The sequence below is a fragment of the Candidatus Terasakiella magnetica genome (genome assembly GCF_900093605.1).
Classification (GTDB): Bacteria; Pseudomonadota; Alphaproteobacteria; order Rhodospirillales; family Terasakiellaceae; genus Terasakiella; species Terasakiella magnetica.
Genome location: NZ_FLYE01000034.1, coordinates 1 through 115,343, shown reverse-complemented (window position 1 = coordinate 115,343; position 115,343 = coordinate 1). Strand labels below are relative to the sequence as shown.

The window sequence follows — 115,343 nt, the reverse complement described above, 5'->3', positions numbered from 1 at the left end:
GAAGCTGGATGATATCAAGGCGCACATGATTAAGCACTTCCATGAGTTGATCATCACTTGGATCAACAAACAGGCCAACGCGCAAAACATCAGCATCCCCGATCATATCAAACACTTCAGCAGCGTTTTGAGGCTCAACATGGCGCGGGCTTGGTGGGAAAAAGACACAGCCGAGATAATCTGCCCCTGCTTCAATAGCAGTGCGGGCATCTTCACGGTTTTTTAGTCCACAGATTTTAACTTTACATGACATTGCGATTTCTCCAGCGACCATAAGCCAAGGCCCAGAGCATAGCGAGTAATCCGCCACCTACAAAGGCTTTGAAGGTTTCAAGGGCAATAAAGATCAGGTTCCACGCAAGGGCTGATGAGTCATCCCCCATCGCCATGCGGGTAAAAAACGGCATATGGAGCACTAGGCGCAGGATGAAGGTTAAGACCCAGATGGGCAAAACCACAACAAGGCTTGCGGCAAACAGGCGAGAAAAGTCATGGCGCAGGCCATGAAATGAATTTCTCATCAGTTGCTTAATGGATTGTGGGTCATCTTCAGTAATAGCAGGCAGCACAAAGGCAAAAAGCTGGATGAGCCAGCCAACAATCAAGCTGGCATAAAGATGCGCGCTGACCCCATCAAGTGCGGTAATCCCGCCCATGATCAAAATGTCAGGCTGATGGAAAAATAACGGCTGATCAAACCACAAAGCAAAAGCACTTAAGGGCAAAAAGATAAGGCCAGAGGCCAAGGCGTATTTGCCTTCGCGCGCATTGAGCTTGGGTAAAAAGGAGACGGCTCCGTCCATGGATCCTTTAAGCACAAAGCGTTGTAATTGGCTGGCATAAAAGGTCCAAAAGGCAACCATCAAGCCCCATTCAACCACCCGCAGGGCATAATAGCTTTCAACGCCCCAGCTTTTGGGTGTGGACCATAAGGCAATGAGAAAAACCAGCAGGAAGGGAAAGAGCCCTGCGCGCAGCAGTATCATGGGGTTGCGCGATAAGACGGCGTAAACCCCATTGACCATTGCCAAAATCGGCATTTTTTCGTCGAGTTTTTTTTCCATGAGACTTTATATGGAAGAATTGCCCTTTAAAGCAATCCCTTCATAAAGCTTGGCTAAGACAAGGGATGACCAGAGCATGGAAAAGACGATCAAAAAGTCTGAAAACATCAGTTGTGGCAAGCTGCCCCAGAAATCTTTTTCATCGGGCATGAGCGCTGGGATTTGCATGAGCGTCATGGTGAAGAAAATCACCGGACAGTAACAAACCAAAAAGGCGGTGACGATTTTAAAGCCATAGCCGCGCGTCCAGTTAAAAGACAGGCGGATATTATCCCAAACCGAGCCGGGATGGTCCATGGCAAGGGCGGGAAAGGCGAGGCAGATTTTTAGATTGATCCAAAAGCCGAGGATCATCCATAAAAACATGCTGCCTTGAAACTCTTTGGGCAAAAGCGTGAAGACTTCTGCCATATGGCCCAAAACGGTCATAAAAAAGGTGAGAAAGAAAAAACGCGCAAAAGGTCGATTGGCCCCATCAGCCACTTTTTCAGCTTTGCCCATAAGATAAAACCGTGTGGCCGAAACCCCAAGCAAAGCAAGCGCGAGGGAGTTTGACACACTGGCAAGGGCAAGGCCAAAATTTGGGACCTTCACCAAAAAGAGCGAGGCAAAGGAAAAGACCACAGGCAAAAAGATATATTTGCGAAAGACCTTCGCATTGTCGCGCATAAAACTAAGCGCATCAAAAACAAGCGTGTGGACTTGGATTTCCATTTATAGCCCTTCCAGTTCCTGAGCGATTTTACGTGCTGCTTCCACCGGATCATCCGCTTGGGTGATGGGGCGACCAATGACCAGAACATCTGCGCCTGCTTTAATGGCATCGGCTGGGGTCATAATGCGTTTTTGATCGCCTTTTGCCGCCCATGCCGGGCGAATGCCGGGAACGATCAGTTTAAAATCTTCTCCACAGGCTTTACGAATGGGGGCAATTTCTTTGGCAGAACAAACCACACCGTCCAGACCATTTTCTTGCGTGAGCTTGGCAAGGCGCACCACTTGGTCTTCCACACTGTCGTTTAGGCCAATGGCGCTCAGGTCATCTTGATCAAGGGCTGTAAGAATAGTGACCGCAATGGTCCAGTTGATGCCAGCTTCACGCCCTGCTTGGGCCGCTTTTTTCAACATCTCTGGCCCGCCTTGGGCATGGACATTGATGATTTCGGGCTGGATGGGGCCAGCGGCGCGAATGGCTGAGGCCACCGTGTTGGGGATATCGTGAAATTTCAAATCAAGAAAAACCGGCATGCCGACCTTGCGAATGGCAGCCACCCCTTGTGGGCCGTTGGCGGTGAAAAATTCTTTACCAACCTTCATGCCGCCAACCAAGCCTTTGAGCTTTTCAGCCAGCTCAATCGCATATTCCACCTCGGTGGTATCAAGGGCGACATAAATACGTTCAAAAGCTTTCATCATCAGGCTCGCATGGTTTGAATAAACGGATATGTTGATTTTGGATTAGGGGATTTGAGGGGGAATGTCAAAGAGAAAGGAAAACGTCATGCTGGTGAAGGCCTGCATCCATCTGATTTTGCTGGATTCTGGATCAAGTCCAGAATGACTAAGGGTAATCTCAAATTCCATTTTGAGCAAAATTATGCAATAATATCAGTCTATTGTTGTTGATGAAGGGCTAGGGTGATGTTCGCGAGCTTTCGATTTGACAATATCAAAGGTGATATTTATGGCGGGATCACCGCAGGGGTGGTGGCGCTGCCGCTTGCGCTGGCTTTTGGCGTTGCCAGTGGTGCAGGGGCCATGGCGGGGCTCTATGGCGCGATCATCGTTGGTTTTTTTGCCTCCGTTTTTGGCGGTACACCTGCCCAAGTCTCTGGCCCCACGGGTCCAATGACGGTGGTGATGACCGCTGTTATCATGCAGTATATTGATCAGCCCGGCGTTGCTTTCACCATTGTGATGATGGGCGGGTTGTTTCAAATTGGCTTTGGTCTGGCAAAGATCGGTAAATATGTCAGTTTCGTGCCATTTTCCGTGATCTCAGGTTTTATGAGCGGGATCGGGGTGATCATCATCCTGATTGAACTTGCCCCACTGTTGGGTCATTCGGTTGCCCAAGGCGGCACGGTTGGGGCCTTGGCTTACCTGCCAACGCTTCTGAGCCATATCCATGTGAACGCAGCCTTGGTGGGTTTGCTGAGCCTTGGCATTATGATCTTTTGCCCCAAAGCCCTTGCCAACCTCATCCCGCCTGCCTTGGTGGCGCTGATTTTTTGCACAGCTTTGGTTTTCATGCTGGATAATGGGGTGCCCATTATTGGGGAGATCCCAACCGGCCTGCCAAGCCTTATCCTTCCCACCATAATCTGGCCCCAGCTGATTGAGATGATCACAGCAGCCTTAATGCTGGCATTGCTTGGGACAATCGACAGTCTGCTCACCTCCCTCATTGCCGATAATATGACCAAGACCAAACATAAGGCCAATAAGGAGCTTATCGGTCAGGGCATCGGCAATGCGCTGGCAGGCTTGTTTGGCGCCATTCCCGGGGCAGGCGCGACCATGCGCACGGTGGTGAATATCCGCGCAGGCGGCAGAACGCCACTGGCAGGCGTGCTGCATTCAGCTCTTTTATTGGCTATTGTGTTAGGGCTTGGCGGGTTTGCCAGCCATATCCCCCATGCGGTCTTGGCAGGTATTTTGATTAAAGTGGGTTGGGATATTATTGATTGGCCTTTTTTAAAGGTGATGAAAAAAGCGCCCCAAACAACCGTGTTTCTCACCTTTTCGGTCTTAACGCTCACGGTCTTTGTTGATCTGGTCATTGCCGTGGGTTTTGGTGTGGTGGCTGCCAGCTTGATAACCTTGCAGCATCTCACCAGTTTACAGCTTGAGACCATGCGCGGTCATACGGGCAGAAACGGGAAAAGCCATCTCTCTCAAGATGAAAGTGACAAGCTGGAGGCTTTGGGTGATCGGGTATTTTATTGCCATTTTGGCGGTCATGTCACCTTTGGCGCGGCCCATGGCATTATGGAGCGTTTGGTGCCAGAAGACCAATGTGATGCAGTTATATTGGATCTTGGCGATATCAAACATCTTGATATTACCGCAGCTTATGCCTTGCAGGAGATTATTGAGGGTGCGCGTGACCATGATGTGTTGGTGATGATGGTCGGTATGCACGATCATATTGCGCAAAAACTGGAAACCATGGGGGTTTTAGAGCAGGTGGATGATGTGCATATTCATCTGGCGCGCTCAGACTGTTTTGTCTGTGCCAATGATATTTTATCCATTGAGGAAAATGGAAACCCCAAACCTTAAAAAGGTCTGGGGTTTTCACAATTGATCATGCGCTTATTGATGAAAACGCTGAAAGACACATGATCGAATTTTCCGACAAGTAAAGAAGCAGCGCCTTCTTTCTTGAGGTCTGGATTAAGGGCTTTTAAGAGGCCAGCTCAGAGCGGACCTGTTCGCGAAGCTCGTCAATACACACGCGCTCGCTGCCTTTTTCCATATGCCAGAAAGTCCAGCCGTTACAGGCTTGGGCATTTTGAACTTTAGCGCCAACCTGATGGATTGAGCCGCGGAAATCAGAAGCACTTAGGGTGCCATCAGCGCGCACTTTTGCTTCATAACGTCCCTTAACGTCCGTAAGCTTTGTGCCCGGCTCCAACAGACCACGTTCCAGCAATGTGCCAAACGGGATGCGTGGGGCTTGGCGTTTGGCTGGCGTGGTCAGCAAGGAGGTATCAACTTCACCCTTAATGGATTTAATGCGTTTTTCAGCTACCTTGATATAGTCGGTTTCGCGCTCAAGTCCGATGAAGTTACGACCGAGTTTTTTCGCAACCGCACCTGTTGTACCTGTGCCAAAGAACGGATCAAGCACCACATCACCGGGCTTGCTGGAGGCCATAATCACACGATAGAGCAGGCTTTCTGGTTTTTGTGTTGGATGAGCTTTCACACCTTCATCATTTTTCAGGCGCTCGCCCCCATTACAGATGGGCAGCAGCCAGTCCGAGCGCATTTGCACATCGTCGTTAAAGGCTTTCATGGCTTCATAATTGAAGTTGTATTTGGCTTTTTCCGATTTGGAACACCAGATCATGGTTTCATGGGCGTTGGTGAAACGACGGCCACGGAAGTTTGGCATCGGGTTTGTTTTGCGCCAGATCACATCGTTGAGCATCCAATAGCCCAAATCCTGCAAGGTCACACCCACGCGGAAGATATTGTGGTAAGAGCCGATCACCCAGATGGTGCCGTCATCTTTCAAAATACGGCGCGCAGCTTTCAACCAAGCATTAGAAAATTCGTCATAGGCTTTAAAGCTGTCGAATTGATCCCAATGGTCGTCGCAGGCGTCCACTTTGGTGTTGTTGGGGCGGTGAAGGTCACCACCGAGTTGCAGGTTATAAGGCGGGTCCGCAAAAATCAGGTCGACTGACTTTTCCGGGAGGCTGTTCATCAGCTCGATGCAGTCACCCTGCAGGATCTGATTCAGCGGAATTGTGTTTAGCGTTTTCATAGGCTCACTATGGAGCGAATCGGGTTAAAAAAAGTTTAACTCATTGAAAATAAATGAAAATTTACCTTTTGTTAACTTTTGGGATTCGCCTTCTTTGCGAAGGTGAGGCCTTGTGCAACTTGAAAGATTCTTCTGTGGAAGATGCAGTGATATGCGTGGTCTTTGTCCAGCATTCATAGTTCGTTTGGATACTGGCCTGCGCCAGTATGACGGTGTGGGGAGGCTCTCAAAGAGCAAAAAACCCGACAGGCAAAAGCCCATCGGGTTTCTTTAATTCTTCAAGAAGCTTGATGCTTACTTGGCACCAGTTGGAATAGGGCCCAAAATCATAATCATTTGGCGACCTTCCATTTTAGGATGGTGTTCAACCTTGGCGACTTCGACAGTATCTGCCTTCACCCGGTTGAGGATTTCCAAACCTAATTCCTGGTGGGCCATTTCACGACCGCGATAGCGCAAGGTGACTTTAACCTTATCGCCATTATCCAAAAATTTGAAAACGTTACGCATTTTGACTTCATAATCATGTTGATCAATGCCTGGGCGCATTTTGATCTCTTTGACCTGAACGACTTTTTGCTTTTTCTTGGCTTCGGCTTTGCGTTTTTGGGCTTCGTATTTGTATTTACCTGAATCGAGGATTTTACAAACCGGTGGCTCAGCATTGGGGGAGACTTCAATTAAGTCAATCCCGACTCTGCTAGCGCGTTTTAGTGCGTCCTCAATAGAGACGACACCAACCATTTCACCATTCTCATCTACGAGCCGAACTTGCGGGGCGCGGATTTCTTTATTGACGCGTGGGCCTTCTTGGGCCGGTTGCGCCTTCATTGGACGACGAGCTATCGAAACTTCTCCTATATCTTGCTACGCCAAAATGCATAAAAGCGCGAGCCCTTACTCACCGCAAGGACTTGCCGCTTCTTCCACTAGTTTAGCTACAGCTTCATCAAGTGCAAGAATTTCTTGCGTTTTTCCACCTAAACGGCGCATGGCAACTGTGCGGTTTTCAACTTCTTTGCCACCCACAACCAAAATTGCAGGTACTTTTGCATGGCTATGTTCACGGATTTTATAGTTGATTGACTCGTTTCTAAAGTCCGTATCACAAGACAAACCCTTGGATTTTAACAAATCACAGACTTCTTGTGCATAACCGTTATGGTCCGATGTGATGCTTGCTACGATCACTTGTTGGGGGGCCAACCAAAGTGGGAAGCGACCGGCAAAGTTTTCGATCAAAATACCGATGAAACGCTCAAAGGAGCCGAGAATCGCACGGTGAAGCATCACAGGTTTGTGTTTATTGCCGTCTTCACCGATGTAATCGGCGTTCAAACGCTCTGGCAAAACGAAGTCAACCTGAAGGGTGCCGCACTGCCAATCACGACCGATGGCATCACGTAAAACAAATTCCAGTTTCGGGCCGTAAAAAGCACCTTCACCCGGATTGAGCGTCCATTCCAGACCAGCAGCTTCAGTGGCTTCTTTCAACGCACTTTCAGCCTTGTCCCAGGTTTCATCCGACCCGGCGCGCACTTCTGGGCGATCAGAGAATTTAACTTTTACGTCTGTGAAACCGAAATCTTTATAAATAGACTGTAACAGGTCACAGAAAATCTTTGTTTCAGAAATGATCTGGTCCGGGCTACAGAAAATATGGGCGTCATCCTGTGTGAAGGAACGCACGCGCATGAGACCATGCAAAGCACCAGAAGGCTCGTTGCGGAAACAAGAACCAAACTCTGCCATACGTAACGGCAGGTCACGGTATGATTTCAGGCCTTGGTTAAAGATCTGAACGTGACATGGGCAGTTCATGGGCTTAATGGCAAGAACCTTGTCTTCAGCACCGGTGATGAACATGTTTTCGCGAAATTTCTCCCAGTGACCTGAGTCTTCCCACAGCTTGCGATCCACCATTTGGGGCGTGTTGACTTCAACATAGCCACCTTCTTCAAGGCGTGTGCGCATATATTCTTGGACTTTGCGGTAAATAGACCAGCCATGTGGGTGCCAGAAAACAGAACCAACCGCTTCTTCTTGGAAGTGGAAAAGCTCCATTTCTTTACCAAGTTTGCGGTGATCGCGTTTTTCAGCTTCTTCCAGCATGTGGAGATATTGGCGAAGGGCCTTTTTATCTGCCCAAGCTGTCCCGTAAATACGTTGCAGCATTTCATTGTTGGAATCACCACGCCAGTAAGCACCGGCAACTTTCATTAATTTGAAAGCCTTGCCAAGCTTGCCCGTTGACGGCAGGTGAGGCCCGCGACACATATCAAACCAGTCGCCTTGGCGATAGACGGTGACGTCTTCACCTGCTGGAATGCTTTCGATGATTTCGGCCTTATAAAGCTCGCCCATGTCTTTGAACTTGGCGATCAGCTCGTCACGTTCCCAGACTTCGCGCTCAATAGGGAGGTTGCGATCAACGATTTCTTCCATTTTCTTTTGGATTTTTTCAAGATCGTCATCGGTGAAGGGCTTCTTGGTGGCAAAATCGTAGTAATAGCCGTTTTCAATAGCCGGACCGATGGTGACTTGCACATCGTCAAACAGCTCTTGTACGGCTTGAGCCATAATGTGAGCGGCGTCATGGCGCAGCAGTTCCAGTGCGTCTTCATCACGCGCGGTGACGATGGACATATCCACATCTTCGGTAATTTCCAAAGACAGGTCTTTCATCTCGCCATTGATACGCACTGCCAAGGCAGCTTTGGCAAGGCCTGCACCGATATCGGCTGCAACTTCAGCCCCCGTAACAGAACCTTCAAATTCACGGACAGAGCCATCTGGCAAAGTAATCGCGACCATGGATTTCGCACTCACATAATTTATCAAAACATCAAGAGGGGCAAATTAGCGTGATTGTGCACTGTGTCAAGGTAAACCGTGACTTGCCCTGTGAGATGATTGATGTGATGTAAAGGATTCTTAGTATGGGCTAACCGATTGCCCGCTGGCAGGGTTGCCGATCATGGCGAGAAACTCTTTGCGCGTTGCCATGTTGTTTCTAAAAGCCCCTAACATGCGGGACGTCACCATGGTGACGCCGGGCTTATACACACCGCGCGTGGTCATACATTGATGTTGGGCCTCAATCACTACAGCCACACCGTGGGGTTCAAGCACATCCTGGATGACATTAGCCACTTGGGCGGTCATCTTTTCCTGAATTTGCAAGCGTTTGGCATAAACCTCAATAATGCGTGCTAGCTTGGAAATACCCACGACACGGTTTTTTGGCATATAGCCGATATGGGCCTTGCCAAGGATGGGGACCATGTGATGTTCACAATGGGATTCAAAGCGGATATCGCGCAGCAAAACCATCTCGTCATAACCATCAGTCTCTTCAAAGGTCCGTTTAAGGATTTCTTCCGGGTCCTGATTATAGCCTGCGAAAAATTCTTCATAAGAGCGCACGACGCGGTCCGGCGTGCCAAGCAAGCCTTCACGGGTATGGTCATCGCCTGTCCATCTGATCAAGGTGCGGACGGCTTCTTCGGCTTCTTCACGGCTGGGCTTTGCCCCAACGAGGTCTAATTTTGGCTTCGTGCTCACGAGACATTCCTTTCCATTGGACATTCACTGTGGAGCTAATAGGTATGTGTGTTCTTTTCGGATTACAATACCTGAGAAAATTTATCAAGTATTTAATCCGTAATAAAGCCCATAGCAAAATATGGGCTTTATTGACGATCTCAAGGCAGAAGCCTTTGATTGATTAACGCAAGAAACGCACGCGGATGGTACCGGGAATATCGCGTAAGGCTTGGCGAACGCCTTGGCCTTTTTCGATATCGGCATCCACATCAACAACCACATAACCGTATTCACCATCGGTTTGCAGGAATTGACCAAGAATGTTGAAACCGTGTTCCACCATAATTTCAGAAATATGCGCCATCACACCCGGTTTATTTTCATGGATATGCATAAAGCGTGTACCAGCCCCTTTAACAGGCAGGGATACTTCCATGAAGTTAACCGCGCCAAATGTGGAGCCATCATCTGAATATTTCACCAGTTTTTCAGCAACTTCTGTTCCGATATTGGCTTGGGCTTCCTGTGTGGAACCACCAATATGTGGCGTGAGGATCACGTTTGGAATGCCGCGAAGCTCAGAAACAAATTCATCGTCTGCGCCTTTAGGCTCAACGGGGAAAACGTCAATAGCAGCACCGGCAATATGACCATCTTTCAACGCATCTGCGAGAGCCGGGATTTCAACAACCTGACCACGTGCTGCATTAATGAAATGGGCACCGGCTTTCATTTCGCCAAGTTCGCGCGCACCGATCATGTTGCGTGTTTCAGCCGTATCAGGCACATGCAGGCTGACGATGTCAGACATTTGCAACAGCTGATCCATGCTTTCACAAGGTGTGGCGTTACCCAGTGGCAATTTATTGACCACATCAAAGTAAACCACTTTCAGGCCAACGGCTTCTGCGAGAATGGAAAGCTGGCTACCAATGTGACCATAACCGATGATACCAAGGGTTTTACCACGCACTTCATAAGAGCCCGTCGCAGACTTCATCCAGCCACCAGCATGGCAGCTTTCAGATTTTGCCGGAATGCCGCGCATCAACATGATGGCTTCCCCCAAGACAAGTTCTGCAACTGAACGTGTGTTGGAATAAGGGGCGTTAAAGACAGGCACACCCTTTGTCAGGGCCGTGCGCAGGCTTACCTGATTGGTGCCGATACAGAAACAACCAACAGAGAAAAGTTTCTCAGCACTATTGATCACTTCTTCAGTGAGCTGGGTGCGAGAACGAATGCCAACAATGTGGGCGTCCTTGATTTTTTCTTTCAGAACGTCTTCATCTAAGGCTTTCTTGTGGAATTCGATGTTGCTGTATCCTGCGTTTTCAAATACACGCACAGCATTTTCATGAACGCCTTCCAACAAGAGAATGCGGATTTTATCTTTTGCCAAAGACAGATTGCTCAACGGACTTCTCCTAAACCGTAAACCATGGGCTGATATTGAGGGCTTTTGTAAGAGGTCTGTCCAGTCAGGGCAACGATTAAATTTTAAAACCGAGCAGGGAAACGTCATCGCGACGTTTCTGGTTACCCTGAAATTGTGCAAAGCGTTTCTCAATGATCTCTTTTTGCTCATTCATTGGGCGACCATTGATCTCACTTAAAATCGTTTTTAAACGTTTGCGCCCAAAGGAACGCCCTGAGGTTTCGCCAATCTGGTCAATTAACCCATCGGTGCACAGGTAATATTCGCAGTCTTTTTCCAAGGCAAGTTCATGCAGGGTATAATGTTGATCATAAGGAATGCTGCGATAGCCCATGGCTTCACGTGTGCCTTTAAATTCGATCAATTCACCGTTTTGCAAGCGATAAAGCGTGAAATGCGCGCCTACGTAATAAAGCGTTTGGTCTTGTGGGGAAATAAAGCAGGCCCCCATTTCAAGCCCATCATCAGAATCCCCTACATGGTCCAAATTCTGCCCCAAGGTGGATTGCAGCAATTTATGCATATCTTGGATCAAGAGGGTGAGGTTGCCACAAGGGGTATTGATCAGGGCTTGTTCCAAGGCCCCTGTTGAAAGCAGGGTCATAAAGGCACCGGGAACGCCGTGCCCTGTACAATCGCCCAGCATAAGCAACAAACCGCTGCCCCATTCCTTGCTCCAGTAGAAATCACCGCCAACCGTATCTCTGGGTTCCCAGATGATGAAATGATCGTTGAGATGGTCTTGCATGGCGACATTATCGGGCAAGGTGGCGCGTTGAATGCGCGCAGCATAATTAATTGAGCTGGTGATCACGTCATAGGCATCTTTAAGACGCTTTTCAGCCTTTTTCTTCTCGGTAATATCGCGAATCGCGGCGGCAATAAAACGGCCCTCTTCTGTCATGATGGGGCTGAGGCTGACCTCAATGGGGAAACTTGAGCCGTCTTTTCTTTCTCCACTTAAGACTAAATTCGTACCCATTTCACGAAAGCCGGATTTATTATTAAAACTTTCACGCTGTTTGTGATGGTTTGCACGCACGGCCTGTGGCACCAGCATGTCCACATTTTCACCTAACAGTTCTTGCTTGCTATATCCAAAGTGGTTTTCCGCCTGTTTGTTTGCTAGCTCCATAATGCCTTTATCATTAACGATGATGGTGGCGTCAGGGGCTGATTCCAAGAGTGCGCGAAACCATCTCTCTCTTTCTGCAACGCGTTTTTCTGCCTTTTTGCGCTCAAGGGCATGTTCTTTAAAAAGCCGTACCGTGCGCCCCATCATGCCCAATTCTGTATTGGGGTTTTCATCCAGATGAAGCGGGGTGTCGAGTTGGTCGTTTGAGAGTTTGCGCATGACCCCAGTTATATTGCTGATCGGGGTAATGACTTTTGAGCGTAAAACCCAGTTGCTTAAAATAATCATGGCAGGAAAAAGAAGAAGCCCGCCCCAGATCATGTAACGTGCAAGATCGTGAATACGCTCAACGGCGGCTTCAACATTTTGGCTGGCAGTATGGTTTTCATCAATGATCGCGCGTGTGAGGGTTTGAAAACCCGCTAGGGCAGGCTCGTCATTAATCTTCACTTGGCGATCAATAGTTTGAGGTGTCGCCTGGTTCATGGTCATGACTTTAACATGAGGGGCATTACCCTCATAAGACAGAAGCACATGTTCGATATGGCGAAGGGCTTCAGTTTCGGCCTTGTTGATCGTGAGTTTGCGATAGTCGTTAATTAAGTTGCGGGCTTGATTAACAGAGTCTTGGAGTTTTGGATAAAGGGTGGCTTCTGCGCGCAGGATATAATTTTTAAAATGATGGATCATGCCGCCATAGCCAAAAGCACGAAGAAGCTTTTGCAAAAGTATAGGCTTGCCTAAAGCCATCTCATCCAGCCCTTCTTGAGAGACGGCTCTGTCTAAAATACCAAAGCCATAATATGCTGATCCATCATTGACTTTAACAGCGCGATCAATAGCTAAGATCGGGCGTTTATCTATGATCATTTCTTGGGCGGTTTTTAGGGACGCACTATATTGATTGACGGTTTCTTCAACGTAATTCAGCGCTTTTATTTCTTCGCTCTGATCCATGAAAATACGCAAGTGGCGCAGGGCTGATTTTGCAGCCCCGATGCGTTCTTCGGCTTTTCTTAGGTGTTTTTCATCGTGGCGCAGGATGTAGTTTTTGAAGTTATGGATCATGCCGCCATAACCAAGTTCTTCATAAAGGCTGTTTAGCGCGCGGGCTTTTTCTGATTGGGTGGCTTTAAAGGTTGCCCATGTTTTATCTACCAACAGGCTATCTTGACGCATGAGAAGCGAAGAAATGACAAGCACGCTGCCCAATAAGATGGAAACAGCTGCAAACCATTTCCCTAAAGATGCAATACTGACCGTATGAACCTGTTTTGCCATGGGTTTATCCTTATAAGAGCGCCTTTATATTAGGGCGCAAACTTATAAGGAGTCCAACAGTTATTTTATGGGGTATTTTTAAATGGAAAAACCGATGACAGACACATCATCGCGTCGTTTTTCATCACCTTGATAGTCTTTTAGTAGCGCGCTGATCTGCTTTTTTTGATCCTGAAGAGGGAGGTGGAGTGTGTCTTTCAATAAAGCTTTAAAACGCTTGCGCCCAAAAGAGACACGTTTTGGCCCACCGATTTGATCTATTAAGCCATCCGTTGTCAGGTAATAGTTGGCCCCTTTTTTTAAAGGGATTTCATGAACGATATATTGTTGGTTTGAGGGAACATGGCGATAGCCCATGGCCTGTTTGGTACTTTTGATCTCGTTAATCTCGCCCTCATAGCCCTCATATATGGGGAAATGCGCCCCGACAAATGAAAGTGTCTGTTTGGATTGAGAAAAATAGCAAATACCAATTTCTACCCCGTCATCGGACTCCCCTTTAGCACTTTTATCTTGGCCAAGTGTGGCTTGTAAAAGCTGATGGGTTTTATGGGCAAGATAGCTAAGATCCCCTTCAGGACATTTGATTAAGGCTTGTTCCAAGGCCCCTGTTGAAAGGAGTGTCATAAACGCACCGGGCACGCCGTGGCCTGTGCAATCACCAAGCGCGAGAAGAAAGCCATCGCCCCAGTTTTTATTCCAGTAAAAATCTCCCCCCACTGTGTCGCGGGGCTCCCATAAAACGAAATGCTCGCTAAAACCTTCTTCAAGTGTGGTGTGATCCGGAAGTGTTGCGCGCTGGATACGTGCGGCATAATTGATCGAGCTTTTAATCACGTTATAGGCATCATTGAGCTGCTTCTCTGCAAGCCTGCGTTCCGTAATATCGCGAATTGAGGCACAAACATGATGGCCGTTTTCCGCTTCAATGGGGCTGAGGCTAACTTCAATGGGGAAGGTCGTGCCGTCTTTTCTTTCCCCTTCAAGTTCAAGTCCGCTGCCCATTTCACGTACCGCTGTTTTTTGATGAAAGCTTTCGCGTTTTTTATGGTGATGTTCGCGCATGGAGCTGGGCACCAGCATGTCTACATTTGCGCCCATAAATTCTTCTTTGGAATAACCAAAAAGAACCTCGGCCTGTCGATTGGCAAGCTGGATTTCCCCATTATGATCAACGATTAATGTGGCATCCGGTGTGGATTCAAGAAGCGAGCGAAACCAGCGTTCACGTTCAATGATTTTTTGTTCAGCTTGGCGTCTTTTGGTGACATCGCGAATGGCGGTGGCAATAAATTTGCCTTTATCGGTTTCAATGGGGCTCAGGCTCACTTCAATGGGAAATGTGCTGCCGCCTTTGCGCTCACCTTCTAAAACAATATCGGCCCCCATTTCGCGCACGCTTGATGTTTGGTTGAAGCTTTCGCGCATTTTAGGGTGGTGGGCCCGTATGGCTTGAGGGACCAGCATATCCACATTCTCACCGATGAGCTCTTCATTTTTATAGCCAAAAACGCTTTCCATTTGCTTGTTTGCAAAATGAATAATGCCCTTGAGATCAACGATTAAAGTGGCATCAGGCGCAGATTCGAGTAGGGCGAGAAGCCATTGTTCATTTTCATTCTTTTTATCGTTCTGAACGTTCATGGTGTGCCTATCTTATGAAGGTGTGGAATAGCCAGAATTTCAAAGACTAACAGGCCTTCTTTTTATTGAAAAGCTAGCCGAACGTATATATAGGCTAAAACTTGCCTATTTTGATGTGTTTTTTCTTGACCCACCGTCCAATCTCGCTACCTTCGCGCCATGCGCATTTTCAGACATTTTGAGGACTTGCCGCCCGAGGTCAAAGGGGGCGCAGTCGCGATTGGAAACTTTGACGGCGTGCACATGGGGCACAGGGAAGTGATTGGCGAGGCCGGATGGATTGCCAAAGCACACCGTATTCCCTGGGTTGTGCTGACGTTTGAGCCTCATCCGCGTATGATTTTCATGCCCAAACAGGACCCGTTTCGCATTACGCCGTTTCGCATTAAAGCGCGCCATGTGGAAGAAATGGATGTTGACCATCTGGTCTGCCTGCAATTTGATATGGATTTCGCCAAAGTTTCTGCTGAAGATTTTATCCAGAAAGTACTGGTCGATGGCTTAGCCGCTAAACATGTGGTCTGTGGCTATGACTTTTATTTTGGGGCCAAGCGTCAAGGCAACCCTGACATGTTGCTTCATAAGGGGCGCGAGCATGGCTTTGGTTTTACCTGTGTTAATCCGGTGACCGATAACGGCGGAGAGGCTTATTCTTCAACGCGCGTGCGTGAATATCTGGTTGAGGGTGAACCACATCAAGCCAGTGGTGTGCTGGGTCGCCCCTTTGAGATTGAAGGCCGTGTGGTTGAAGGGGATCAACGCGGGCGCTCCATTGGGTTTCCCACCTGTAATATTGAACTGCATGAATATTTAAAACCGGCCCTTGGGGTTTATGCCATTCGCGCAGGTGTGGACCATGGCACCCATACGGTCTGGCATGACGGGGTCGCCAATATTGGCAAACGCCCGACCTTTGATAAGCGTGATATTTTGCTGGAAGCCCACCTGTTTGACTTTGAGGGTGACCTTTATGGCAAACATTTGCGGGTGGCCTTGGTGGATTTCATCCGCCCTGAGCAGAAATTTGATGGTCTGGATGAAATTAAAGAGCAGATTGCAAAAGATTGCATCCAAGCCAAAGACATACTAAAGAGTACCAAACCTTTTTAACCCTCTTGATACGAGCAGACCATGACTGTGGATTATAAATCGACCGTATTCCTTCCTAAAACCGACTTTCCAATGCGTGCTGGCCTTGCCAAAAAAGAGCCGCTGATTCTGGATAAATGGGAGAAATCAGGTCTTTACGAGCAATTGCGCAAAGCCGGCGAAGGCCGTGAGGATTTTGTGCTCCATGATGGCCCTCCATACGCCAATGGTCATTTGCATATTGGTCATGCGCTTAACAAGATTCTTAAAGATATCATTGTTCGCTCTCAGCAGATGATGGGCAAAAATGCCAACTACGTACCGGGTTGGGATTGTCACGGTCTGCCGATTGAGTGGAAAATCGAAGAAAAATACCGCAAGAAGAAGAAAGATAAAGATCAGGTTCCCGTTCTGGAATTTCGTGAGGAATGTCGCCAGTTCGCCAAGGAATGGATCGATATCCAGCGTGAAGAATTTAAGCGTCTCGGCGTGGTGGGCAATTGGGAAGATCCGTATCTGACCATGACCAACAAGGCCGAATCCATCATTGCCAAAGAGCTGTGCCGCTTTTTGATGAATGGCAGCCTTTATAAAGGGGCTAAGCCTGTCATGTGGTCGCCCGTTGAAAAAACGGCGTTGGCTGAGGCTGAGGTTGAATATTTTGACCATGAGTCTGTCACCATCCATGTGCGTTTTAAGGTGGAAGAAACCAAATTTGATGCGGTGAAAGATGCCACCATCGTGATTTGGACCACCACACCATGGACCATTCCGGGCAACCGTGCGGTGGCTTATGGTACTGACATTGATTATGGCGTTTATGAAATCATTGACGTGCATGATGGCTCGCTTGCCCGTGTGGGTGAGAAAATCTGTGTGGCAGAAGCCTTGGCAGGTGAAGTCATGGGCGAAGCCAAAGTGGCTGATTTTAAACTGGTGACACAGTTTAAGGGTAAAGAGCTTGAAGGCACCATTTGTTCACACCCATGGCGCGGTCGTGACTATGACTTTGATGTGCCTTGTATTGCCGGGGATCATGTCACAACAGAAGCTGGTACGGGCTTTGTCCATACCGCACCGGGTCACGGTCAGGAAGACTGGGAAGTCTCCATGGAATATGGCATTGCCGTGCCCGATACAGTCGGCCCAGATGGGTGTTATTATGAACATGTGCCGATCTTTGCAGGCAACCATGTCTATAAAGTTGCCCCGTTTGTGTTAGAACAACTTACCGAAGTGGGCTCTTTGCTTGCCTCTGGTAAAATCACCCATAGCTATCCGTGTTCATGGCGCTCAAAAGCCAAGCTGATTTTCCGCAATACGCCGCAGTGGTTTATCTCGATGGAGACAAATGAGCTGCGCGAAAAAGCGCTTAAAGCCATTGATGAAACACGCTTTGTGCCAGAAGTTGGTCGCAACCGCATTGGCGGGATGATCAAGGACCGCCCAGACTGGTGTGTTTCGCGCCAACGCGCATGGGGTGTGCCGATCACGGTCTTTGTGGATAAGAAAACAGATGAGCCTTTACGTGATCAAAGCGTTGTGGACCGCATTGTTGCTGCTTTTGAAGAAGAAGGCGCAGATGCATGGTATGCACGTGATCCCCAAGAGTTTTTGGGCAGTGAGTATAAGCTTGAGGATTATGATCAAGTCACCGACATTTTAGATGTGTGGTTTGATTCTGGTGTGACCCACGCTTTTGTTATGGAAGAGCGTGATGACCTTTCTTGGCCTGCTTCCCTTTATCTTGAAGGCTCAGACCAACACCGTGGCTGGTTCCATTCAAGCTTGCTTGCCTCATGTGGTACGCGCGGTCGCGCCCCTTATGATGCGGTGCTGACCCATGGGTTCGTATTGGATGAAAAAGGCTTCAAAATGTCCAAATCCATGGGCAATGTGACAAGCCCACAGGATGTGAACAACCAGTATGGCGCAGATATCCTGCGCTTGTGGGTGGTTTCAGCAGATACCTCAGATGATCTGCGCATCGGCCCTGAAATCATCAAACAACAATCAGATGTTTATCGCCGTTTGCGCAACACTTTGCGTTATATGCTAGGTAACCTTGAAGGGTTTAGCGAGGCTGAAAAACTGCCCGTTGAAGAAATGCCGGAACTGGAACGTTGGGTCTTACATCGCCTGTTTGAGCTGGATCAACAGCTGCGCGGTGCCTGTAACGATTTTGTTTTCCACAAAGCTTTTGCCGAGCTGCATAACTTCTGCGCGGTTGAACTTTCTGCCTTTTATTTCGATATTCGCAAAGATGCGGTTTATTGTGATGGGGCTGATAGCATTCGCCGCCGTGCGGCGCGCACGGTTCTTGATACCTTGTTTAATACACTAACCGCGTGGCTCGCACCGTTTATGGTCTTTACATGTGAAGAAGCTTGGACTTGTCGTTTTGGTGAGGATGCTGAGTCTATTCACTTGCGTTCATTCCCGGAAATCCCAGCCAATTGGCAGGATGAGGCACTGGCGGCAAAATGGGCTAAGGTGCGTGATTTGCGCAAAGTCGTAACGGGTGCGCTTGAGCTGAAGCGTAAAGAGAAAACCATCGGGTCGTCTTTACAAGCTGCACCGGAAGTCTTTGCAACAGCAGATTATGTTGAGGCCATGAGCGGTATTGATCTGGCAGAACTTTCCATTACATCAGGCGCAAGTCTGGCTGAAGGCGACGTTCCGGCTGAGGCCTTTACCATGGAAGATGTGGCCGGGGTTGGTGTTGTCTTTAAGGAAGCTGACGGCGGTAAATGCGAGCGTTGCTGGCAAATCCTGCCTGAAGTGAGTGCTGAGGGTGGCATCTGTAAACGTTGTGAAGATGCAATTGGCTAACAACGGTCCTTTTGGCGCAACGGGTATGTGATGAACCAGACTTTTCAAAAAAAGCCCTATCTGGCGGGTTTGCTCACAGCTGTGATTATTTTTCTGTTGGATCAATGGTCCAAGATTGAAATCGTCTATGATGTGATGATGCCGCCCAAGATTATTGAGGTGACGTCCTTTTTCAATATCGTCATGGCGTGGAACCGTGGCGTGTCTTTTGGGATGTTTGGCTGGGATTCGCAGATTAAGATCTATGTCTTGGCAGCAATGGCCTTTGTGGCGGCTGTTGGGCTTACAATTTGGATGATCCGTGAAGGGCGACTTATCTTTGCCATTCCGTGTGGTGCCATCATTGGCGGGGCCATTGGTAATGGTATTGATCGCCTGCATTGGGGCGCGGTTGCGGACTTTTTGGACTTCCATATTGCGGGCTATCACTGGCCTGCCTTTAACGTGGCAGACATCGGAATTACCTGCGGGGCAACCTTTTTGATCTTAGATAGCTTGTTTAGTAAGCAAGATTCCTCTAAAACTGAAGATAGTGACTAATTCGATTTCAAGTTTGGCGATGAACATGTCTGTGCGTACCTATAAGAAATTTCTCGGTTTGGCGATTGCTGCTGTTGCGCTAAGCGCCTGTAGTGGCACCAAAGAAATGTTGGGTCTGGAAAAAACAGCTCCTGATGAATTTGCTGTTTATACACGCGCACCCTTAAGCTTGCCGCCAGATTATGCCCTTAAGCCACCAACACCGGGTGTAGAGCGCCCCAATACGGAAAACCAGCAAGAAAAAGCGCGCCGTGCCTTAACCGGGCGTCGCGCTGCTGCGGCAAAAGTTGATGCGTTGGGAAGCTATTCCAATATGTCACCGGGCTTGAAGTCTTTGTTGGAACAAACCGGTGCGGTCCATGCAGACCCATCTATTCGCCAAACCATTGATCGCGAAACAAGTGCCTTTATTTCAGAATCGGAAACTTTTGCAAAAGATTTGATGTTCTGGAAAAACAAAGAACCGTTTGGTTCCAAGATCGATGCGGCACAAGAAGCCCAACGCATTCGTGAAGCCCAAGCCTTGGGTCAGGCCGTTGATGGTCAAAGTGCGGTTGTGATTGAGCGCAAAGAAGGTGCGATCTTAGAAGGCGCGCTGGACTTCTTGAAATAAGCCTTGCCCTTGTCAGGCCATAATCTGAAACTACATCATAATGGATCGTTTATTTTTCCGTGTGATTGAGGTTTCCTTTGCGTCTGATCTTGTTTGTCCTCTCAGCCTTTCTTTTTTCTTATCCCGTTCAAGGGGCTGTCTTTAACCCGCAAAGCTTCATGCTGAACAACGGCATGCAGGTGGTGTTGGTGACCAATAACCGCGTGCCTGTGGTGCGTCATATGGTGTGGTATAAAGTGGGGTCAGCTGATGAGCCCGCAGGCAAATCTGGTATTGCCCATTATTTTGAACATTTGATGTTTAAAGGCACCAAGAAAATTGCCGCAGGGGAATTTTCCAAAATTGTTGCCAAAAATGGCGGGCGCGATAATGCCTTTACCTCTTATGATTATACGGCCTATTACCAGACAGTTGCCAAAGACCGTTTGGCCTTGGTGATGGAGATGGAGGCTGATCGCATGATCAACCTCACTCTCACTAAAGAGGTAATTGAGCCGGAGCGCCAAGTCATTTTGGAAGAACGCCGTCAACGCACCGATAATAACCCCGCCGCCCAATTGCGCGAACAAATCGATACGGCGCAATATATGAACCACCCCTATCGCATTCCGGTGATCGGTTGGGCCCATGAAATTGAAGCCCTAAGTCTTGAAGATTTACGCAAGTTTTATAAAAAATGGTATGCGCCCAATAATGCAATTTTGATTGTGGAAGGCGACATCACCATGGAGGAGCTGCGCCCACTGGCTGAAAAATATTATGGGGGGATTGCGCGCGGTCCTGAAATGAAACGTATGCGCCCCTCAGAGCCACCTGCCCATGCGGACCGCCGTGTGATCAAACGCGATGCCCGTGTGCGCCAAGCGAGCTTACAGCGCAGTTATTTTGCACCGAGCTATCAAGATAGTGCGACGGATGCGAAAGCACCTTATGCGTTGCAGATTTTAGAAAATATTATGGGCGGTTCAGCCACCAGCCGGCTTTATACCTCCCTTGTGATTGAGAAGAAAATTGCTATTTCAGCAGGTCTGTCTTATTCACCAAACCGCCTTGATCTATCAGAAATGACATTTTGGTTGAGCCCGCAACAAGGGGGCTCTATTGAACAAAGCGAAGCTGCCTTGCAAAAGGAAATCGATCTTTTGTTGGAAAAAGGCGTGAGCTTTGATGAAGTGGCACGAGCGCAAAAATCATTGGTTAATGAAGCGGTGTTTGCCCGGGATAATCTGGGCACCGCAGCCCAAGTGATTGGCGGGGCGCTTGCTATTGATATATCACTTGAGCGTATTGAAAACTGGCCGGAAATGATTAAATCCATCACGGTTGATGATGTAAATCGGGCCATGCGCGCCGTCTTAACAGACCAGAAAACCGTGACAGGTATTTTGCTCGGCATGGGAGATAAATAAGATGCGCTATATTGTCTTAGCTCTTACTCTTTTCTTATCTCTTCCCGCCTTTGCCTTGGCGCCTGTTCAGGAAGTGACTTCGTCTTCCGGCATAAAGGCATGGTTGATTGAAGATCATCGCAATCCCATTGTGTCACTTAAGTTTGCTTTTCGCGGTGGTTCTGCCCTTGATCCAATAGGCAAAGAGGGGCTGGCACGGCTTGTCTCTTCCACCATGGATGAAGGTGCGGGAAAATGGGATTCCCAAGGCTTTCAGGCCCGTCTTGAAGATTTATCCATCACTTTGCGCTTTGAAGCTTCCATGGATAGTTTTGGCGGGCGCGTCTTAACCTTGCGTGAAAATTTAGATGCCTCAATGGAGATGCTTAAAGCGGCCTTAACGACCCCGCGCTTTGATCTCGAGCCTGTGGAGCGTATCCGCGCACAAATTCTGGCCCAGCTCAAACAACGCGAAGAAGACCCCGCTGCCCTTGGCGCGCTAAAGATTTATAAGGAAGTGATGGGTGATCACCCTTATTCGCGCGGCTCAAAAGGGACAGTACAGGGAATGGAAAATGTGACCCGTGCTGATTTAAAGGCCTTTGCGAAAAACCGTTTAGGCAAAGATAATCTGGTGATTGGTGTATCGGGTGATATCACGCCTGAGAAACTCAAATCATTACTTGATGAAACCTTTTCAGACCTGCCCGATCACGCCGCACCCTGGCAGTTGCCACCTGTGAAGCTGAAGTTTAAAAAGACTACGGATGTGGTGAATAAGCCCGTGCCACAAAGCAGCATTTTGTTTGCTCAAAAAGGCATTAAGCGTGACGATGCTGATTTTTATGCTGCTTATGTGCTGAATTATATTTTAGGCGGTGGTGGTTTTTCATCGCGCCTTTATGAAGAGGTGCGTGAAAAGCGCGGGCTGGTCTATTCGGTCTATAGCTATCTGGCAAATTATGAGGAGACCGAGCTCTTTATGGTGGGGGCTGGCACGCAAAATGCCCGTGTGAAAGAAACACTCGATGTGGTGCGCCATGAATGGCAAAAGGCTGCCCGCGAGGGTGTTAGCTTTGAAGAGGTGCGTGATGCCAAGACCTATCTTACAGGCTCTTTTGCCTTGCGCTTTAATTCAAGTGAAAGCATTGCGGCGATCTTGAGCGCTATGCAGATGGATCGTTTACCCATAGATTTCTTGGAGCAAAGAAACAAGCTTGTAGAAGCGGTTACATTGGAAGATGTAAACCGGATGGCGAAATCATTACTGATGCCAGAAAAGTTTCAGGCCGTCGTTGTCGGACAGCCTGAAGGATTATAATCAACTCTGATCGGTTTGTTTGAGATTACTTTTTGTATTTCTCAGCAAACTGGTCATAGGCTTCCAGTGTTTGGGAACCATAAATCATAGACGGCCCACCGCCCATATAAACAGCCATACCAACGGTTTCAGCGACTTCTTCACGGGTTGCGCCAAACTTAAGGGCGGCTTTTACATGAAAAGCAATACAGCCGTCACAGCGTGTTGTGATCGCGATGGCAATGGCAAGAAGTTCTTTTGTTTTTGGATCAAGAACACTATCAGCACTGGCGCTTTGTGCCAGTTGTGAAAAGGCACTCATGGTTTCAGGAATGGCACCGCGCAGGGTCTTGATCGCACCTGTCAGGTCTTTGGCGATTTCAGGGTAATTCTTGCTCATTTATTTTCTCCATCGCAAATAATATATTTAGCATATTCTAATATATTAAAATGTTCGGATGATCAACAATTATTTTAAATCGTTATTTGAGGGTAATTGTACTGTCGGACTTATAAATTCGCCCGCCATTATCATCATTGCGCACCAGCTTGATCAGCCCGCGATAGACACCATTTTCCCAGTTTAATGTGGGTTTGCGCAAACCGGCATGAAGGGTGCGATAGGCTTGGTCTTTCTCAATGGTACTGGTGTAATTGAGCACGCTTTCACCATCCGGTGCGGTGATGGTGAAAGTGATTATATCGCCTTTTTTCACATGCAAAAACCGCCCCCATAAAAATAGGCGAGGCGAGCGTATAGAAAGGGTTTCATCATCATAAAGCCCTTGCACTAAGCCGCTATGTTTGGGCTGGGTCGCTGAAAAGCCGATATCAAAAATATCCAGCTTGCGATAGGCCAGCTCATTCATCACGGGTTTGGGCCAAAGTGCTTTATTGCTGGCTTTACATTTATCAAGGCGTGAGACCCCAACAAACGGGTCAACCGCATGGCCTGTGCGTTTGGTGGACCCTTCAGGGATATATTCGATTTGAAAATGTAGGTGAGGGAAACTTGCCATACCGGAATGGCCCACAAGGCCGATGATATCACCTTGTTTTACCGCATCGCCTTTTTTGACTTTCACACTGTTTTTGCGCAGATGGCAATATTGCGTGATCCAGCCATTTTCATGTTTAAGGCGCACGCCATTGCCGCATTTCTTTTTGGCGATTTTCTCTTTTGGTAATTTGCGAAAATCAATATCTTTCATGCCATCGCGCGTACCCACCACAAAACCGTCACTGGCCGCGCGCACCACCACCCCGGCCTGCATATCGCGATAATTGCGGATCATGAAGTCGGTGCCTTTATGGGCATTATAGGTTTGTGTGCCACAGGCGTAATCTTTGGCCGCCTTGGTGCGATCATGGTCCACATAATTGGCAATCCAGCAGTTCCAGCCCAGTTCGCACTCAATGGGTAAGATCATGTTTGGCGCAGGCGCAATTTTCCCGGCCCAGACAGAAGGGGAGAGCAGCAAAAATGCAAAAAAGGTGAGGGCGAATTTTCCAATGATCATAGCGCGCGCATTATGAAACATTCTTTTCATTAAAGAAAAGAGGGAATTTTCACTTTGGAAGAATTTTACTTCCGTATATAGTGCCGCGCAGACGTTAATTATTATATTTAAGGGATGAAACCATGGAAGAGCTTTACGGCTACTCATATGACGAAATCGATGTCGGTATGACCGATGTTTTTTCTAAAACCGTTACAGAAGCCGATATCATGGCATTTGCTGGTGTGTCAGGCGATACAAACCCGGTTCATCTGAATGAAGAATTTGCCGCCAGCACAATGTTTAAAACACGCATCTCACACGGTATGTTGAGTGCTGGTTTTATCTCGACTGTTTTTGGCACAAAGTTGCCTGGCCCGGGCTGTATCTACATTGCGCAGAATCTGAAATTCAAAGCGCCTGTTAAAATTGGCGATACGGTTGTTGCACGTGTGACAGCTCTTGAAAAAGACGATGCCAAGAAAATGATTAAGTTTGAAACCGTTTGTACGGTTGGTGATACAAATGTCATCGTTGGCGATGCAACCATTATGGTTCCTGCTCGCGACTAATTATTGTGCTCTGGCATAATGAATATGAAAAAGGCTCTGCATATAAATGTGCAGGGCCTTTTATTTTTGGCTGTCGTCTTTAGAAGCCTCATCGTCTTGCGCATCTTTTTCAGCTGAGCGTTTGCGCATATAAAGCGCACCAACGATGACGAGAACCCAAATGCTGATGCCAAACAGGCCGAGTCGGGCGTCCGGGTCTTTTTCCAGTACAAAGACGGAAAACACCACGCCTAGTAAAAAGATAAAGAGGCCAAAGACCACCATATCGGCTTTGAAATTTGGGTTCTTACTCATGGCTGTAGGATATAGCGTCAAGCGGGGTGAAAAACCAAGGAAAAATTATTGGCAGGCATGTCATAGACATGAGCCAGTTTAAGCCCGTTTTTTGCCGCCTCTGCTTCAACCTCTTCCATGGCGCGCACCCCAAAACGTGGGTCCTTCTCTTTTAACCACTGCTCAAAAGCGACATTGCTGGGTGCGGTATGTTGAGAATTGCGCTTATAGGGTCCGTAAAGATAAAGGAAACCGTCTTCTTTAAGATAATGCGCGGCCTTTTTCATCAAGGCGATGGTGGCTTCCCACGGGCTAATATGAATCATATTGATACATATCAGTGCATCAAGTTCAGTTTGCGGCCAATTTGCGTTTGAGGTCGTATCCAAGGATAAGGGAGAGTGGATATTTTTTAAGCCCGTATGCTCAATCCAAGACTGGATGCTTTTTAAACAGTCGGGATCAAGGTCACTGGGCTGCCAGTTAAGATCTGGACATGATTGTGCAAAATGGATGACATGCTCGCCACTGCCGCTGGCAATTTCAAGCACGTTACCTTGTTGGGGTAAAAATTGCTTGAGGATTGAAAAAATTGCATCACGGTTTCGTTGTGTTGCTGGATAAAAGAGGCGATGGGGCATAAATAAAGTTCCTTCTTTATCAGCAAGGTATGAAGTCTTTTAAGATTGTTCAAGTCCCATGGCCTGTTTAGGTGGTTTTGAGAGCTTAAAAAAACCAATACCCATACTATTCATATGGTTGCTGTCTAGAAGGGATTATGCTACCTCAATTGCAGTTCTTGAAGGTATGGCTTGAAAATACCTTTAAAGGAAAAAATATTAACGATTCGCTTTGGAAAAGCCCGATTCGGTAGTTTTGTGTAAAAAGCGGTCACATAAACGGAGATTTAAATGACCTACGTTGTCATGGAAAACTGTATTAAATGTAAATACACCGACTGTGTCGAGGTCTGCCCGGTCGATTGTTTCTATGAGGGTGAAAACACACTGGTGATTAACCCTGATGAATGTATCGATTGTGGTGTGTGTGAACCTGAATGTCCGGCAGAAGCGATCTTGCCTGATACCGAAGATGGTATCGAGGAATGGCTTGAAATTAACCAGAAATTCTCTGAAGTCTGGCCTAATATCACGACCAAGAAAGACGCAATGGAAAATGCTGATGCGGAAAATGGTCGCAAAGGCAAGAAAGCTGAAATGAGCGAAAAACCAGGCGAAGGCGATTAATCCTTAACCTGTTGCTCTGCAGCATTTTTTATCTCTTAAACCTGCTTTTCTGCTTTGGAGAAGCAGGTTTTCGTCATGAATCTGTAACTTAGGCCTGTTTTTTAGGGCTATTTTGTGATATAAACTTACCAACAGCCGGTTCCATGCAGGGCCGGTTTTTGACCGTCCAGAGTCTAATAGACCTGTCAAACTTTATGAAACTCTGATCGGCCAACCAACCACATAAGGACACTTCTGTCATCATCGACCCCCTTCTGTTTTCAAAGACAGATGGTTTTTTTTGTCGTGTCCTTATGAAGAGTAAGAGAGAATAAAATATGGCTCAAAACCTCCCGTTCGATTCTGGCGACTTTGTCGTATATCCAACACATGGCGTAGGCCGCGTTGTGGGTGTTGAAACACAAGAAATCGGTGGTCATGAACTACAATTGTTTGTGATTACATTCGAACATGAGCGTATGACACTTCGTGTCCCAGTTGGCAAAATTAAAGCTGCTGGCCTGCGTAAACTCAGCTCCGGTAAAATCATGGATTCCGCCATTACAACGCTTAAAGGCAAAGCGAAAGTCAAGCGCACCATGTGGAGCCGTCGTGCACAAGAATATGAAGCAAAGATCAACTCCGGTGACCCGGTTCTGATCGCTGAAGTGGTACGTGACCTGTACCGCAATGTTGGACAACCTGACCAGTCTTTCTCTGAGCGTCAAATCTATGAAGCAGCCCTTGAGCGCCTCGCTCATGAAGTCGCAGCTGTTGAAAATATTGACAAAGATGCAGCAACTGAGAAACTGGAAGACGTCCTTCAGAAAGAAAAAGCTGCATAAGCTTTTCTTGCATAACGTCTTTTAGAAGGGCAGGATGGATCAGATGATCCTCCTGCCTTTTCTTTTGGAGCTAAAATTAACACATGCAATTGACATCTAAATTTGCAGAAATAACTGGCAAACGGCGCGTTTGGGCCGTTTCTGCTGTGCATGGGGAGCTTGACCAGCTCAAGGCTATGCATGGTCAGTTGGCTAATCATTTTCTGCCCAGTGATGTGTTGATCTATACGGGCAATATCATGGGGCGCGGGCCTGATGTAGCAGGCTGCATTAACGAGATTCTCAACTTTCGCCGCCTTGTTATCTTACAAGACGGGGCCGGGCTTGATGATGTGATCTTTTTGCGCGGCTGTCAGGAAGAGATGCTTTATAAGCTGCGCCACCTGCCTTTTGCCAAAGAACCTGAAGAAGTGCTCACATGGATGTCCAACCAAGGTGTTGATAGTACCTTGCAGGCCTATGGCACCAGTTGTGATGAAGGTATTGAGGCCGCCCATGGTGGCATGAAGGGTGTGAGTGACTGGATGAATATCCTTAAAGCCAGCATGCATAAGATGGATGGGCATGAGCAATATATGGACGCCCTAAAACGTGCGGCTTACACTGAAGATAAGAAGCTTTTGTTTGTGAATGCCAATGTGGTGCCCGATATGCCACTTGATGCCCAAAGTGATGCTTTTTGGTGGGGCACACAGGAATTTCGCGAGCTAGATCACCCCTATAGTGGCTATGATCGCACGATTCGCGGCTATGACCATCGCCATGAAGGCTTTCATATGGCAAAACACCAGCTCTGCATTGATGGCGGCTGTGGGCTTGGCGGCAAGCTTGTTTGTGTCTGTTTTGAAGACAGCGGCGCGTTGGTGGAGCGAATCGAGGTCTAGACAGCTTTAGGGTCAGGACCTATTAATTTAATAAATCCCAAAGGGACAGGATGAATTTGAAGAAAGCTGTCGTTATACACCCCTTAAAGTACAAGTACTTCTGCGGGGAGTATGCCTAATCCTTCTTCAAATTCATCTCTGCCAAACTCAATAAATTAATAGGTCCTGACCCTAGCCGTTTAACTCTTCCACCAACATTTCAAGCTCCAGCCAGCGTTCTTCACAATGATCAAGCTCTTCTTGAATTGCGGTTAAACGATCACTGGTTTTCTGGAACTTATCTGGATTCTTACTAAAGAGATCAGGATTTGCCATTTCTTTTTCCAGCGTGTCTTTTTCCTCACCAAGCTTTTCCATTTTTGAAGGCAGCATATCAAGCTCACGCTGGTCTTTGTAACTGAGCTTGCCTTTTGGCTTTTTAGCCTGTTCTTTTGGCTTGGCGGTGCTTGCGGGCTTGGCCTTTGGGCTTGCGATTTCTTCTTCTTTGGCTTTTCGCTGGCTGAGATAATCTTCATAGCCACCGGGGTATTCTTCCACCTCACCCGCACCTTCAACGGCGATGGTGGAAGTGACCACGCGATCAAGGAAGTCACGGTCGTGGCTAACCAGCAAAAGTGTTCCGTCATATTCAGCCAGCATTTCTTGCAGCAGGTCGAGCGTTTCCATATCCAGATCGTTGGTCGGCTCATCCAAAACAAGGAAGTTGGTTGGGCTTGCCAGCAGCTTTGCCAGCATCAGGCGGTTTTTCTCCCCACCAGAAAGCGCATGAATGGGCTGGCGGGCTTGGCGTTCCTCAAACAAGAAATCACGCATGTAGGTGACCACATGTTTGGGCTGTTCATGGACCAAAATTTCATCCCCGCCCGTATCGGCAAGATAATCCCAGCAGGTGACATCTTGGGGCAGGTTATTGCGTTTTTGGTCAAAATACGCCGGGCTTAGGTTGGTGCCGATGCGAATGTCTCCGCTATCGGGGGTGATCTGCCCGGTGAGGATTTTTAATAAGGTGGTTTTACCCGCCCCGTTTGGACCGATGAGGCCAATTTTATCACCGCGCATCACGCGGGTGGAAAAGCCCTTACAAATGACTTTTTCATCAAAGCTTTTACATAGGTCCGTGGCTTCAATCACCAGCTTGCCCGATGATTTACCGCTTTCTAATTGAAGCTTGGCTGTGCCTTGGGTCTTAACCGTATTGGCCTTTGTTTCGCGCAGTTCTGCCAGTTTGCGCACCCGGCGCATGTTGCGTTTGCGCCGTGCGGTTACGCCTTTGAGCATATAGCGCTCTTCTTCAGCGATTTGGATATTGATGCGGGTGGCTTCTTTTTCTTCTTCTGCCATCACATGTTCGACCCATTCGTCGAAAAACTCATAGCCACGATCCGTGCGGCGAATTTTAGAGCGATCTAACCACAGGAGCTGGCGCGAAAGTTTGCGCAGGAAAGTCCTATCGTGGGAGATCATCATCATGGCACCACGAAAAGATTGCAGCTCTTCTTCCAGCCATTGGATGGTGGGCAGATCAAGGTGGTTGGTAGGCTCATCTAATAATAAAATATCAGGTTCAGAAACAATCGCACGCGCAATGGCGGCGCGTCGCCCCTCCCCGCCTGAAAGGGTGGCGGTATCGCGACTGCCATCAAGCTTCATGGCCTCAAGGCAGATATCAACGCGGTGATATTCTTCTTCATGGCGCAAGCCTGCATGAACATAATCATGCACTGTTTGCCCCTCAGGCAGGGTCGGGTCTTGGGGCAGGTAGGAGACAGTGACACCGGGTTGGACAAAACGCTCACCATCATCTTTTTCAACAAGTCCGGCAATCACCTTCATCAAGGTGGATTTACCTGAGCCGTTACGCCCAACCAAACAGATGCGATCACCGGGATGAATGGCGCATTCCACCCCTTCAAATACAGGGCGCCCGCCAAAGGTTACATGGATGTCACGTAAAGTTAAAAGAGGGGGAGGAGCCATGGGACTGCATTGCCTTGTTCAATAAACCGAATTCTTCTGGTCCTTGTACAAGATTCCCCGTCAGGCGGGAATGGGAAAATGATTTAAACGGAGATCAAAAGCCCATCAAAGGCAACTTCAAGGTCCATTTCATTTTTACGTGCCAATGCTTCAGGGCCAAGATGGGTGAGGATGAGCTTGCGGGTATGGAGGAAACCACGGTTTTCATGGATGGTTTCATAATCCAGATGGAACTCGCATTTCTCATCAAAATGATAGGATTCACAGATGAGCAGGTCAGAGCCATGAGCCGCAGTTGCCAGCTCGGGTGTCCAGCCCGTATCGCCACTAAAGGTGATGATTTTTTCATCGACTTCAAAACGCAAGATAAAGTCATTACCATCTGCAAGGTGCTTGGCCTGATAGGGATAGACTTTCACCCCGTTTAAACCTTGTAGGTGGTTTAAGGTGAGCTCTACAAAAATAACTTCAAACTCAACGCCTTTTTCCCAACAGCCGGGATAGAGTGCTTCCATTGCCTCCATCAAGCGTTGTTTTGTGCCTTTAGGCCCCGCAATCACCAAGGGGCGTGTGCGCGCAGAAACATAACGCGCATCCATTAAAAAGAAGATGACGCCCGCAAAATGATCCCCATGAAGATGGGAAAGAAAGATCATATCAATGGAGTTAGGCTCAATCTCAAACTTGCGCATAGCCACAAGTGAAGTCGCCCCGCAATCAATCAGGAAAGAGTTTTTGGCACTGACCACATGGAAACAGGTGTTAAAACGCCCGCCTGTACCAAAAGCATCGCCACACCCTAAAAACTGAACATCAACCAGACTCATTCTTAGTCTTTCCTTGCACCCATAATGTTTAAATCCAACATGCCCCACACTTTAAGTCAAGTCTTCTACGCAGTAATGCCGTATTGTTCTTTTCTTTTGAGCCGCTTAGTATCATTTGAGGTGAAATCAAAAAGATAAAAAACATGCCCACACAATATGGAACAATCGACCAGAGCTTTCTTGACCAACTTGTTGAACTGACAAGCAAGGAGCGGGTTTCAACCTCCCAAGCGTTGCGCGATCAACATGGAACAGATGAGTCTTACCATGAAGCTTTCGCCCCGGATGTGGTGATCTTCACACATAGCACAAAAGAAGTCGCCTCTGTGGTGCGTTTATGTGCTGAAAAGAAAATACCGATCATTCCTTATGGCACGGGCACCTCCCTTGAAGGTCATGTGGCGGCCCTTCATGGTGGGGTTTGTATTGACCTTTCACAAATGAATGAGGTGATAAAAGCCCGCCCACAGGATTTGGACGTGACTGTGCAGGCAGGGGTGACGCGCAAGGCGTTAAATGAATATTTGCGCGATACCGGATTGTTTTTTCCCATTGACCCGGGCGCAGATGCTTCGCTTGGCGGGATGGCGTCAACACGGGCTTCAGGCACCAATGCAGTGCGTTATGGCACCATGCGCGAAAATGTCCTTTCCTTAACGGTGGTGAACCCAAAGGGCGAGGTGATCCGCACCTCTTCACGCTCTAAAAAATCAGCAGCGGGTTATGACCTTACCCATCTTTATGTGGGATCAGAAGGCACGCTGGGTATCATTACTGAAGTAACCTTGCGCCTTTATGGTATACCAGAAAAAGTCACAGCTGCCGTCTGCCCGTTTCCAAGTTTGGAAGAGGCGGTTAATATGGTGATCACCACCATTCAGTGCGGCATTCCCGTTGCGCGCATTGAATTGCTTGATGATCGCCAGATGTATGCGGTGAACCAATATTCAAAGCTGAATTATGAAGTCGCCCCCACCTTGTTTTTTGAATTTCACGGCTCGCCCTCAGCTGTGGATGAACAGGTAGAACAAGTGAAATCGATCGCTGAGGATTTTGGCGGGGAGAATTTCCAATGGGCCAGCCAGCAAGAAGAACGCGACCGTTTATGGAATGCGCGCCATAATGCTTATTATGCCGCCCTTGCTTTGCGCCCGGGGTGTCGTGGTGTGTCATCGGATGCCTGCGTGCCCATATCGCGTTTGGCAGAAGCCATTTTAGAAACCAAGAAGGATATTGAAGCTTCATTTCTGGAGGGCACGATTGTGGGCCATGTGGGGGATGGTAATTATCACACCCTGTTTGCTTTTGACCCTAATGATGAAAAGGAACTGGCTGAAGCCAAGCGTTTAAATGCCCGCATTGTTGAGCGCGCCCTTGTCATGGAAGGGACCTGCACGGGTGAGCATGGTGTCGGCCATGGTAAAATGAAATATCTTGAAGATGAGTTTGGCGAGGCTGGCCTTGAGATTATGCGCTCCATAAAGAGAGCCATGGACCCGGATAATATTATGAACCCGGGTAAAATCGTGGCCCTTTAAAGGGTGTTTTGGGCAATTAAGTCTTCCAGCTTGCGACACTGTGAAAGCACATTTTCATTGGTGCTGGAGACCACATTGAAATCTGATGTGCGCGCACGCATAAAACTGGCAATGGCTGTCATCACGCCTTTGTTGCCTTTCCAGCTTGTTTTAATACGTTTGAGCTGGGCCTGAATGTCAGCTTTATCCAAACTTTCTTGAGCGCCCATTTGTTTGAGAATTTGGTCAAACTCGCGAATAGAGGCAGACAGATATTTTCTGTTTTGTGCCGGGTTGAACCCATAAGACACAAGACAAAATTCTTTTGCCGCTTTTTGGCTTAACAAAGAAAGGCGACTTGCGTTTTTTTGCACATTGGTATTTGAGTTATAAAGTTCAGACAGGTTTTTGGAATGGGCCAGAAGCGGAAGATTAAAGTCTGCAATCATATTTACATCCAAGCCGGGATAAGCAGGCATATCTGCCAAAATAGAGGAGGCAAAATGCAAGTTGGCCCAATCGGGTTTCAATTTGCGAAGGGCTAATTTAATAATAGGTGTTGGCGCTGTTTCTTCTAAGTGCTGAAGTTTTTGGGCAAACTGCCCCTGACTTTCCAACAGAATAGTTCGGTATTTTTCTGGTTCACTAAAAGTGCCAAGAAAGCAGGCTGCTTTTGCCATGCGCTGGGTCAACATAGCCAGTGTGTCTGAGGTGCTATTGGCTAAAGCTGAAGAAGCCCCCATAAAAAGGCTGAGCCCCAAAAAGGCACATAGTACGATTTTTTTATGCATATTGTTATCCCGCTGATCATTTGACTTGTATTCAAGTTTCAAATCCAGTGAGAATATGTAGTTTGATTATGCGCAAATGGATATAAGGATAAACCCCTAGTTTTGTAATAAAAACAAGGATTTATACCTGATAAGTAGAATGAGTAAAAGGCTTGTTCGCCCTAGCGGGTTTCCATATTTTTATAGTAGTTGACCATCATGCCAACGATCTCATTACTTTGTTTAAGCATTTGATCATTACTTTTTGAGATGGTTGAAAACTCAGCATCATGGGCCTGTACGCCATTGGCGATCGCAAGATAAATACCGCGTGGGGACTGCCAGTCAGATTTAAGCTGGGTTAGGGCATAACGGATATTAATTGTTGGTGCTGGCGGAATGTTTTTGATGGAATCGCCATTGCGCAGATCATCAAGGGCGATATCAAAGTCCTGAATTGTCTTTTTAAGGGCTTGTCGGTTTTTCTCGACATCTAGCCCATAGGAGATAAAGCAAAATTCTTTTGCTGCTTTTTGGCTGAGCATACGTTGGCGCCCTGCCACGTTGATGGCGCGTACACTACCGGTGCTTTTTGTTCCCTTATAATAGGCGCGTTCCATGGTTTGAACAACCGCATTGGATTGTTTAAGTGCTGGCAGATTGAACTGTTCAATCATATTCACATCAAGGCCGGGGGTCTCAGGGGACTCGATCAAAATACGGGTGGCAAAGTCCAGCATGTGCCAATAGGGCTTCACATTTTCCAGCTCAGCCAAAATAGAAGGCTCCGTTTCTGCGGGGATGTTCAGGCTCGGGTTGCCATTGGTTAATGTCTTGAGGCTGTCATCAAACAGTTTACTGGCATCAATGAGCATGGCGTGATGTTTATCAACTTCACTATAGCTACCAATAAAACAGGCTGCTTTTGCCATGCGTTGGGTGAGCATACGTTGGCGCCCGGCAATATCGACCTTACGTCCTTGGACCTCATCGGCACCTTGTGCCGTTGATATAAAGCTATCAGACGCAAAAATTGTACTGAAAACCATTGCAACAATTAAGAGTTTACGCATCAATAAATGTCCCCAGACGGTATTTGATGTTCATTCAAAATGTACCATTTCAGTTGATAAATGCAAGGAGAAGGTCTCTTTAGACGCGTTCATAGGTCCTGACCCTAAATAAACGCAAAGCAAGTTTTCCCAGACCAAAACACAATAAGACCATCAAGATGGGCCAGGCAATTGTCTCAAAGCTGAAGATCGTGATCAGGGTAATGATCTTTTGCGGCACAGTATCAAGCATGGTCCAGATTTGGTCTGATTTCACCAAACTTGTCATGGTTTCCAGATTAGGAACGATGGTGCTGCTTTGTGCTTGGGCTGGTGTGTTTGAGAAAATTGATTTTGGCTTATCTGTGATAATCTCAGGGGGAAGAAGTTGGGAAACGCTGGGGCCATCACTGACCGCTTTTCTGGTTTTTTCTTTAACCTCTTCCACATGCTCAATTGCATTTGCATAATCGGGCTTTAGATAATGTTCTGAAATGGTTTGTCCACTGAGTGCAATGGCGGGGATGAGCAAGCGTGAAAACACCACACTTAGGCATAAGATACTGCCAATAGATTTAAGGTTTTTTTGCCATGGCTGTTTTACCCAAGGCGCAAGGGCTAGGGGGAGCAGGGCAAGGGGAAGTAGATACCCCCATGAAATATCGCCAAGAACCGTAATGAGAATTTCCTGCACACCAATGCTGGCAAGGGCGATTAAGATTAAATCAGAAAATTGCTCAACCATATCATTGACAGGTTCCAGCACTTGACCGGGTTGCCCGCTGATGATCATGGCATCCAGCTCAACGGATTCTAATAAGGAAATGGCCCCGTTTAAGGTACGTGCTGCGGCATAGGCGTAAGTTGCCCGCTCGCGAATATCAGCCAGATAGGCCCCGGCTTCTTCTTCAAAGGCGGGCAAGGGCGTGGCGTGATAAAGACTGTCAAACAGCCCTGTAAAACAAAGAAGGATCAGGATAATGGGAAGCGCTGAGAGTTTTAAGCGGTGTGTCATTATGCTGATCCTATTTTTCTTACCAAGGGGGAGTGAACTTAATCAAACACATCATCCCATGTGCCTTGTGTGGCAGCTTTTGAATATTCCGTTGCGCGGTTTTCAAAGAAGTTGGCATGTTCAACGGCATTGAGCATGGCATCAAGCCACGGCAGCGGGTTTTTCTCAATATTATATTGCGGCTCAAGACCAAGCTGTTCAAGGCGGCGATCCCCAATATAGCGTATGTATTTCTTGACCTCATCTGCTGTGAGCCCTTCAACCGCGCCCATTTCAAAGCATAGATCAATGAAAGCATCTTCATGCTCGATAATAGTCGCGCATGCCTCATAAAGGCGTTTGTGCAGCTCTTTAATATCAATCTCAGGGTTTTCTTTAAGGAAAGTTTTATAGAGCTTGATGATGGAATTACAATGCAGCGTTTCATCGCGCACTGACCATGTGACAATCTGGCCCATGCCCTTCATTTTATTCAGGCGGGGGAAATTGAGCAAAATGGCAAAACTGGCAAACAGTTGCAACCCTTCGGTAAAGCCACCAAAAACCGCCAGCGTGGTGGCAATATCAATTTTGCTATCCACACCAAACTGCTGCATATAGTCGTACTTGTCCTTCATTTCCTTATATTTAAGGAAGGCGGCATATTCAGCCTCAGGAATACCAATGGTATCAAGCAGGTGGGAATAAGCCGCAATATGGATGGTTTCCATATTTGAAAAGGCCGATAGCATCATTTGCACTTCGGTGGGTTGGAACACGCGCGTGTAATGGCGCATGTAACAGTTATTTACCTCAATGTCACTTTGGGTGAAAAAGCGGAAAATCTGCGTGAGCAGGTGACGCTCAGCCTCAGAGAGGTTTTTATGCCAGTCTTTTACATCATCGGCTAAGGGCACTTCTTCAGGCAACCAGTGGACTTGTTGCTGGGTGAGCCACGCTTCATAACACCAAGGATAGCGAAACGGTTTATAAACGGGATTTGCATCCAGAAGTGACATCTTAAAATTACTCCACGAGAATTGTCACTCTGGCACAGGCCAGAGACCATATGGATACTGAGCTATATCAGCATGACGCGTAAGTGTTACTGGCAGGCCAGACATTCATCATATTTATTTTCTTCATTAGCCAAAGGCAAGCGCGGATTGTCCGGTGTCTCGACTTTTTCCAACAAAGCTTTCAGCGTATCTGGCATATGGTCTTTGGTTGCGACCACTTCAGCGCGCTGGATGGATTTGGAGCGACAATAATAAAGGCTCTTTAATCCCCGCTTCCAAGCTTGGAAATGCAATTGGTGGAGATCACGTTTATGCACATCAGCAGGCAAGAACAGGTTGACCGATTGGGCTTGGTCAATAAAGGGCGCACGGTCTGCTGCTAAATCCACAACCCAGATTTGATCCAGTTCAAAAGAGGTCTTAAAGACGTCTTTTTCATCTTGGCTGAGGAAATCAAGATGCTGCACGGAACCTTCATTTACTGTAATAGAGGTCCATGTGTCTTCATCATTATGACCGTGTTCTTCTAGCACTTCAGCAAGGTAAGGGTTGCGCACATTAAATGAGCCAGACAGTGTTTTATGCATATAGCTGTTGGCAGCAATGGGCTCAATACCTGGGCTTGAGCCACCACAGATGATGGAGATTGAGGCCGTTGGGGCAATGGCGGTTTTACAGGAGAAACGCGCCTTGATGCCGTATTCTTCTGCATCCGGGCAAGACCCACGCTCATCAGCAAGCGTTTCTGAAGCTTCATCGGCCTTTTTCTGGATATGTGCAAAAATGTTGCGGTTCCAGGCCTTTGCCAAGGCAGATTCAAACGGCACTTTGTTTTTTTGCAGCAAGGAGTGGAAACCCATGGCCCCAAGCCCGACAGAGCGTTCCCGCATGGCGGAATATTTCGCGCGGGCCATCTCATCTGGCGCTTTTTCAATAAAGTCATCGAGAACATTATCAAGGAAGCGCAGGATATCTTCGATAAAGCGTGGGTTGTCTTTCCACGACTCGTAATTGGCAAGATTTACCGAAGACAGGCAACAGACTGCTGTGCGTTCTTCACCATGATGATCAATGCCTGTAGGCAGCGTAATTTCAGCACACAGGTTTGAGGTTTTAACCGACAGGCCTGCAAGCTTGTGATGCTCAGGTAAAGAGCTGTTCACATGATCAGAATAGATGATGTAAGGCTCGCCTGTTTCAATACGTGCGGTCAGAATGCGGATCCACATATCGCGCGCGTTGACGCTGCGCATCACTGTGCCATCATGGGGCGAAAGCAGTTTCCAGTCTTCGTTATTTTCAACCGCGCGCATGAATTTGTCAGACAGTAAAACACCATGGTGCAGGTTTGGTGTTTTACGGTTTGGGTCGCCCCCTGTTGGGCGGCGCAGCTCAATAAATTCTTCAAGTTCTGGGTGGTGGTCAGGCAGATAGACAGCTGCTGAGCCGCGACGAAGGGAGCCTTGGGAGATGGCCAAGGTCATGGAATCCATCACGCGGATGAAGGGCACAACACCGGATGTTTTACCCACGCGGCCAACTTTTTCACCAATAGAGCGCAAGTTCCCCCAGTAGGAGCCAATCCCGCCACCTTTTGCTGCCAACCAGACATTTTCAGTCCAGAGACCCACAATCCCATCAAGGGAGTCATTGGCTTCATTAAGGAAGCAAGAAATCGGCAGACCACGCGTCGTGCCACCGTTTGAGAGAACGGGCGTTGAGGGCATGAACCACAGGCGGCTCATATAATCATAAATACGCTGGGCATGGGCATCGTCATCACCATAAGCAGAAGCCACACGACCAAACAGGTCTTGATAGCTTTCTTCCGGCATCAGATAGCGATCTGCCAATACTGATTTACCGAAATCTGTCAGATAACTGTCACGGGCATGGTCCACATGAACCTGTGCCCCGCCTTGGACCTGCACCACATCAAGCATACTTGATTCCACTGTCTTACGCCTCCGCTTTCAAACGTCTTATATAATAGCCATAGGCACGAAACAGCCTGTTGGATGAATGGGGTGCATTCACCTTGTTTCGCATCTATTAAATTTTCAGAGTGGTTCTGTTATGGGCAGAACCTTATTGTCTTATGGGGTGTTCATACAGGCTGGATTCGCGCATCGACCGCCTATCTCTTGGGGAGAAGACGGTCGTCAGATCGAAGCGACTCTGTTGTCGGTGTCGATTGGAAAAAACCGGGGCAAAATCGGCGGAATTTGGCGGCTTTTTCTGCGGCAAAGTCCATGTGATGAACGTGCCTCATGTCTAGATATTGTGTGTCTGAAGGCTTAATGTCAACAAATTATAGTGTTTGTTTACATTTTTTTGACAGAGAAAAAATTCCGCATGCAAAACGGGGCGCACAAAGCCTGAGGTTTGTAAAAGTCGTCTTAGGAGACATGTGCGACAGCACGTGTGATGCCATCTTCAACAGCTGTTTCAATCTCTTCACCAAGAAAGACGCCGTCTTCTTCTTGGCGTGCCTTGAGTTCTGCGACTTCATGCAAGATACTGTCAATTTCGTTGATAACTTCTTTGGCATTACCTGTGAGTTTATCACCTTGGCGCTTGATCAGATTCTCTGAAGCCTGAATGCGTTTACCCACTTTCGAAGAATGAATGGTTTGATGGGCAAAGAAATAATCTTCTAGAGCCTGTTTTACTTTTTCCGGGTTTAACTGTGTTGTTTTAAGACAGGCCAAAACATTCTTGGCATGTTCCATCGGGCGACGTTTTAATTCATCCATCGTCAGAGGCAGGCGGTCCACCACGAAGTTTTGCGACATGCAGGCTGCTTGCAGCATATTGACGTCAAAATTATTCTGGCGATAAAACAGATTTAAGATGACCAGATCAAAGAAGATATTGTCATAGAATTTATAAAGGCGGTTCAGGTTGGTGATAACCGGACCCACATCGGGTTCTTCCTGCTGATTTACAATCTGGCAGATACATTCAAATTCCGTATTAAACTGTTTCTCGCTTAATTGCAGGGCATAAGATAACAGGCTGAAGCTGAAATGGGGTGAAAGATCAAAGACACCCTGTTTTTCTAGAACCTGCCATTCTTTGTGAATGCGAATGGGGTTGGTATCGGGCACATCAACGGCTTTGACTTTTTTAGCTGCTTTTTTCTCTTTCTTGCCAAAGGAGAAAACCTTTTTCAGGCTAGAGCCAATGCCTGCACTGCTTTCTTCTTTTTTCGGGCCAACAATCTTAATTTCTTGTGGCAAACCCGCAATACCTGCGCGGGCAATTTCACCGGCCCAATCATCAAAGGCAAGGCCGATGATGCCGATGATGTCGCGGTGGCGTTCTTCTTGATAGAGTTTAAGAACATCTTCATCGCTGTCATCTTTGTCTGTGTGAATATAGACACGCCGGCTGAGCAGGTCGCGCTTTTCTTCCACAAGGTCAATGAAAGGCTGGCGTAGAATTTCGGGGAATTGCGTTGAGAACAAGAAGAAAGGGGCAACGCCATCTTCATGAACATCGCTTACCAGTTTTTGTTTGCGTCCATCTGAAACCACATGATCACCACGCAAGAAACCTAAACGCTCACATAGTTTTTTATAGGCGTAATCAATGAGGATTTTTTCTTCACGAGGATAAGGAAATGCCTTGGGATCAAAGGGCTCTTCTTCTTCATCTTCCTCAAGCTCTTCTTCAGGCTCCTGAACGGCTTCAGCTTCTACAGGGGCTTCTTCTGCTTCGGGTTCAGGCTTTGCTTCTGGCTCCGGCTCCGGCTCAGGAGAAGGCGGCGGAGCCTTGGCTTCTTGGATACGCGCAATTGTATTACCTAGTGCCATTTGAAGCTCATTGGCGCGCTTTTTTGAAAACTCGGTAAATTCTTCGTCCTTAAAGCCCAGACATTGTTCTAAAAAGCTCAAAGAGGTTTGAACTTTCATCAAGATATCGCCGGGTAGATTGCCTTCTTCATGGTTGGCAAGCTCAGAAAGGACTTGGGTGACCGCATTATCAATGGTGGTGATCAGGGTGTTTTTATCCGTACCCGGGGGCAGGGTCGCCAAAGCCATAAACGCATTGTTACCGCCCGGTGCAGACCCGGTTTGCGTTTTTCCATCATTGGGTGGCGTTGTTTGCATTTGTATCCCTGTTTTCATGCGAACAAAATTGCGCGTAAATTGATTATTTTCTAGAATTATGATCGTCTATTGTTCATTTATCAAGCCTTAGTCGAATGAATTTAAGCCATAAAATAGAAAAAACATATAATTTTATATATTCTGTCTTTTATGATGTATATAATTGATTTTTATTGCTTAACGCTTATTCGGGTTTAGGTGTGGTTAGCACAGATATTTTCTTTCTAGGATAATAATAAAGTGAAAAAGGTCCTGATCGGCCTTGGCGTTTTTGTTGCCTTGGTTTTTGCTGCAATTCTTGTTGTGCCCAGCTTTATTGACTGGTCTGGCTATCGTGTGGATATTGCCCAAAAAGTAAAAGAGGCCACAGGGCGTGATTTGCTCATTGGCGGTGATATCTCTTTATCGCTTTTGCCCTCACCTGTTTTAAAGGTCAGCGATGTGCATTTTGCCAATGCTGAGGGTGCGCAAAATCAGGATATGTTTTCAACCCGCCAGCTTGATGTACGCGTGGCCCTTATGCCGTTGCTGCGCGGCACGGTCCATGTGCAGTCTATCCGCATGATCGAACCGACCATTCATCTAGAAGTTTTGGCAAGCGGGCAAGGAAACTGGGACTTTAAAACCCAAGCCCAAGCTGGGGAAAGTTCAAGTGCGCCCAGCCAACAAGCAGGCGATCCTTCATTTGAAGATGCTCAAGAAAGTAAAGAGCAACCGCTGCCCCTTCAGATTGATGATTTTATTATTGAGCGCGGACGCTTGATTTTTGAAGATACAGCCAAAGGCCTTAAAGAAGAAATCAGTGATATCAATAGCCGCTTTGCCATTGGTGCCTTAAACGGCCCGTTTGAAGCGGCCGCAACCATGACGGTGCGCGGCATTCCTATTGGTTTTGATGGCTCGGTTGGAAAGATTGTTCATGGGCGCACGGGTTCATTTGCTGCCCAAGTAAAGCTGGCTCATGGTGAAACTACTGCGCGTTTGAGCGGGACCTTGGTGAACTTGCCGGAAGGTCCAAAGGTGAAAGGTAAGCTTGCTTTTAAGGGAGAAAGTCTTGCGGGCCTGATCAGTGCGTTTGATCCCTCACCCAAACAGCATGGCGGGCTAAATCGCCCGTTTAATATTGAAGGGGAAGTATCTTATGCGCCGTCTGGCCTGACTTTTGGGGAAGATGGCTTGAGTTTGGCGCTGGGCCAAGATCGTGGCTCCCTCCAGTTTAGTTTTGAAAATCTTGAGACCAAGAAACTCACCGCGAGCGCCTCTTTTAATAAAATTGATGGCGATGCATGGCTAACAGCTAGGCCGTATCAGGTTGTGGCACCCAAGCCACTGGCGTTGGTGATTAGCCCCTCAAATGAAAGCGGGGCCTCTGATGGTACACGGGTTTCAACAGTTTTAAGTAATCCGGTTGTTCAGGACAAACCAAGTGATGCGGGCCAAGGTGCGACACAATCTTTTACTTTGCCCAAGGATATGGAGGCAAGCCTGTCTCTTAACGTGGATGCGTTGTTGTTAAAAGGTAAAGCCATTCGTCAGGTGCAAGGTGCGGTTTCACTCAGCCAAGGTGAGTTGGCGCTTGAGCGTTTATCGGCCATCTTGCCCGGTGCGGGCGAAGTCTCTGTATTTGGGGTGGCAGGTGAGCGTGATGGTCAGCTCCAGTTTGATGGCTCGCTTGATTTAAATGTTGCACATTTGCGCGGTGCGCTTGAATGGGCTGAAGTCGATGTAAAAGGCGTGCGCGCTGATCGCCTCCAACAAGTTATGCTCAGCAGCCAAATTGCAGCAACGCCTAAAGAACTGCGTCTTTATGATGTGAAAGCCACTATGGATGGCTCAACCCTGACAGGGGCAACAACCATTGCTTTAAGAAGTAGGCCCTCTTTTGGGGCGAGCTTGCAGCTGGACCGTTTTAACGCAGATGCTTATCTTAGGGAGAAACAGACGGTTGAGAAAAAGCCCGTTGCAACACCGACAAGCCCCACCACGCAAGAGCCTTCACAGGCAAAAGCGCCACAAAAACCGGTGAACCCCTTAGAGGTTTTAGCGTTTCTTGATCGTTTTGATGCCAATCTGGACCTGTCAGTGGGCCAAGTGACTTATGAGAAAAAGACCATTAAAAAAGCCAAGCTGGAGGCTTCCGTTTTTAATGGGGATGTGGTGATTAAGAAGGCTTCTGTGGGCTCCTTTGGTGGAGTGTCCCTTGAGGCTACTGGAGGGTTGAATAAATCTGAGGCAGGCCTGCTTGCTGAAAACCTCACCCTGACAGCCCATGGCAAATCATGGGCCAATGCAGCGCAAATGCTTGGTTTAGGTGATGTGGCAAACTGGCAAAAGATCGGTCCTGTTTCACTAAATAGTACATTAAATGGTAAAGTCTTGGCGCCAAATCTGGACGTGAGCATTGATGCCTTGGGAAGTAGTGTGATTGTGGCAGGTCAGGCTGATTTATTGCCCTTACCCAAAGGCGAGGCCAGTGTGAATGTGCAGATCGCGAATTTGGGTAAAGTCACGCGTGGTCTGGGACTTTCTTATCAGCCCACAGGCAACCCGGGGGACATTGAGCTTAATAGTGATGTGAGCTTTAACCTGTCAGGTGCAAGTCTTGAAAATATCACAGGCAAGGTTGGGCAGTCCGCTATTTCAGGTAAGGTCACATACAAGCTTAAAAAGAAACCGTTTGTTGATGTGTCTTTAAAAACGGGGGCGTTGCGTCTTGATCCATTTATGGCAAAACAGGTAAAGGCCCGTTCATCATCTCAGGCAAAATCTGCGGCCAATAACAACCGTGCGCGAAGTGGAACGCAAACCTCAGCCAGCGGCAAATGGTCGCGCGAGAAAATAGATTTTTCCGCCCTTCACGGTCTTGATGCAAAAATCCGTCTTCAATCGACTGCTTTGCTACATAAGAAAGTGAAGGCTGAGAATGTGGTTTTAAAGGCGGATTTAAAAGATGGCGTTCTGGATGTGAGCCAAGCATCTGCGAACGTGTTTGGCGGGCAGTTATCTGTCACCTCTAAAACGCAGGCAAACGAGATTGCACAGATTGATACCTCGGTTAAAGCAACAGGTTTGAAGCTGGCACCTCTGTTAAAGGGTCTGGGAAGCCAGACGTGTGCTGATGGCACAGTGGCTTTACAAGGTCGCTTTGAGACTCAAGGTCAAAGTCAGTATGATTTTATCTCTGGCCTCAATGGGGATGTTGATTTTGGGTTGCAAAAAGTCTCGGTGGGATCAAAAGGTAAAGGCGGCTCCCCCCTTGATGTTTTAAACCTCTTGGCTGTTCTATCTGGGACAAACCCGTCAAAGGGCTTGGCTGATATTTCAACTAAAGCTGTGGTGAAAAAGGGGGTCGCCACCCTGACAACAGCAAGTTTGAGCTCTAATATCGCCACAGGCTCAGCCACAGGTCAGGTGGATTTGCCCAATTGGCTTATTGATATTTCAGGAGCCTTGAAGGTTCAGCAAAACGCCCTTGTTGGGTTGTTGGCGAAAAAAGCCAAGATGAAACAGGATTATCCCTTTGCCATTAAAGGGGCCTTGGATAAACCTGATGTGAAGCTCGATACGGGCGGGGTTTCAAGTGGGGGCGGTTTGATTATTCCGCTGCCTGATAAGCTTGATAAAAAAGGCTATGGTAATATCATTCGCGGCCTGCTCGGCGGCGGGGTGAAAAATACGGCGCCAAAGGTTGAAGAAACAACAGCCACACCCCCATTGCCCGCTAAGGATGGCATAATCGCACCGCCACCTCCACCCCCAGGGGGCAGCAACAGTTCTTCAACGCCACCGCCATCGGTTGAGCAGCAGCTTTTACAGGGTTTGGGAAATGTGTTGAAGAATCGCTGACGTTACTTCACGTAAAGCCCTAGCTTTTCTCTGAGATCATCGGGGAGAGGAACGGATTTTTCATTTTCCGTATCGGCCCAGACCAGAATATTTTCAATGGTGCTGAAACATTTGTCGTTACAAAACAATCCCTGTTCAATGACCACAGACGACGTGCCAATGCGGCGCACCACATTACCGATGCGGACTTGACCGGGATAATAAGCAGCTGCCAAATAGCTGATGGTGAGCTTGGCAATCACCCAGCCAATGCCAGAGCCTGCGGTGCAGCCGGGATAAATCTCTTCTAAAAAATCCACCCGTCCACTTTCTGAATAGATGGCAAAGGCGGCATTGTTGACATGACCAACGCGGTCAAGGTCGGCAAAGCGAATTTTCTCATCTGTCCAATAGCTATAACTGTCTTGGCAAGTCAGGTCTAAATCAGCCACAATCTGCGTCCTTTCGTATCATTTGAAACCTTTTTAGCAGAATGTGTGATAGTATGTATAGGTTCCAAAAAAGACAAAAGAACGTTGAACCATAAGATTTCATCTTGAATGGCGGAATTTCTCATCCCAAATGATGAAATACGGCTGGTAAAACATGACAATTTCCTTTAGTGTCCGCAACAAAACAAATATGTGTGTATTGATACACAAAATATTATTGCAATCACATAGAGCACACCGTTTACAGGGGTGCATCACAACTTGCTGGAGATGACTGTGAAGTCGATTAAACCTGTTCTTATTTCTGGTCGCGAAGTTCACCCTATTATTGAAGGTGGTAAAGGCGTCGCTGTTTCAAATGGTCGAAGTGCCGGTGCTTTTGCTGCAGCAGGTTGTGTTGGGACATTTTCCGGTGTGAACCCAGATTCATATGATGCAGATGGCAACCCCATTCCCCAAGTTTATAAAAACAACAAACGTACAGAGCGTTTTGAAGAGCTGATCGCTTATGCCATTGAAGGCGGTATCGCCCAAGCGCGCATCGCTCATGAAGCCTCAAACGGTGAAGGTCGCCTTCACATGAATACTTTGTGGGAAGCCGGTGGGACTGAACGTATCATCCATGGTGTTTTGCAAGGTGCAAAAGGGTTGATCCACGGGGTGACTTGTGGCGCAGGCATGCCTTATAAAATGGCAGAAATTGCTGCACAATATGATGTGTATTATTACCCAATCGTTTCTTCCATGCGTGCGTTTCGTGCTTTGTGGAAACGCTCTTATTCAAAACACGCCAAGCTTTTGGGCGGTGTGGTTTATGAAGATCCGTGGAAAGCTGGTGGGCATAATGGTCTGTCAAATGCAGAACGTTTTGATCAGCCACAAGACCCATACCCCCGTGTTGCAGAAATTCGCAAGTTCATGAACTCTGTTGGCTTGAACGATGTTCCCATCGTGATGGCGGGTGGTGTTTGGTATTTACGTGATTGGGATAACTGGCTGGATAATCCAGAAATTGGTCCGGTGGCCTTCCAACTTGGTTCGCGTCCCTTGTTGACAAAAGAAAGCCCGATCCCTGATTCGTGGAAAAACCGTTTGTTGAATTTGGTTGAAGGCGATGTGTCTTTGAACAAATACAGCCCAACGGGTTTTTATTCATCTCAACTCAATAACGATTTCTTGAAAGAGTTGGGTGAACGCGCTGCACGTCAGGTGACTTTCTCGCGCAAAGCGACAGAAGAATTAACAGGCGAAGTTAAAGTTGGCGCACGTGGTCGCTCTATCTTTGTGGCGGCTGATAAACAAGCTGATGTTGAAGGCTGGATTGCACAGGGCTTTACAGAAGGCATGCGCACACCGGATGACTCCATGATTTTTGTGGCACCTGAAAAATCACAGGAAATTTTGGCCGACCAAGCGGGTTGCATGGGCTGTCTGTCAGCTTGTGCATTCTCTAACTGGGCGGATAATGAGGAAAATACAACAGGTCGTTTGGCAGACCCACGTTCATTCTGTATTCAGAAAACGCTGCAAGATATCGCCCATGGTGGCTCTGTTGAAAACAACCTCGCCTTTGCTGGTCATAATGCCTTTAAATTTGCAGATGACCCGCTTTTCCAAGAGGGCCGCAACGGGAATTTCCCAAGCGTTGCTGATCTTGTAGAGCAACTTCTCAAAGGCGACTGAAGAAAAATCACCTGAAATTGACCTGCGTCAAGTAAAGCTTGAATGGTATCTGACATATTCGGCGCAAAGTTTAAACATTCTAATTAAAAACTACGGGTTTTCACTTAGGATGAAATGGCGCAAAAATTTGTTAGAACAGGTGAATTCAATGGAAAAAGTACGTCCCTTCAGCCACGCTCTTGATCGTCTTCGTGATGCTGGTCTTCGTCCAACTCGTCAACGTCTAGCTTTGGCTAAATTGTTGTTTGATGAATGTGATCGCCATATTACGGCTGAGCAGCTTCACTCAGAAGCGCTTGCAGGTAATATTCGTGTGTCACTGGCAACGGTTTATAACACGCTACACCAGTTTACGACGGCAGGTTTGCTTCGTGAAATCGTTGTGGATGCGGGTCGTTCTTACTTTGATACCAATACAACGTGCCACCATCATTTCTTTGATGAAAGCACAGGCGTTCTTTCTGATGTGCCGGATGGGCAGCTTGAAGTTTCAGGCATTCCAACACCGCCAGAAGGTGCGCAAGTTGAAAGTGTTGACGTCGTAGTGCGTATTCGCGCTGCGTCATAATTCGAAAAGAGCTGTCTCTATTCGAATTAAAAGCCGGGTTCTGGGGGGAGCCCGGCTTTTGCTTTTTCAGGGTTAAAATAAAAAGCTTTTAGCGCAAGTGTTTCGTGCAGCCTGCCAGCAAGTCACAGTTCTCACATTCATTTTGCATCGCATCATGGTGCTGTTCTTGCCATTGTGAAACAAGCTTATAAAAATGCGTGGCAATATCTTCACTGCGTCCTTGGAGTTTCGAGCAAGCTTCTAAGAGATCGGTGACTTTTTGCTGGTTGGAAATTTTATATTTATCCAGATGCTCACAGGATATGGTTTTATATAAATGCTCTTTATAATGGAGTTGTTCTTCTAAGTGGCTTAAAAGGCGGGAGAAGACGCATTCTCTGAAACTCTGATCATCTAGGGCCGCAGGATAGGACTCGCAAAAAGCGATAATATTATTAATTTTACGTTTTCTTTGAGAAAGATAAGGGACGTATAGCTCGTCCTCATAGTTCATATGCTGTCTATTCATGAAATCACCTTAGCGCTGTCTTTTTATCAGTAAACAACATGAAAGAAATTTCATATATACCCATTTGGTATCACTTAAATGGGTGAGGTAAGACTACGTATGAGGTTTTGCACTCAATTCTTCACGTCCATTTTTTCAAGATTAAGGCGGGCGGTCTGGGCCGTTTTGCTGTGGGGGTCTTGCTCAATGGCGCGCATCCAATCTTGGCGCGCAAGATCATTTTTGCTTTCAATACGGTGTAACATGCCGCGTTCCAAGTAAGCTTCCCCATGGGCGGGGTTTAAATCAAGCGCGCGATTGATATCAAGAAGGGCAGCGTCAAAGTTTTCTGTTAGGCGATGAACCGCCCCGCGAAACACATAGGCATCCACATTGAGATCATCCAGCCCAAGGGCTTTGTTAAGATCATCAAGCGCGTCTTTATAATGTTGTTGCGTGCTGCGGATATGGCCCCGGTCCACATAAAGCTCCGCATTATTTTCATCCAAGCTGATGGCGGTGGAAAGAACAGCGCGTGCACGGTTTAGATCATCGTTTAAAAACCAACCCTGTGCGGCTTGGGCTAAAATCTGTGCTTTAAACTCTTTGGGGCGGCGCGAAATGTCAGCAAGTTTTTCCAAACGTTCTGCGCCGGTTTTATAGCGTTTCATCGCTATGAGGGCTGTTGCAATACAATGTTCAGCAGCCTCACCACCACCAAGGCCTTTCCATGTTAAAGCCGTATCAAAGGCATCTTCAGGGGCTTGGCGCACAAGGTTCATACAAGCACTATATTGTTCGCCATGATTAATGCTTGCTGCCTGAGCTGCCATAGAGGTGCAAAACAAAAATGAAAATGCTGCAAGAAAAGCCTGACGTTTCACAAAAAATCCCCTTACATTAAAAACAGATATCTTTTTTCTTTATGAACGATTTTGCTCCATGAAAACACTCTTTATCTTTGGTCTTGGCTATTCTGCCTCACATTTTGCGCGTCAAGCTATGGCAAAAGGCTGGCGCGTGATAGGCACATCGCGCGAAGAAAACCCCATAAAAGGCGTGGAAACGATCTTCTTTGATGGTCAGGAAAAGATTGAGAATTTCGCCCAAAGACTGGAGCAGGTCACCCATATTTTACATTCCATTCCCCCTCATAAAGAAACAGGCGATTGTGTCTTTAACCTGCATGGTGAGGAGCTGGAAAAATTACCGAACTTACAGTGGATGGGCTATCTATCTACCACGGGTGTGTATGGTAATGCCGATGGGGCAATGGTTGATGAAAACAGCTTGCGAGCCCCCAGCAGTGCACGATCACAGGCACGCAAAAAAGCTGAAGACTGTTGGCTTGGCACAAACCTGCCCATCCATATTTTTCGCCTTGCCGGGATTTATGGGTTGGGGCGCAGCATCTTTGATCAGGTCCGCTCAGGGCGTGCGCGCGCGATTGATAAACCAAACCATGTATTTTCGCGCATTCATATTGATGATATCGCAGGTGTTTTATGGGCTTCAATTGCCAAGCCAAAGGTGGGAGCGGCTTATAACCTATGTGATGATGAAGCTTGTGAGCCGGTTAAGGTCTTGGCATATGCCTGCGATCTGATGGGCAGGGGTATGTTACCTATAAAGAGCTTTGAAGAGGCTGCAAAAATCATGTCGCCCATGGCGCTTACTTTTTGGCAGGATAATAAACAGGTGGATAATACCAAGATCAAGCAAGAACTTGGCTATGAACTCATTCACCCCGACTATAAAGAAGGTTTAAACGCCATTTGGGCGCAGGAAAATAAAGATGTTTGATGATCCTATCTATCTCCTTGCCATGATGGGGACAGCCGTTTTTGCCCTGTCTGGCGCAATGGCGGCAGCGCGCAAAAAACTGGATTTGTTTGGCTTTATTATTGTGGCGCTTGCCCCTGCTGTGGGCGGGGGGACCGTGCGCGACCTTTTGCTTGATGCTGATTATGTTTTTTGGGTGAAAGACTTAAATTATGTCTATGTGGTCGCTGGCGTTGCTGTGCTGTCTTTCTTTCAGGTTCACCGCTTGGATGGTAAAAAATATGCACTTTTAATGTGGGCAGATGCCTTTGGTTTGGCGCTTTTTACCATCATGGGGACCCAAGTTGCCATGACCTATGATATCCATCCGGTCATGGTGGTGATTATGGGCATGATCACAGGGACTTTTGGCGGCATGTTGCGCGATATTGTCTGTAATGAAGTGCCATTATTACTGCAAAAAGAGATTTATGCCTTGGCTGCTATTGTGGGCAGTTGTGCCTATCTGATCTTAATCGATATGGGTATCCCGCAAGAAGGCTCTATGTTGATTAGCGTCACCGCCACCTTTGTTGTGCGCGGGCTTGCCATTCTCTTTCATTGGAGCTTGCCACCCTATAAAGGTGGACAGACTTAAAGCGTTATCACAGATATTTGGCGACCGTAATCGGGCTCATTGTTGTGGGTGGTGCGGCGATAACTAAAGAAACGCTCTGCATCAACATATGTGTCCACAGGGGAGCCTTCAATACCGTTTAAGCCGAGCTCATCCAGTTTCATTTTTACAAAAGCGGGCAGGTCAAACTGGAAGTGGCCTTCATTTACACTTTCAATGAAATAACGGCTATAGTCAGGGTCATGGTTAAGGAAGGTCTGTCTGAAATTACCATCGACTTCATAAGAAGCTTGATGGATGCACGGTCCTACCGCAGCCTTGATGAAAGAGCGGTCTGCCCCAATCTCTTCCATGGCCTTGACTGTATTTTCAAGCACACCGCCAAAGGCCCCTTTCCATCCCGCATGGGCTGCACCAATGATGTTGTTGGTGCTATCATGAAAGAGAACAGGTGCGCAATCAGCTGTTAAAATACCCAAGGCCACATTGGGCATTTTGGTGACAAGTGCGTCGACTTCGGGGCTGCGCTCGCGCGTCCAGACTTTATCAACAATTTGCACGCGGTTGGAATGAACTTGGGCGGCAGATAATAAGTCTGAGGCTTGGTTGCCCAAGGCTTGCACCACAAGGGCGCGATTGGTCATCACATCAGTCAGGCTGTCTTTTGATCCCCATGCGCAATTAAGCGAGCCGTAAATCCCCTGACTAATCCCGCCTAAACGGGTGAAAAACCCATGGCTGGTTGTGATCGTGTCTGAGGTCAAAAAAGTTGCATCTTGGCTCATGTTAACAGTCCTCAAATGCCGCAGGGGTAGGGTGATCAGGGTGGGTGGCACAAATTACTTTAAACAGGCTGCCCATCTTTTCTGGCGAACAGAGCCGTTTATGGGCCGCGATCAGGCTTGTGCGTTGGTCGTCATTGGCTGTTTGTAACAGGGCTTGAAAACGTTGGGCAATGCCAAGGCGCTCCAGAAATTCGCCTTGCCCCATCGGCCCCCATGTTTTGGCCCCGCCTTCTACAAAACTTTGCGCGAGCGTTTCAAAATCCACATGGGCGGTAAGATCGGCCTCGCCCGGTGTTTCTAAGACAGGGGCAAATTTATGATCTTTCAGGGCTTGTAAAGTCTCACCAAAATCAGCTTCTTGATGACCATAATCAATGGCAAGAACGGCCCCGCCTTGTTCTTTTATACGTTGGCCCAGACCAAAGGCGATGGCTTGGGACACAGGCGAGATTTCAAACAGGCCTGCCTCATTTCTATCTTTTAAACGCTTGGGCATTAGCGCAAGGGCGGCTTCATCGCTTTTAAGCACAAAACGCAAGCCTTCACCTTCAGGCTCAATATCAACAAAACGCTCCGCCCAGCCTTTTTCACCTTTTTCAAACTGGCGAATGGGCAGGGCATCAAAAAATTCATTGGCGATAAAAAGGGCAGGTCCTTCTGGGATATCACTAAAATTCTCATGCCAGCTCACCTTTAGGGCGCAGTCTTTTAAGCTGGCTTGTTGCTTTTCTTTTAAGGTCGGGCTGATTTCCACGAGATGAATATTAAGCGCGTCATGAAAGCCCGGTACCGCTTGTGTTGCGCGCAAGGCATCACTCATCAAGCTCCCCCGACCGGGGCCAAGTTCAACCAGATGCATCTGTGCAGGGCTGCCCATTTGTTGCCATGAAATAGCCGCCCACAGGCCCAAAAGCTCACCAAAGCATTGGGAGATTTCCGGTGCGGTGGTGAAATCACCCTTTGTGCCAAACGGGTCACGGTTCATGTAATAGCCATGTTTGGGATGGCATAAACATTCTGTCATGAAGTCTGAAACAGAAACTGGACCGTTGGTTTCGATCTGGCGGCGCAAAAGGGTGTGAAGTGGGCTCATGCCTCTTCCTTATTTTTGCGCAAGGCCATGACCATCAGGGCAATACCAATGAGGATCATGGGGATAGACAGCCATTGCCCCATGGTGGAGCCGCCGCTTAAATACCCGATATGGGCATCGGGTTGGCGCACGGTCTCAACGATGGAGCGCGCAATGCCGTACCCTGCGATAAACAGCCCGATAAACAGCCCGCTTGAGTGGCGCAATGTTTCTCTGCGCGAGATGATAAACATGATGATAAAGAGAATAAGCCCTTCCATGGCTGCTTCATAAAGCTGGCTTGGATGGCGCGGGTTTGGCCCGCCATTTGGAAAGATCACGCCCCAAGCCACATCTGTTTCACGCCCATAAAGTTCTGAATTGGCAAAATTGGCAATGCGCCCGAAAAATAGGCCAATGGGTGCGCCACAGGCAATCAGGTCGCCAAAGGTCATCATGGGGAGCTTGTGTTTTTTACAAAACAGGATGGCTGCAACCACCACACCAAGGAAGCCGCCATGAAAGGACATGCCGCCTTTCCAGACCTGTAAAATCGCGCCCGGATTGGCGGCGAAATAGTCCAGATTATAAAACAGCACATAACCAAGGCGCCCGCCGATCACCACCCCAATGGTCGCCCAAAAGAGAAAATCATCCACATGTTCATGGGTGATGTTACCGGGGAATTTCTTGGTGAGATATTTGATATAGTGCCAGCCCCCCACAAGACCGACGATATAAGCCAGTGCATACCAGCGAATGGCAATTGGGCCGAGCTGAACAGCCACGGGATCAATCATGGGAAAGGCAATGGCAAAAGTCATCGTATATCTCTTTTATATCCCCATCAGTTTGGGGAAGCTTGGGAATTAGCGGTAGGGATCGTCTTTATTAAGATAATCCTGCACATATTGGCGCACACCTTCTTCAAGCTCGGTAAAGGGCTTGTCATATCCGGCTTCGCGCAGCTTATCCATATTGGCTTGGGTAAAATACTGGTACTTGTCGCGAATATTAACAGGTGTGTCGATATAATGGATTTTTGGCTCAATTTCTAAAGAGACATAAACCGCTTTTGCCAAATCTTTAAAGGAGCGCGCCTTGCCCGTGCCCACATTAAACAGGCCGGAGACTTTTTCATTTTCATAAAGCCACAAGATGACATTAACCACATCACCGACCCAAACAAAATCACGCAATTGCCCACCGTCTTCATAATCAGGGTGGTGGGATTTAAACAGGCGACACATAAGGTTTTGCTTGGCATCGGGGAAGACATGGGCAACCACACTTTGTTGCCCGCCTTTATGGTTCTCATTAGGGCCATAGACGTTAAAGAATTTAAGACCCGCCCATTGTGGTGGGGTGGCTTCTTTATTTTCAAGGCTGCGCGCAACCGTGCGATCAAACAGATGTTTGGACCAGCCATAGGCATTGAGCGGCAGAAGGTCTTTAAGCTTTTTGCGATCTTGGAAATCATCAAAACCGTTTTCACCATCACCGTAAGTCGCAGCAGACGAGGCATAGATGAAACGCACTTTATTGTCTGTACACCATTCCCAAAGTGCGGTGGTTAGGCGAAAGTTGTTATCAACGATCTTATCGGCATCTGTTTCTGTGGTGGCAGAGATTGCCCCCATATGGAAGATGGCTTTAATTTCATCCGCATATTGGCTTAGGAAATCATAAAGGTCATCAGGATGGACAATGTCATAAAGGTCGCGCTTGGCAATGTTGCGCCATTTTACCCCATCGCGCAGGCGGTCTACCACCACCAGCTTTTCATCTGGATAGCGCTCTTCAAGTGATGCGATAATATTGGACCCGATAAATCCGGCGCCCCCGGTGATAACAAACATCTGTCTGACCCCATAAGGATTGAAATTCTGATAGTGTTATAGGGCTGAATGGGGATGGTCTTCAAGCAAGACTTGCGCAATGAAGAACTCATGGCATAATGCGCCACCGATTCGCCAGTTGATTAAGGAATAACTCCATGCAAAGCAAAAACCGTATTTTTGACGATGTGGCCAAAGTTGCCAGCGGTGCCGTGAGCACTTTAACAGGTGTGCGCGAAGAAGTAGATGGCATGATTTGTCAACAAATTGAACGGGTTATAGCGCAAATGGACATGGTGAGCCGTGACGAGTTTGATGCGGTTAAGGCCATGGCGGCCAAGGCCCGCACAGAACAAGACGCCCTGATTGCGCGAATTGAAGAGTTGGAAGCCGAGCTAAAAAAAGCAAAAAAATAAATAAGTTAGCTGTGGTTTAGGCCCGCTGGCGAGTCGCTGGTATTCATACCGAAGTGTTCCACATTTTTATCCACAGGAATCTTTTCAGCGACTCCAAGAGGCCCTTGCGCAGGGCCTTTTTTATTGTCTAATTTCGCCTCAACACAAACGACAAAAAGAATTATCTGTAAGATGAATTTCGTACAACAGGCACAGACAAAAACGCCGAACCATGGTCTCGACGTCCTTGAACATTTGGCAGAACAGCGCGGCTGGCTGCTGGAAAGTCTCACAAATGGCGATCTAGTGATGGAAAGCGTGGGCGAAAACTGTACCTATCTCATCCAGTTTAGCTGGAGTGATGAGTATCAGTCCTTACATATGTCCTGTTCTATGGATATGCGCTTGTCGCAAAAATCTGCTGGTAATGTGAATGATCTTTTAGCATCCATTAACAGCAAGCTGTGGATCGGTCATTTTGCAGTGATGGCAGGGCTTAATGCACCAGCTTTTCGCCATACAATCATGATGGGCAACGCCGGCTTTGAAAAAGCCCAAGAAATCGAAGAGATTATCGAGATCGGTCTGGGTGAATGTGAGCGTTTCTACCCTGCTTTTCAGTTTGCGGCCTTTAATAATATGCCGGGCCAACAGGCCATGGATTGCGCCTTGATGGAATGTGTCGGCCAAGCTTAGGCCTTATATCCGCATTTTCTCAAATGTGACACCAATGTAGCTATCTTTGCCTTAATGGTGCCTAACTTAAGTTTCATAAAGCCTGCAATGCGAAAATATATCGGTATTGGGGCTTCGAGGAACGATGGCTTTTAACATCAATGCGTTTGCAAATCCGAAGAGATTTATGTGGCTAAGTGGCTTGTTATTGCCATGGACAATTGGGATCACCATCCTGTGCACTGCTGCGGGATTGTATTTTGCCCTGTTTGATTCTCCTACGGATTATCAACAAGGTGAAACCGTGCGCATCATGTATATTCATGTGCCCGCTGCCAGTATGTCTATGGTGATTTATGTTTCCATGGCGATTGCCTCTGCCATGGGGTTGATCTGGAAACATCCGCTGTCTGATCTGGCGGCAAAATGTATGTCACCCATTGGTGCAGCCTTTACATTTCTGGCCCTTTTCACAGGTTCCTTTTGGGGCAAGCCCATGTGGGGCACGTGGTGGGTGTGGGATGCACGCCTAACGGCAGAACTGTTATTGCTGTTTCTCTATCTCGGTCATATGGCGCTTTTAAATGCTTTTGATGATCCTGCGCGCGGCAATAAGTCAGCCGGGATTCTTTGTCTTGTCGGGGTGATCAATATTCCGATTATCAAATTCTCTGTAGATTGGTGGAACACGTTGCATCAGCCAGCCTCAATCGTCAAATCAGGCGGGCCAGCCATTCACCCGGATATGTTGTTGCCCTTAGCGCTGATGTTCTTTGCATTTACAGGATATTTCACCCTCGTGCTGTTCATTAGAATGCGCGGGGAAATCATTGCTTCCAAAGTGCGCGCGCTACGCCTGCGTCAGGTCCACGGTTAAGGGGAGATGGAGATATGAACGAATTTTTCGATATGGGTGGTCACGGCATTTACATCTGGCCTTGTTATGGCCTTGCTGCCGTTTTGTTAATCGCCCTGTTGCTTACGAGCATGAGATCTCTGGCAAAAAGTAAAAAAGACCTATCCATCATGGAACAAATTAAAGAGGCGGACGCATCATGAAAAAGAAAACACGTCGTTTATATGTTGCCCTTGTTGGCCTGTGCGCCCTTGGCGCAGTCGCAGCCCTTGTGCTCGCAGCCCTTGAAGATGATATCGTCTTTTTCTTTAGCCCAACGGAAATTATGGAAAAAGATATAATCCGCCCCGATCAACGCATCCGCATTGGCGGCTTGGTTGAAGCTGAGTCTGTGACCAAAGCGGCGGACGGGGTGACCAATATCTTTAATGTGACCGATATGGCAAATACCATTCGCGTTGAATATAAGGGCATTTTGCCTGATCTGTTCCGCGAAGGCCAAGGTGTTGTTACTGAAGGTTATTTCAAAGGCAAAGTCTTGATTGCTGATGAAGTACTGGCAAAACATGATGAAAATTACATGCCGCCTGAAGTCGCAGAAGCCTTGAAAAAATCCGGTAAGTGGGAAGAAGGTCAACCCATCAGTGATGCCTTGAAACAAGGCCACGTTCCTGAAGAGCAGAAAGACAAATAATATGTATGCAGAAATAGGACATTTCGCCCTGATCCTTGCGCTTTTTGTCGCAATCGTTCAAGGGGTCGTGCCACTGGCAGCCTCAAGTGTGGGCAATCGCCGCTGGATGGATGTTGCGGGGCCAGCCTCAATTGCGCAGTTCTTCTTGATCCTTGTGGCTTTTGCTGCGCTGACCTATTCTTTTGTCACCTCGGATTTCTCCGTCTTAAATGTGGCGAAAAACTCCCATACCGATAAGCCGATGCTTTATAAGGTTTCAGGTGTGTGGGGGAACCACGAAGGGTCCATGTTATTATGGGTTTTGATCTTGGCAACATTTGGCTGCGCGGTTGAAGTCTTTGGACGCAATCTTCCTTCAGGTCTTAAAAACCGCACCTTGGCGATCCAGTCCTTGATTACGGTCGGTTTTCTTCTGTTTATTCTCTTTACCTCAAACCCGTTTGAACGTTTGATCAATGTACCGGTCAACGGTCAAAGCCTGAACCCCTTGTTGCAAGACCCAGGCTTGGCGTTTCACCCACCATTTTTGTATCTTGGTTATGTGGGCTTTTCCATTGCCTATAGTTTTGCCATGGCGGCCTTAATCGAAGGCCGTGTGGATGCAAGTTGGGCACGCTGGGTGCGCCCTTGGACTTTGGCTGCGTGGGTCTTTTTGACCATCGGGATCGCGCTTGGCTCTTGGTGGGCTTATTACGAGCTCGGCTGGGGCGGCTGGTGGTTCTGGGACCCGGTTGAAAATGCCTCCTTCATGCCATGGTTGGCAGGAACGGCCCTGCTCCATTCTGCCATTGTGGTGGAAAAACGCGATGCACTGAAAAGCTGGACCATCTTCTTGGCAATCATTGCCTTTGGTCTTTCTTTGATGGGAACATTCCTTGTGCGCTCAGGCGTTTTGACCTCGGTTCATGCTTTTGCCAGTGATCCTGAGCGTGGTGTGTTTATTTTGATCTTGCTGTGCATTGCGATTGGGGGCTCTTTTGTTCTTTATGCCATGCGCGGACCAAGCCTTGTGGGTGGGGGTTTGTTTAAGCCCGTATCGCGCGAAGGCTCACTGCTGTTTAACAACTGGATTTTAACCACGGCAACAGGTGTGGTTTTGCTCGGCACGCTTTATCCGCTCTTTATCGATGCGATTGGGGCTGGCAAAGTATCGGTTGGCGCACCATTTTATAACCGTGTGTTCATTCCGATCATGACGCCGCTTGTGATCTTGATGGCCTTAGGCCCGCTCATGTCATGGAAGCGCGCAGAGGCCAAAGGCATTCTTTCGCGCCTTTATATCGTTTATGGCGCAACCCTGATCGTAGTTATCGTGACCTTCATCGTTAAAGGCGAAGAAGGTTGGGGCGGCTATTTCGGCATGGGTCTGGCAACATGGCTGGCTGTTGGTGTGCTGTGGGATATCGCAGAACGCATCAAGCTGGGCAGAACCTCCTTTGGCGAGAGTTTAAAACGTCTAAAACGCCAACCACGTTCCACATGGGGCATGACCATTGCCCACTTTGGCCTTGCCATTACCATTGCGGGGATGACAGGTGCGGGGAACTGGAAAGTTGAAAAAATTCAGGTAATGAATTTTGGCGATAAGCTCGAAGTTGCGGGCTATACCTACACCTTTGACGGGGTGCGCGATATCCGTGGGCCGAACTATGATGCGCTGGAAGGTACCTTTACGGTGCATCACGGCGATGACTATGTCACTACTTTGCTGGCTGAAAAACGTGAATATGACACGGGCGGCATGCCAACGACTGAGGCGGCTATTCATACCATGTTTTTGGGTGACCTTTATGCGGTTGTCGGTGATAAATCCGGTGATGGTTATGTCACCCGCCTTTATTGGAACCCGTTGGTCGCATGGTTATGGGGCGGGACAGCCCTGCTGACTTTAGGTGGCTTGGTCAGTCTGACAGATCGTCGCCACCGTGTGGGCGCACCAAAACGTTCTAAAGCCCAAGGCAGCGCTGTACCTGAGGGAGCAAAAGCATGAATTCACGTATTTTCTTTTTGATCCCGTTGATCGGTTTTTGTGTGCTGGCGGTTTATTTTGCCGTTGGCCTGACCAAAGACCCCTCCAAGCTGGATACGGATGTTCTGACCAACCAACCTATGGGGAATTTCAAGCTCATTCCGGTTAAAGGGCGTACTGAAGGGCTCACCATTGAAGATGTCAAAGGCGAAGTTTCTTTGGTGAACTTCTTTGGTTCTTGGTGTGTGGCCTGTTTGCAGGAACATCCCTTTTTGCTCAAGCTAAAGGCGGAAAACATCATTAAGGTCTATGGTGTGGATTGGGATGAGAAAAATTCCAATGATGTGGTGCGCTGGTTGGCGCGCCATGGCGATCCATATACAAAAATTGGTGTGGATACGACAGGCGAGACCATTATTGATTGGGGCATTACAGGTGCGCCAGAGACTTTCATCGTCGATAAACAAGGCCTCATTCGCTACAAACACCTTGGTCCAATTACCCCACGGTCTTGGAATAATACTCTCTTTCCTTTGATCAAGGAGCTGCGCAAACAATGAAACAGGTCTTGATCGCCTTTATGGCCCTTATGGTTTTCTCACTGGATGTTGCAGCGGTGGAACCTGATGAGATTATGAAAGATGCGGGCTTAGAAGCACGTGCGCGTGAAGTGTCAAAAGATTTGCGCTGTGTGGTTTGTCAAAACCAGTCCATTGATGATTCAAATTCCGGCATTGCCAAGAAAATGCGCATCCTCGTGCGCGACCGTATTGCCCAAGGTGACAGCAATCAGCAAGTAAAAGACTATTTGGTCTCGCGCTATGGTGATTTTGTGTTGTTAAAACCACCTGTGAAGGCCAAGACCATGGCCCTTTGGTTTGGTCCGGCCTTGATGGTTGTGATCGGTCTGATCGGGATTATTTTCTATTATCGTCGTCGCAGCACACAAACGGCTGAAACGACAGGCGCTGCCCCGTTAAGTGCTGATGAAAAAGCGCGCTTGGATGCGCTGCTTAAAGAAGAAGGAAGTGAGACATGAGTTTTTGGATTGCGGTTGTTCTTTTAAGTGCAATCACCCTTTTTCTTTTAGCCGCTCCTTTATGGCGCAAAAGCAAAGATGATGCAGAACGCGCTGAATATGACTTAAGCGTTTTTAAAGACCAGCTTAAAGAGTTGGATAAAGATTTAGAGCGTGGATTGATCAGTGCTGATGAAGCAGAAACCGCCCGTATTGAAATTCAACGCCGCCTTTTGAGCGCTGATGAAAAACGCAGCAAAACCAAAAATAGGGCAGGTGGGGTAAGCAAAACCTCCCTTGTGGGCGGCATTCTTGGCGGTGTTGTTGTCATTGTTGGCTCGTTTGCGCTTTATTATAAAATCGGTATGCCGGGCTATGAAGATGTGCCTTATGCCTCGCGCGATATCCAGCGTGAACATGAGGTTGCCAATGGCGGCTCGAATATGGTGCAAGAAATTGACCGTATGAAAAAACGCCTTGAGCAAGACCCCAAAGATATTGATACATGGGTGTTGTTAGCGCGCACATTGCGCACGGTTGGTCGTTATGAAGAGTCCATGGATGCCTATAGAAATGCGGTTAAAGAATCTGATCGCCATCCTGCGGTTCTGGCTGATTTTGCGGAAGCCAAGATTTATGCTGGTCAAGGTCAGGTCGATGAGGAAACCATCAATGTCTTAATGGAGTCGCTTAAAGCAGACCCCATGCAGATGAAAGCACGTTTTTATCTGGGCTATGCCAAGGCACGTGTGGAAGACTTTGCAGGGGCCATCCAGACATGGACGGACCTGAAAGCCATTGCGCCCCCTCAAGCGGCTTGGATGACGCAGGTTGATGAACAAATCCAGATGGCGGCCCAAGCTGGTGAGCTTGACCTAGCTGACTTCAAACCTTCTGCAAAAGCAAGAGTGCTTGCCAAGCAGTTTGCGTTGGAGTGGGAGCAAGAAGCAGCACCCGCGGTTCAAGAAGCTGAAGCCCAGCCCAAAGGCCCAACCCGCGCTGACATGGCAGCAGCACAGGAAATGAGTGCTGAAGAAAGAAACGATATGATCCGCTCTATGGTTCAACGTCTTGCTGATCGCTTAAAAGAAAATCCCGATGATTTGGCAGGCTGGAAACGCTTGGCTCAAGTCTACGGCGTTTTGGGCGAGAAAGAAAAAGCCATTGAAGCACGCAATAAGATCAAGGAGCTGGAAAGCAAATAAAATGGATGCTGGATCGGGCTCCAGCATGACATTAATCAAAAGAAAAAGGCGGGATCGAACTTAATCGACCCCGCCTTTTCTTGTTTTATGGGCTTGAAGCTTTAGCGACCGACAATCGCATCATGAGCAGCCAAAATCGCCATATTGACCATTTCTGAAACAGTGGTGTCGCGCGGGACAATCTGCACAGGCTTTTCAAGGCCAAGCAGGATCGGACCAATCACCGTACCACCGCCAAGTTTTTGTAACAGCTTGGAAGAAATATCAGCCGTATGGAGCCCCGGCATGACCAGTACATTTGCCGGACCGGACAGGCGGGTAAAGGGGTAATCATCCAGAAGTTCGCGATCCAGTGCGGTATTGACCGTGACTTCACCGTCAAATTCAAAGTCCACATTGCGCTCTTCAAGAATTTCCACTGCCTTGCGCACCTCTTCTGAGCGACCACCAGAGCGACCGGAGAAAGACGAATGCGAGAGGAAAGCCACGCGTGGTTCATGACCAAGCTTGCGCGCTTTTGCCACGGCAGAAACCGCAATATCAGCCATTTCTTCAGCATTTGGGGTTTCATGAATACGGGTATCAGCCAAGAAGACCGTTTGATGCCCACCGCTGACCACAATGGAAACACCCATGGGGATATGGTCTTTATGGGGGTCTAAAACGCGTGCTACATCATCATAAGATGAATAGAAGCTACGGGTCAGGCCCGTGACCATACCATCGGCATCACCACAAGCAACCATGGTTGCGCCATAGATGTTGCGGTTTTGGTTGACCCAACGGTTACAGTCGCGCAAAAGGGCACCTTTTCGCTGCATACGGCGATAGAGATATTCCGCATATTCTTTGGTGCGCGGCCCGATGAGGGAGTTGTTAATCTCAATACCCGGTGCATCTGCCAGACCCAAGTTCTTCATGGTAGCCTGAATTTTATCTTCACGACCTACAAGAATGGGCGTGCCGTAGCCTGCATTTAAGAAGGCATAAGCTGCACGGATTGTCTTTTCTTCTTCACCTTCAGCAAAGACGATACGGCGCGGATTGCCGCGAACCTTATCGCAAATAACCTGCAAGCTAGAAGCTGTGGGATCAAGGCGACCTTGTAGCTCATTTGCATAATCATCCATATCAATGATGGGGCGACGCGCCACACCAGAGGCCATAGCAGCTTCAGCAACCGCAGGTGGGATGGAGAAAATCAAGCGTGGATCAAACGGGGCAGGGATAATATAGTCAGGCCCATAACGCAGGCGACGCCCAGAATAGGCTGCCGCCACTTCATCAGGTACGTCTTCACGCGCAAGCTCTGCCAAGGCATTGGCACAAGCTACTTTCATATCTTCATTAATGGTGCTGGCGCGCACGTCCAAGGCACCGCGGAAGATATAAGGAAAGCCCAAAACATTGTTGATCTGGTTTGGATAATCAGAACGACCCGTTGCAGTAATGGCATCGGCGCGAACGGCTTTTACATCTTCTGGGGTGATTTCTGGATCAGGGTTTGCCATGGCGAAAATGATCGGCTTTGGTGCCATCTTTTCAACCATATCTTGGGTCACAGCCCCTTTAACTGAAAGACCAAAGAAGGCATCTGCGCCGTCCATGGCTTCGGCTAATGTGCGTGCATCTGTGTCAGAGGCATGGGCCGATTTCCATTGGTTCATACCTTCTTTGCGGCCTTTGTAAATCACGCCTTTGGAATCACACATGATCACATTGTCATGGGCAACACCCATGGCTTTCACCAACTCGCAACAGGCAATGGCAGCCGCACCTGCACCATTGACCACCAGCTTGACATCTTTCATGTCACGACCAGTAAGGTCACAGGCATTGATCAGGCCCGCGGCTGAGATAATCGCTGTACCGTGCTGATCATCGTGAAAGACCGGGATATCCATAATTTCGCGCAGCTTGGTTTCTATGGTGAAACATTCTGGTGCTTTGATATCTTCAAGGTTGATCCCGCCAAAGGTCTTGCCAAGATATTTAACACAATTGATGAATTCATCTTCATCTTCGGTATCAACCAAAAGGTCGATGCCATCTACATCGGCAAAGCGTTTAAAAAGAACGGCTTTACCTTCCATGACAGGTTTGGAGGCCAAGGCACCAAGGTTGCCAAGGCCCAAAACGGCTGTCCCGTTGGAAATGACCGCAACCACATTGCCTTTGGCTGTATAATCGTAAGCCAAGTTTGGGTCTTTGGCGATTTGCTCACAAGGTGCGGCGACACCGGGGGAATATGCCAGTGAAAGGTCGCGTTGCGTTGTTAGCGGTTTTGTTGGGTGAATTTCAAATTTGCCCGGGCGGCCCGAAGCATGCATCAAAAGCGCTTCGCGCTCAGTTACCCGAATTGATTGATCGTCCATAAGTGTATGTCTCTGTCTTTATCTATTGTTCAGCGAAGCCAGACTTATTCTGGTGTATTGGTATGTAGATGGACGTTTTCTGCACCTTGGTTTTGCAAAACTTCTGTGACTTTGGCTTGTTTATCTTCCCCAAGGGCGCGTACCCATAAGATAATGCTTCCGGCATCAACAGCGCGGGCAAAATCTTCAGTATGTGGTGTTGCGGTGACTTCACCGAGCACTTCTTTAATTGCAGCACCACCAACTGTTGCTCCCACAACAGCACCGATTAACTCACCTACGGGACCACCAGCCAGAAAAACAGCACCAGAAGCCACAACCGGGCCTTCAAATTTAACCTCACCGACAAGGGCGGTCAGGACATCTTTGATCGGCTTGGCAGGTTTGCCAGCAGCTTCAATGGACTCATGTGAGCTAAGTACACTGAGATCGGTACGTTCAAAGCCCGCTTTGCGCAAGGCATCGACTGTTTTCTCAAAAGTTTCGCGGCTATTTAGCAGACCGACAACTTCTGTTACTGATGTGTTTGTGTTCATTTGTTTTAACCAGTATGTGAGTTGAGTATTTATATTACGTATTCTGCACCAGTTTGGGACAGATTACTAGGCGTAAACTCATTTCTCTATGAGCATACCGCAAAGGGGGATGGTCGTGTTATGCAAATAGTGCAAAGCAGATAGTTGAAACTTAAGATGCTTTTTTAAACTTTTTTGCCATGAAAAAACACAGTCCGGCAAGGCCGGCAAAGCCAACAACTTTGATCATGCCTTTGGTCGGCATTGCCCCATTTTGCCAAGCGCCATCCAGATACCAGATCACAAGGGCGAGAAGAGCAAAAAGACAGGGGAGAAGGTATTTGATGATCATTTGTTCATATCCTCCAAAATCTGTTCAAACGCCCATGTGGAAATTTTATGGCGGGCATGGGTTTCATCAATGAGAACCTTGAAACTCCCTGCTGAGTTTTGAGAGACAATATCTTCATAAAGCTTGCCACGCACATTATTAAAACAGCAGCGATCATAACGGTTAAAAATCTGCAGTTGGCTGCGGCTTTGATCATCAGCTGCCATGACAAACATATCAAGATAACTCGCCGCATCTAGCATGGGTTTGTAAAACTGTGGGGAAGCACGTTCCTTATCGCCTTGGCGCAAGGCCAAGGGAAGCACACCCGCGATGGGGTAGGATTTTTCAATGCGTGGATCAAGCGCGGCACTCACAGCTGTCACCCAACCCCCTGCCGAAAGCCCCATCATATAGACATGGTCAATCTTGTTTGTGTTAAGCACATGGTTGAGCGAGGCAAAAACGGGTTTAAAGATGACTTCTTGGGGATGTTTTACCTGATCTATTTTTCCATTAATCGCTTGTGCCCAAGGGTTCTCATAATTAAGCGGGTGGTCGCCATAGCTAGTCATGTTAAGCGCAATAATTGTGAAGCCTTCATCATTGAGCTGTTGCAATAGATGGTCTTGTTCGTGAAAGGTGCTGGCATAACCATGATGATAGATGACCAGCTTGCGATTGCTTTTCTGAGGAGTGAAAAGATAGGATTTTGTTATATAGCCTGGATCAAATGTAAAAGATAACTCATGGATAGCATCTAGGTTTTGCCAGTTTTTATAAGTCTTTAACTGGCATAAAGTGCGTTTGCTGGCTTCGTTTTCAAAAAGGCAGGTCGGGGTTGGGAACTGATCAGCATAGGCATTTTTTAACAAACGAAGGTGGGTATAGGGAAGGAAGCTTTCCAAGGCTTGATCACCAAAAATAGCAGCTCTGAGCAGTTGGCGTTTTTCGCCGCTATCTTGTGGGGAGGAAATGTGAAGTGTTTTTCCAATATCATAATTCACAATATGTTCAGGCAAGGGGTCATAAGCAAAACTGTTTTTGCTTTTTAGTCCCATGATATGAACTCGCGTCACATCCCAATAATAGAAAAAGCTCCCGATCGAGGCGGTTAAAAACAGCCAGCCGAGCAAGTTGAAGATGAGCGCTTTTTTCACGTGGTCCCCCTGGAACATAAATTTGTCCCTACGATAAGGGTGCAAAAGACTCGATGCAAGTGCTTCAGTTCTCTATAAAGGGTGTGCTATCACTATGCTTTGTTGAAATATCTATTTTGAAGTTTCCCCATGACCACGCTTGAAGTCGCCAAAGAACATTTGCCCGCTGAAGTCAGCCAAGAAGAAATCGAAGCGCGTATGAAAGGCGGGGCAACACCGATGATGGCGCAGTTTATGGCGCTTAAAGAACGTCATCCCGATTATCTGTTGTTTTATCGCATGGGTGATTTTTACGAGCTGTTCTTTCAAGATGCGGTTTCAGCAGCGCAAGCTTTACAAATTACCCTGACCAAACGCGGGCATCACAATGGTGAAGATATCCCCATGTGCGGCGTACCGGTTAAGGCTTATGAAAGCTACCTGCCCAAGCTCGTGGAAAAAGGTTTCAAGGTTGCGCTGTGTGAGCAGATGGAAGACCCGGCAGAAGCGAAAAAACGTGGCTCAAAATCCGTTGTAAAACGCGATGTGGTACGCCTTTTTACAGCAGGCACCATCACCGAAGATACTTTGTTAGACGCGCGCACCAATAACTATTTGGCGGCTGTTGCCCAATCACGCTCAGAAATGGGTGTGGCGTGGCTGGATATTTCAACAGGTGCTTTTTATACCCAAGCATGTGTGCCCGCTCTCTTGCCTGCGGTGCTGGCACGGCTTAATCCCGGTGAGCTTTTGGTCAGTGACAAGCTCTTACAAGCCCCTGAGCATTTTGATACCTTTAATGATTTTAAATCCGTCTTAACCCCGCAACCCAATAGCCGTTTTGATAGCTCAAACGGGACTAAACGTTTGGAAAAACTCTATGGGGTAAAAACACTAGAATCTTTTGCCAGCTTTGCCCGTGGTGAGATTTCTGCAGCAGGTGCCTTGGTGGATTATGTGGAGCTCACCCAAAAAGGTAAATTGCCGCGTCTTGAAATCCCCCGCCAATTGGCCCAAGGCGCGAGTATGGAAATCGATGCGGCGACAAGGCGCAATCTGGAACTTTCCCTCACCCTTAGCGGGCAGCGCAAAGGCAGCCTGCTTGAAGTGATTGATCGCACGGTCAGTGGCGCAGGTGCGCGTTTGCTTTCCACATGGCTGTCTTCACCGCTCACAGATGTTGGACAAATCGATCAACGCCTTGATGGGGTGCAGTTTTTTAAAGAGGATTTAGCTGCGCGCGAAGATATGCGCGAGGCCTTGAAAAAATGCCCTGATATGGAGCGTGCATTATCGCGCATCACCTTGGGCCGTGGTGGCCCGCGCGATTTAGCCGCCATTCGTGATGGTTTAGCAGCAAGTTTTGAGCTGCGTGAAAAACTGATCACTTTAACGCCAGCCCCCATTTTGGAACAATGCGCAAGCGACCTTGGTAATCATGGCGAGCTGGTGGATAAGCTTGCGCGCTCCCTTGGGGAAGACTTGCCGCTTTTAGCGCGCGATGGTGATTTCATTGCCCCGGGCTATGCACCGGAACTTGATGAGTTGCGCGGTTTGCGCTCAGAAAGTAAACGTCTGATCTCTAACCTTCAGGCGCGTTATGCTGAGACGGTGGATATCCCCACCTTGAAAGTGAAGCATAATAATGTGCTGGGCTATTTTGTTGAGGTGACGGCAAAACAATCTGAGAAAATGCCCAGTGAAGGCGAGTTTATCCATCGCCAGACCATGAAGAATGTGATCCGTTATACAACGGTGGAACTTTCAGAACTGGAAGGCAAAATCAGCTCAGCAGGGGATCGCTCTCTTGCCCTTGAAACGCGCCTGTTTGAAGAACTCATCAGTGATGTGATGATGAAGGCCGATGAAATTGCCTTGGCGGCAAATTCTCTTGCGCGCCTTGATGTCTTAAGTGCGTTGGCGCAAATCGCGATTGAATGTAATTATAACCGTCCGGTCTTGTCTGAAGATTATGCCTTTGATATTCAAGGCGGGCGCCATCCGGTTGTGGAAGCAGCTTTGCTGACGGCCAATGAATCCGCTTTTGTTGCCAATAACTGTGATCTTTCCCAAGACCAACGCCTCTGGTTGATCACGGGTCCGAACATGGCGGGTAAATCGACCTTCCTGCGCCAAAATGCCTTGATTACCATCATGGCGCAGATGGGCGGGTTTGTGCCGGCTGATCATGCCCATATCGGGGTGGTTGATCGTCTCTTTTCCCGGGTGGGGGCTGCGGATGATCTTGCGCGGGGGCGCTCCACCTTCATGGTGGAGATGGTGGAAGCCGCAGCGATTTTAAATCAGTCAACGGAGCGCTCACTTGTGATCTTAGATGAGATTGGGCGCGGGACGGCGACTTTTGATGGGCTTTCCATTGCTTGGGCGGTTGTGGAACATCTCCATGAGCTCAATAAATGTCGTGCCCTTTTTGCCACCCACTATCATGAGTTAACCGCGCTTACCTCAAAACTGGGGCATTTGTCTTGTCATTCCATGAAGGTCAAGGAATGGAAAGGCGAGGTGATTTTCTTACATGAAGTTGGCGGTGGGGCGGCTGATCGTTCTTACGGTATTCATGTGGCGCGCTTGGCAGGCTTGCCAAAAGCGGTGATTAAACGTGCTGAGCAGGTTTTGGAAACTTTGGAAAAAGGCGAACAAAGCAGTGCGGTGACAAAACTGGCTGATGATCTGCCGCTTTTTGCCGCCCTTGCCCATGAACCTGAACCGATTATGGTGGAGGCTGGCCCAAGCGAGGTTGAGATCGCCCTTGATGATATTCAGCCCGATGATATGAGCCCGCGTGAAGCCTTGGAAGCGCTTTATCGTTTAAAGGGATTGCGCGATTAAATCAGCGGGCCGTTAAGTTCTTCAGGCGCGCCCTCAACCAGTGTTGTTTTATCAAAACGTTGTAGCTTGTTTTTATCCATGATGGATTGCAAGGAGCTGACGTAATGCTCACCGCGTTCTGAATATTTATCTAACGTGCCAGCAAGGCTGTAGCCATTGAGGTCTTGTTTGACATTGCGCATAAAGGCGCGTTTTTTGCGCAAACCCTGATAGGCTTTATGGGTGTTTAGGTTATGAACATAGGCTTTTAAGCTGTCGCTTAAGCTGTCAAAGGCTCTGATGCGGTGCGTTTTACCTGTCTCGCGTCCCTCTGGCACAATGCCTTTGTCTTTAGGATTAAAGGTCCATTGCCCAAAAAGCGCATTGCCTTCACGGGCAAAACGCGAGGTCCCCCAACCGCTTTCTTCAGCGGCTTGAGCAAGAGCAAGTGAGGGCGGGACCACATCCATTTTTTGCAGCAAGTGATCATATTGGCCCAGCTTAACGTTATAGCGTTTAAACATGCCGCTTAGCCACACAACATCTTCACCGCGCAAGGAAAGGTTCATGGTGATGCGATGGCGAAGACGCCAGACTTTGGTACGTTGCTCAACAATTTCTTCGTTGATTTTTAAAACCAGCGGTAAAAGCGTTCTAAAGAAAACTGACTTTCGCTCATCTGTCTGTTTAATCTTGGCCAGATCAACAGGTAAGGAAGAAACAAACAGGCGCGGCACATTTGAAGAGCCGTCTAAAACAGGATCAAGCTCATAGCCGATTTTCTCAAAAGCCTGATTAAGATCATTAACGGTGAGGCGAGCACCAGCATTGGCTTGTTCTTCACCGGCAATGGCGTCTAAATCTTCTTTGCTGAGCTTTGCCTCAATGGCAGGTTTCAAGATGGCTTTTGGGGCCTGACTTGATGTGTTGCTCGGGTTGAGAAGATGCATGGCGCTCAAGACAAAGAAAGAAATGCCAAGAGTTGCCAACATTGCATGATGAAAGCTTTTGCTTTGCTGTTTATCAGCCATTTTAAAATCAAATGTTGTTAACAAAAGCGCGGCTGTCAGACCTTCTTAGTCTTTGAAGCTATTTTCACGCGCATAAGCCGGATTTCTTTATCAACAGCTTTCTTTTAATCCGGACAAGCTGTGGGGCGAATTTTACAGATTTTGCGACAAAAGGCCAGATGATAATATTCTTATCAAAAAGCGTTGGATTGTCTTTGTTATCCGCTATAACACTACCACGAAAGGGCTTTGTGAGTAAATATTCCTAAATGAGTTTTTCTCAACAGGAATATTTGATTTCCTATGAAAACCCGAATAGGATTATTCTTAAATTTTTATAAGAAGTTATCTATGTTCTGCACGGAATTTTGAAAAGTAGGAATATGTCTGAAGAGTCTATGAATATTGCTGCTGATTGGGTTGCTGATGCGCCGTTCCCTGCTGTGCTTCTCGCACAGGATAAAACGGTGATGGTACAAAGTCGCGCGGCTGAAACCTTGGTGAAAAGCCTTGGTATCCCTAGTGTTGTGGAACTGTTTAGTAAAGTTGAACAGTCTAATACAGCCCATATGCAAACCGCAGGGTTTGAAACGGAAAAAGGTGTTCTCTTTTACGATCTCACCCTGTGCCCTTTTGGGGAAGGCTATCTGCTTAGTGCAAGAGACTCCAGCTTAGAACATAATTTGCGTGCAGCCCTGATGGATTCTCGCCAGCGTTTTAAAGATCTGGTGGATATTTCCAGTGATTTTGCTTGGGAAGTCGGTGCAGACGGTTATTTTATTTTCGTCTCCCAACGTGGTGCGGTGGGCTATGAGCCAGACGAGCTGATTCGCAAACATTGTGACGAGATTGTTTTAAAACGTCATAAAAAACATTCCCTCAATCCTTTCATGTCTAAATCAAAGCTGGAACGTGAAGAGGTTTGGGTGGTGCGCCCTGATGGGGAGCCTGCGTGTTTGATGGTCTCTTGTGTGCCACTTTTTGATGATAATAACCATTGGGTTGGCGCGCGCGGTGTCTGTCGCGACATAACTGAGGAGCGCGAACGTGATGCCGCTCTTGCACGTGCTTATCATCGTGATCAGTTACTGGCTTATATCGTTAAAACCATCCGTGATGAGGTTGAGCCGAGCAATATGCTCACGGCGGCTGCGAACGCTACAGCGCGTGCACTGAGCGCAAATGGTTGTCAGATTTATCGCTGCAAGCCCGATAGCGATATGGTGGTGAATGCCTCCTTTGGTGATATTCCCGATGAAATTCCAGAATTGTTTGAAAAGCTGGAAAGCCTTGGTGAAAATGAAGTCGGTATTTTTGAGGTTAAAGACTGGCTTGCGATTTATTCAGCCACGCGTTATCGCCGTAATGTAAATGGCGCGATTTGCCTGTGGCGTGAAAAAGTCCGTGGCACATGGAATGATGATGATAAAATTCTGGCAACCGATGTGGCCAACCAGCTCGGTATCGCCAATGAACAAATCTCAGGCCATGAACGCATTGTGGAACTTTCACGGACCGATGCGCTGACAGGCCTGTTAAACCGTCGCGCCTTTTTTGAAGAAGAACTGCCGCGTCATATTGATCGCTTACAATATAACAACAAACCGGCTGCGCTTATTTATGTGGATTTGGACCATTTCAAGCAGGTTAATGATGCCTTTGGTCACCAAAAAGGTGATGAAATTTTATTGTTAGTGCGTGATTTCTTGCTCAAACAGGTGCGCCCGGGGGATGTGGTGGCCCGTTTGGGTGGGGATGAGTTTGCCCTGTGGCTGGATGATATTACGGAAAACACGGCCCATAAACGCTGCACCAAAATGATGGAAAGCAGTACATTCTTACAAGAACATTCCGGTGCAGATGACATGATGCTTGGGGTGTCTTTAGGGCTGGCTTTATATCATCCTGATAGTGACGAAAGCATCGAGACGCTGGTTAGCCGGGCAGATGCCGCCATGTATGAAGCCAAAAAAGCAGGTAAAAGCCAGTTTTGTGTGGCTGAAGATTATAAGGGGCAATAGGCGTTATGGTGAAAGACCCAGCACATGATGCGCCACTGACTTATGAAGAAGCAAAGGAAATGGCGCGCCATCATGATGTGGCGGTTAGAAAAACCTTGGCTGAACGTGAAGATATCCGCCCAGAAATCCTGTTTTATCTTGCAGGTGATGCGGCCCCTGAAGTGCGCAAAGCCATTGCTTTAAATAAAAACACGCCAAGCCATGCCTATGTGGAGTTGGCAAAAGACAGCAATGATGAAATTCGCTCCGATTTGGCTAAGAAAATCACTGACCTTGCGCCTAAACTAACCGCATATGAGGTTGATCGCGTCCAAAGTTATGCTTATCAGGCACTGGAAATATTGGCTTCTGACCAATTGGCGAATATTCGGGTGATCTTGGCTGAAACGCTTAAAGATGTGGCGCAGGCCCCTGAAGAAGTCATCAAAACACTGGCTCATGATTCAGAATTGTCTGTGGCTTGTCCGGTTTTGGAACATTCTCCCGTGCTGCGCGATGAAGATTTGCTGGATATTATTTCAAGCGGTATTTCATCTGGAGCCTTGGGCGCGATTTCCAATCGCTCAACGGTGAGCTCGGATGTTTCCGATGCCATTGTGGAAACCCATGATGTGCCTGCGATCACCACCTTATTATGTAATGACAGTGCGCAAATTCGTGAAGAAACACTGGATCATTTGATCGAAGAATCTCAAGATATTACCGAATGGCAAGGCCCGCTGGTACAACGTCCGGTCTTAAGTACCCATGCGGTGCGCAGGCTGGCAGAATTTGTGGCTGATAATTTGATGGATGCCTTACAAGAACGCGAGGATATGAGCGCTGAGGTTCTTGGCGCGGTGCGCGATGAGGTTAATCGCCGTATTGCGCAAACCCATAAAGAACCAAGCGTTGTTGAGAAAACGCTAGAGGTTCGTAATAATAATGATCTTCGCAAAGAATATGCATGGCTTTTCCAACAGCCGCCTCATGTGATTGCGCAAAATCTTAAACGCATGGACCGCCTTGACCAACAGGTGATCATCAATGCCATGGCAGAGGGCGAAAATGAATTTGTTGTGGCGGCACTAGCTGAAAAAGCAAGCCTTCATTTGAGTGTCGCTCAAAGAATGATTACCATGCGCAGTGCCAGAGGGGTTTCAGCACTATGTTGGAAGGCTGGTATGGAGGCACGGGTTGCAGCCCATATTCAGGCCAAAGTCGCCCATATTCCAGCCGAAGATATCCTAAAACACAATAAAGGTGGTTATGCGCTTAATGAAGAAGAGCTGCAATGGCAGGTCGATTTCTTCAATAATATGTCTGTTTAATTATCGAGTTCTCACATTGACTTCATAGCTCAGTGTCTTTTGCCCGTTTGCAGGTACATTAATTTCCCAAATTGCCCGATTATTTTCACGCCGCGTCGTTTTGTGGCTGGATTTTTCAATTTTCCATTGCCCGGGGAAGGCTTCACTAACGCGCATGGTCTCAGCCGTGTCTTTGGCATTTTTAATCACCACTTTATAGGCAGCTTCAAAGCTGTGTTTGCCGTTAAATTCAAACTCGGTCTGGCTGCGCTTTAAGGTCACATCAAAGCTTTGACCGGGGTGCAGCTTGGCCTCATTTCCTTTGGGTGTTGCTTTTAAGCGGTCTTCGCCCACAAACTGTAATTCACCAGCTTGGTCTTTGCGATAAAGGCGCACAATGCCTGTTGGCAAGGGGGCGTTTGAGGCATTGGTAAAGCTCACTTCAATATTGGGATGAACTGCCAAGACCTGATGGGAAATCGCGTTATAGCTTGGACCAAACTGGCGCACCAAAACACGTTTACTTTTAAAACTCATTGGGGCCATAAGCTGGACTTGCTTGGTCTCTTTATGGGCAAGATCAACTTTATGAGGAAGGCTATAAAGATGCAGGCCACCTAAGGCTTGTGGCGGGGAAGCCGTTCTTTCAGGTGCGCTATCCATTGCCATCATGGTTTGAGGGGCAGAACGCGCCATCATCTGCACGTTTTTGCGCACGGTCTTTTTATTAATCTGGCCTGCTGCAAGGCTGAGCGTGGCATTTTTATAATCTGTGCCGCTTGTGTTAGTCAGGTTTGCCCATGATCTCAGGTTCACGCTTTTGCCATCTGGTGAAAGTTCAGCACTATAAGAACTATGCCATTTCAACCCGTTTGATAGATAGGCAAGGCCAAGCTCGAAGCTTGCTTTCTTGGGGGCATTTAAAGAGGCAAGCAAGGCAGGCTTGGCGCGCAGGCCTTGGGGGAGTTTTTCCAACATGAGTTGGCCGGGCTGACCAACCTGAATTTGACCATCGCGTTCCACAATCACGCCATTTTTTGTAGAAAGGATTTTGGCGCTAATAATATCATCCTTGCCCGTCACACTGTTGAATTTACGAAAGGAAACCGTTTTTCCAACGGCCTTATCTAACAAGGCTTGTGGGGTGAGAAGGTCAAAGGCAAAGCGGCGTTCTAAAACCTCAATGCCTTTTGTATTGATGAGCAAGCTATCGGGGATCAATTGTGTGCTGACATCTTCAAAAGCCAGATCATTTTGCCCTTTTGATAAATCCGTGCGCCGTGTGTCGCGCACAAAACCCAGCCCATTTTGATAGAGCGTTAAAGACAACTGTTGTTGATGGGTTGCATTTAAGGTGTTTTCAGCTTGTGCGGTGAAGGAGAAAAGGCCTAAAGCCCCGAGAATGAGGGCAGGTTTGATCTTAGACATATAAAAGGACTCCTTTTCGGAAAACACAAGCTTTGACATGTTGCCTGTACAATTTCCAAGAGGCAAGCTTGCGTGGAAAAATAAACGTGCTATGGATGTATCAGCTTTATTATGGAGAGGGCAGAGGCGTGGATTTTTTGCAAAATACGGATTTGGTGATCAGCCTATTGGTGGGCGTGGTCGTTCTATGTCTCATCGTGGTTGTTTTTACCCTTAAACAAAGCCGCAATAATGCCGCACCTGTTGAGGATGCCCATACAGAAGCGCTTACCCAACAGCTATTAGAGCTTGGGCGCTCTCATGGGGAGTTAGCAGGGCGACTTTCTCAAATGTCGGACCTTCAAAACCGTGCTCAACAAACGGTGAATGAGAGATTACAATCCCAAGAGCGCGCCATTACCAAAACTCTGGATGAACGTTTAAGCGGTTTGACCCATCGCATGGGTGAAGGATTGTTGGAACAAACCAAATCGACCGCAAAACATATGTCCAATTTGGCAGAACGCCTTGCCGTGATTGATACGGCGCAGAAAAATATCATGGACCTGTCAGAACAGATGATGGGCTTGCAAGATATTCTGTCTAATAAACAGACCCGCGGGGCCTTTGGTGAGGTTCAGCTGGAAATGCTGGTGACCAATGCCTTGCCGCCTTCGGCCTATAGTTTTCAGGAAACTTTATCCAATACTAAGCGGGTGGATTGTTTGTTGAAACTGCCCAACCCGCCGGGCTCTATCTGTATTGACTCTAAATTCCCGCTGGAAAGTTATGTCGCTTTGCAAGAAGCTGATAATGAGCAGGATAAAACCGTTGCTGTGCGCACCTTTAAGGCGGATGTACTTAAACATATTAAAGATATTTCCGAGAAATATATCATCGCGGGGGAAACCGCAGAAAGCGCGCTGATGTTTTTGCCTGCAGAAGCCATCTATGCAGAACTCCACGCCAATTTCACCGATGTGGTGGAAAAATCCTATAAGGCCAAGGTCTGGATTGTGTCCCCGACAACTTTGATGGCAACGCTGAATACAGTGCGCGCGGTCTTAAAAGATGCCCGTATGCGCGAAGAAGCCGGGCGCATCCAAAAAGAAGTCATGACCTTGCTAGAAGATGTCGGGCGCCTTGATGATCGTGTGGCTGGGCTTGAGCGTCACTTTAACCAATCAGTAGAAGATATCCGCAAAATCCGGATTTCTACTGATAAGGTGACCAAACGTGGCGAGCGCATTGAAGAAATTCAACTGGGCGATGAAAGCCTTGTTGAAGAGCTCGCCCCACCGCCTGAGCGCCTTGAATAAAGTTCATAAATAGTTGTGAATATGTGATTTTCTTCATCTAACGTTAAGACAGCCTGTGGGATACTCTTAAAAAATAAAAAGAGAGGTGATCCCATGCCCATATTCCTGCTTGCTTTCGTGATGACATTTTTGGCCGTACCTGTTTGGGCGGCAGATATTGTCTCAACGCGTTTTGCCTTGCTAACTGATCGTTATGATCATTGCGTGTTAGGTGATTGCATTGAATATGGCGCGGTTGAAGCGGTATTGGATGATGGGCGCATCCTGTCTTATCGCCTTGATGAAAATTCAGTTTTTGAAGATGTGGAACCCCGCCTTGTCCCCATGGGGCTTAATGGGCGCAAAGCTATTTTGGTGGTGCGCAGCTATCAAAATAAGGGTGCGGCATTGGCTTTGCTTGATCAACGTGGCGGCAAGCTCGTGATCGCAGCTGAGAGTGAGCCCATCGGTCTTAGATATCGTTGGCAAAATCCTATTGGAGTTGGTGATTTTGACCGTGATCGCAAGCTTGAAATCGCAACGGTGATTACACCGCATATTGGCGGGCGTTTGACGCTTTATGAGCGCCAAGGCAATAAGCTGGTTGAAGATGTACAGACGCAATCTTTTTCGAATCATAAAATGGGATCAAGCCAACTTGATCTTCATGAAGTGATTGATTGGAACAAAGATGGCATTATGGATATCGTTGTTCCCGATATGAGTCGGGGGGAATTACAGGTGTTGAGCTTTGTCGGTGCAAAAACCCAAGTGATCGATAAACGAAGCTTTTCTGGGACAATTGGCGGACCTATTGTTGCGAGTGAAACGGGCTTATTGGTCGGGCTTGAAGATGGCAATCAGGAAAGCTGGCCTTACCCACATTGACAAATGCAAATCTTTTAAGTATGAAGAGCCCACGATTATTGGAGAGTGCTTAACATGTTTCATGTGCTGAACATCATGTCTGTGAAAAAGACGACCGCAAAAGTTTTTGCGGGTGATGTTGCGTGCACGCTCCTCACCGGCTCCAAGACGACCAAGACAACTACGAAAACCAAAGCGTAGTTCGCGGGGAACCTGAAGACGGATCGTATATTCGAAAAGAGGCCCTCGCGGAATAACCGCAGTGGGCCTTTTTTCGTATGTACTTATTTAAAGACGAAAAATGGCACAGGCGGATTGACCACTTGGGCCGTAATTTAAAGGAAGAAACAAATGGGCTATAAAGTCGCAGTAATGGGTGCCACTGGTAATGTGGGCCGTGAGATGCTCCAGATTATGTCAGAGCGCAATTTCCCTGCTGATGAAGTTGTTGCATTGGCATCACGCCGCTCTGTCGGTCGTGAAATCTCCTATGGTGAGGATGAAATCCTGAAAGTACAGGACCTGGACACATTTGATTTCACAGGCACGGACATTGTTCTGTCTTCACCAGGTGGGGCGATTTCTGCGAAATATTCACCATGTGCAGCAGAAGCTGGTGCGGTTGTTGTGGATAATACATCACACTTTCGCATGGACCCGGACATTCCTTTGATCGTGCCGGAAGTAAACCCAGAAGCGATTGGTGAGTACAAGAAAAAAGGCATCATCGCCAACCCAAACTGTTCAACCATCCAAATGATGGTGGCCTTAAAGCCATTGCATGAAGAGTTTGAGATTGAGCGCGTGATCGTTTCAACTTACCAGTCTGTATCTGGTGGTGGTAAAGAAGCTATGGATGAGCTGTTTGAGCAAACCAAAGGCATCTTTATGAACAAGCCTGCGACTGAGACAAAGCAGAAATTCACTAAGCAGATTGCGTTTAACTGTATTCCACACATTGATGTGTTTATGGATGACGGCCAAACAAAAGAAGAATGGAAGATGAAAGTCGAGACAGCGAAAATTCTCGATCCAAACATCAAAGTTCATGCAAACTGCTGTCGTGTGCCTGCCTTTATCGGTCATGCGGAATATATCAACATCGAAACTAAAAAGCCGATTGATGAAGCGCGTGCACGTGAAGTCATGCAAGCCCAAGACGGTCTGGTTGTTGTTGATCACCGTGAAGACGAAGGTTATGTCACGCAAGTGGAATGTGCTGGTGAAGACGCCACATATGTTTCACGTATTCGCAAAGACGATACGGTTGAAAATGGCCTGTCATTCTGGTGTGTGTCTGATAACCTGCGCAAAGGCGCAGCCCTAAACACAGTACAGATTGCGGAAGCGCTGGTGCGTGACCATCTGAAGAAATAAGCTTTAACTCTTAAAGCGATATTTTTAAAGCGCCTCTGAAAGGATATTTCAGGGGCGTTTTTTTTATGTGTTAAGTGGCGGACATAAAAAAAGAAGCCGGTCACAAGGACCGGCTTTTAAAGTTTGTTAGAAGCTATCACTAGCTTCTAGGCGCTCTAATTCGGACAATGTCCGAAAAAGGTATCGGTCCGCAACTTTCAATCTAAGATTTCAAGTTTTGAACCGATGAGATCGGCGGAATAGATGTCTAGTATATTAACTGAACTAATTGATTTTACTAGATAAAAATAATACGTATCATTCCTTAGGATGATGTACTTTTTCTTATCTTCCTAGATATATACAACCATCTGGTGAGAACCTAAAAAGATAGCTGTGAGCATCATACGGATAGTTTTAGTTGAAACTACCTAGTTCATGAAGACAGTGTGCATGCCTTTGATTTTTTCAACAGTGGTGCGCAGGTTATCTTGATTGTTGGCTTCGTTGAAAATGATCACCCAACGTGTAGCCAAGGCATCTAGGCGCGCGCCATGACGGTGCAGGTCAAGATATTGGTCTTGGAAGCTCTCTTTATGCATTTTTTCAATAATGGGCTGGAAGGCCTTGTTATTGAGATAGCCGATTTCCTTTGCCATAAAGGTGAGGTCTTTTTGAAAACCAAGGAAGATATCTTTAACACGGGTTTTCGCTGTTGGGCCGCTATCTGTATTGGCAAGTTTGCGCAAAATCAGTTCAAACTTCTGTTGTGCCTTTTTAAGCTGGACTGCCTTTGTTTTGATACGCTCAATATTATAAAGGGCGATGGCATATTTAAACAGGTTGTTCATGACCTCGGTTGTTGAGATATCTAGGGCTTTGGCTGCCATTTCAAACTGTTTTTGCGGTGGTGTTTGGGCGCGCAATTTATCCAGCTCTTCCTGATCGCTCGTGTCATGTTCTTTTGAAAGTAAATCATCAATGAGAATTTTAGCGACATGACGTTGATAATGTCCAAACAGCTTATTGCGCTCAGCGGCTAAATCCTTGTGATGGTACTGATCATAAAGACGCAAGGATTGGTCAACTAAAAACGGCGCATTATCGCCATTGCGATCAAGGGGGCGCTGAACAAAGGCAAGATATTGCCCAGATGTCAGCCCTGACAGGCCGGGAACAAGCTGGGGCAGGCGTGTTGGGTTTATATAACGGTCTTGATCGTTTCTTTCTTTATTCACCCATGAGTTTTCACCAGCTTTCATTTTTTGATGAGCACTCATATCTAAAACGATTTCACCATCACCACGGCGTGTCAAAATAAGCTGGGACAACAGCTCGCGTGTTTCATCAGAGATTTTGCTCTGGGCTTCAGCCATATCCAATGTCTGGCTTACCGCCTCGCGGATGGCTTGGAAGAAATCTTCACTTGTTTCAGTGGCCATGATAAGGGCGCCCTTTGTCCTTATAAGTTTGTTTCTATGTTTTTTTGTGGTGACTTAAGCCATCTCTTATTCAACCTATATATAAGAAACCAGAGTACCGCAAAAGCTTTGTGAAATAAAATGTGAAACAGACCTTTATATAAGGTGCCAATAATGTATAATGTGGCACTGCAGCATATCGTAAAGGAAGCGCAATGATGAGACCTGTTTTTAAACTCCTCTCTTTAGCCTTAGTGATGAGTGTCTTAAGTTCTGTCGGGCACAGCGCTGAGTTAAAAGTCACAGATGTGATTAAAGGCAAAGGGGCGCTTGCTGAGAAAGAAAAACAGGTTCGTGTGCATTACACAGGCTGGTTGATGAACGGAAATAAATTTGATTCCAGTAAAGACCGTGATCGTCCCTTTAGTTTCACATTGGGTGCACGCCAAGTCATTCCCGGTTGGGACCAAGGTGTACAAGGCATGCGCGTTGGCGGTTTGCGAGAACTGATCATCCCACCTGAAATGGCCTATGGCCCGCGCGGTGCTGGCGGTGTGATCCAACCCAATGCCACTTTGAAATTTGAAGTCGAACTTCTTGAGGTGATGGAACCACCGTTTAAAAATATCAATAATGAAGAAGTCAAAGCACTTTTAAAAGAAGGTGTGAAGATTGTTGATGTGCGCACCCCTGCGGAATGGAAAAAGACGGGTGTGATTCAAGGCAGTTTGCTGCTTCCCTTTAGAATGGCAAATGGGCAGATTAATCCGAAGTTCCCAGAAGATATGGCGCGAATCGCAGATAAAAAAGAGCGCGTCATGCTGATCTGTCGCACCGGAAACCGTACTCGCATGGCTTCTGAATTACTGGCGATGCGTTTTGGTTTTGAAAATGTCTATAATGTGCGCAATGGCATAACATATTGGTTGCGTGAAAAGAATCAGACCGTGGCCCCGCAAATGGATATGCTTAAAAGCACATGCTCACTGTGTTAAAAATAGTTAATTACACACAAGAATAAGAAAAATATTGATTTCTTAAATCTAATATGAGAAAAAGCGCTCACGAAAAAGGGCGCTCGCGCTTGGCTATTGGAGATCAAAAGCAATGTTTGAAGAATTAGAACCAACGGACATTATGTTAGTAGGTGGTGGATTGATCGGGCTGATTTTTGGCCTATTAGGGCAATCCAGCCGTTTCTGTTTCCGTCAAGCTGTTGCTGAGAGCTTTGAGAGCAAACGTGCAGGCCAATTGCGTGGCTGGTTAATCGCCACATTAATTGCGGTGGCAGGAACACAAGCCTTGTTGCCTGCTTTTGAGATTGATCTTGGCGAAAGTGCCTATTGGGTTGAAAGTCTGCCCATCTTTTCACTTGTGGCTGGTGGTATCATGTTTGGTATCGGGATGATGTTGGCGCGCGGTTGTGCGGGACGCCAAGTTGTTTTGGCAGCCACAGGTAACTTGCGCTCCCTTATTGTGATTATGACCATTGCCCTGACAGGCTATATGACCATGCGTGGTCTGTTTGCGCCTGTGCGCCAACAGATTGAAGGTTTATGGCAAATGCCGCTGGAGAACCCGGATGTGATCCAGTCATTGGCGGCGATGATTTCTTTTGATGCTGATGTTGTGCGCATTTGGGCTGTTGTTGTGGCTGCCCTTCTGGCACTCGTTCTTGTGTTGCGCAGTGTGATCTTGCGCGAAAACCTGTATCTGACTTTAGCCTCTGTCATTATTGGCTCAATCGTTGCGGGTGGCTGGTATGTCACGGGCGTCATTGGCTATGATGATTTTGAGCCACAGCGTCTTGAATCTCTGACATTTGTTGCCCCGGGCGGTAATGCCATGCAGTTCTTGATGATCTATACAGGTGCAACGGCTAACTTCGGTATTATGTTGATCGGCGGAGTGATTGCAGGCTCCTTTATTAGTGCTTTGACGCGCCGTGAGCTAAAACTACAAAGCTTCTCTCAGCCTAATGAAATGCTGCGCTACCTGTTGGGCGGGGCCTTGATGGGTTCTGGTGCGGTGATGGCAATTGGCTGTTCCATCGGGCAAGGCCTTTCAGGGATCAGCACACTTGGCTTTTCCTCTATCATTAGCCTTAGTGCAATTATTGTGGGTTCGCGCATCGGTCATGTGATCATGAAGCGACAAGAAAATGTGCAGGGTAATTTAGCTGCGGCTGAATAATTTTAGAATCCTTTTAAATACAGGTTTTCATCTTCGTTTATTTTAGGCATAGTTGCCTACAAATAGATAATAAACGGAGTAGAGAATATGTCTGAATCTGTAGAACAGACAACCCAAACCCTTATTGATTTTGTCGCCATGTATGGTTTGCAGGTCCTTGCTGCAATCATCATTTTAATTGTCGGTTTCTGGCTGGCAGGGTTTGCCAAACGCAAAAGCCACAAGCTTTTGATGAAAAGTCCCAATGCCGATGAAATGCTGGCAGGCTTTATTTCAGCCATCATTAAATATGTGGTCATGGCGGTCACGTTCTTGGCTGTTCTTAATAAGTTTGGCGTAGAAACCACAAGTCTCATTGCTGTCTTGGGTGCGGCGGGTCTGGCTATTGGTCTGGCCTTGCAAGGTACACTCAGCAATGTGGCAGCCGGTGTGATGCTTTTGTTCTTGCGTCCTTTCAAGGTTGGTCACTTTGTTGAAGTTGGCGGTCAGTCAGGTGTGATTAAAGGGGTGTCCTTATTCACCACAGAAATGGCGACAGGCGATAATGTGCAGATTATTATGCCCAATTCCCAAGTCTGGGGCAGTGCCATTAAAAACTTCAGCGCCCATGATACCCGTCGTGTAGATCTGGTCATGGGGATTTCCTATGAAGATGATATGGATCAGGCCATGGCAACCATTGAAGCGCTCGCCAAAGCCGATGATCGTATCAAACAAGACCCGGCCCCTGTTTTGGCTATTGGGGAGCTGGCAGATAGTTCTGTTAACATCACCGTGCGCCTTTGGGTGAATGCGTCTGATTACTGGGGCGTGCGTTGGGATATCACCAAGAAGGTTAAAGAAACCTTTGATGAAAAAGGTATTTCTATCCCCTATCCACAACAAGTGGTGCATCACGTTAAAGAGGGGTGATCACCGCTTTAAAAGCTCCAAAAGGAAAAAGGCCGCCTGTCGAGTAGCGGCCTTTTCTTATGTGTCGTTTTATGGGGAGTTGGGAGGACTAACGACGCATATTTTCCAAAATAAAGACGCGGATGGCGCTTGAAAGATTGCCTGTGCGTTCTTTGTCAATTTCTGTGATCATGGCGTTGAGCGAGAGGCCACGGTCTTCTGCTAAATCTTTCAGGGCATCCCAAAAAGCATTTTCCAAAGAGACGCTGGTGCCGTGACCGGAGATGGTCACTGATCTTTTCTTAAGCGATAGTTTTTCCGTCATGAGGGGTACAGTCATTCCGCGATTTTCCCAATACATATTAACGGCTTGTGCGCTTTGCGTCATCATTTGTGAAGATACCCTGAATTAATTTCAATCATTTCAGCCTGTGTTGGCTGTTTTGTTTTTCTATAAGCCTGAAACTAAGCCTTTCCTTAGGGCTAAACAAACGATAAGATTTCATCAATAAGATGAATTAAATTCATGTGATGTGATGGCTAGACAACTTCCCCCTCTTGCGCAATTGCGCTCTTTTGAAGCTGCTGCGCGCTTCTTAAGCTTTAAGAAAGCCGCGGAAAACTTGCATGTGACCCCGTCTGCGGTTTCCCATGCGGTGCAGTCTCTGGAGGATTATCTTGGCGTGAAACTGTTTCATCGCCTTGCCAGTGGCAAACGGCGCGATAAAGCACTTGTGTTAAGTGATGCAGGCCAAGTCCTGCTGCCGACCCTTATGCGCTCTTTTGATGAGATTGAAGAAGCCGTGGTCTCGGTGATGGCACAAGGCGCAGGCGATATTTTGACCATTGCGACCGCACCGATTTTTGCAAAATCATGGTTGATGCCGCGCTTGCATCGTTTTGTAAATCGCTATCCTGATGTGGATATACGGGTCAACTCAACGCTTAATCCCACCGATAGTCTTTATGGCGATTATGATGTGGGTTTGATGTATGGGCGGGGCAGTTGGCCCGGTCAGGTCGCTCAAATGCTGTTTCCAGAAACCATGGTGCCAGTTTGCTCTCCCGCCTTGATCCAGTATGAACAGGCCTTGGATAAACCCCAAGACCTGACCCATCACACGCTTATTCATAGTGAGGCACGATTAGTCACATGGTCCATGTGGTTGGAAAATGCAGGTGTGCGTGGGATTAATCCAGCTAAGGGTTTGCATTTTAACCGCGCGACCCTTGCAATTGATGCGGCGATTAATGGTTTGGGTGTTGCCTTGGAAGGTAAAACGGCTGTGCAGGACGAACTTGATCGTGGGCGCCTTATCATTCCGTTTGCAGCCCCCGACCTGCCCGACCAACATGATGGATATTACCTCAGCTACCCTGAGGGGCGTGGGGATGTGCCCAAGGTGGCGCTCTTTCGAAAATGGGTTTTAGAAGAAGCCATGCAAAAAGAGGGCGGCTGAGCCGCAAAACCGTCACTTTACCTATATGAGTAAATATGGATATGATCGGCTATATGTTCATTTAAGAGGTCTTATGACGTATCTTGGAAAACCCGATGGTGAGCCCGTGTCTTCACCCGAAGCTTCATCAGTTAGTCTGCCGGATTATCTGCGCGAGACCTATAGCTGGGCCTATCTCAACCCGAAAACCGTGCCGATTTTAAGCTCGGCCCCTGTGGTCTCGGCCATTTTATGGGGCAATGCGGGGCGCTTGATTAAACGCGCGACCATGGAGATTGAGGAGGGGCAAACGGTCCTTCAGGCCGCAGCCGTTTATGGATCATTTTCCACTCATCTCGCCCAAGCGGTTGGCGGGGCGGGGCATCTTGATGTGATTGACGTTGCCCCCATTCAGATTGAAACCGTGCAAAAACGCATTGAGAATTATCCCCAAGCTCATGCCTATCTTGGGGATGCCTCGCTCATTCAGGCAAAATCCTATGACACGGTGGTGTGTTTTTTCTTACTTCATGAAGTGCCGGAAAGTGTGAAGGGGAAAATTGTGAAGGCGTTATTGGCATCTGTTAAAAAAGGCGGCAAGGTGGTGTTTGTGGATTACCATAAACCAGCTGACCTTCACCCTTTAAAACCGATTATGAGCAAAGTCTTTGATTACTTAGAGCCTTTTGCAAAAGGGCTTTGGGAGAAGGAGATACAAGCCTATGGCGAGGCGAGCCTGAATGTAAAATGGTCAAAAGAAACCCTGTTTGGCGGGCTGTATCAAAAGGTTGTTGCCATCAAGTCTTAATCAGATGTTCCCACAACATCATGGCGGCAAAAAACAGCAAGAAGGCCCCTGTTGAGGCATTAACGGTTTTTTGTACCCGTGGGCGCGATAACCAGCCACGCACCGCATCGGCGGCAAAAGCCAGCGGGGCTTGCCATGTGACATTAAGGATCACCAGCACGAGGGACAGGATGATAAGCTGCCATGTGACCTGCCCTTTATCCGGGTCCACAAAGTTGGGCAAAAGGGCAAGAAACAGGATGATGACTTTGGGGTTAAGCAGATTGCAAATCATGGCATCAAACATGGCTTTTTTCCATGTGATGGTCGGCCCGTCGGCATCAAATTTTAATGTGGCACCACGAAAGCCCTGAATGCCAATCCATGCTAAATAAGCTGAACCTAAAATCGCCACTAACTTAAAGGCAATGGGGCTTGAGGCGATTAAGAAGGAAATGCCGAAAATCGCCAATAACGTATGACCAACAAGGCCAAGTTGGACCCCAAAAACAGTTGCAAGCCCCACATTACGCCCTGAATTTATGGCATAGCGCAGGATCAGCACCGTATCAGGCCCCGGTGAAAGCACAATGGCCCCGGCGGTTAGCGCGTAAGCTAACAGGGTGGCGCCCTCTACAATCATGTAGCGGCTTTTTCTTTAAGCCAGTTTGCCATAGCATCAACAGCTTCAAGCTGGTTTTCTTTCATGGTGCGCCCTGAAAGCACGCGTGGTTTAAGGTCATGATCGCCATCATCGGCCCAATGGAAATCAATAATGTCAGGCAGGCCATAGGTGACAACTTCATCCCACCAGCCAAAACTATCGCGCGCACCTTGGCAAATGAGCGTTGGGGTTTTGAGCTCCATAAGATGTTCGGTGCGCAAATATTCTTTTTCAGATTTACCAAGGGGATGGAAAGGATAACCTGTCACAAGCACGCCGCGCACGGGCGTTTCCTCGACCTCCAGTTCTTGGGCAACCATGGTTGCCATGCGCCCGCCAAGGGATTTACCACCGATAAACAGCTTGTCTGGACCGCCAAGATCCGCAATCACGTCACGCCAAGCATTAAGCAGTTTGGGTGTGCGATCAGGTGGGCGTTTTTTGCCCGTTTCACGGCGCTTTTGCATATAGGGAAATTCAAATCGCACCACGCGAATGCCATGTTCGCCCAGACCCTCAGCAACACGTTCCATGAATTTGCTATCCATATGAGCACCTGCCCCATGGGCATAGACAAAGGTGATGTCAGAATTTTCCGGTCCGCTATAAAGATAGTCCATGGCATTTTCCTTCTATATAAAGTATGAAGTTATATGGACTTAATTTTGAAGGTACGCAAGTCATGCTGAACGCCATTGATGCAATTAGAATTTTTTCTGGTGATTTTCAGGAAACGAAAACGTTTTTTGTAGAAGCCGTTGGTTTTGAAATCGGCTTTGAAGATGAAGGCGTTTGTGTATTTGATTTAGCAGGTACAAAATTGATTTTGGAAGAAGTCGATTTAAGTGAGCCAGAAGCTGCTGGTATGGTCGGGCGCTTCACAGGTGTTTCTTTTGCAACAGACGATATCAAGAGCACTTATAAAGAGCTGAGTGCAAAAGGCGTTCATTTTGAAGGTAAGCCAGAGACTGAAGAATGGGGGGGAGCTATGGCTCACTTTAAGGACCCTGCTGGCAATGTGTTCACCTTGGTGCAATATCCACCACAAAATTAAAGGGTAATCCGGTTGTCATCATTTGGTTTGATAAAGCGATCAGTTATAATTTCTGCTTTATTATCTATGATGTCGATACGCGCTTTAGCTGCGGACGAGCTGCCACGTCTTGTCACCATTGAGCAAATTCCCTATAGCTTTATGGATGAGAAGGGCAAGAAGGATGGGTATCAATATCTGATTGCCGATGCCATTTTGCGCCAAGCTGGATACAAGGCCAAAAGCAAAATGGTACCGTTAAAACGACTGGTTTATTCCCTTCAGGGCGGGGCTGCTGATTGTGGCCTATTGGCTGGCACGCCCTATGTTAAAGAACATTTTGCCATGATTGAGCCCGTGGGCATTAATTTGACCATTGGTGTAGTCCCGCGCAGAGATATCATCCTTACAGAGTATAAAGACCTGCATAAAATTAAAGTCGGTGTGGGTACGGGCGTGCGTGTGGATGATCGTTTTGATCATGACCCGTTAGTGACGAAAATGGAGACCAAAGACTATGCCAGTGGTGTCTTGGTTTTACAAAGAAGGCGCGTTGACGGGCTTGTCGGTGTGGTGGGAAGTATTAAATATAGCGCCCTTAAACAAGGACTGAACCCCGATGTGCTTTTTGGGGAACCTTTGGTTTTCTCACAGATGCCGATGATGTTGATCTGTGCAAAGAGTGTGGCGGATAAGCCTTTTGTTAAACGCTTAAAATCAGCATTGGTTAGCTTAAAAGCAAAAGGCGAAATACAGAAAATTCTAGATGGGTTTTATCAATCTGTACGCCCATAGAAATCTAAAGGTCCGAAAGTGGCGAGAAAAAAACGGCCAAGGCGTTAGTCTATGTGTGACTTGAGGGAGTGAACACATGCGTTTGTTTGACTGGATTTTATTATTAACCCTTTCCCTGCTGTGGGGCGGGTCTTTCTTTTTTACGGAAATCGCTTTGCGTGAAGTCACACCACTTGTCACCGTATGGGGGCGCGTGGGCTTGGCTGCTTTAATGTTATTGTTGATTTTGCGCATTAAAGCCATTGCGCTGCCCCGTGAAAAAGACCTTTGGCTGGCTTTTTTCGCCATGGGCTTGCTCAATAATGTCATTCCCTTTTGCCTGATTGTTTGGGGGCAAACTGAAATTACGGGATCATTGGCCTCTATTTTCAATGCAACAACACCATTATTTACCATCGTCCTTGCCCAGTTTTTGACCCGTGATGAGAAACTCAGTCTTGCAAAAGGGACAGGTCTTATTGTGGGGTTTATCGGGGTGATCGTCATGGTCGGGCTTGAGGCTTTAGAAGGCATGAGTGCGATGGTCTGGGCACAGCTTGCGATTTTGATGGCAGCACTGTCTTATGGGTTAGCTGCAATTTGGGGGCGACGTTTTAAGGGCGTTGATCCTATGGTGACGGCATGCGGACAAGTGACCTGTTCAAGCCTTGTGATGACGCCCATTGCCTTACTCTATGGCTTTCCCCAAGGGTATTTTATGCCCTCAGGCGATGTGGTGCTTGCCATTATTGCCATTGCGTTTTTATGTACCGTGTTGGCTTACATTTTGTATTTCAGAATTCTTGCCACCAGCGGGGCAACAAATTTAATGTTGGTCACCTTCCTTATTCCCATCAGTGCTATCGCGCTTGGCGGCCTGTTTTTAGACGAGCGACTGGAAACCCAACAAGTGATTGGCATGGGGCTAATCCTGTTTGGTCTGGTTATCATTGATGGCAGAATGTTGCGCAGCAATCTTTTTAAAACAAAGGCTTAGAGTTTTGCAATTTCAGCAAAAGAACCACGGGTCAGGTTTGATAAATCCTGTGGGGAAAGCTCAATTTCAAGACCGCGTTTGCCTGCGCTGACAAACATGGTGGCAAACTTTTTCGCAGAATGATCAATCAGGGTTCTAAGCTGTTTTTTCTGCCCCAAAGGACTGACCCCGCCGAGCACATAGCCCGTGGTGGATTGGACTTTCTTTGCCTCAGCCATGGTCGCCTTTTTCGCTTTTAAAGCTTTAGCAGCTTGTTTGAGGTCTAACATGCCAGCCACGGGAACAACGCAAACGCAGAGTTCATTTTTCTCAGTGGCAATGACCAATGTTTTAAAAACCTGTTCTAGGGATAAACCCAGTTTTTCAGCAGCCTCTTCTCCATAAGAATCTGCTTTTGAATCATGGTCATATTGATGTAGCTCAAAGACAATCTTTTTCTTTTTTGCCAAATTGATCGCTGGTGTCATGAAGATGGGGCCAGTTTTAAAATATTGAACATAAGAGAGGGTCTTATGTTTGAACAAATTCGAACCGAGTTCAAGGATCACGTATAATGAAAAAAATGATTTCCCTTTCACTTGCTGTTGGTGCTGTCATCGCTTTTACAAGCCCAGTGCTTGCCGATGGAGCAACTGTATTTGAAGACACATGCAGCGGTTGCCATGGTGAAAATGGCAAAGGTGCCGAAGGTATGAACGGTGTGCCAGATTTCACAAATGCACCTGCGATTTGGGCAAAAAGTGATGATGCGTTGACACAATCTGTCATCAAAGGGATTGAAAAACCGGGTGCAGAAGTGACCATGCCACCACGTGCTGGTGATGATGAGTTAACCGATGCACAGATCAAAGAAACGGTTGTTTATATGCGAAAGACGTTTGCTAAATAACGTTTTTAAAAGGTGTGTTCGCCATTTTGGGGGCACACCTTTTCTTTCTTTTAACTTGTACGTTTATTACGTGGTGATATATGCTCTAAAATAAATAATAAATACTGCACCAAGACAGTAGAACCGTGGGAATACCATAATGCGCCGGATGAAGAACATACTCCAGAAATTGGAGATAATTGCTTTACTGTTTGTTGTCGTGACGACCTTTACCATGTCGTCTGTGGCCCATGCCACACTGAGTTTTGATGAGTTTTATCAAAAGCACGGGGCGGTTATTATATTGATTGCACCGGGTAGCGGAAAAATTGTTGCAGCCAATGAGGCCGCGAGTCGTTTTTATGGCTATTCGCGCCAAGAGCTTGAATCCATGGGGATACAGGATATTAATGCCCTGACCCGAGAGGAAGTGGCACAAGAGCGCAAACGTGCAAAAGCTGAAAAGCGTAACTTCTTTATCTTTCGCCATAAATTAAAAGACGGCTCTATTAAGACTGTTGAGGTCCATTCCAACCCCTATAGTTATCAGGGTAAAGCTGTTCTTATTTCCATTATCCACGATATTTCTAAGCAGCGCGAAATTCAGGACGATCTCTGGCATTATCAAACCCAGCTAGAAAGTATGGTGGATCGCCAAACTAAAAAATTGATTGAAGCGCATCGCTCAACAGTGACCTATCTGGTCATTGGGATGCTCTTGTTACTCAGTTTAACCATCGCCCTTTTTATTGCCCTGAAAAAACACCGCCAAGCTAAAGAAGAAGCCGAGCAAGAACATATCAAGCTTGAAGAAATTATCTGGAGTACGCAGGTCGGTACTTGGGAATGGAATGTTTCAACCAACAAGGTCCATATTAATGAGCGTTTTGCCAGTATGTTGGGATATACCCCTGACGAGCTGGAACCGATTAATATTAGCACATGGACGCAAAATACTCACCCTCAAGACCTTGTTGCAGCCCAAGCACTCATTGAGGAAACATTTGAGAAAAAACGTGATCATTACGAAACGGAATTTCGTATGATTTGTAAGGATGGCTCTTACATCTGGGTGGCTTCAAAAGGCAATGTGGTGGAATGGGCAGAAGACGGCAAGCCCTTGCGCATGTCGGGCACCCATACAGACATTACCAATAAGAAAAATCTCGAAACCGATTTGATGGCGGCGACAAAAGTGGCTGAAGAAGCCAACTTGGCCAAGAGCGAGTTTTTAGCCACCATGAGCCATGAATTGCGCACTCCAATGGTGGGCATTCGCGGTGTATTGGAATTACTGCGTGAAAACCAAGTTGTGTTGAAGGAAGAAGAAGGTCTATTGGAAAACCTTGATGAGTCTTCGCGCACTTTAATGGCTTTATTAGATGATATTCTTGATCTTTCAAAGATTGAGGCTGGGCAGCTTCACTTGGATGTTCATGCATGGGAGCCTGCCAAGATTATTGAGAGCATTGTGCATCTTTTTGGCCCCAGTGCTTCGAAAAAAGATATCGAGTTAACCAGTAATGCACGAGACTTTGTTGATTATTGGTGTCAAACCGATGATATCCGCCTGCGCCAGATCGTTTCAAATTTGGTGAGTAATGCGGTTAAATTTACCCAGGAAGGCTCCGTTTATGTTTCCATGCGGGTGGAAAAAGGGGAACAGGCAGATACACTTGTCATCGCGGTTAGAGATAGTGGGATCGGTATTGCGCAGAAAAAACTGAAAAGTATTTTCAATCGCTTTCAACAGGCAGATCAGAGCACAACCAAAGAATATGGTGGAACCGGCCTTGGTTTGGCAATTTCTCATGAGCTCAGTGACATGATGGGCGGGACCCTAAGTGTGGAAAGTGAGCTTAATCACGGCTCAACCTTTAAACTCAGTTTACCCGTTCATCCTTGCAAAAAGCCTGAAGCGTTATCCGTTACAAGCCATGATTTACCTGATTTGAAAATTTTGATGGCTGAAGATAATCTGATTAATCAGAAGGTCGTCACTTCTATGTTAATGCGCCATGGGCATCATATTGTGCTGGCCAATAATGGCGTTGAGGCAGTGCAAAAGGCACAAGAAGACGAGTTCGATCTTATTTTGATGGATATTCAGATGCCTCAAATGGATGGCATGGAAGCCACAGCTGAAATCCGTAAATCTGCAGGGCCAAATGCAGGTAAACCCATTATTGCCTTTACCGCAGATGCCATTAAAGAACACCGCCCCCAATTCATGGAGGCAGGTATTGATGCCATTGTCATTAAACCGGTTAAGTTTGAAACCCTGTTTGATGAAATGGCAAAGCTTTTGAAATAGAGAGAATGATGCGCATAAAAAAAGGGCCTTGAAAGACATGTAAATTGTCTTCAAGGCCCTTTTTAGTTCTATGCTAAGCGTTGATTACTCAGCAGGTACTGTTGGCATTTTCAGGCCCGCGATGTCTTGCATCATGCGGATTACCTGCGCGCTGTAGCCCGCTTCGTTATCATACCATACGTAAAGAACCAGACGGTTGCCATCAACGATGGTCGCTTGAGAGTCAACCACACCTGCGTGAACGTTACCCACAAGGTCAGTAGATACCGCTTCAGTAGAAGCTGTGTAATCGATCTGGTCTTGCAAAGATGAGTTGAGAGAAACATCACGCAAGAAAGCGTTCATTTCTTCAACAGTGGTGTCTTTTTTCAGGTTCAGGTTCAAAATCGCCATGGAAACGTTTGGCGTTGGGACGCGAACGGCGTTACCTGTCAATTTGCCCTTCATTTCAGGCAGACATTTGGCAACCGCACTTGCCGCACCCGTAGATGTCAGAACCATGTTCATGGCAGCTGCGCGACCACGACGATCACCTTTATGGTAGTTATCAATCAGGTTTTGGTCGTTGGTGTAAGCGTGGATTGTTTCAACGTGACCGTTTTCAACACCATACTCGTCGTTGATGACTTTCAAAACAGGTGTAATGGCGTTTGTTGTACAAGACGCTGCAGACAAGATTGTGTCAGACGCATCAATGTCATCATTGTTTACACCATAAACGATGTTTTTGATGTTGCCTTTACCCGGTGCTGTCAGCAGTGCTTTAGATGCACCGTTACAAGCCACGTGTTGACCAAGGCCTTCTTCATCGCGCCACATGCCTGTGTTATCCACAACCAGCGCATTTTTGATGCCGTATTCTGTGTAGTCCACATCTGCAGGTGAGTTTGCGTAGATCACTTTGATGTACACACCATTGGCGATGATGGCGCTTTCTTCTTCGTTCACATCGATGGAACCATTGAAGGGACCATGAACAGAATCGCGACGCAGCAGGCTTGCACGTTTTTGCAGATCACCATCTTTGCCGCCACGAACAACGATAGCACGCAGACGCATTTTGTTACCTGCACCCACACGTTCGATCATCATGCGTGCAAGTAAGCGACCGATACGACCAAAACCGTAAAGAACAACGTCTTGTGGCTCATCCAGTGCGGTGCCTTTACCTGTGTTAATGCTTGCCAGTTGCTCAGAAAGGAAGGCCGCAGCATCTGTGCCGTTTTTAGCAAATTCATAGTTGAGTTTACCAATGTCGATGCGTGATGGAGCCAAATCCATCTTAACCATGACTTTCAACAGCTCAAGGCTTTTGGTTACATCCAGATATTCCCCAACCATTTGGTTGGAGTAACGGTGTGCTTTGAGAATATCGATTGTGTTGTGGTTTTGGATACGACGACCAAAGATGCGGATTGTTACGCCGTTATCACGGTACAACTTACCAACCAACGGAATCATCTGTTCAGCGGCACTTTGCTGTTCTTTCCAGTTATCAAAGTGCTTAGCGCTTGAATCAGTCATGCTCATATTCTCCTTAAGTCATAAAATGCATGGCAAGAAAACCACACCTAAGGCCAGCTGAACCTGAACGGATCCAACGTCCTATGGATGGCCCCCAAATTTGGAGCCGAACATAGCCAAACTGGCGCCAAAAAGAAAGGATAAACTGCGCTTATATAAAGAAGAGAAAGAAATGGCGACCCCGAGAGGATTCGAACCTCCGACACCAGGATTAGGAATCCTGTGCTCTATCCTGCTGAGCTACGGGGTCGCAGGGGGGCGAAGGTAGCAATCTTGCGGGAAAATGCAAGAGTGGGATTGTGCAAATTAAGGGGTGTCCCCGAGGGCGGCGGGGACTTGTTAGGAGCAAAAGGCAAAGCCTTTATCAATGACGCGCAAATGCGCCCATGCCTTCAGGCCCAAAGATGATGGTTGTGTATTTATCTTTATGGTTGCCTTGTTCCATACCCGGTGAGCCAATGGGCATGCCCGGCACAGATAGGCCTTTGGCACCTTTTGGGCGTTCTTTGATTAGGCGCTTGATATCATCGGCGGGCACGTGGCCTTCAATGACATAGCCGTCAATCAGGGCGGTATGGCACGATTCTAATTGTTGGGGGACACCGAGTTGACGTTTAACCGCTTCCATGTCATCGCGTTTAATCTCGCTCACATCAAAGCCGTTTTCACGCAGATGTTCACTCCATGCCGTACAGCAGCTGCAATAGGGTGATTTAAAAACTTTAATCTCTGCGCCTTGGCCCGCATGAGAGGGTGCGCTGAATAGCAAGAGGGCAAGTAGGGAGAAGATTTTAAAATACGTCATGGCAGTGTCCTTTTATTCGATTGCACCATTTAGCCTTATAAATAAGACCCAAATGTGTCTTTCCAGTTGGTGGAAGGCTAAAAAAGGCGATATAAGATTTTCATGATTACCATTAGACCCGTGATTTTGGCTGGTGGTGAAGGCTCGCGTCTGCATCCTTTATCCAGCCCGAAAAAGCCCAAACAGTTTCTCTCCCTACTGGAAGATGATAGCCCCTTTCAAGATACGTTAGAGCGTGTCAGCGGGCCTGAATTTCTGCCCCCGTTGATTATTGCCGGGCAGTCCTTGGAAGACGTGGTTAAAGATCAATGTGATGAAATCGCACTTGATTATGAAGAACTGCTGTTAGAGGTGGATCGCAAAAATACAGCCGCTGCCTGTTTGGTTGCAGCCCTGTGGGCCAAAGGGCGCGGTGAAAATTTCCCGCTTCTCATCTGTCCTAGTGATCATTTTATTGCGGATCAATCTGCCTTTATGCGCGCCGTGCGAGATGCCAGCCAAACGGCTGAAGAAGGTTATATGGTTACCTTTGGCGTGGTTGCAGATCGCCCAGAAACTCAATATGGCTATATTGAAGTGGGCCAACGTCTTGATGCAGGTTATAGCGGGCATTGTGTGGAACGTTTTGTTGAAAAGCCAGACCTAGCAACGGTACAAGAGCTTTTAAATGCAGGGCGTTATGTGTGGAATGCCGGCATCTTTTGCTGCACACCTGATATGCTTATCAGCGAGATGGAAAAACATAGCCCAGACCATCTTGCCCCGTGCCGCCAAGCCATCAGCACAGGGCCTATCTTGAGCTATCCAGATTGCCCGACGACCTCACTGGATGTTGCGGTGATGGAAAAAAGTAATCGTGTGGCGGTGGTCTCTTTACTTAGCGCATGGTCCGACCTTGGCACATGGCCGGGCTTGTGGAAGGCGTTAAGCTTAGTCTGAGACGGCCTTGAAGGCTTGCGTTGCATTGATCAAGGCTGCGCGAATACCTGATTCAAGGGCGGAATGGCCCGCATCGGGGATGACGATATATTGCGCTTTTGCCCAAGCTTGTGAAAGATGTTCTGCTGTCACAGGCGGGCAGACAGTATCATAGCGCCCTTGCACAATAATGCAGGGTAGATGGGTGATGCGGTGAAGGTTGTTGAGCAGGTAATCTTCTTCCATAAAAAACTGATGCTTGAAATAATGCGCTTCCAGTCGCGCAAGGCACAGGGTGCTGACAGGGTCGGGGTTAGAGCTGCCATGATAGGGCAACAGCGTGGCACAAGCTTCCTCATAGGAAGACCAGGCATGGGCGGCGGGTAAATGAATATCAGGATCAGGATGGTTGAGCCTGCGGATATAATTATTAAGCAGGTCGCGACGTTCTTCAAGGGGAAGAAAGCTTGAAAAGGCGCGCGCGGCTTCGGGTTGGAAGGTGCCCATACGGTTGAGGAACCAGTCACATTCATAAGGCTGGCCCATGAAAATACCGCGCAGGATAAAACCGCGACACCGCTTTGGATGGGCAACGCCATAGGCCAGTGCCAAGGTGCTGCCCCATGAGCCACCAAAGATAAACCAGCGTTCAATCTCTAACAGGGTGCGCAATTGTTCTAAATCATCAATAAGATGGTCTGTGGTGTTGTTTTCAATAGCAGCTGTCGGGGTGGAACGCCCACAGCCGCGTTGATCCATCAAGATGATGCGATAATGCTTGGGATCAAAAAAACGTCGATGAATGGAAGAACAGCCCGCACCGGGCCCGCCATGTAAAAAGATTAGGGCCACCCCTTGGGGATTGCCGCATTCCTCCCAATAGACATGATGACCATCCCCCACATCTAGCATGCCGGATTGATTTGGTGTGATGGCTGGGAAAAGGTCTGATCCGCGGGTAAAGGGCATGGGATTATTCTTTGATCACTTCGATTTGGTTGGGGTGTTGCGGGGCTATCATAGGGCCATTTTGAAAAAAGACCCAGCCGCGAATGCGAAGGCGGTGTCCTTTTAATGTAGGAAGGTCAAATCCAAATGCACGAAATTTTTTTAAAGAGACTTTATCAATTTTGATGGTGAAGTCATCGCGCCAGTTACTGCCAAAATTAAGATATGTTTTGCCCTTAATTTCTGCCACATCAACAACCATACCTTCAATAATGCCAAATTGATCTATTTTGATATCGTCTTTTAAAGCTGATTGAGATATGGGTGTTTCAAGCAGGTAGAGATCGCGAATAAGGGCGTGTTCGCCGGGGTAGGGAAATGGTGTGGCATGGCCTTGGCGCACGAGCTCACCTTGAATCCATCGCCCATCCTTTAAATAGACATGGGCTGCTTTGCGCCCATAACGGTCCGGCTTGTTTGAGACAAGCTGCACCTTGATACGCATACCTTTTTGAACGAGCTTTTCAAGGGCGGTTGTGTCAGCCTCATAAAGCAATCCGGCAAGGCGGATGGGGCCTGTTTTTTTTAAGCGCATTTCAAAAGGTGGGGTAAGGCTAAGAACCTCATCATAAAAAGTTTCTGTGCAATCCCCCTTGACCGAGGCCATGAGAAGCCCCACAAAAACAACAAGGAATAATTTATGCTGAATGATCGATATGAACCGTTTCACTTTATTTGCCATTATGATCACGCTCGGGCTCTTGCTTGTTTTGGGGCAGATGGGTCGTATGGGTTTGTTGGATTAATCATACGAAAGAAGATGACATGAGCAACGCATACACACAATTGGAAAAGAAATTCAAACGTATCCATGTTTTAGGTGATGCGGCAGGTATGCTGCATTGGGATATGGCCTCCATGATGCCTAAAGGCGGGGCAGAAGCACGTGCAGAACAGCTTGCATTAATGGCGACCATGGGCCACGGGCTGATGGTGGAAAGTGAAATGGCAGACCTGCTTGATCAGGCCGAAGAAGAAACAGGCTTAAACGTATGGCAAAGCGCAAACCTTCGTGAAATGCGCCGCTCTCATACCCATGCCACGGCCTTGGATGAAGACTTGGTTGAGGCCATGTCGCGCGCGACTTCATCTTGTGAGCAGTTATGGCGCCAAGCCCGCCCGGAAGGGGATTTTAAAAAGATTGTTCCAGCCCTGAAAGAAGTGTTGAACCTGAGCCGCCAAAAGGCTAAGGCCAAATCTGAAAAGCTGTCTTGCTCGCTTTATGATGCGTTGCTTGATCAATATGAGCCTGAGGGAAAAGCTGCTGAGATTGATCCTATCTTCACGCGCCTAGAAGGATTCTTGCCAAGCTTTTTGCAAGAGGTTTTGGAAAAACAGCAAGACAAGAGTTTTAAAAAACCCGCAGGCCCCTTTGCCCTTGAAAAGCAGGAAGCCTTGGGCAAAAAATTTATGGCAGCGCTGGGCTTTGATTTTGATCATGGGCGCCTTGATGTGAGCCTGCATCCGTTTTGTGGAGGCATCCCTGATGATGTGCGTTTGACCACGCGTTATGATGAGGCTGATTTCACCTCTGCCTTGATGGGGGTGCTGCATGAAACCGGACATGCGCTATATGAGCGCGCTTTACCCAAAGAATGGCGCAACCAGCCCGTAGGCACCGCGCGCGGCATGAGCATTCATGAAAGCCAGTCTTTATTGGTGGAGATGCAGGTTTGTCGCTCTGATGCGTTTTTGACTTATGCATTACCTCATATGAAAGAGGCTTTTGCGGGTGCGGGGCCTGAATGGTCTTTGGATAATTTCACCAATCTTTATCGTGAAGTTAAAGCCGATTATATCCGCGTGGATGCCGATGAGGTGACTTACCCCGCCCATGTGATTTTGCGCTACAAGCTGGAGCGTGCCTTGATTGAAGGCGATATGGAAGTTGAAGACATCCCCCATAGCTGGAATGAGATGATGCAAAAAATGCTCGGCATCACCCCGCCAAGTGATCGCGAAGGCTGCCTGCAAGATGTGCATTGGTATGATGGGACATGGGGATATTTCCCAACCTATACCTTGGGCGCAATGAGTGCGGCCCAGTTATTTGAGAGCGCATTAAAAGCCTTACCAAGCCTGGATGAGGAAATTGCCAAGGGTGAGTTTGGCAGTCTATTTCAGTGGCTAAATTCAAATGTACATGGCCATGGCTCGCTACATTCAAGTAAAGAGCTGATGATCAAGGCAACGGGAAAAGCGCTTGATCCCGAGGTATTTATCAACCATCTTAAAAAGAGATATTCTTAAAAAAATACAGGGGCTCTTGATGCATAAAAGGATCGTTGAAAAAAGCTTGAAAACACTGGATGTGGATCGGGCGAATTATTTTAATGATGTGGTGGGATATCTGGAAGAACTGCCTGCAACGCAAGAGTTCCCCAATCTGGTCTATCTCTCTTTAAAAGATATCCTCGATATCGCCCCGACTTATATTGAGAAAAAAGCCTTTGCCCTTTTATTGTTAAAATTTGTGAAGCACCACCAGCGTGAGCTGCAAAAGATCATTTATGATAAAGAATATCTCTATGACGAAAATGTGCTGCGCAAGGTTACAGGCCAGTTAATAGAGGCCATTGTGGATCAGACCATTCAGGGTTATGAAGAAGGCCATATTGAGACGGGTGAACCTGTGGTGCAGAAGTTCAGCTATCCTTATCGTGCGATGGATTTGGTTGATCCCGATGATGAAGAAGCTTATGAGCAAGCGCTGGAAGAAGACCGCCTGCGCCAAGCCACATATACAGGGCCCGATAGACGACGCAGTTAAGTCATAAAAATAAGTTTACCTGAGGCTCACAAGAGTTCTATAGTGAATAGAACAACTGAATTTTTAGCCAAGTAGGCCCGCATGGACATTATGGACACCTTACGTTACGACCGTTGGATTGAGGACGCATTGAAAAGTGTGGTTCGCAAGGCGCTGAACTATTGCCAAGAGCATGGTTTGCCCGGTGAACATCATTTTTACATTACATTTGCAACAGACCATCCTGATGTGACCATCCCGGACAGTTTGCGTGAGCAGTATCCAGAAGAGATCACCATTGTGATTGAACATGAGTTCTGGGACCTTGAAGTCACAAATGAGTATTTTGCGGTTGTGCTGAGCTTCAGTGAAGAAAAAACACCGATCCATGTGCCGTTTGAGGCGGTGACAGGTTTTGCTGATCCAAGCGTAAAATTCGGTCTTCAGTTTAAAATGGAAACTGTGGAAGATCATGACGAGAGTGATGAGCTTCTTGAAGAGAGCGAACCTGTTTTGGAAGAAGTTTCAAAAGACAGTGATGATGAGAATAAAGATAACGTCATTGCGCTTGATGCTTTTCGCAAAAAATAATTCCTTCAAGGGCTGAAGTTCATTCAGCCCTTTTTTGTTTCACAGACCTAAGATGAGAAGAAAAAGATGAGCGACAACGTTTATCATGACATGTTCCCTGTTGGGGAAGATACGACCCAATACCGCAAACTGACTTCAGATCACGTTTCCACCATTGAAGTGGATGGTCGTGAAGTGTTGAAAGTCGATCCCGAAGCGATCCGCCTTTTAACTAAAGAAGCTTTTAAAGAGATTTCCCATAAATTGCGCCCCGCCCATATGGAGCAGGTTGCAAACATTTTGGATGATCCAGAAGCCTCTGATAACGACCGTTTCGTTGCGCTGGAAATGATCAAAAACGCAACGACAGCAGCCGATGGTATCTTGCCGTTATGTCAGGATACAGGTACAGCCATTGTTATGGGTAAACGCGGTAAATACTGCTGGGTTGATGGTCAGGATGAAGAAGCCATTTCACGCGGTGTTTCTGAAGCTTATTCAGAGCTGAACTTGCGTTATTCTCAGGTTTCCCCAGTTGATATGTATGAAGAAGTCAACACGGGCAACAACCTGCCAGCACAGATCGACCTTTATGCTACTGAAGGCAATGCTTATAAATTTATGTTTATGGCAAAAGGCGGCGGCTCAGCCAACAAGACTTTCTTGTACCAGCAGACCAAAGCTCTGTTGAACCCGAAATCCTTGATGGCGTTCTTGGATGAAAAAATTCGCACATTGGGAACAGCGGCTTGCCCACCTTATCACCTTGCCATCACCATTGGCGGTACATCGGCTGAAACCAACTTGAAAACAACCAAGCTGGCCTCTGCAAAATACCTTGATAACCTGCCGACAAAAGGTGGCGATAAAGGTCAGGCTTTTCGCGATGTGGAATTTGAACAAGAAGTTCTTAAATTCACACAGGAAATGGGCATGGGTGCACAGTTTGGCGGGAAATACTTCTGCCATGATATTCGTGTGATCCGCCTGCCACGCCACGGCGCAAGCTGTCCGGTTTCTATTGGTGTATCTTGTTCAGCCGATCGCCAGCTGTTTGCAAAAATCAACAAAGACGGTGTTTTCATTGAACAGCTTTGTGACAGCCCGTCTGATTTCTTGCCAGAAGCAAGTGCAGAAGGTGTTGAAGAAGTTGCCATTGATCTCAACCAGCCGATGGATGAGATTCGCAAGACCTTGTCACAATATCCGGTTAAAACCCGCGTGAAGATGACAGGTACCATGATTGTGGCGCGCGATATTGCGCATGCGAAACTCAAAGAACTGCTCGATAACGGGCAAGAACTACCGCAATATTTCAAAGATCATCCGGTTTATTATGCAGGTCCTGCCAAGACACCTGAAGGCTATGCCTCAGGCTCATTTGGCCCGACAACAGCTGGACGTATGGATGCTTATGTTGATCTCTTCCAAGCCAATGGCGGCTCCATGTTGATGGTGGCAAAAGGCAACCGTTCCAAAGCGGTGACGGATGCTTGTCATAAATATGGCGGCTTCTACCTTGGCTCCATCGGTGGTGTGGCAGCTGAGCTGACCAAACAATCGATCAAGAAGATGGAATGTCTGGAATATCCAGAACTGGGTATGGAAGCCATCTGGAAAATTGAAGTAGAAGACTTCCCTGCTTTCATCATTGTTGATGATAAAGGTAACGATTTCTTCAAAGAATTCGTCTGATAAAATTAAGACGAACTAAATAAAAGCCCCATATCGATCGTGATATGGGGCTTTTTTTGTTCTTTATTGATCCGGCTATTAGTCGCCGACAATACCGTCAAACAATGCTGTTGAGAGATAACGCTCTGCAAAGCTTGGTAGGATAACCACAATGTTTTTGCCTGCCATGTCATCGCGTTGACCAAGTTCAATGGCCGCAGCAAGGGCAGCGCCTGATGAAATACCAACCGGAACACCATCTGTGCTGGCGACTTGGCGTGACGTGTTAAAAGCGGTCTCATTACCGATTTTTAAAACTTCATCAATAAGACCTGTATTAAGGATATCAGGAATGAAACCTGCACCAATGCCTTGAATTTTGTGCGGGCCCGGGACACCGCCTGAAAGCACAGGGCTGTCTTCTGGCTCAACTGCAATCAGTTTGATATCCGGGTTTTTGTCTTTAAGCGCTGCGCCTGCACCCGTGATGGTGCCGCCTGTACCAACACCAGCAACCAAGGCATCAACATTGCCGCCCGTATCTGTCCAAATTTCATGAGCCGTTGTGCGGGTATGGACTTTAGGGTTGGCTTCGTTTTTAAACTGTTGTGGCATGAAGGCGTCTGGCAATTCATTGACCAGTTCTTCAGCACGTGCAATAGCACCGGACATGCCTTTTGCAGCAGGTGTCAGTTCCAGTTCAGCACCCAGCAGGGCAAGCATTTTGCGACGTTCTTTAGACATGCTTTCCGGCATGGTCAGGATCAAGCGATACCCGCGCGAAGCTGCAACAAAAGCTAACGCAATCCCGGTGTTACCCGATGTGGGCTCAACCAAAACTGTACCTTCTTTGATGACGCCGGCTTCTTCAGCGGCTTCAATCATGGCAAAACCGATACGGTCTTTAACAGAGGCCAGTGGGTTGAAGAATTCACATTTGCCAAGAATATTGGCTTTTACGTTATTGGCCTTTGCCAGACCAGAGAGGTTCACCAGTGGGGTTGCACCGATGGTATCGATGATACTGTCATAGATTTTACCGCGAGTAGGGGCATCGGATGTAAATTGTTCAGACATTATGACTCTCTTTGTACGTCGTTACTTTGTTAAACTGCTAAGTTTTTTCTATTTAAATGTATGGGGTGCGCAGCACGGCATGTCAATGTAAAATCAACACCTCAATTGAAGGTATTATAAATATTCTACATCATAAACAGGTAGTTGTGCACTAGATGGTGAAGTCGAGATTTTGTCGGCCTTCGCTGACAAGGCCAGCCTGATTGGCGCGCGTACAAAGATCGTCGATACTAACTTCATCAAGCTGTAACATCAAGGTTTCCTGCATTTCCATCCACACAGGGCGCACAACCTTGTGGCCCAGTTCTGATCCTGCTGGATCATTAAGCGGATCCTCGGCTGTTTCCATTTTGCGAACGATTCGCACAATCTCACCAACCGTGATGCGGCGACGCTCGCGTGCAAGACGGTATCCACCGCGTGGGCCACGCACCCCAACAAGGATGCCTTCGCGCACCAATTGTTGCAGGCCCTGTTCAAGATAGCGACGCGGGATGCCTTGGCGGCGTGTAATCTCACGGCTTTGAACAGGTTGACCACCACTATGATAAGCGATGTCGAGGACGGCTTCGATTGCAAAAAGCATCTTTTTTGATAATCGTAACATAACTAATTCTTCCGCAAAGTTGTTTGCTATTATTGTTTATTCAGGCCAGTGGAGCCAAAGCCGCCACTGCCACGTTCTGTATCAGGTAAGGTATCAGTCTTGACCCATGAAATGGTGGTCACCGGGGCCACAACCATTTGGGCGATCCGCATGGCGCGCTCAATCACAAAAGGCTCCTCCCCCAGATTGACAAGAATGACACCCACTTCACCACGGTAATCTGCATCAATGGTGCCCGGTGCGTTGGCAACCGTCACCCCATGTTTGGCTGCAAGGCCAGAGCGTGGGCGCACTTGGGCCTCATAGCCAACGGGCAAAGCAATGCTCAATCCTGTTGGGACAATGGCGCGTTTGCCGGGTTCTAGTGTGAGTGTGCCCTCAATCGCGGCCATCAAATCCATACCTGCGGCATGTTCTGTGGCGTAATGGGGAAGGTCCATATCTGCCCCGTGGGGAAGTTGGACAACACTTACATCGACTGCCTTACTCATGTTCTTGATCTTCTTTCATATGGTCTGCAATTTTTTGGGCTAAACGGTCGGCTACCTCTGATTTACACAAACGTGGCCAGTCCTCGCATTGATTTTTCGCAATTAAATGGACAGTATTTTCATTTCCACCAAATGTTCCTGTAGAAGGCGACACATCATTGGCGACAATCCAGTCACAATTTTTGCGCTCTCTCTTTGCGGTGGCATGTTCAATTACTTTTTCTGTTTCCGCAGCAAAACCCACCACAAGGCTTGGGCGTTTGTCTTTATGCTGGGAAAGGGTAGCTAAAATATCAGGGTTTTCAGCCAGCTTCAGGTCCGGCATTTGGCCTGAGCCATCTTTTTTTAGTTTTTGATCTGCTTCAATATCAACGCGCCAGTCTGCAACGGCTGCTGCGCAAACGGCGATATCAGCTGGCAGAGCATTTTCACAAGCTTGAAGCATATCACGTGCTGATTCGATCTTGATGAGGTCAACCCCATTGGGGGCAGGCTCTTGTGTTGGCCCACTGACCAGTGTGACGTCACAGCCAAGCTTGGCAAGGCTTGCCGCAATGGCATGGCCCTGTTTGCCTGAGGAACGGTTTGCGATATAGCGCACCGGGTCAATAGGCTCATGGGTGGGGCCAGAGGTCACAATGGCTTTTTTACCCGTAAGGGGCCCACTGCCTGTCAGGCGTTTTTTAACGGCGCCAACAATATCAAGCGGGTCAACCATGCGACCAAGGCCAAATTCACCACAGGCCATATCCCCTTCATCAGGGCCAATCATCTCAACGCCACGCGCAAGTAATGTTTCCACATTGGCTTGAGTGGCATCATGTTCCCACATACGCACATTCATGGCAGGTGCCATCATCACGGGCTTGTCAGTTGCAAGTAGTGTGGTGGTGGCAAGATCATCTGCCAGACCATGGGCCGCCTTTGCCATGGTGTTCGCCGTTGCAGGGGCAACAACCACAAGGTCCGCACTGCGCGACAATTGGATATGACCCATTTCAGATTCATCATCCAGATCAAACAGGTCTTCATAGACTTTATCACCACTGACAGCGCCAAGGGCGAGCGGGGTGACAAACTCTTTTGCAGACTTTGTGAGAATACATCTCACCTCAATTTCCTGTTCACGCAGGCGGCGAACAAGCTCGGGTGTTTTATAGGCAGCGATGCCACCTGTGATGATTAAGAGTATTCTTTTCTTCTTATACACGATGAGTTCCTGAGCGAATTACGCAAGAAAATTGTACATAACCTAACGACCTGCGTATTTAAGCGCAAGCAAATATATAGGTTGATTCAATAAAAAAGGCTAAATAACTGATATATATAAACCTGTGTTTAATTCTCAGTTTAAAAATGGGCGCTTAAGCCCCCATCTACGGTAATGACTTGCCCTGTTATGTAGGATGAGGCCTTGGAAGCGAGAAAAACACAGGTGCCGGCGATCTCTTCAGGATGGCCCCAACGCTGGATTGAGCACCGATTCTCTAAAAACTGCTTAACTTCGGCATTTTCGACCATGGGCTGATTGGCTTCTGTGGCAAAATAGCCAGGGGCAATGGCGTTAACCGTAATGCCACGGGGGCCGAGTTCTGCGGCAAGGGCGCGGGTCAATCCGGTGAGCCCGGCTTTGGATGCGGTATAAATCGCATCATTACTACGCGCAATATCACCTGCAATAGACGTCACATTTATAATACGCCCGCCTTGGCCCATAAGGGCAGCTGCTTTTCTAGAAAGCTCAAACGGGGCGACCAGATTGCTGTTGAGCAGGCTGTTAACATCCTCAAGGCTGAATTCATCTATCGTGCGGCGATCGCGCAGGCCCACATTATTGACTAAAATATCAAGGGGCCCAAGCTGACCAAGGGCCAGTTCAATATGTTTTGGGTTTGAAACATCAAAGGCCACCACATGGGCATTGGGGATACCTTCGGTTTTTTCCATTAACACATCTTTGGAGCGCCCATTAAAAAAGACTTCACAGCCCGCTTCACAAAGCGCTTTTGCCATTTCAAAGCCAAGGCCGCGTGTGGCCCCGGTTACAAGGGCGGTTTTTCCGCTGAGGTCAAAAAGATGTGACATAGTGAAAACTCCGTCGTCTATGCTTAACCGAAATATTCAAAACCCAAAGCTGCGGCTAATCCTGTGGCAATGACCCAACCGATCCAGCCAAAGCTCACCCCATTGGGGCTTTTGCGTTTCTTACCTGTATCCAGCTTAAGCCCGTTTTTGCCGATATCTTCCAATGTTTCTTCAATATTGGCAACAATGCGTGGCAGGCGCAGCAGGGTATCGCGGGTCTCTTCAGCCACGGCCTTGACCTTGGCTTGAGGCCCTAGATTTTCACGCATCCAGCTTTCAATAAACGGTTCAGCCAAGAACCACATGTTAACGTTCGGGTTCAGGTTACGCCCGACCCCTTCAGCAATGAGCATGGTTTTTTGGAGCTGAATGAGTTGTGGCTGGGTTTCCATAGAGAAATATTCCGTGACCTCAAATAATTGAGCGAGCAGACGGGCCATGGAAATTTCATTTTGCGGCAAGCCCATGATGGGCTCGGCAATGGAGCGTGCAGCTTGAGTAAAGAGTTCTTCAGACTCACTCATAGGCACCCATCCGGCTTCAAAATGCACCCGCGCGCATTTCTTATAATCACGGGTGATAAATGAAAGTAGAAGTTCCCCAAGGTGGCGCTGGGTTGTGTGATCCAAGCGCCCTGTAATGCCAAAGTCAACGGCAGCCAGTGTACCATCATCAAGCACAAACATATTGCCCGGATGGAGGTCGGCATGGAAGAAACCATCGCGAAAAACCATATTGAAAAAGGCGGTTGAGGCTTTTTCCAAAATGTCATTGGGGTTCAGGCCGAGCTCTTTGATTTTTTCAATCTCATCCACATTCACGCCGTGGATGCGCTCTAAGACCATCACGCGTTTGGCGCAATAGGGCCATTTGACTTCTGGGATATAGAAATAGTCATCCTCCTTGAAGTTCTCGCGCATTTCATCAGCGGCTGCCGCTTCAAAGCGCAGGTCCATTTCAAAACGAACGGTATCTTCAAGGGTTTGAACAGACTCAACCAGCTTTAAACGCATGAGGTCAGGACGGGCGCGTTCCACCCATTCTGCAATGGTGCCCATAAGCTGGAAGTCAGCTTTAAAATCACGCCGGATATGGGGGCGCAAGACTTTTACAGCAACGTCTTCACCGTTGCTTAAGGTCGCAAAATGAACTTGTGCGATAGACGCTGCTGCAACTGCCTCATCATCAAACGCGCTGAATATCTCATCAATAGGCGCGCCGAGGTCTTCTTCGATAATGCGCCGTGCTTCTTTGCCGGAAAATGGGGGCAGACGGTCTTGCAGTTCGGTTAAATCTTCAGCAATTTCCTCGCCCATCACATCTGGGCGGGTGGAAAGGGCTTGGCCCAGTTTAATGGCTGTTGGCCCAAGGTCATGAAGGGCGCGCGCCAGTCGTTGTCCCGGGCGCATTTGTTTAATGCCGCGCACACGACCAACAGGCACAAGGCGCGCCATAAACACAACAGCAGGCGCAATGCCCAATTGTTCAAAAAGAAAGAGAACGTCATAGCGCGCTAAAGTGAGCGCGACACTCATGAGACGTTTAAGAATCGTTAGGCTGCGCAACATCAGATTTTCCATCCTGAATGAATGGCTGCGATGCCGCCTGTCAGGTTGCGGTATTTGACCTGCTCAAAGCCTGCATCACGGATCATCTGCGCAAATTTTTCCTGTGGCGGGAATTTGCGGATGCTTTCTGCGAGATACTGATAGGAATCGCGATCTCTTGCCACAACCGCGCCAATTTCAGGCAGCAGCTTAAAAGAATAAAGATCATAGATTTTATCAAGCACGGGCATGACGACTTCGGAAAATTCAAGGCAGAGAAAACGCCCGCCCGGCTTTAAAATACGATGGGCATCGCGCAAGGCTGCGGGAATGTCGGTGACGTTACGAATACAAAAGGCAATGGTGTAACAATCCATGGAATTATCTGGTACGGGCAGTTTTTCCGCATTACCACATAGCCAGCTTAATCCTTCAAGACGGTGCGCATCAACGGCGCGGCCACGACCGACTTTTAACATTTCTGCATTAATGTCGGTGACGGTGACATGACACTTACCGCCGCGTTTGGCGACCTGATCTTGAATACGAAAAGCGATATCACCTGTGCCGCCGCCCACATCGATGGTGTTCCAGCCATCTTGCGGGTTCAGCCAATCGACCATGGCATTTTTCCACACACGGTGGACACCCATGCTCATGAGGTCGTTCATAATGTCATAACTGGAGGCAACGCTATCAAACACGCCGCGTACCATTTTGGCTTTATCGTCTTTGGCAACCGTGCGGAAACCGAAATGTGTCGTATCTTGATCGGACATATCTTAAAGTCTTTCCCTATAAGAAGTGTTGCGCAAAATAGCCTAAGGAGATGTAATAGGCTAGTACTATTCATACCTGTCATGCTGGCGAAGGCCAGTATCCAGAACTGCGCAGAAAAATAGATTCTGGATCAAGTCCAGAATGACAAAATAGAGACAAGAAAATGCCTGAATTGCCCGAAGTCGAAACCGTCCGTCTGGGATTGCTCCCCGCCCTTGAAGGTCAGATCATAAAAGATGTGATTGTGCGTCGACGTGATTTGCGCACCCCCATTCCTGAAGATTTTGAAGATCATGTGCGCGGGCAAAAGGTTTTGAGCCTGAAACGCCGTTCAAAATATGTGCTGGTGGAGCTGGAAAATGGGCAAACCATTATCATTCATTTGGGCATGTCGGGGCGCATTCGCATTGAAGAAGGCAATCCGCCAGAACCCGATAAACATGACCATGTTGAATTCATCACCGATTCGCGCAAATGCATCCGTTTTGGCGACCCAAGGCGCTTTGGCTTTGTTGATTTAATCAAAGAAGGCGGTGTGGAAAAATATCCGTCCATCATGAAGCTTGGGCCTGAACCCTTAAGTGAGGCTTTTAGCGGCGCGTTGTTGCATGAACGTTTTAAGGGCAAGACAACCTCTATGAAAGCAGCCTTGATGGACCAACGCATTGTGGCGGGGCTTGGTAATATCTATGTCAATGAAGCCTTGTTTCGAAGCGGCATTTTGCCAACGAAAAAGGCAGGCAAGCTTTCTAAGGTGAAAGCAGAGAAGCTGGTCGGGGTGATTAAGGAAGTCTTGGCTGAGGCCATTGAAGCAGGGGGTTCCTCACTTAAAGATCACCGTCAAACCGATGGGGAGTTGGGCTATTTTCAGCATTCATTTAAGGTCTATGGGCGCGAAGATGAGCTTTGTTCAAGCTGTGAAGAATCATCGATTAAACGGATCGTTCAACAAGGGCGATCCACTTTTTACTGTTCGAAGTGCCAACAATAAGGTATGACGCTAGACATGAAAAACGCATTTCGCATAGGACTGCTTGGGCTCTTGTTATTATGGGGCAAGGCAGTTTCGGCACAGGACCTGGCTTTTTTGTCAGCCCTTGAAGATGTGCCGTTAATGGCTGGTTTGAGTGAAGCAACCGATGAAATTGTCTATTTCGATACGCCTGCGGGTCGGATTGTTGAGGCATATGCGGTGGGGACTGTCACGAAATCTTCCATTTTATCTTATTATAAAGAGAGCTTACCTTCATTGGGGTGGCAAGCCAGTTCAACAACTTCGTTTAAGCGCGAAGGGGAATATCTGAGCCTGTTCATATCCATGGATGGAAAAGACGCCACCGTGCGTTTTGCGCTGTCGCCGAATGCGAAATAAGTGTGTTGGAAAGAATTTAAATTTTAAAAAAAGTTAGGGATGAAAATATGGCTTACGAACATATTCTCGTTGAGAAAAAAGGCCGTGTTGGTCTGATTACATTAAACCGCCCCAAAGCCTTAAACGCTTTGTGCACGCCATTGATTGATGAGCTTGGGCTTGCGCTGGATGATTTCGAATCTAACAGTGACATTGGTGCGATTGTTCTAACGGGTAGTGAAAAAGCCTTTGCTGCTGGTGCTGACATTAAAGAAATGTCTGAGCGTGATTTCATTGATGTCTATTCAAATGACTTCATCACCGATGATTGGGAGCGCGTGGCAAAATGCCGCAAGCCCGTGATCGCCGCTGTTGCCGGTTATGCGCTGGGTGGTGGTTGTGAAATGGCAATGATGTGTGATTTCATCATTGCAGGTGAAAATGCCAAGTTTGGTCAGCCTGAAATCACCATTGGCACTATCCCGGGCGCAGGGGGCACGCAACGCCTGACCCGCGCTGTTGGAAAAGCCAAAGCCATGGAAATGTGCCTAACGGGCCGTATCATGGATGCAGAAGAGGCAGAACGCGCTGGCCTTGTAAGCCGTATCGTAGCTGTTGAAGAACTGCTCAATGATGCGCTGGAAACAGCTGAGAAAATTGCCAAACTGTCACAGCCTGTTGTGATGATGGCAAAAGAATCGGTTAATAAGGCGTTTGAGAGTTCTTTGGCTGAAGGTGTGATGTTTGAGCGTCGCGTTTTCCATTCAACATTTGCCCTAGAAGACCGCAAAGAGGGTATGGCTGCTTTTGCTGAAAAGCGTCAGCCAAACTTCCAGAACAAGTAAGGCACCTTCAAGAATCGTCACGATGCATGCTCTTTTTGAGGTCTTTTGAAGGCTTTTGGCCTTATTTAAAAGACCTTGGAGGGGGCGCAAAATGATGATTTTCCTCGTTTTCGGTTCGCAAAGCTCAAGTTTTCACTTTCTTTATGGTTTTCATGCAGATGGTACTTGACGCCTTGCTGGGAACTCCTTATAAGCCCCCAACCGATTTTAGAAATTAGTATTTTCAGGAACAAGCGATGGCTAACACCCAAAACGCAAAGAAACGCGACCGTCAAATCCAACGCCGTACAGATGTAAACACTGCACGTGTTGGTCGTATCCGCACTTTCATCAAAAAAGTTGAAGCTGCGATCGAAGCTGGCGATAAAGCTGCTGCAGAGGCTGCGTTCAAAGTTGCGATGCCTGCGATGCACGCTGGCGTCTCTAAAGGCGTAGTGCATAAAAACACGACAGCACGCAAACTATCCCGTCTGTCTTCTCGTATTAAAGCTCTGGCTTAATCGATAAGATTACTTCGGGATTCGAAGTTCTGACAAAAGGGTCGCAAGTGATTGTTTTGCGACCCTTTTGTCGTGTCTGAACCTCAGGGTTTCTCTTAGGTTTGGCAATTCTGCGTCAAGGGAATTATTTTGCATTTTTGCAAAGGAACCTGTGGACTCTTGGCATATGCGCAGATAAAGTTATCCACAACCTTGATCGGGTCCAAAAGTGGTGAAAATTCAACTTTTGCCATGACATAAAAAAGAGACCGGATCTGTCATAAAATATGTGCCGTTTAAATCGTTTGATCCTTTTGTTGGAATAAACGCACGTGCGCTGTTTTTGTGACAAACGCTTTGAGAATAAATGGGGTAACACGATAGGGGTTTTTAGTAATCCATATCGAATCGGGTTAGGATTGAAGTTAAGGCATGTCTAACGCAATGATCTCGCCAACAACGCAGGGTGAATGGGCGCAAGTATGTTCGCATATGCGCGATGAAATCGGCGATGCGGCTTTTGACAGCTGGTTCAAGCCTATGTCCGTTCATTCCATTGAAAGTGGAACGGCAAATATTTCTGTGCCCACGCGTTTTATGCGCGACTGGATTGCCAATAATTACCTTGAACAAATCAAGGCACTTTGGTCCTCTTTTAATGATCAGATTATTCACGTGGAAGTCATTGTTGCCAATGCCCAAGGTGGTGGTGGTATTCTTTCGCAAGCCTCCCAGCACGCACAGCAAAGCCAGCCTCGGGCAACAACATCGGCACCTCAGGCACAGCTCGCACCTGCGCAACCTGCAAGATTGGCTGATCAGCTTGGTGCGCCGTTGGATGCGCGCTTTACCTTTGATCATTTTGTGGTGGGTAAGCCCAACGAATTTGCCTATGCAGCCTCCAAGCGCGTGGCAGAGGCTGAAACACCACCGTTTAATCCGTTGTTTCTTTACGGGGGCTCCGGCCTTGGTAAGACGCACTTGATGCACGCCATTGCCCAGCAATATGTGGCAATGTATCCCGGTCGCACGGCTGTGTTTTTAACGGCTGAAAAATTTATGTATCGCTTTATCCGTGCTTTGCGCGAACAAAAAACGGTGGATTTTAAAGAGCAGTTCAGAAGTGTGGATATGCTCTTGATTGATGATGTGCAGTTTATTGCGGGTAAAGATTCCACACAGGAAGAATTGTTTCATACCTTTAATTCCTTGGTGGATCAGGGACGCCAGATCGTCTTATCTGCGGATAAATCACCTTCTGATATTGAAGGTTTGGAAGAGCGCCTTAAATCTCGCCTTAATCACGGGCTTGTGGCTGATCTTCATGCCACGACTTATGAGCTGCGCTTGGGGATTCTTTTATCCAAGGCAGAACAGCTCGGTGTGGAATTACCCAGCAAGGTCACAGAATTTCTTGCCCATAAAATCTCTTCTAATGTGCGTGAGCTTGAAGGCGCGTTAAACCGGGTTGTGGCGCATTCCCAGTTGGTGGGGCGTCCCATTACGCTGGAAACTTCTCAAGAAGTCTTGCATGACCTGTTGCGCGCCAATGATCGTCGCGTCACCATTGAAGAGATTCAGAAGAAAGTTGCGGAACATTTTAATATCCGCGTTTCTGATATGCATTCAGCGCGCCGTGCGCGCTCAGTTGCGCGTCCGCGCCAAATTGCCATGCATCTCTCCAAACAGCTCACCACACGCTCTTTACCGGAAATTGGGCGCAAGTTTGGCGGGCGTGACCATACGACCGTCATGCATGCGGTGAAAAAGGTTGATGAGCTTTGCCTGAGTGATCAGGATTTTGCCGAAGATGTCGAGCTGCTGCGCCGTATGTTGGGTGGCGTAAATTAAGGCACTTTTTGCCTTGGGTTGAGTGCCCGAAACTCCTTTAAAAACAAACAGAAATATCCTTGCAAGCGCGTGGGTGAAAAAAGCTGATTTTTTCTCTTAAAAACGCTCTAAAAAGCTTTGGTTTCTCGTCAGCTTTGTTATAATGGCGAACCGATTTGGCTGGTTTGGGGGTAATCCCTTGTGAAATCAGAGGAAATCGGTGATCAGCGGGTAGGCTAAACTTATCTGAAACCATATATTTTGAAGCGATAAAAACGTTATGAAGATTACCATCGAACGCGCAAAGCTAATGAAGTCTCTGGCTCACGTGCAAAGTGTTGTGGAACGCCGCACCACTATTCCGATTTTGAGTAATGTGAAACTGGATGCCATGGGTGGTCGCCTGTCCTTAAATGCAACGGACATGGATCTTGATATCGTTGAAACGGTAGACTGTGAAGTCATCACCGAGGGGGCGACAACCGCACCGGCTCATATGCTGTATGACATTGTGCGCAAATTGCCAGATGGTTCCCAAGTGGAACTGGATAATGGTGCAAATGAAGAATTGCTTACTTTGCGCGCGGGTCGTTCCAAATTTACTTTGGCTTGTTTGCCGACCATGGACTTCCCCTTGATGTCTGGTGGTGAGCTGGATCATAACTTTGCCCTGCCAGCGGGTGAGCTTAAAGGCATTATTGATCGCACACGTTTTGCAATCTCCACAGAAGAGACGCGCTATTACCTTAATGGTATTTATGTACATGCTGGTGAAAATAACGGCGTGCCTGTATTGCGCTCTGTTGCAACAGATGGTCACCGTCTGGCAAGTGTTGAAGTGCCCATGCCTGAAGGTGCAGCCGATATGCCGGGTGTGATCGTGCCGCGCAAAACAGTGGCTGAGCTTCGCAAGCTGATTGATGAAACAAATGATGATGTTTCTGTCTCGCTTTCTGAAACAAAAGTCCGCTTTGCCTTTGGTGAAGTGGTGCTGACCTCCAAGCTGATTGATGGCACATTCCCTGATTATGAGCGCGTGATCCCAACGGGGAACGACAAGATGATGGAACTGGAGTGCAAGCCATTTGCGGCTGCTGTTGATCGTGTGTCTGCCATCTCCACTGAAAAATCCCGCGCCATTAAACTGTCCATTGGGCCGGGCGCACTTGTGCTTTCTGCCAGCAGCCCTGATGCGGGGTCTGCCACAGAAGAAGTTGAAGTGTCTTATGATGCTGATGAGATCGAGATTGGCTTTAACTCTAAATATCTGTTGGATATTGCCCAGCAGGTTGAAGGTGAAACGGCCCAGTTTATGCTTTCTGATGGCGGCTCCCCTACAATCGTGCGTGATGCGGCTGATAGCAGCGCGCTTTATGTCTTGATGCCGATGCGTGTGTGACCTGTTGGTTGAAGCGTGATTATTCAAGGTGAGTGAAACCGTCGCACACAACAGTCTGGGTATGGCCGTACCGATCAATATCACCAGACTGACGTTAAGTAATTTTCGTTGTTACGATTTTCAACGCCTTGATCTGGACCCGACCCCCGTTGTGCTTAGCGGGAATAACGGGGCCGGAAAAACCAATATCCTTGAAGCGGTGTCCTTATTGGCACCGGGGCGAGGAATGCGACGGGCCAAAGCGATTGAGCTGGCACGGCGCGATGAGGGATGTGATGAAGATAGTGGTCGCGCATGGGGCGTGGCTGCAACCGTTAATACCACGGGCGGTCCGGTTGATATCGGCACAGGGCGTGAAGAAACGGGTAAGAAAAGCGGAACGCGCGAAAGACGTGTGGTTCGCATTGAAGGTGAGAGCGCACGCGGTCAGTCTGCACTGGCAGATTATGTGGATGTGGTCTGGCTTTTACCGCAGATGGATCGCCTGTTTTTAGATGGTGCCATCGCAAGACGACGGTTTTTGGATCGGCTGGTTTTTGGGTTTGATCCCAAACATGCCAGTCGCATGAATGCATATGAGCATGGGCTGCGAGAACGTGCCAAATTGCTCAAGACAGGGCGCAATGATGATCGATGGTTATCAGGCCTTGAAGAACAGATGGCGACCAAGGCGGTGGCGGTGGCAGCAGCGCGAAAAGATATCGGGCAGCGCCTTAATATCCTCGCCGTTGAAGGTTATGGCCCATTTCCGGGCGCAAGACTGACCCCGACCGGGATGGTTGAAAACTGGTTGGATGAGTTTAGCGCCTTGGAAGTTGAAGATAAGTTTCGTGCCTTTCTGGCAGAGCATCGCGCACTTGATGCACAGGTCGGTGGGGCAAAAGACGGGGTACATAAAAGTGACCTTCTGGTTCGCCATGTACCAAAAGACCAACCGGCAGAGGTTTGCTCTACCGGAGAACAAAAAGCCTTGTTGACCGGTATGGTACTGGCCAACACAAAGGCATTGGCTTTAGATCGGGGGCGTATACCGCTTCTGCTCTTGGACGAAGTGGGGGCCCACTTGGACGAGGATCGCCGCAAGGCGTTATTTGAAGCTATTTGTGCCATGGGTGCACAAGCCTGGATGACAGGGACTGATCGGGATATGTTTAAGCCCTTTGGGTCTCGCGCCAATTTTTTCGATGTGGAAAAAGCGGCAGTTGTGCGGGTTAATGAATAAAGTGAAAGTTAAACTTGGGTAATCGACAATGAGCGAAGAAAACCTACCAGTAGATGGTGATAACGGCGAAGAATACGGCGCGGATTCCATTAAAGTCCTTAAAGGCTTGGAAGCTGTGCGTAAACGCCCGGGTATGTATATCGGGGATACCGATGATGGTACCGGCTTGCATCACATGGTGTATGAGGTTGTCGATAACGGTATTGATGAAGCCCTTGCAGGCCATTGTGATATCCTGATTGTGACCCTAAATGGCGATGGGTCTGTCACCGTTTCTGATAACGGTCGTGGCATTCCGGTTGATATCCATGCTGAAGAAGGTGTTTCTGCCGCAGAAGTGATCATGACCCAGCTCCACGCAGGTGGTAAGTTTGACAGTAACTCCTATAAAGTTTCCGGTGGTTTGCACGGTGTGGGGGTTTCGGTTGTAAATGCCTTGTCCGATTGGCTGGAGCTGAAAATTTACCGCGATGGTAAAGAGCATTATGTGCGTTTTGAAAATGGCGATGTGGTTGAATCCTTAAAAATCGTTGGCGATGCACCGTTGAAAGAAGATGGCACACCGGAGACAGGCACATTTGTGACTTTCCATGCCTCTGAAGAAATTTTTGCCATTACCGATTATGACTACAACACGCTTGAGCATCGCTTGCGCGAACTGGCGTTCTTGAATTCTGGTGTGCGTATGTTGTTGCGTGATGAGCGCCACGCAGAAACAAAAGAAACACCGCTTCATTATGAAGGTGGCTTGATCGAATTTGTGAAATATGTTGATCGTTCTAAAACACCTATTCTGCCGGAACCCGTCTATATGGACGGTGTAAAAGCTGATAATAATGGTGAGGAAGTTGGCGTGGAAGTTTCCATGCAGTGGAATGACAGTTATCATGAAAATGTCATGTGTTTCACCAACAACATCCCACAGCGCGATGGCGGTACACATTTGGCAGGTTTCCGTGGTGCTTTGACGCGTACAGTCAATGCCTATGCCCAAGAAAGTGGCTTGGCGAAAAAGATGAAAGTCACCATTTCCGGTGAAGATATCCGCGAGGGGCTTTCTGCTGTTGTCTCGGTTAAAGTGCCGGACCCGAAATTCTCTTCTCAGACCAAAGACAAGCTTGTGTCTTCAGAAGTGCGCCCTGTTGTGGAAAATATCACAGGGGAAGCCTTAAAAGAATGGTTTGAAGAACATCCCAATGAAGCCAGACAGATTATTGGTAAAATCTGTGAAGCAGCAGCGGCGCGTGATGCAGCGCGCAAAGCGCGTGAACTGACCCGTCGCAAAGGTGTGATGGATATTTCCTCGCTTCCAGGTAAACTTGCGGATTGTCAGGAACGTGATCCTGCCAAATCTGAACTCTTCATAGTGGAGGGTGATTCCGCGGGGGGATCTGCTAAGCAGGGCCGTGATCGTAAAAGTCAGGCTATCCTTCCGCTAAAAGGTAAAATTCTCAACGTTGAACGTGCGCGTTTTGATAAAATGCTGAGCTCGCAAGAAGTCGGCACCTTGATCACAGCCATGGGCACAGGCATTGGGCATGAAGATTTCAATATCGAGAAATGTCGCTATCATAAAATTATCATTATGACCGATGCGGACGTGGATGGATCACACATCCGGACCCTTCTTTTGACTTTCTTCTTCCGTCAAATGCCGGAAATTATCGAGCGTGGTTATCTTTATATTGCCCAGCCACCGCTTTATCGGGTGAAGCGTGGTAATTCAGAAGTTTATCTGAAGGACGAAAAAGCATTAGAAGACCATCTGGTTAATCTGGCTGTGAATGACTGTATTTTGGCCTTGGAAAATGGCGGTCAGATCGGTGGGGAAGATTTACGCTCTCGCATCAATAATGCACGCAAAGTCAAAGGCCTGTTAGGTCAGCTTTCAAGTAAGGTCCCATCCAATATTTTGGAACAGGCTGCAATTGCGGGCGCACTTAATGTGGAACTTCTTCAAGATGAGACCCATGGCGGCGAGCTTGCCAAAATGGTTGCTGAGCGCCTTGATGAGATTGAAAGTGATCTGACCAAAGGCTGGCAAGGGGCCGTTCAAGATGATGGCAGTTTGTCCTTTAGCCGCACATTGCGCGGGGTAACTGAGACCCATCACCTTGATCAAGGGCTTATTCGTTCTGCTGAAGCACGTGCGCTTCATGCTTTGTCTGATGAGCTTAATGAAAGTTTCTCAAAACCAGCTAAATTACTGCAAAAAGAGAAAGAGTATATCGTTGATGGTCCAATCGATTTGGTCGATATGGTCACGGACCTTGGCAAAAAAGGCATGAATGTCCAACGCTATAAAGGGCTAGGTGAGATGAACCCGGAACAGCTTTGGGAAACGACACTGGATGAAAGTGCACGTTCATTGTTGCAGGTTAAGGTTAATCATGTTGATGAGGCTGAAGAAGTCTTTTCAACCCTGATGGGCGATGTGGTTGAACCACGCCGGGACTTTATTCAGGACAATGCCTTGAAGGTTTCTAATCTGGATGCCTAAGGTAGTGGTCCTGCGCCTAAAGTTTTGCACTCATAGGCAAAACTAAATATCTGTGCTCTCGGAAATAAATTTTCCTTCTGGGAATTAGCAGCATACCAGCTCACTTATACAGTGAGCTGGTTTTTTGTTGGATTAATTGAGATTTGACTTTGTTCCTATATGAACTTTGAAGCAGATCACTGGCAAGCCCCTAGTATTGTAGACAC

The 115,343-nt window shown here is 47.6% G+C and carries 107 protein-coding genes and 1 tRNA gene (1 of these 108 running past the window's edge); 55 read left to right on the top strand and 53 right to left on the bottom strand.

All coding sequences use genetic code 11. The features are described 5' to 3' along the window. The 4 genes in view from MTBPR1_RS11420 to pyrF are tightly spaced (at most 6 nt apart) and all read right to left on the bottom strand, a layout consistent with a single transcriptional unit that may run on beyond the window. A protein-coding gene (locus MTBPR1_RS11420) for a phosphoribosylanthranilate isomerase (protein ID WP_069189144.1) crosses the window boundary here: on the bottom strand, positions 1-253 show its 5' end (the start). 389 nt of this gene lie to the left of the window's left edge; only the first 253 of its 642 coding nucleotides appear in the window; it begins with the start codon at positions 251-253; its stop codon lies beyond the left edge, outside the window. Beyond that, complete coding sequence (locus MTBPR1_RS11415) at positions 243-1,064, bottom strand: hypothetical protein (RefSeq protein WP_069189143.1); 822 nt, start codon at positions 1,062-1,064, stop codon at positions 243-245. Before MTBPR1_RS11415 ends, MTBPR1_RS11420 begins: the two co-directional genes overlap by 11 nt. Before the next feature lie 6 nt (positions 1,065-1,070). Beyond that, positions 1,071-1,778 (bottom strand): hypothetical protein, encoded by a 708-nt coding sequence (locus MTBPR1_RS11410; RefSeq protein WP_069189142.1) that lies wholly within the window; start codon positions 1,776-1,778, stop codon positions 1,071-1,073. After that, positions 1,779-2,480, bottom strand: coding sequence for an orotidine-5'-phosphate decarboxylase (gene pyrF / locus MTBPR1_RS11405; protein ID WP_205631238.1), 702 nt, complete (start codon positions 2,478-2,480; stop codon positions 1,779-1,781). It lies immediately after the preceding gene. 225 nt (positions 2,481-2,705) lie between these two features. On the opposite strand from pyrF, the gene MTBPR1_RS11400 reads away from it, so the two are divergent. Continuing rightward, positions 2,706-4,349 carry a SulP family inorganic anion transporter gene (locus tag MTBPR1_RS11400; RefSeq protein WP_069189140.1) on the top strand — a complete coding sequence of 548 codons (1,644 nt, stop codon included), beginning with the start codon at positions 2,706-2,708 and terminating at the stop codon, positions 4,347-4,349. A 124-nt stretch (positions 4,350-4,473) separates the two neighbouring features. On the opposite strand, the gene MTBPR1_RS11395 is transcribed toward MTBPR1_RS11400, so the two are convergent. From MTBPR1_RS11395 to MTBPR1_RS11365, 7 genes are all read right to left on the bottom strand, one after another. Further along, complete coding sequence (locus tag MTBPR1_RS11395) at positions 4,474-5,562, bottom strand: site-specific DNA-methyltransferase (protein WP_069189139.1); 1,089 nt, start codon at positions 5,560-5,562, stop codon at positions 4,474-4,476. Between the two features lie 294 nt (positions 5,563-5,856). Further along, the gene (gene infC, locus MTBPR1_RS11390) at positions 5,857-6,393 is read right to left on the bottom strand and encodes a translation initiation factor IF-3 (protein ID WP_069189138.1); all 537 of its coding nucleotides are present in this window, start codon (positions 6,391-6,393) and stop codon (positions 5,857-5,859) included. Between the two features lie 66 nt (positions 6,394-6,459). After that, the gene (gene thrS, locus MTBPR1_RS11385; RefSeq protein ID WP_069189137.1) at positions 6,460-8,376 is read right to left on the bottom strand and encodes a threonine--tRNA ligase; all 1,917 of its coding nucleotides are present in this window, start codon (positions 8,374-8,376) and stop codon (positions 6,460-6,462) included. A gap of 120 nt (positions 8,377-8,496) precedes the next feature. Beyond that, on the bottom strand, positions 8,497-9,126 hold the full coding sequence (gene folE / locus MTBPR1_RS11380; protein ID WP_420808126.1) for a GTP cyclohydrolase I FolE: 630 nt from the start codon (positions 9,124-9,126) through the stop codon (positions 8,497-8,499). 163 nt (positions 9,127-9,289) lie between these two features. After that, positions 9,290-10,525: a phosphoglycerate dehydrogenase gene (gene serA, locus MTBPR1_RS11375; RefSeq protein ID WP_069189135.1), complete on the bottom strand. Its 1,236-nt coding sequence runs from the start codon at positions 10,523-10,525 to the stop codon at positions 9,290-9,292. Positions 10,526-10,601: 76 nt separating this feature from the next. Then, positions 10,602-12,962 carry a PAS domain S-box protein gene (locus MTBPR1_RS11370; protein ID WP_069189134.1) on the bottom strand — a complete coding sequence of 787 codons (2,361 nt, stop codon included), beginning with the start codon at positions 12,960-12,962 and terminating at the stop codon, positions 10,602-10,604. Between the two features lie 78 nt (positions 12,963-13,040). Then, positions 13,041-14,606 (bottom strand): PAS domain S-box protein, encoded by a 1,566-nt coding sequence (locus MTBPR1_RS11365; protein WP_069189133.1) that lies wholly within the window; start codon positions 14,604-14,606, stop codon positions 13,041-13,043. Between the two features lie 159 nt (positions 14,607-14,765). Between MTBPR1_RS11365 and MTBPR1_RS11360 the strand changes: the two genes are divergently transcribed. The 6 genes from MTBPR1_RS11360 to MTBPR1_RS11335 all read left to right on the top strand — a co-directional run bounded on the left by MTBPR1_RS11360 (position 14,766) and on the right by MTBPR1_RS11335 (position 22,389). Beyond that, positions 14,766-15,716: a bifunctional riboflavin kinase/FAD synthetase gene (locus MTBPR1_RS11360; RefSeq protein ID WP_069189132.1), complete on the top strand. Its 951-nt coding sequence runs from the start codon at positions 14,766-14,768 to the stop codon at positions 15,714-15,716. A gap of 21 nt (positions 15,717-15,737) precedes the next feature. Next, the gene (gene ileS, locus MTBPR1_RS11355; protein WP_069189131.1) at positions 15,738-18,527 is read left to right on the top strand and encodes an isoleucine--tRNA ligase; all 2,790 of its coding nucleotides are present in this window, start codon (positions 15,738-15,740) and stop codon (positions 18,525-18,527) included. Between the two features lie 30 nt (positions 18,528-18,557). Next, positions 18,558-19,067 carry a signal peptidase II gene (lspA, locus tag MTBPR1_RS11350; protein ID WP_069189130.1) on the top strand — a complete coding sequence of 170 codons (510 nt, stop codon included), beginning with the start codon at positions 18,558-18,560 and terminating at the stop codon, positions 19,065-19,067. 25 nt (positions 19,068-19,092) lie between these two features. Beyond that, a complete protein-coding gene (locus MTBPR1_RS11345; protein WP_069189285.1) occupies positions 19,093-19,680 on the top strand; it encodes a DUF3035 domain-containing protein in 588 nt (195 codons plus the stop codon). A 77-nt stretch (positions 19,681-19,757) separates the two neighbouring features. Beyond that, positions 19,758-21,089 (top strand): M16 family metallopeptidase, encoded by a 1,332-nt coding sequence (locus MTBPR1_RS11340; RefSeq protein WP_240492887.1) that lies wholly within the window; start codon positions 19,758-19,760, stop codon positions 21,087-21,089. Position 21,090: 1 nt separating this feature from the next. Next, complete coding sequence (locus tag MTBPR1_RS11335; protein WP_069189129.1) at positions 21,091-22,389, top strand: M16 family metallopeptidase; 1,299 nt, start codon at positions 21,091-21,093, stop codon at positions 22,387-22,389. 25 nt (positions 22,390-22,414) lie between these two features. Here the strand turns inward: MTBPR1_RS11335 and MTBPR1_RS11330 are convergent, their stop codons facing one another. Both MTBPR1_RS11330 and MTBPR1_RS11325 read right to left on the bottom strand, forming a co-directional pair. Beyond that, a complete protein-coding gene (locus tag MTBPR1_RS11330) occupies positions 22,415-22,768 on the bottom strand; it encodes a carboxymuconolactone decarboxylase family protein (protein ID WP_069189128.1) in 354 nt (117 codons plus the stop codon). An 82-nt stretch (positions 22,769-22,850) separates the two neighbouring features. After that, the gene (locus tag MTBPR1_RS11325; protein ID WP_069189127.1) at positions 22,851-23,909 is read right to left on the bottom strand and encodes a M23 family metallopeptidase; all 1,059 of its coding nucleotides are present in this window, start codon (positions 23,907-23,909) and stop codon (positions 22,851-22,853) included. Positions 23,910-24,010: 101 nt separating this feature from the next. Between MTBPR1_RS11325 and MTBPR1_RS11320 the strand changes: the two genes are divergently transcribed. Continuing rightward, positions 24,011-24,439: a MaoC family dehydratase gene (locus MTBPR1_RS11320; protein ID WP_069189126.1), complete on the top strand. Its 429-nt coding sequence runs from the start codon at positions 24,011-24,013 to the stop codon at positions 24,437-24,439. A gap of 60 nt (positions 24,440-24,499) precedes the next feature. Here the strand turns inward: MTBPR1_RS11320 and MTBPR1_RS11315 are convergent, their stop codons facing one another. Next, positions 24,500-24,733, bottom strand: a complete 234-nt coding sequence (locus MTBPR1_RS11315; RefSeq protein ID WP_126465192.1) for a hypothetical protein — start codon at positions 24,731-24,733, stop codon at positions 24,500-24,502. A 17-nt stretch (positions 24,734-24,750) separates the two neighbouring features. Continuing rightward, positions 24,751-25,353, bottom strand: coding sequence for a DUF938 domain-containing protein (locus MTBPR1_RS11310; protein WP_069189124.1), 603 nt, complete (start codon positions 25,351-25,353; stop codon positions 24,751-24,753). A 270-nt stretch (positions 25,354-25,623) separates the two neighbouring features. On the opposite strand from MTBPR1_RS11310, the gene fdxA reads away from it, so the two are divergent. The 3 genes from fdxA to MTBPR1_RS11295 all read left to right on the top strand — a co-directional run bounded on the left by fdxA (position 25,624) and on the right by MTBPR1_RS11295 (position 27,667). Further along, positions 25,624-25,959 (top strand): ferredoxin FdxA, encoded by a 336-nt coding sequence (gene fdxA / locus MTBPR1_RS11305; protein ID WP_069189123.1) that lies wholly within the window; start codon positions 25,624-25,626, stop codon positions 25,957-25,959. A gap of 317 nt (positions 25,960-26,276) precedes the next feature. Further along, positions 26,277-26,783 (top strand): CarD family transcriptional regulator, encoded by a 507-nt coding sequence (locus MTBPR1_RS11300; RefSeq protein WP_069189122.1) that lies wholly within the window; start codon positions 26,277-26,279, stop codon positions 26,781-26,783. A gap of 83 nt (positions 26,784-26,866) precedes the next feature. Beyond that, a complete protein-coding gene (locus tag MTBPR1_RS11295) occupies positions 26,867-27,667 on the top strand; it encodes a hypothetical protein (RefSeq protein ID WP_069189121.1) in 801 nt (266 codons plus the stop codon). Positions 27,668-27,838: 171 nt separating this feature from the next. On the opposite strand, the gene MTBPR1_RS11290 is transcribed toward MTBPR1_RS11295, so the two are convergent. Both MTBPR1_RS11290 and MTBPR1_RS11285 read right to left on the bottom strand, forming a co-directional pair. Then, the gene (locus MTBPR1_RS11290) at positions 27,839-29,644 is read right to left on the bottom strand and encodes an ATP-binding cassette domain-containing protein (RefSeq protein ID WP_069189120.1); all 1,806 of its coding nucleotides are present in this window, start codon (positions 29,642-29,644) and stop codon (positions 27,839-27,841) included. 83 nt (positions 29,645-29,727) lie between these two features. Then, positions 29,728-30,471, bottom strand: a complete 744-nt coding sequence (locus MTBPR1_RS11285; protein ID WP_069189119.1) for an MBL fold metallo-hydrolase — start codon at positions 30,469-30,471, stop codon at positions 29,728-29,730. Positions 30,472-30,614: 143 nt separating this feature from the next. On the opposite strand from MTBPR1_RS11285, the gene MTBPR1_RS11280 reads away from it, so the two are divergent. Next, the gene (locus MTBPR1_RS11280) at positions 30,615-32,009 is read left to right on the top strand and encodes an FAD-binding oxidoreductase (RefSeq protein WP_069189118.1); all 1,395 of its coding nucleotides are present in this window, start codon (positions 30,615-30,617) and stop codon (positions 32,007-32,009) included. Here MTBPR1_RS11280 and MTBPR1_RS11275 read toward each other — a convergent pair. The 6 genes from MTBPR1_RS11275 to MTBPR1_RS11250 form a co-directional block, all read right to left on the bottom strand. Then, positions 32,006-32,779 (bottom strand): hypothetical protein, encoded by a 774-nt coding sequence (locus MTBPR1_RS11275; protein WP_069189117.1) that lies wholly within the window; start codon positions 32,777-32,779, stop codon positions 32,006-32,008. The two genes, MTBPR1_RS11280 and MTBPR1_RS11275, sit on opposite strands and share 4 nt — an antisense overlap. A gap of 161 nt (positions 32,780-32,940) precedes the next feature. After that, positions 32,941-33,831, bottom strand: a complete 891-nt coding sequence (locus MTBPR1_RS11270) for a type IV pili methyl-accepting chemotaxis transducer N-terminal domain-containing protein (RefSeq protein ID WP_069189116.1) — start codon at positions 33,829-33,831, stop codon at positions 32,941-32,943. A 79-nt stretch (positions 33,832-33,910) separates the two neighbouring features. After that, the gene (locus MTBPR1_RS11265; protein ID WP_069189115.1) at positions 33,911-34,825 is read right to left on the bottom strand and encodes a hypothetical protein; all 915 of its coding nucleotides are present in this window, start codon (positions 34,823-34,825) and stop codon (positions 33,911-33,913) included. 38 nt (positions 34,826-34,863) lie between these two features. Continuing rightward, entirely contained in the window at positions 34,864-35,823 is a 960-nt protein-coding gene (locus tag MTBPR1_RS11260; RefSeq protein WP_069189114.1) for a ribonucleotide-diphosphate reductase subunit beta, read from the bottom strand. A gap of 86 nt (positions 35,824-35,909) precedes the next feature. Continuing rightward, on the bottom strand, positions 35,910-37,766 hold the full coding sequence (locus MTBPR1_RS11255; RefSeq protein WP_069189113.1) for a ribonucleoside-diphosphate reductase subunit alpha: 1,857 nt from the start codon (positions 37,764-37,766) through the stop codon (positions 35,910-35,912). Positions 37,767-38,222: 456 nt separating this feature from the next. Next, entirely contained in the window at positions 38,223-39,938 is a 1,716-nt protein-coding gene (locus MTBPR1_RS11250; protein WP_069189112.1) for a hypothetical protein, read from the bottom strand. Between the two features lie 240 nt (positions 39,939-40,178). On the opposite strand from MTBPR1_RS11250, the gene MTBPR1_RS11245 reads away from it, so the two are divergent. Then, positions 40,179-43,784 (top strand): AsmA family protein, encoded by a 3,606-nt coding sequence (locus MTBPR1_RS11245; protein WP_069189111.1) that lies wholly within the window; start codon positions 40,179-40,181, stop codon positions 43,782-43,784. Between the two features lie 2 nt (positions 43,785-43,786). On the opposite strand, the gene MTBPR1_RS11240 is transcribed toward MTBPR1_RS11245, so the two are convergent. Beyond that, positions 43,787-44,215, bottom strand: a complete 429-nt coding sequence (locus MTBPR1_RS11240) for an acyl-CoA thioesterase (RefSeq protein WP_069189110.1) — start codon at positions 44,213-44,215, stop codon at positions 43,787-43,789. Between the two features lie 276 nt (positions 44,216-44,491). On the opposite strand from MTBPR1_RS11240, the gene MTBPR1_RS11235 reads away from it, so the two are divergent. Continuing rightward, complete coding sequence (locus tag MTBPR1_RS11235; RefSeq protein WP_069189283.1) at positions 44,492-45,898, top strand: NAD(P)H-dependent flavin oxidoreductase; 1,407 nt, start codon at positions 44,492-44,494, stop codon at positions 45,896-45,898. A 148-nt stretch (positions 45,899-46,046) separates the two neighbouring features. After that, complete coding sequence (gene irrA, locus MTBPR1_RS11230; RefSeq protein WP_069189282.1) at positions 46,047-46,466, top strand: iron response transcriptional regulator IrrA; 420 nt, start codon at positions 46,047-46,049, stop codon at positions 46,464-46,466. An 88-nt stretch (positions 46,467-46,554) separates the two neighbouring features. Here the strand turns inward: irrA and MTBPR1_RS11225 are convergent, their stop codons facing one another. Together MTBPR1_RS11225 and MTBPR1_RS11220 are read right to left on the bottom strand one after the other, a co-directional pair. After that, positions 46,555-46,974 carry a hypothetical protein gene (locus MTBPR1_RS11225; protein WP_126465190.1) on the bottom strand — a complete coding sequence of 140 codons (420 nt, stop codon included), beginning with the start codon at positions 46,972-46,974 and terminating at the stop codon, positions 46,555-46,557. Positions 46,975-47,087: 113 nt separating this feature from the next. After that, entirely contained in the window at positions 47,088-47,837 is a 750-nt protein-coding gene (locus MTBPR1_RS11220) for a tetratricopeptide repeat protein (RefSeq protein ID WP_083223046.1), read from the bottom strand. 58 nt (positions 47,838-47,895) lie between these two features. Between MTBPR1_RS11220 and MTBPR1_RS11215 the strand changes: the two genes are divergently transcribed. Together MTBPR1_RS11215 and MTBPR1_RS11210 are read left to right on the top strand one after the other, a co-directional pair. Further along, on the top strand, positions 47,896-48,756 hold the full coding sequence (locus tag MTBPR1_RS11215; RefSeq protein WP_069189108.1) for an SDR family oxidoreductase: 861 nt from the start codon (positions 47,896-47,898) through the stop codon (positions 48,754-48,756). Beyond that, positions 48,749-49,372: a trimeric intracellular cation channel family protein gene (locus MTBPR1_RS11210; protein WP_069189107.1), complete on the top strand. Its 624-nt coding sequence runs from the start codon at positions 48,749-48,751 to the stop codon at positions 49,370-49,372. The genes MTBPR1_RS11215 and MTBPR1_RS11210 overlap by 8 nt, the downstream gene beginning before the upstream one ends. On the opposite strand, the gene pgeF is transcribed toward MTBPR1_RS11210, so the two are convergent. The 4 genes from pgeF to rfaD are packed head-to-tail and all read right to left on the bottom strand — an operon-like array spanning position 49,369 to position 53,067. Next, positions 49,369-50,136: a peptidoglycan editing factor PgeF gene (gene pgeF, locus MTBPR1_RS11205; protein WP_069189106.1), complete on the bottom strand. Its 768-nt coding sequence runs from the start codon at positions 50,134-50,136 to the stop codon at positions 49,369-49,371. The two genes, MTBPR1_RS11210 and pgeF, sit on opposite strands and share 4 nt — an antisense overlap. A gap of 1 nt (position 50,137) precedes the next feature. Further along, complete coding sequence (locus tag MTBPR1_RS11200; RefSeq protein WP_069189105.1) at positions 50,138-51,229, bottom strand: class I SAM-dependent methyltransferase; 1,092 nt, start codon at positions 51,227-51,229, stop codon at positions 50,138-50,140. Continuing rightward, positions 51,226-52,032 (bottom strand): prolipoprotein diacylglyceryl transferase, encoded by an 807-nt coding sequence (gene lgt / locus MTBPR1_RS11195; RefSeq protein ID WP_069189104.1) that lies wholly within the window; start codon positions 52,030-52,032, stop codon positions 51,226-51,228. The genes MTBPR1_RS11200 and lgt overlap by 4 nt, the downstream gene beginning before the upstream one ends. A gap of 45 nt (positions 52,033-52,077) precedes the next feature. Then, complete coding sequence (gene rfaD / locus MTBPR1_RS11190) at positions 52,078-53,067, bottom strand: ADP-glyceromanno-heptose 6-epimerase (RefSeq protein WP_069189103.1); 990 nt, start codon at positions 53,065-53,067, stop codon at positions 52,078-52,080. 137 nt (positions 53,068-53,204) lie between these two features. On the opposite strand from rfaD, the gene MTBPR1_RS11185 reads away from it, so the two are divergent. The 9 genes from MTBPR1_RS11185 to ccmI all read left to right on the top strand — a co-directional run bounded on the left by MTBPR1_RS11185 (position 53,205) and on the right by ccmI (position 59,858). Next, entirely contained in the window at positions 53,205-53,462 is a 258-nt protein-coding gene (locus MTBPR1_RS11185; RefSeq protein ID WP_069189102.1) for an accessory factor UbiK family protein, read from the top strand. A gap of 171 nt (positions 53,463-53,633) precedes the next feature. Next, positions 53,634-54,137, top strand: coding sequence for a type III secretion system chaperone family protein (locus MTBPR1_RS11180; protein WP_069189101.1), 504 nt, complete (start codon positions 53,634-53,636; stop codon positions 54,135-54,137). Between the two features lie 136 nt (positions 54,138-54,273). Then, a complete protein-coding gene (locus MTBPR1_RS11175; protein ID WP_069189280.1) occupies positions 54,274-54,993 on the top strand; it encodes a heme ABC transporter permease in 720 nt (239 codons plus the stop codon). Between the two features lie 14 nt (positions 54,994-55,007). Beyond that, complete coding sequence (gene ccmD, locus MTBPR1_RS11170; protein WP_069189100.1) at positions 55,008-55,175, top strand: heme exporter protein CcmD; 168 nt, start codon at positions 55,008-55,010, stop codon at positions 55,173-55,175. Continuing rightward, positions 55,172-55,666: a cytochrome c maturation protein CcmE gene (gene ccmE / locus MTBPR1_RS11165; protein ID WP_069189099.1), complete on the top strand. Its 495-nt coding sequence runs from the start codon at positions 55,172-55,174 to the stop codon at positions 55,664-55,666. The genes ccmD and ccmE overlap by 4 nt, the downstream gene beginning before the upstream one ends. Position 55,667: 1 nt before the next feature. Further along, entirely contained in the window at positions 55,668-57,656 is a 1,989-nt protein-coding gene (locus MTBPR1_RS11160) for a heme lyase CcmF/NrfE family subunit (protein ID WP_069189098.1), read from the top strand. Then, complete coding sequence (locus tag MTBPR1_RS11155; protein WP_069189097.1) at positions 57,653-58,195, top strand: DsbE family thiol:disulfide interchange protein; 543 nt, start codon at positions 57,653-57,655, stop codon at positions 58,193-58,195. The genes MTBPR1_RS11160 and MTBPR1_RS11155 overlap by 4 nt, the downstream gene beginning before the upstream one ends. Further along, positions 58,192-58,674 (top strand): cytochrome c-type biogenesis protein, encoded by a 483-nt coding sequence (locus tag MTBPR1_RS11150; protein WP_069189096.1) that lies wholly within the window; start codon positions 58,192-58,194, stop codon positions 58,672-58,674. The genes MTBPR1_RS11155 and MTBPR1_RS11150 overlap by 4 nt, the downstream gene beginning before the upstream one ends. Then, on the top strand, positions 58,671-59,858 hold the full coding sequence (ccmI, locus tag MTBPR1_RS11145) for a c-type cytochrome biogenesis protein CcmI (RefSeq protein ID WP_069189095.1): 1,188 nt from the start codon (positions 58,671-58,673) through the stop codon (positions 59,856-59,858). The genes MTBPR1_RS11150 and ccmI overlap by 4 nt, the downstream gene beginning before the upstream one ends. Positions 59,859-59,959: 101 nt before the next feature. On the opposite strand, the gene MTBPR1_RS11140 is transcribed toward ccmI, so the two are convergent. The 4 genes from MTBPR1_RS11140 to MTBPR1_RS11125 all read right to left on the bottom strand — a co-directional run bounded on the left by MTBPR1_RS11140 (position 59,960) and on the right by MTBPR1_RS11125 (position 64,239). Beyond that, entirely contained in the window at positions 59,960-62,233 is a 2,274-nt protein-coding gene (locus MTBPR1_RS11140) for an NADP-dependent malic enzyme (RefSeq protein ID WP_069189094.1), read from the bottom strand. A 44-nt stretch (positions 62,234-62,277) separates the two neighbouring features. Beyond that, positions 62,278-62,769: a hypothetical protein gene (locus tag MTBPR1_RS11135; protein ID WP_069189093.1), complete on the bottom strand. Its 492-nt coding sequence runs from the start codon at positions 62,767-62,769 to the stop codon at positions 62,278-62,280. A 151-nt stretch (positions 62,770-62,920) separates the two neighbouring features. Next, a complete protein-coding gene (locus tag MTBPR1_RS11130; protein ID WP_069189092.1) occupies positions 62,921-63,100 on the bottom strand; it encodes a hypothetical protein in 180 nt (59 codons plus the stop codon). Continuing rightward, entirely contained in the window at positions 63,097-64,239 is a 1,143-nt protein-coding gene (locus tag MTBPR1_RS11125) for an alpha/beta hydrolase family protein (RefSeq protein ID WP_165602663.1), read from the bottom strand. The genes MTBPR1_RS11130 and MTBPR1_RS11125 overlap by 4 nt, the downstream gene beginning before the upstream one ends. A 219-nt stretch (positions 64,240-64,458) precedes the next feature. Here MTBPR1_RS11125 and mutS point away from each other — a divergent pair, with 219 nt between their 5' ends. Further along, the gene (gene mutS / locus MTBPR1_RS11120) at positions 64,459-67,068 is read left to right on the top strand and encodes a DNA mismatch repair protein MutS (RefSeq protein ID WP_083223064.1); all 2,610 of its coding nucleotides are present in this window, start codon (positions 64,459-64,461) and stop codon (positions 67,066-67,068) included. Here mutS and MTBPR1_RS11115 read toward each other — a convergent pair. After that, a complete protein-coding gene (locus tag MTBPR1_RS11115) occupies positions 67,065-68,078 on the bottom strand; it encodes a glucosaminidase domain-containing protein (RefSeq protein WP_126465188.1) in 1,014 nt (337 codons plus the stop codon). The genes mutS and MTBPR1_RS11115 overlap by 4 nt on opposite strands. Before the next feature lie 362 nt (positions 68,079-68,440). Between MTBPR1_RS11115 and MTBPR1_RS11110 the strand changes: the two genes are divergently transcribed. Together MTBPR1_RS11110 and MTBPR1_RS11105 are read left to right on the top strand one after the other, a co-directional pair. Continuing rightward, positions 68,441-70,078 (top strand): sensor domain-containing diguanylate cyclase, encoded by a 1,638-nt coding sequence (locus tag MTBPR1_RS11110; RefSeq protein ID WP_240492886.1) that lies wholly within the window; start codon positions 68,441-68,443, stop codon positions 70,076-70,078. Positions 70,079-70,083: 5 nt separating this feature from the next. After that, a complete protein-coding gene (locus tag MTBPR1_RS11105; RefSeq protein ID WP_069189089.1) occupies positions 70,084-71,388 on the top strand; it encodes a DUF2336 domain-containing protein in 1,305 nt (434 codons plus the stop codon). Here MTBPR1_RS11105 and MTBPR1_RS11100 read toward each other — a convergent pair whose 3' ends face one another. Beyond that, a complete protein-coding gene (locus MTBPR1_RS11100) occupies positions 71,389-72,795 on the bottom strand; it encodes a DUF4139 domain-containing protein (protein WP_069189088.1) in 1,407 nt (468 codons plus the stop codon). Positions 72,796-72,923: 128 nt separating this feature from the next. On the opposite strand from MTBPR1_RS11100, the gene MTBPR1_RS11095 reads away from it, so the two are divergent. The 3 genes from MTBPR1_RS11095 (at position 72,924) to MTBPR1_RS11085 (ending at position 76,316) form a co-directional block, all read left to right on the top strand. Further along, positions 72,924-74,093 (top strand): DNA recombination protein RmuC, encoded by a 1,170-nt coding sequence (locus tag MTBPR1_RS11095; protein WP_240492885.1) that lies wholly within the window; start codon positions 72,924-72,926, stop codon positions 74,091-74,093. Positions 74,094-74,186: 93 nt separating this feature from the next. Then, on the top strand, positions 74,187-74,960 hold the full coding sequence (locus MTBPR1_RS11090) for an FG-GAP repeat domain-containing protein (protein ID WP_069189086.1): 774 nt from the start codon (positions 74,187-74,189) through the stop codon (positions 74,958-74,960). A gap of 330 nt (positions 74,961-75,290) precedes the next feature. Further along, the gene (locus MTBPR1_RS11085) at positions 75,291-76,316 is read left to right on the top strand and encodes an aspartate-semialdehyde dehydrogenase (protein WP_069189085.1); all 1,026 of its coding nucleotides are present in this window, start codon (positions 75,291-75,293) and stop codon (positions 76,314-76,316) included. Between the two features lie 410 nt (positions 76,317-76,726). Here the strand turns inward: MTBPR1_RS11085 and MTBPR1_RS11080 are convergent, their stop codons facing one another. Beyond that, entirely contained in the window at positions 76,727-77,737 is a 1,011-nt protein-coding gene (locus tag MTBPR1_RS11080; protein ID WP_069189084.1) for a hypothetical protein, read from the bottom strand. 194 nt (positions 77,738-77,931) lie between these two features. Here MTBPR1_RS11080 and MTBPR1_RS11075 point away from each other — a divergent pair, with 194 nt between their 5' ends. The 3 genes from MTBPR1_RS11075 (at position 77,932) to MTBPR1_RS11065 (ending at position 80,821) form a co-directional block, all read left to right on the top strand. Next, on the top strand, positions 77,932-78,711 hold the full coding sequence (locus tag MTBPR1_RS11075) for an FKBP-type peptidyl-prolyl cis-trans isomerase (protein ID WP_069189083.1): 780 nt from the start codon (positions 77,932-77,934) through the stop codon (positions 78,709-78,711). A gap of 112 nt (positions 78,712-78,823) precedes the next feature. Next, positions 78,824-79,909 carry a YeeE/YedE family protein gene (locus tag MTBPR1_RS11070; protein WP_069189082.1) on the top strand — a complete coding sequence of 362 codons (1,086 nt, stop codon included), beginning with the start codon at positions 78,824-78,826 and terminating at the stop codon, positions 79,907-79,909. An 87-nt stretch (positions 79,910-79,996) separates the two neighbouring features. After that, the gene (locus MTBPR1_RS11065; RefSeq protein WP_069189081.1) at positions 79,997-80,821 is read left to right on the top strand and encodes a mechanosensitive ion channel family protein; all 825 of its coding nucleotides are present in this window, start codon (positions 79,997-79,999) and stop codon (positions 80,819-80,821) included. A gap of 88 nt (positions 80,822-80,909) precedes the next feature. Here the strand turns inward: MTBPR1_RS11065 and MTBPR1_RS11060 are convergent, their stop codons facing one another. Further along, the gene (locus MTBPR1_RS11060) at positions 80,910-81,191 is read right to left on the bottom strand and encodes a ribbon-helix-helix domain-containing protein (RefSeq protein WP_338031284.1); all 282 of its coding nucleotides are present in this window, start codon (positions 81,189-81,191) and stop codon (positions 80,910-80,912) included. 145 nt (positions 81,192-81,336) lie between these two features. Here MTBPR1_RS11060 and gcvA point away from each other — a divergent pair, with 145 nt between their 5' ends. Together gcvA and rquA are read left to right on the top strand one after the other, a co-directional pair. Further along, positions 81,337-82,260 carry a transcriptional regulator GcvA gene (gene gcvA, locus MTBPR1_RS11055; protein ID WP_069189080.1) on the top strand — a complete coding sequence of 308 codons (924 nt, stop codon included), beginning with the start codon at positions 81,337-81,339 and terminating at the stop codon, positions 82,258-82,260. A 73-nt stretch (positions 82,261-82,333) separates the two neighbouring features. After that, entirely contained in the window at positions 82,334-83,047 is a 714-nt protein-coding gene (gene rquA / locus MTBPR1_RS11050; RefSeq protein WP_069189079.1) for a rhodoquinone biosynthesis methyltransferase RquA, read from the top strand. On the opposite strand, the gene MTBPR1_RS11045 is transcribed toward rquA, so the two are convergent. Both MTBPR1_RS11045 and MTBPR1_RS11040 read right to left on the bottom strand, forming a co-directional pair. After that, a complete protein-coding gene (locus MTBPR1_RS11045) occupies positions 83,037-83,669 on the bottom strand; it encodes a LysE family translocator (RefSeq protein WP_069189078.1) in 633 nt (210 codons plus the stop codon). The genes rquA and MTBPR1_RS11045 overlap by 11 nt on opposite strands. After that, a complete protein-coding gene (locus MTBPR1_RS11040) occupies positions 83,666-84,310 on the bottom strand; it encodes an alpha/beta family hydrolase (protein ID WP_069189077.1) in 645 nt (214 codons plus the stop codon). The genes MTBPR1_RS11045 and MTBPR1_RS11040 overlap by 4 nt, the downstream gene beginning before the upstream one ends. A 62-nt stretch (positions 84,311-84,372) precedes the next feature. Between MTBPR1_RS11040 and MTBPR1_RS11035 the strand changes: the two genes are divergently transcribed. The 3 genes from MTBPR1_RS11035 (at position 84,373) to MTBPR1_RS11025 (ending at position 86,494) form a co-directional block, all read left to right on the top strand. Next, positions 84,373-84,744 carry a VOC family protein gene (locus MTBPR1_RS11035; RefSeq protein WP_069189276.1) on the top strand — a complete coding sequence of 124 codons (372 nt, stop codon included), beginning with the start codon at positions 84,373-84,375 and terminating at the stop codon, positions 84,742-84,744. A gap of 66 nt (positions 84,745-84,810) precedes the next feature. Further along, positions 84,811-85,518 carry a substrate-binding periplasmic protein gene (locus MTBPR1_RS11030; protein WP_069189076.1) on the top strand — a complete coding sequence of 236 codons (708 nt, stop codon included), beginning with the start codon at positions 84,811-84,813 and terminating at the stop codon, positions 85,516-85,518. Positions 85,519-85,594: 76 nt separating this feature from the next. After that, on the top strand, positions 85,595-86,494 hold the full coding sequence (locus MTBPR1_RS11025; RefSeq protein WP_069189075.1) for a DMT family transporter: 900 nt from the start codon (positions 85,595-85,597) through the stop codon (positions 86,492-86,494). Here MTBPR1_RS11025 and ybaK read toward each other — a convergent pair. Beyond that, positions 86,491-86,961: a Cys-tRNA(Pro) deacylase gene (ybaK, locus tag MTBPR1_RS11020; RefSeq protein WP_069189275.1), complete on the bottom strand. Its 471-nt coding sequence runs from the start codon at positions 86,959-86,961 to the stop codon at positions 86,491-86,493. The two genes, MTBPR1_RS11025 and ybaK, sit on opposite strands and share 4 nt — an antisense overlap. A gap of 86 nt (positions 86,962-87,047) precedes the next feature. Between ybaK and MTBPR1_RS11015 the strand changes: the two genes are divergently transcribed. After that, entirely contained in the window at positions 87,048-87,383 is a 336-nt protein-coding gene (locus tag MTBPR1_RS11015) for a c-type cytochrome (RefSeq protein ID WP_069189074.1), read from the top strand. A 148-nt stretch (positions 87,384-87,531) separates the two neighbouring features. After that, on the top strand, positions 87,532-89,676 hold the full coding sequence (locus tag MTBPR1_RS11010) for a hybrid sensor histidine kinase/response regulator (RefSeq protein ID WP_165602662.1): 2,145 nt from the start codon (positions 87,532-87,534) through the stop codon (positions 89,674-89,676). A gap of 84 nt (positions 89,677-89,760) precedes the next feature. On the opposite strand, the gene MTBPR1_RS11005 is transcribed toward MTBPR1_RS11010, so the two are convergent. From MTBPR1_RS11005 to MTBPR1_RS10995, 3 genes are all read right to left on the bottom strand, one after another. After that, a complete protein-coding gene (locus MTBPR1_RS11005) occupies positions 89,761-91,200 on the bottom strand; it encodes a glyceraldehyde-3-phosphate dehydrogenase (protein WP_069189072.1) in 1,440 nt (479 codons plus the stop codon). A 173-nt stretch (positions 91,201-91,373) separates the two neighbouring features. After that, positions 91,374-91,450: transfer RNA gene (locus MTBPR1_RS11000), tRNA-Arg, on the bottom strand. 114 nt (positions 91,451-91,564) lie between these two features. Further along, the gene (locus MTBPR1_RS10995) at positions 91,565-92,005 is read right to left on the bottom strand and encodes a DUF411 domain-containing protein (RefSeq protein WP_069189071.1); all 441 of its coding nucleotides are present in this window, start codon (positions 92,003-92,005) and stop codon (positions 91,565-91,567) included. Between the two features lie 102 nt (positions 92,006-92,107). Here MTBPR1_RS10995 and MTBPR1_RS10990 point away from each other — a divergent pair, with 102 nt between their 5' ends. Then, positions 92,108-92,944, top strand: coding sequence for a mannose-1-phosphate guanylyltransferase (locus MTBPR1_RS10990; protein WP_069189070.1), 837 nt, complete (start codon positions 92,108-92,110; stop codon positions 92,942-92,944). Here MTBPR1_RS10990 and pip read toward each other — a convergent pair. Further along, positions 92,936-93,892, bottom strand: coding sequence for a prolyl aminopeptidase (gene pip / locus MTBPR1_RS10985; protein WP_069189069.1), 957 nt, complete (start codon positions 93,890-93,892; stop codon positions 92,936-92,938). The genes MTBPR1_RS10990 and pip overlap by 9 nt on opposite strands. 4 nt (positions 93,893-93,896) lie before the next feature. Next, positions 93,897-94,538 (bottom strand): thermonuclease family protein, encoded by a 642-nt coding sequence (locus MTBPR1_RS10980; RefSeq protein WP_069189068.1) that lies wholly within the window; start codon positions 94,536-94,538, stop codon positions 93,897-93,899. Between the two features lie 158 nt (positions 94,539-94,696). On the opposite strand from MTBPR1_RS10980, the gene MTBPR1_RS10975 reads away from it, so the two are divergent. The 4 genes from MTBPR1_RS10975 (at position 94,697) to MTBPR1_RS10960 (ending at position 98,945) form a co-directional block, all read left to right on the top strand. Then, positions 94,697-96,181, top strand: a complete 1,485-nt coding sequence (locus tag MTBPR1_RS10975; RefSeq protein WP_069189067.1) for a carboxypeptidase M32 — start codon at positions 94,697-94,699, stop codon at positions 96,179-96,181. Between the two features lie 19 nt (positions 96,182-96,200). Next, complete coding sequence (locus MTBPR1_RS10970; RefSeq protein ID WP_069189066.1) at positions 96,201-96,701, top strand: hypothetical protein; 501 nt, start codon at positions 96,201-96,203, stop codon at positions 96,699-96,701. Positions 96,702-96,782: 81 nt separating this feature from the next. After that, positions 96,783-97,271, top strand: coding sequence for an SspB family protein (locus tag MTBPR1_RS10965; protein ID WP_126465184.1), 489 nt, complete (start codon positions 96,783-96,785; stop codon positions 97,269-97,271). Between the two features lie 66 nt (positions 97,272-97,337). Further along, positions 97,338-98,945, top strand: coding sequence for a fumarate hydratase (locus MTBPR1_RS10960; RefSeq protein ID WP_069189065.1), 1,608 nt, complete (start codon positions 97,338-97,340; stop codon positions 98,943-98,945). A 78-nt stretch (positions 98,946-99,023) separates the two neighbouring features. On the opposite strand, the gene cysK is transcribed toward MTBPR1_RS10960, so the two are convergent. The 7 genes from cysK to ubiE all read right to left on the bottom strand — a co-directional run bounded on the left by cysK (position 99,024) and on the right by ubiE (position 105,510). Then, entirely contained in the window at positions 99,024-100,001 is a 978-nt protein-coding gene (gene cysK / locus MTBPR1_RS10955; protein ID WP_069189064.1) for a cysteine synthase A, read from the bottom strand. A gap of 151 nt (positions 100,002-100,152) precedes the next feature. Further along, on the bottom strand, positions 100,153-100,608 hold the full coding sequence (locus MTBPR1_RS10950; protein WP_069189063.1) for an RrF2 family transcriptional regulator: 456 nt from the start codon (positions 100,606-100,608) through the stop codon (positions 100,153-100,155). 29 nt (positions 100,609-100,637) lie between these two features. Next, on the bottom strand, positions 100,638-101,099 hold the full coding sequence (dut, locus tag MTBPR1_RS10945; RefSeq protein WP_069189062.1) for a dUTP diphosphatase: 462 nt from the start codon (positions 101,097-101,099) through the stop codon (positions 100,638-100,640). Further along, positions 101,092-102,309 (bottom strand): bifunctional phosphopantothenoylcysteine decarboxylase/phosphopantothenate--cysteine ligase CoaBC, encoded by a 1,218-nt coding sequence (coaBC, locus tag MTBPR1_RS10940; protein ID WP_069189061.1) that lies wholly within the window; start codon positions 102,307-102,309, stop codon positions 101,092-101,094. Before coaBC ends, dut begins: the two co-directional genes overlap by 8 nt. A 140-nt stretch (positions 102,310-102,449) precedes the next feature. Continuing rightward, positions 102,450-103,184, bottom strand: coding sequence for an SDR family oxidoreductase (locus MTBPR1_RS10935; protein WP_069189060.1), 735 nt, complete (start codon positions 103,182-103,184; stop codon positions 102,450-102,452). A gap of 23 nt (positions 103,185-103,207) precedes the next feature. Continuing rightward, a complete protein-coding gene (gene ubiB, locus MTBPR1_RS10930) occupies positions 103,208-104,752 on the bottom strand; it encodes a 2-polyprenylphenol 6-hydroxylase (RefSeq protein WP_069189059.1) in 1,545 nt (514 codons plus the stop codon). After that, positions 104,752-105,510, bottom strand: a complete 759-nt coding sequence (gene ubiE / locus MTBPR1_RS10925) for a bifunctional demethylmenaquinone methyltransferase/2-methoxy-6-polyprenyl-1,4-benzoquinol methylase UbiE (protein ID WP_069189058.1) — start codon at positions 105,508-105,510, stop codon at positions 104,752-104,754. Before ubiE ends, ubiB begins: the two co-directional genes overlap by 1 nt. 164 nt (positions 105,511-105,674) lie before the next feature. Between ubiE and mutM the strand changes: the two genes are divergently transcribed. From mutM to gyrB, 8 genes are all read left to right on the top strand, one after another. Further along, complete coding sequence (gene mutM / locus MTBPR1_RS10920) at positions 105,675-106,502, top strand: bifunctional DNA-formamidopyrimidine glycosylase/DNA-(apurinic or apyrimidinic site) lyase (RefSeq protein WP_069189057.1); 828 nt, start codon at positions 105,675-105,677, stop codon at positions 106,500-106,502. A gap of 15 nt (positions 106,503-106,517) precedes the next feature. After that, a complete protein-coding gene (locus tag MTBPR1_RS10915; protein ID WP_069189056.1) occupies positions 106,518-106,883 on the top strand; it encodes a hypothetical protein in 366 nt (121 codons plus the stop codon). Positions 106,884-106,930: 47 nt separating this feature from the next. Then, positions 106,931-107,707: an enoyl-CoA hydratase gene (locus MTBPR1_RS10910; protein WP_069189055.1), complete on the top strand. Its 777-nt coding sequence runs from the start codon at positions 106,931-106,933 to the stop codon at positions 107,705-107,707. Between the two features lie 236 nt (positions 107,708-107,943). Beyond that, positions 107,944-108,207: a 30S ribosomal protein S20 gene (rpsT, locus tag MTBPR1_RS10905; RefSeq protein ID WP_069189054.1), complete on the top strand. Its 264-nt coding sequence runs from the start codon at positions 107,944-107,946 to the stop codon at positions 108,205-108,207. Between the two features lie 411 nt (positions 108,208-108,618). Then, complete coding sequence (dnaA, locus tag MTBPR1_RS10900; protein WP_069189053.1) at positions 108,619-110,037, top strand: chromosomal replication initiator protein DnaA; 1,419 nt, start codon at positions 108,619-108,621, stop codon at positions 110,035-110,037. 259 nt (positions 110,038-110,296) lie between these two features. Beyond that, positions 110,297-111,415: a DNA polymerase III subunit beta gene (gene dnaN / locus MTBPR1_RS10895; protein ID WP_069189052.1), complete on the top strand. Its 1,119-nt coding sequence runs from the start codon at positions 110,297-110,299 to the stop codon at positions 111,413-111,415. 28 nt (positions 111,416-111,443) lie between these two features. Next, positions 111,444-112,637, top strand: coding sequence for a DNA replication/repair protein RecF (recF, locus tag MTBPR1_RS10890; RefSeq protein ID WP_338031283.1), 1,194 nt, complete (start codon positions 111,444-111,446; stop codon positions 112,635-112,637). A 28-nt stretch (positions 112,638-112,665) separates the two neighbouring features. Next, complete coding sequence (gyrB, locus tag MTBPR1_RS10885; RefSeq protein WP_069189050.1) at positions 112,666-115,137, top strand: DNA topoisomerase (ATP-hydrolyzing) subunit B; 2,472 nt, start codon at positions 112,666-112,668, stop codon at positions 115,135-115,137. The last annotated feature ends 206 nt before the right edge of the window (positions 115,138-115,343 follow it).

Bases quoted from the DNA above. Each gene is read 5' to 3' on its own strand.
- MTBPR1_RS11225 (WP_126465190.1), bottom strand. From the start codon at position 46,974: ATGAATAGACAGCATATGAACTATGAGGACGAGCTATACGTCCCTTAT.
- MTBPR1_RS11065 (WP_069189081.1), top strand. From the start codon at position 79,997: ATGTCTGAATCTGTAGAACAGACAACCCAAACCCTTATTGATTTTGTC.
- MTBPR1_RS11060 (WP_338031284.1), bottom strand. From the start codon at position 81,191: ATGATGACGCAAAGCGCACAAGCCGTTAATATGTATTGGGAAAATCGC.
- MTBPR1_RS11155 (WP_069189097.1), top strand. From the start codon at position 57,653: ATGAATTCACGTATTTTCTTTTTGATCCCGTTGATCGGTTTTTGTGTG.
- irrA (WP_069189282.1), top strand. From the start codon at position 46,047: ATGGAAAAAGTACGTCCCTTCAGCCACGCTCTTGATCGTCTTCGTGAT.
- rquA (WP_069189079.1), top strand. From the start codon at position 82,334: ATGACGTATCTTGGAAAACCCGATGGTGAGCCCGTGTCTTCACCCGAA.
- MTBPR1_RS11035 (WP_069189276.1), top strand. From the start codon at position 84,373: ATGCTGAACGCCATTGATGCAATTAGAATTTTTTCTGGTGATTTTCAG.
- MTBPR1_RS11070 (WP_069189082.1), top strand. From the start codon at position 78,824: ATGTTTGAAGAATTAGAACCAACGGACATTATGTTAGTAGGTGGTGGA.
- MTBPR1_RS11135 (WP_069189093.1), bottom strand. From the start codon at position 62,769: ATGAACACAAACACATCAGTAACAGAAGTTGTCGGTCTGCTAAATAGC.
- MTBPR1_RS11270 (WP_069189116.1), bottom strand. From the start codon at position 33,831: ATGCGTAAACTCTTAATTGTTGCAATGGTTTTCAGTACAATTTTTGCG.
- rpsT (WP_069189054.1), top strand. From the start codon at position 107,944: ATGGCTAACACCCAAAACGCAAAGAAACGCGACCGTCAAATCCAACGC.
- MTBPR1_RS11365 (WP_069189133.1), bottom strand. From the start codon at position 14,606: ATGAACGTTCAGAACGATAAAAAGAATGAAAATGAACAATGGCTTCTC.
- MTBPR1_RS10980 (WP_069189068.1), bottom strand. From the start codon at position 94,538: ATGGCCTCGGTCAAGGGGGATTGCACAGAAACTTTTTATGATGAGGTT.
- pip (WP_069189069.1), bottom strand. From the start codon at position 93,892: ATGCCCTTTACCCGCGGATCAGACCTTTTCCCAGCCATCACACCAAAT.
- MTBPR1_RS11400 (WP_069189140.1), top strand. From the start codon at position 2,706: ATGTTCGCGAGCTTTCGATTTGACAATATCAAAGGTGATATTTATGGC.
- MTBPR1_RS11410 (WP_069189142.1), bottom strand. From the start codon at position 1,778: ATGGAAATCCAAGTCCACACGCTTGTTTTTGATGCGCTTAGTTTTATG.
- lgt (WP_069189104.1), bottom strand. From the start codon at position 52,032: ATGACTTTTGCCATTGCCTTTCCCATGATTGATCCCGTGGCTGTTCAG.
- gcvA (WP_069189080.1), top strand. From the start codon at position 81,337: ATGGCTAGACAACTTCCCCCTCTTGCGCAATTGCGCTCTTTTGAAGCT.
- MTBPR1_RS11130 (WP_069189092.1), bottom strand. From the start codon at position 63,100: ATGATCATCAAATACCTTCTCCCCTGTCTTTTTGCTCTTCTCGCCCTT.
- rfaD (WP_069189103.1), bottom strand. From the start codon at position 53,067: ATGTTTGTTATCACCGGGGGCGCCGGATTTATCGGGTCCAATATTATC.
- MTBPR1_RS11310 (WP_069189124.1), bottom strand. From the start codon at position 25,353: ATGCCCCATCGCCTCTTTTATCCAGCAACACAACGAAACCGTGATGCA.
- ccmD (WP_069189100.1), top strand. From the start codon at position 55,008: ATGAACGAATTTTTCGATATGGGTGGTCACGGCATTTACATCTGGCCT.
- MTBPR1_RS10935 (WP_069189060.1), bottom strand. From the start codon at position 103,184: ATGTCACATCTTTTTGACCTCAGCGGAAAAACCGCCCTTGTAACCGGG.
- thrS (WP_069189137.1), bottom strand. From the start codon at position 8,376: ATGGTCGCGATTACTTTGCCAGATGGCTCTGTCCGTGAATTTGAAGGT.
- dnaN (WP_069189052.1), top strand. From the start codon at position 110,297: ATGAAGATTACCATCGAACGCGCAAAGCTAATGAAGTCTCTGGCTCAC.
- MTBPR1_RS11140 (WP_069189094.1), bottom strand. From the start codon at position 62,233: ATGGACGATCAATCAATTCGGGTAACTGAGCGCGAAGCGCTTTTGATG.
- ileS (WP_069189131.1), top strand. From the start codon at position 15,738: ATGACTGTGGATTATAAATCGACCGTATTCCTTCCTAAAACCGACTTT.
- MTBPR1_RS11285 (WP_069189119.1), bottom strand. From the start codon at position 30,471: ATGAGTCTGGTTGATGTTCAGTTTTTAGGGTGTGGCGATGCTTTTGGT.
- MTBPR1_RS11110 (WP_240492886.1), top strand. From the start codon at position 68,441: ATGTCTGAAGAGTCTATGAATATTGCTGCTGATTGGGTTGCTGATGCG.
- MTBPR1_RS11005 (WP_069189072.1), bottom strand. From the start codon at position 91,200: ATGACTGATTCAAGCGCTAAGCACTTTGATAACTGGAAAGAACAGCAA.
- ubiE (WP_069189058.1), bottom strand. From the start codon at position 105,510: ATGTCCGATCAAGATACGACACATTTCGGTTTCCGCACGGTTGCCAAA.
- MTBPR1_RS11290 (WP_069189120.1), bottom strand. From the start codon at position 29,644: ATGGCTCCTCCCCCTCTTTTAACTTTACGTGACATCCATGTAACCTTT.
- ybaK (WP_069189275.1), bottom strand. From the start codon at position 86,961: ATGACACCAGCGATCAATTTGGCAAAAAAGAAAAAGATTGTCTTTGAG.
- pgeF (WP_069189106.1), bottom strand. From the start codon at position 50,136: ATGAGCCAAGATGCAACTTTTTTGACCTCAGACACGATCACAACCAGC.
- MTBPR1_RS10970 (WP_069189066.1), top strand. From the start codon at position 96,201: ATGCATAAAAGGATCGTTGAAAAAAGCTTGAAAACACTGGATGTGGAT.
- MTBPR1_RS11025 (WP_069189075.1), top strand. From the start codon at position 85,595: ATGCGTTTGTTTGACTGGATTTTATTATTAACCCTTTCCCTGCTGTGG.
- MTBPR1_RS11260 (WP_069189114.1), bottom strand. From the start codon at position 35,823: ATGTCACTTCTGGATGCAAATCCCGTTTATAAACCGTTTCGCTATCCT.
- MTBPR1_RS11215 (WP_069189108.1), top strand. From the start codon at position 47,896: ATGAAAACACTCTTTATCTTTGGTCTTGGCTATTCTGCCTCACATTTT.
- MTBPR1_RS11185 (WP_069189102.1), top strand. From the start codon at position 53,205: ATGCAAAGCAAAAACCGTATTTTTGACGATGTGGCCAAAGTTGCCAGC.
- dut (WP_069189062.1), bottom strand. From the start codon at position 101,099: ATGAGTAAGGCAGTCGATGTAAGTGTTGTCCAACTTCCCCACGGGGCA.
- MTBPR1_RS11085 (WP_069189085.1), top strand. From the start codon at position 75,291: ATGGGCTATAAAGTCGCAGTAATGGGTGCCACTGGTAATGTGGGCCGT.
- MTBPR1_RS11150 (WP_069189096.1), top strand. From the start codon at position 58,192: ATGAAACAGGTCTTGATCGCCTTTATGGCCCTTATGGTTTTCTCACTG.
- MTBPR1_RS11100 (WP_069189088.1), bottom strand. From the start codon at position 72,795: ATGTCTAAGATCAAACCTGCCCTCATTCTCGGGGCTTTAGGCCTTTTC.
- dnaA (WP_069189053.1), top strand. From the start codon at position 108,619: ATGTCTAACGCAATGATCTCGCCAACAACGCAGGGTGAATGGGCGCAA.
- MTBPR1_RS11045 (WP_069189078.1), bottom strand. From the start codon at position 83,669: ATGATTGTAGAGGGCGCCACCCTGTTAGCTTACGCGCTAACCGCCGGG.
- MTBPR1_RS11265 (WP_069189115.1), bottom strand. From the start codon at position 34,825: ATGACACACCGCTTAAAACTCTCAGCGCTTCCCATTATCCTGATCCTT.
- MTBPR1_RS11040 (WP_069189077.1), bottom strand. From the start codon at position 84,310: ATGGACTATCTTTATAGCGGACCGGAAAATTCTGACATCACCTTTGTC.
- MTBPR1_RS11080 (WP_069189084.1), bottom strand. From the start codon at position 77,737: ATGGCCACTGAAACAAGTGAAGATTTCTTCCAAGCCATCCGCGAGGCG.
- gyrB (WP_069189050.1), top strand. From the start codon at position 112,666: ATGAGCGAAGAAAACCTACCAGTAGATGGTGATAACGGCGAAGAATAC.
- ccmE (WP_069189099.1), top strand. From the start codon at position 55,172: ATGAAAAAGAAAACACGTCGTTTATATGTTGCCCTTGTTGGCCTGTGC.
- MTBPR1_RS11415 (WP_069189143.1), bottom strand. From the start codon at position 1,064: ATGGAAAAAAAACTCGACGAAAAAATGCCGATTTTGGCAATGGTCAAT.
- MTBPR1_RS11395 (WP_069189139.1), bottom strand. From the start codon at position 5,562: ATGAAAACGCTAAACACAATTCCGCTGAATCAGATCCTGCAGGGTGAC.
- lspA (WP_069189130.1), top strand. From the start codon at position 18,558: ATGAACCAGACTTTTCAAAAAAAGCCCTATCTGGCGGGTTTGCTCACA.
- MTBPR1_RS11295 (WP_069189121.1), top strand. From the start codon at position 26,867: ATGCAATTGACATCTAAATTTGCAGAAATAACTGGCAAACGGCGCGTT.
- MTBPR1_RS11115 (WP_126465188.1), bottom strand. From the start codon at position 68,078: ATGGCTGATAAACAGCAAAGCAAAAGCTTTCATCATGCAATGTTGGCA.
- MTBPR1_RS11010 (WP_165602662.1), top strand. From the start codon at position 87,532: ATGAAGAACATACTCCAGAAATTGGAGATAATTGCTTTACTGTTTGTT.
- MTBPR1_RS10995 (WP_069189071.1), bottom strand. From the start codon at position 92,005: ATGACGTATTTTAAAATCTTCTCCCTACTTGCCCTCTTGCTATTCAGC.
- MTBPR1_RS11275 (WP_069189117.1), bottom strand. From the start codon at position 32,779: ATGCATAAAAAAATCGTACTATGTGCCTTTTTGGGGCTCAGCCTTTTT.
- MTBPR1_RS10965 (WP_126465184.1), top strand. From the start codon at position 96,783: ATGGACATTATGGACACCTTACGTTACGACCGTTGGATTGAGGACGCA.
- MTBPR1_RS10910 (WP_069189055.1), top strand. From the start codon at position 106,931: ATGGCTTACGAACATATTCTCGTTGAGAAAAAAGGCCGTGTTGGTCTG.
- MTBPR1_RS11370 (WP_069189134.1), bottom strand. From the start codon at position 12,962: ATGGCAAAACAGGTTCATACGGTCAGTATTGCATCTTTAGGGAAATGG.
- MTBPR1_RS11030 (WP_069189076.1), top strand. From the start codon at position 84,811: ATGATGTCGATACGCGCTTTAGCTGCGGACGAGCTGCCACGTCTTGTC.
- mutM (WP_069189057.1), top strand. From the start codon at position 105,675: ATGCCTGAATTGCCCGAAGTCGAAACCGTCCGTCTGGGATTGCTCCCC.
- MTBPR1_RS11090 (WP_069189086.1), top strand. From the start codon at position 74,187: ATGCCCATATTCCTGCTTGCTTTCGTGATGACATTTTTGGCCGTACCT.
- cysK (WP_069189064.1), bottom strand. From the start codon at position 100,001: ATGTCTGAACAATTTACATCCGATGCCCCTACTCGCGGTAAAATCTAT.
- ccmI (WP_069189095.1), top strand. From the start codon at position 58,671: ATGAGTTTTTGGATTGCGGTTGTTCTTTTAAGTGCAATCACCCTTTTT.
- MTBPR1_RS11300 (WP_069189122.1), top strand. From the start codon at position 26,277: ATGGCTCAAAACCTCCCGTTCGATTCTGGCGACTTTGTCGTATATCCA.
- MTBPR1_RS11210 (WP_069189107.1), top strand. From the start codon at position 48,749: ATGTTTGATGATCCTATCTATCTCCTTGCCATGATGGGGACAGCCGTT.
- MTBPR1_RS11075 (WP_069189083.1), top strand. From the start codon at position 77,932: ATGATGAGACCTGTTTTTAAACTCCTCTCTTTAGCCTTAGTGATGAGT.
- MTBPR1_RS10915 (WP_069189056.1), top strand. From the start codon at position 106,518: ATGAAAAACGCATTTCGCATAGGACTGCTTGGGCTCTTGTTATTATGG.
- MTBPR1_RS11330 (WP_069189128.1), bottom strand. From the start codon at position 22,768: ATGAGCAAGAATTACCCTGAAATCGCCAAAGACCTGACAGGTGCGATC.
- MTBPR1_RS10975 (WP_069189067.1), top strand. From the start codon at position 94,697: ATGAGCAACGCATACACACAATTGGAAAAGAAATTCAAACGTATCCAT.
- ubiB (WP_069189059.1), bottom strand. From the start codon at position 104,752: ATGTTGCGCAGCCTAACGATTCTTAAACGTCTCATGAGTGTCGCGCTC.
- MTBPR1_RS11160 (WP_069189098.1), top strand. From the start codon at position 55,668: ATGTATGCAGAAATAGGACATTTCGCCCTGATCCTTGCGCTTTTTGTC.
- infC (WP_069189138.1), bottom strand. From the start codon at position 6,393: ATGAAGGCGCAACCGGCCCAAGAAGGCCCACGCGTCAATAAAGAAATC.
- MTBPR1_RS11360 (WP_069189132.1), top strand. From the start codon at position 14,766: ATGCGCATTTTCAGACATTTTGAGGACTTGCCGCCCGAGGTCAAAGGG.
- MTBPR1_RS11250 (WP_069189112.1), bottom strand. From the start codon at position 39,938: ATGCAAACAACGCCACCCAATGATGGAAAAACGCAAACCGGGTCTGCA.
- pyrF (WP_205631238.1), bottom strand. From the start codon at position 2,480: ATGATGAAAGCTTTTGAACGTATTTATGTCGCCCTTGATACCACCGAG.
- MTBPR1_RS11280 (WP_069189118.1), top strand. From the start codon at position 30,615: ATGCCCACACAATATGGAACAATCGACCAGAGCTTTCTTGACCAACTT.
- MTBPR1_RS11335 (WP_069189129.1), top strand. From the start codon at position 21,091: ATGCGCTATATTGTCTTAGCTCTTACTCTTTTCTTATCTCTTCCCGCC.
- MTBPR1_RS11345 (WP_069189285.1), top strand. From the start codon at position 19,093: ATGTCTGTGCGTACCTATAAGAAATTTCTCGGTTTGGCGATTGCTGCT.
- mutS (WP_083223064.1), top strand. From the start codon at position 64,459: ATGATGGCGCAGTTTATGGCGCTTAAAGAACGTCATCCCGATTATCTG.
- MTBPR1_RS11320 (WP_069189126.1), top strand. From the start codon at position 24,011: ATGGAAGAGCTTTACGGCTACTCATATGACGAAATCGATGTCGGTATG.
- MTBPR1_RS11255 (WP_069189113.1), bottom strand. From the start codon at position 37,766: ATGCTTGATGTGGTGCAGGTCCAAGGCGGGGCACAGGTTCATGTGGAC.
- MTBPR1_RS11015 (WP_069189074.1), top strand. From the start codon at position 87,048: ATGAAAAAAATGATTTCCCTTTCACTTGCTGTTGGTGCTGTCATCGCT.
- MTBPR1_RS11200 (WP_069189105.1), bottom strand. From the start codon at position 51,229: ATGAGCCCACTTCACACCCTTTTGCGCCGCCAGATCGAAACCAACGGT.
- MTBPR1_RS11325 (WP_069189127.1), bottom strand. From the start codon at position 23,909: ATGTTTCATAATGCGCGCGCTATGATCATTGGAAAATTCGCCCTCACC.
- MTBPR1_RS10960 (WP_069189065.1), top strand. From the start codon at position 97,338: ATGAGCGACAACGTTTATCATGACATGTTCCCTGTTGGGGAAGATACG.
- MTBPR1_RS10950 (WP_069189063.1), bottom strand. From the start codon at position 100,608: ATGTTACGATTATCAAAAAAGATGCTTTTTGCAATCGAAGCCGTCCTC.
- fdxA (WP_069189123.1), top strand. From the start codon at position 25,624: ATGACCTACGTTGTCATGGAAAACTGTATTAAATGTAAATACACCGAC.
- MTBPR1_RS10990 (WP_069189070.1), top strand. From the start codon at position 92,108: ATGATTACCATTAGACCCGTGATTTTGGCTGGTGGTGAAGGCTCGCGT.
- MTBPR1_RS11180 (WP_069189101.1), top strand. From the start codon at position 53,634: ATGAATTTCGTACAACAGGCACAGACAAAAACGCCGAACCATGGTCTC.
- MTBPR1_RS11105 (WP_069189089.1), top strand. From the start codon at position 70,084: ATGGTGAAAGACCCAGCACATGATGCGCCACTGACTTATGAAGAAGCA.
- MTBPR1_RS11315 (WP_126465192.1), bottom strand. From the start codon at position 24,733: ATGAGTAAGAACCCAAATTTCAAAGCCGATATGGTGGTCTTTGGCCTC.